Here is a 114,153-nt window from a genome sequence, read left to right as displayed (position 1 = left end):
TCTACGCCACACTTGGCGTGTTCTTGATCCCGGGAAGTCGCGTTTCTACGCAATTTTTTGCTCTGGTGATCAACTAACGCTGACAGATTTTACGTAGCAACGCAGCCTTCAAGAATGTGTCCGCGTTTTTTCCCGCCTGGGACTTTTTCTGCTTGGCTACTTCAGACGAACCTTGGCGCGTGATAAACCAAAAATCGTCATGTAGCATAGACCCATGAGTAGTTCTACAGCCATCCCCTCACTACGCGCTTCTGCACCAACTCTAGAAGGTTTGTGAATGATAAAGACTATCCCGATGTGGAAAATGGTAATGGCCACCAAAGGTAAGATAACGGTACTTGTAGTACTGGCATTCGTACCTGTTTTCATCGTTGGCGGCGCGTGGATGTTTCTTGACGGGCTGCAAAATGGGCAAAATCGCCAGGCTGCAATGGGGCTTTTTGGCGTGGTTTTTTTTGGTGCGTGCACCCTGATTTTTGCGCCTTCAAAAAAATATATTCCCGGCAAAACATTTCTGGGTTATAGAAATAAAAAGCTCAGTTCGCAGACGGCCATTAATTACGGTTACGGAATCATTGTTTTTATTTCCGCAGTTTGTGTGGTTTTTGCACCGAAGAACGCAGTAAGTGCGATAGGCTATGGAATGACAGGCATCTTTGGCCTTTATGTTCTATCAAAAAGCTTAAAATTTCACGCCAATATTGATTTTTCGACAAATGAATATTTGGCAACCGAACTGGGATTTCCTGTAGGGGAGAAAATTCAGGTCAGCTACCAGAATTTTGATGCTGATGACGTTGATGTTGGTAGCAATGCTTTTGCCGCATCAGCGACAAAATTAATTGTGGCGTCGTTTGATGGGCATCTTTGGGGAAAGCTGTCACGGGATCTGAATCAGATCTCGCACATTGGCATCATTGGCGATGAAAGTCAAAATTACTTCGTTAAATTACAGTTCAATGATGGCGCCGATGCGTTGTTGCGAATTGGACTCTATGAAAAGCTCACGTCAAGTCCTATCTTGGTAATAAGAAGGTTGTTGGAAACGATTGATGCAAGTCTCCTGAGTGGTAGTGGTGTATCACAGACAACCCAAAGACGTCGGGTAGTTGTCAACTCTGGAACTCCAGCCGAAATTTCGAAAAATGTTGCGCCGCCATCCATGGCACCTGTGCGCAACATTGAGGTTGTCCCTGGCGTATTAAATGCTACCCAGGACGCAGAAGAAGTTGTTCCCGGTCGTAAGCTGGAGCTTTAACAATGTCTCATTGTACAAAGTTTGAATTTTCTTATGTCAATGAAGAAGTCATTGCCAAAGCCTTCGGCAAATTGGATCTTAGCCCAACGACTGGTCTGGTTTCCATATTTTCCAGCGACTTCAGTAAAAAGGTGTTGAGCAAAATAGGCTATATGGGTAAGCAGCAATTCAGGGCTATTTGTGGTCAAACGGCTGATAAATTCAATCTATTTGTTTGTCAAGTTGAGGAGGGCTCCTACAAGCTCCTCATCGAACGAGAAACTATTTCGGCCGGCGATGAAGCAATAATGGCTGATTTGGCTTTAAGCTTTCAGAAAGCGTACGTCAGCGTAGCCATCGATGAAACTATCAAGCGTATAGACGCATCAGGTGTTCCTGCAAGAGTCAAAGAAACTTCTCAAGGGTTCGAGATTGAATTCGGACCTAGCTACGAATACGGCATTCATGTCACCTTTACGGGCGATGAAATCACGGAAGAAGTGCATGGCGTGAAAGGCGACATTTGCACAAAGCTTACTGAAGAGCTTGAGTCTCTACTTTCTAGCCCTACTGCGGAACTTGTGACTGAATGGAAGCCGGAATATACCGTAGTCCATGAAGAGCAAACCCTTCAAATTCTCAGCGCGAACTTCTAAATGGACATCAATGTACACCATATGGAGTTGAGCAGCGTTAACGGCCCCGGGTTGCGCTTGACATTATGGGTGCAGGGTTGTGCGCTGAATTGTAAGGGGTGCTTCAATCAGAGCACCCACGCTCGCGAAGCGAGTACGCTGATGTCTGTTGATGAATTGGCACAGAAGATAAATGCACTGGACATCGCTGGCGTTACCCTCTCTGGGGGGGAGCCGCTCGACCAGGCGCCAGCCTTGGAGCAATTAATAAATGCAGTCAATGGCGAGAAAAACTGGATACTTTACACAGGCTATACGCCAAAAGAGATATTCCACAACGACGCCATGATTCGTGTTGTTAAAGCCGTAGACTTGACGCTGGCTGGTCGGTATCGGCATAACGCGAGTCATCCCTATCAGCACAAACAGATTATCAAAGCCAGCGACAGAGTCGACATTGAATTTTTTCGCGCTAGAAGAGTTGTCGAGTTTATAGTTTCAAATTCTGGCGTTACTAAAACCGGTCTTCCGATGAGTGTTTAACTCAGTTCAAGCGCAGGGATAACAAGCATGAACCGTACCAAGCAGATAACAGATTACCTGAAAGCGCGCTATGCTATTTTGGTCATTGAAACGTTCGAGGAAGAGCGTGCGCTCAATGAAATTGCTGAAATCGCCAAGGCACTTAGCCATCGTTTGTTTGTTTGGAACTCAACGCTAGGCGTCCAGATAAATGGCGTCGTGGCCGGGGATAAAACCTTTGATTTGAAAGTAGCCTTGGATTTTTGCGAAGAAAAGGCGAAGGATGAAGGCAGCAAAAATATATTTGTTTTTTGTGATGCTCATAACTACCTTACCTCAAAATCAAATCCCGTCTATCGTCGTCGACTTCGAGATTTAGCCATCAATATCCGTTCACGTGGCTATCGAAGCAATTGCATTATCGTGGCGCCCAGCTTTGAAATTGCCAATGATCTTCAAAAGGAAATCACGTTCATTGATTTTCCTTTGCCATCAAGAGATGAAGTTAAGGATCAGATAAATAATTTTGTTAATTCATGGCAAGGCAACAGTAGCGTCAAGATTGATCTTTCCAGCGAGGCCAAAGATAAACTCATTGATGCCGCTTTGGGTCTCACGGGATTAGAGATTGACAATAGCTTGTCTCGTTCATTGGTATCCACCCTGAGTGTGAATGAAAATACCGTAAAAGACCTTCTTTCCGAAAAAAGACAAATTATACGGAAAACAGGTATTTTGGAATACATTGACTCAACGTTAAATCTCGAGGATGTTGGTGGCTTGGCAACGCTTAAGAAGTGGCTTAATTTGCGTAGTCAGTGTTTTGGGCAGATGGCTCAGGAGTTCGGTGTCGGAACCCCGAAGGGTTTGCTCTTGACTGGCGTTCCTGGTTGCGGTAAGTCGCTAACGGCGAAATGTGTATCGTCGTCATGGAACATGCCGTTATTGCGTTTGGACATGGGGAAAATTTTCCAAGGGTTGGTTGGCTCTTCAGAATCCAATATTCGTTCCGCACTACGTACGGCCGAAGCTATTTCGCCCTGCATCCTATGGATCGATGAAATTGAAAAAGGACTGTCCGGCTCTTCCGGAGGTGCATCTGATGGTGGCACGGCCTCACGCGTATTCGGTACATTGTTGACTTGGATGCAAGAAAAGACGGCGCCTGTTTTTGTGTTTGCTACCGCAAACAACATCAACAGCTTACCTCCGGAGTTGTTGAGGAAGGGGCGATTCGACGAAATATTTTTCGTTGACTTCCCGTCGACATTAGAAAGAAAGAAGATTCTTGAAATACACCTCAAGAAGTTGAAGCGTGACCCAGAAAAATTTGATTTGGATCGATTGGCTGCTCTAGGGGGGGAGCCGAATTTTGGTAAAGATGTTGTGCTCTCTGGTGCCGAAATCGAAGCGTGGGTTGGGGACTCGCTGATTGAAGCGTTCTCACGGCGGATGAATGGCTCAGGTGATGTAAGCGACCTGAATATGGCTGATTTTGAAACTACCATTTCGCGTTTAGTACCCATGAGCAAAATGCGTAAAGACGAGTTTATAAAACTACGTGATTGGGCGAATCAAAATGCAATTAGCGCATCGGCTATGGTTGCCGGTCAGAATGATACGGAAACTCAAATCGGCGGCAGGCAAATTGATTTTTAATCTGCGGTGATTTTTCGGTGGGTAAGGCTTTTCAGCAGAACCGAGTGCGCCCTGGGAAGAATGGATGACTTTCGTGGCCAACATTTCTTCCCTCGGAACAGAATTCCGAACCGCTAGATTCTGTATTTTCAGGCGCCCTCAAAGACTATCCGGATCCCCAAAAAACATCTGAATCCGCGACCGCAACCAGCGCTCCCCCGGATCATTGTCCTGTGACCCACGCCAGGCCATATGCAATTCAAAACTCTGCACCTCAACCGGCGGATCCTCGGCACGCAGGCCGCCGGCAGCGGTCAGTGTCTCGGCGGTGTAGTCGGGCACGGTGGCAAGGATATCGGTGCCCGCCAGCAAACTACCCAGGCCATTGAACTGCGGCACGGCAAGGACCACGTGGCGTTTGCGGCCGAGCTTTTCCAGGACCTCGTCCATAAAACCACCCAGGTCACCGGCAAACGACACCAGCGCATGGGGGCGGGCGCAGAAGTCGTCGAGGGTCAGGCTGCCGGGCATGGTGTCGGCGCGCAGCACTTTTGGCTTACTGCGGCGCAAGACTTTGCGCTTGGCGTTGGCGGGCAAATCGTTGGTCCAGCTGACCCCGACCGAAATCTCGCCGCTGGCCAGCAACGCCGGCATCAACAGATAGTTGACCCGGCGTACCACCAGCACGATGCCCGGCGCTTCGGCGCGGACGCGCTTGAGCAACTGCGGCAGCAGGGCGAACTCGGCGTCGTCGGACAGGCCGATACGAAACACTGTGGTGCTGGTGGCCGGGTCGAAGTCGGCAGCGCGGCTGACGGCCGTGGAGATCGAGTCGAGGGCCGGCGACAGCAGGGCGAAGATTTCCACCGCGCGTGCCGAGGGCTCCATGCTGCGGCCGGTACGCACGAACAACGGGTCGTCAAACAGGTTGCGCAGCCGCGACAGGGCGGCGCTGATGGCGGGTTGGCCGAGGAACAGCTTTTCAGCCGCTCGGGTCACGCTACGCTCGTGCATCAACGTCTCGAAGACGATCAGCAGGTTCAGGTCGACGCGGCGCAAGTCGTTACGGTTCATCGGCTCGGCTTCACTTCACGTTTGGGGCAGGGGTGAATCTTAAGGGTAAAGACTGCTACCCTGCACCGCATAATTTGCTGCATGCGGCATTACCATCAATCAATGACAGGCATGTTGACTATTAATGGCCACGGATGGTCTAACCGTAAAAGCCCGGATAGAGTTCAGGGTATTAGAGGTTCACTAGGCGAGGTTTGCGATGTCCCGCATGATCCGTTTCCACAAGTTCGGCCCGGCCGAGGTGCTCAAGATTGAAGAGCAGGCCGCGCCGCAGCCGGCTGCCGGCGAGGTGCAGATCCGCGTTGAAGCGATCGGGATCAGTTGGTACGACGTGCTCTGGCGGCAGAACCTGGCACCGTCCCAGGCGCGCTTGCCTGCCGGTATCGGACACGAGATGGCGGGTGTGGTCATGGCTGTGGGCGAGGGTGTCGATGACCTCGCGGTTGGCGACAAAGTAGCCAGCTTTCCGGCCAGCAGTGCCAATGAGCATCCGGTCTACGGCGAAATCATCGTGCTGCCGCGCACCGCGCTGACCCGCTACCCGGAAATTCTTTCGCCGATCGAGGCCAGCGTGCATTACACGCCGCTGCTGATAGCCTATTTCGCCTATGTCGACCTGGCTCGAGCCAAGGCGGGGCAGACGGCGCTGGTCACTGACGCCAGTCATTGCGCCGGTCCCGCCTTCGTTCAGCTGGGCAAGGCCCTGGGGCTGAAAGTGTTCGCCGCAACCAAGGACCCCGAGCAACGTGACTACCTGTTGAAGCTGGGTGCCGACAAGGTGATCGTCACCGAAGAGCAAGACTTGCTCATGCAGATCAACAAGTACACCGGCAACCGCGGGGTCGATATGGTCCTCGATGGCCTGGGCGGTCCGCAGATGTCGTTGCTCGGTGATGTGCTGGCGCCGCGTGGCAGCCTGGTACTGTATGGCCTGCAAGGTGGCAACCAGACGCCATTCCCGGCCTGTGCCGCGTTCCAGAAGAACATCCAGTTTTTCGTTCATTGCATCGGCAATTTCACCGGTAAGCCAGAACTTGGCATTACCCAGGACCAGGTCGCCCTGCAGCGGGCCCTGCGCGATATCAACCAGTTCACTGCAGATAAACTGCTGACGCCGCAAATCATCGAGGTGTACCCCTTGGAGAAAGTGGTCGAGGCGCACCGTAAAATGGACGAATGTCCATGCGGTGGGCGGTTGGTGCTGAAAATTGCCGACGCCTGAGACAATGGCTGATAAACAAGCCCGAGTATTACTCGGGCTTTTTTGTGCCTGTTTCCCAAGTGGCTTTCGGACTTTTCAATCAAGTATCTGCTCGGCACTATTAATCTGTCTGGATTAAAGAAGCACCCGTGCAATCTGCGCTGGTTTTTTAGCGCATTCTGTGTCTTTTATTCATCGCGCAACACCCGATAATAAGCTGTAGTTTGTACACTCAGGGAGTGAGTTGAAATGACGATAAATCTGATGATTCAGCTGCGAAGCAAGGCTGGGGCGGGTGTAGCCGCTACATTGTCCTGGCGTGCGGGGACGTTTATATAAGCGCTGTAGGAACTTGTAGGAAGTTTCCTAGGGTTTTAGCGGGCTCCTCATCTCTGTTGTTTGAATTGTTTCGCAGGAGCGATCTTTCAAGCGGCCGTAACTGAAATCAGGTGGGCGTTATGGGCAGTATTCACGATCAAGCCATGCAGTATGTATATCAGCAAGTATTGCAGCGTCTGCTTGAACACTTGTCGCAAGCACAAAAAGCCTCGCTGCAGTTATTGATTCAGCGGTTGCTTGTAGCAGCCGGTGGTATCGAGCATATCAAGGGTTTGCGTTTGATGTTCGTGTTCGATGCCAGTCAACCCTGTGCCCAAGCCCTGGCGTGCCTGAGAGCAGCGCAGTTGAGCATCGCCGCACGCTCTCCCGGAACGTTCCAGTTGCGCATCGCCACCGCGTGGCAGGCTGGCATGAGCACAACGGCGCGGGCAAACATTGATAGCAGCTTCTCGAGATTGTTCATGCATGATGACCCGCGCATCGATTTGCTCGTGCTCGATGACGGCCATCTGTTGCCTTACGACAGTCGCCGCCCGCGGTCCAGTGAGCAGCAGCAGGCAGAGCGACAGGAGTGGCTGCTATGCGGACACTTGTCGGAAGAGGCGCCACTGATGGCGAATTTTGCCAGTCATGGTTACCTGCATCTGGCTGAACTTGCCCGTCAGGCACTGCGCTGGAAGGGTGGTGTAGATGCCATCGTCAGCGCCGAGCCGCTGGTGGATCGCAAGCGCTACCTGGCCTGGAGCCGACGTTCATTGCGCAATGCCGACTTGCTCGGCGTTCGCCCTATCCACAGCTGTGCAACGTCGTTGCTCGACGGCATGGGCGAACTGCGTTTGCGCTACCTGAACTTCCTGCTGGGAGAGGAGCAGGTGAACGTGGAACTGCCAGAGTCCGACACCAGTTATCGGCCGGCATTGCGCTTTATCACCATCGACGATCTGGTCGCTGATCATGACCTGGCCCAGGGCGAGCGCCTGGGCCGCTTCCTGGGTTACAGCGTCGATGAGCAGGCCTTTTCCTGCGGGCGCTCCGGCGCTGCCAATCCGTTACTGCTGGCCCACTTGCAGGGGCTGCGAGCAGAGTTCATCGGCAACACCCGCTACCGCGATGGTATCGAGTCGTACCTGCAGCAAACTCGCCATCTGCTGCAGCGCAAGGGCGTTACGCCAGCCCAGCAAGCCCGCGTGCTCAATCACTGGCAGCCTGGCGAGCTGGATGAGCGGCGTGCGCAGGCCAATGACTTCGCCCAGCGCGCCTATGGCCTGGGTGAAGCGCAACTGGTGTGCCAATTGTTCAGTCCTTTTGTGCGGCAGGGGTTGCAACTGGAGGCTTTTCTGCGCCGCTGCCACCCCGGCATGCTGGTTGCCGTCCCGTACTTGCATAAGGCGTTGCGCGGGCAACCGGCCCCGGAACCGGTGGTGCAATGGTTGGTGGACACCAGCGGCTTGCCACTGGTCATGCTGCAGAAGCTGTATGACCGTGAACCCTTGGCCGGCCGCCTTGCGGATTGCCTGTTGAGCAGTTTGCAGGTGCGCGGTGCCGATCTGCGCCACCTGAACGTTGGTACGGCGAACGACACGCTAAAGAGAGGCGAACAGGTTGGCCGTTATTGATGAAGAGCAACGAGTTTGCCTATCAGGCGGTGTATCGCTACCTGCTTGAACTGATTGCCCAATTGGCGCCTGGCAGCTACAGCAAGTTGCCTTCGCTACGCGACTTGTCGCGGCGCCTGAATGTCTCGATCTCGACTGTCCAGTATGCCTACGCCATGCTCGAGCACGAGGGGCGGGTACAGTCAGTGCCCAAGTCTGGCTACTTTGCCAGGGGCGGCGAAATTGCCGGGCAGTCCCGGCGTAGCGAAGACCTGTTGCAAGACCTGCAGCAGCACACCCGCAGCCCGCAGATGCAGGTGTTCAACAGCACGCAATCCTTGCCTTCCCTGGAAGCGAACCTGCTGGGTATCGAGCGCCAATTGCTGCGCCAGTATCCGCGCGCTGCCGGATGTGTCGATGCTTGCGGCGAAGTAGAGCTGCGCACGGCACTGGCGGCACGCTATACCCAGTCAGTGCAGCTGTATTGGCATGCCGAAGATGTTTACCTGGCACCGGACCTGCGTTCGCTGTTCGAGGCCTTGCTGGCCGCGCTGGAATTGCAGGGCAGCACGGTACTGGTGACTTCACCCTGTTCCTGGCGCTTGCTGAGAGTCTTGCAGGCCGCAGGACTACGGGTCATCGAGCTGCGCCTGGAGGCTGATGGGGCGTTGGACCTGGAGCGCTTTGCCAGTCTGCTTGAGCGCGAGCCTGTGCGCATGGTCCTCTTGCCTTCGCGCTTGAACAGCCCCCACGGCAGCTTGATGGCGCCGGAGCATTATCCGGCCATTGGCGATCTACTGACCCGACACGGAGTGTGGCTGCTGGAAAACGACCTGGACGGCGAACACTGCTTTGTTGCGCGTCCCCAGGTTTGCCTGCGGGAGCTAGTCGACCCGCAGCGACTGTTGGTGTTCTCGTCTCTGGCACGCACGGTGGGGGCTGAGGCGCCCTATGCCTATTTGCTGTCGCGCCAGTGCTCGCAACAATTGCAGCGCCAGTTCCTGGCCCGCGGCTTTTGCTTGCCGCCCCTGCGCCAACAAGCGGTGGCGCGGCTGTATGCGAAGGGGCGGATTGATGTTCACCTGGAGCAGGTGCGGCTGCATTTGCGCGAGCGCGTCAGTCATCTGTATCAGCAAATGCAGACCTACCTGGGCGACCACCTGCACTTCCAGATGCCCGCGGGTGGCGCCACGATCTGGGCTCAAGCGCGGGCGCTGCTGGACTCGCGGGCGTTGTTTCAGCGCATGCTTGACCAGGGGCTGATGATCGCGCCGGGTGAGCTGTTCAGCCTGCAGGGTGACTATCGTCAGCATTTGCGCTTGGGTTGGCCGGCAAAGCAAGCGCACGATCTTCAGAGTGGGCTGAGCCTATTGTGCGAAGCGCTGCAACGGGCTCAGAAGGCCAGCAGGTAGCGCAGGGTCAACTGGTCGCCCTCGGCGCGATTGCGCGCCCCGGATTCGCTGTAGTAGTTGACGAACACACTGTGTCCGCCGGTGCTGTAGCGCACGCCGGGGCCGAAGCCGAACACCTGTTCTTTGGAGTCCTGCTGGCGATGGCCATCGACCCGGTCGGCACTGATCTGCTTGAGATGATAGCCAGCCAGGCCCACGCGCCAATGATCGTCCAGGGCGTAGGAGGCGGCGAAGTTGCTGTGCACTGCTTCACCCGGCTGAATGTCATCGGCTTGCAGGCGTGCCGCCGGGCTGTCGTTGCGGCTGTTCCAGGCGTAGTGCAGGCGCCCGCTGAACTCCAGGCGCTCGCTGGCCAGCCAGGTGAAGGCGTAGTGCGGGCTGAAGGTCCAGACGTTGCTGCCGGTGTTGATCTGGGCGTTCTTGTCGTAGTCGCCGGTGGGCAGGGTGAAAACGAAGTTCAAGCGTTGCCAGAACGGGCGGCCAAACAGCATGACCGGGTCCCACTGCAGCAGTAGCGGACTGACCACCAGATCACCCTGGCGCGTGCGGGTGCCGCTTGGGCCACCGTCGATGTCCAGGTCCAGGTGCACCAGGGGTAACAGCACCTCCGCACCGTAATAGGCGCCGGCAATGCGCTGTTCGCTGATATAGGCGAAGTGCGGCAGCAGCGTGGCACTGCGTACCCGCTGGCGGCCGGGTACCGAATGGCCGCCGGCATCGACGGCCTGGTTGCTGCGGTTGTACTGCAGCGGCAGCTCGAAGAGCATGCCAGGCTGGGTAATGCCGTCGAGGAAGCTGGTATTACCCAGGGGCAGGGGAGGCAGGCTGACACTGTCGGCCTGGGCTTCCAGGCACACGAGTGGCCAGAGCAGGCCAAGGGTGGGCAGGTGGGCTGCACGCATGCAAGAGTCTCTTTATTGGACGTTGATCAAAGCAGGTTGAAGGGGTAGTCGAGGATCACCCGGTATTCGTCGGCGCTGGCGTTGCCACGGGTGTTTCCCGGGGCGGTATAGCCGTCGCCGGGGCGATGGCTGGCCCAGCGCAAGGTCAGGTTCAGGCCCTTGGCCGGGCCGTTGGGCACGGCATAGCGCAGGGCGATATCGCGTTCCCAGTGTTTGGCGTGCTTGCCCTCGGGGTTGTAGATGTAGCCGTAACCAGGGCTGGCCGGGTCGACACGGGTAAGATCGGCCTCGCCGCGGGTGTAGCCGACACTGAGCTGCAGGTTGGGGGCACGCAGGGCTTGCAGGCTGGTCTGGTACTGCAGTTTCCAGGACTTCTCCCCTGGCCCGTTGAAGTCGGCGTACTGCATGGCGTTGTTCAGATAGAGGAAGGTTCGATCATTCTGGGCGAGGAAGTCGAAAGGGGTGTCGCCATCGATTTTTTGCAGGCCGAGGCTGAGCGACTGGCTACCCTGCGCCAGGGTCAGGCCGGCGCTGTAGGCGTCGTTATCGATGCGCCCCAGCTGACTGCGCCCCTGGTCGCGGGTCTTGTAGTAGTGCAGGTAGGGCGTCAGGCGCAGGTCGCGGTACACCGCAAAGGTCTTGCTCAGGCCTAAATAGTGCTGGTCCCACAGGTCGGCAAGGCGGCCGCTGTACCAGGTCAGGTTCAGCGATTGCGCTGCACCGTAGGTGGCGCCAAACCAGGTCATATGCGAACTTTCCCGGTCGGGGGCAACGCCTGCGCGGTTGCCATTGCCGTAGGCACTTTGCAGGTTGCTGTGGCCGCTCTGGTTACGCAAGCGCGTCGACTCGACCCAGCCGGCGTCGAACATCACTTGCTCGATGCTGAAGTTTTTGACCGTCACCCCGCGGTAGCTCTGGGGGAACAGGCGGCTGCTGCCACTGGCGATCAGTGGATTTTCCAGCAGTTGATCGCCGACCTTGAGCAGGCTGTCGAAGGCGCGAAATTTTACCGCGGCTCCGGCTGCGGAAAACTCATCCTGCGGACGACCCTGGCTGTCTAAAGGCATCAATCCGGCACCGCCACGGCCACCACCGCCATCGAGTTTCAAGGCACTGAAAGCATGCACATCCAGGCCCATGCCAATCAGTGTGTCGGTGTACCCGGAGCGAAATGACAGCAGCACGCCCTGCGCCCATTCACGTTGGTCGCGCCGGGCCGGGGTGTGATGGTTGTCGCGGGCAAAGTAGTAATTGCGCAACAGGCCATTGAGACTTGAGCCGCTGACAAGGCCGGGGGCAATCGCCAGTTCTGCGTGCTGACGCTGGGTCAGGTCGAGGTTGATGTTGTCCCGTTGGCCCAGAGAGTTGTCAGCCTGGCTGGCGGTGGAAACACATATCAGGCCGAGGGCCATCATCGGTGATCGGCAGGGGATTACCCGGTTCATCAGTGCGGTGCCCCCAGGTTTTAGCGTTGTTCCAGTGGTGATACGTTGATCAGTCGAAATGTGTCGCCAGCGACCGCCTGAATCGAATAACTTGTGACTTTAGTGGGTTTGTGGCGGTCGCGTAATCCACATGTTCGGACTTCTAAGTCCCATTTTTGGAACGATCGAGAGTCCATGCATGATTGATCTGAATGAATTGTTCGTGTACTTGAAGGTAGTCGAGCAGGGGGGCTTTGCCGCTGCCGCTCGCCAGTTGGGCATGCCCAAGTCAACCGTCAGCCGCAAGGTCGGCAGCCTTGAAGAGCGTTTGGGCTTTCGCCTGATCCAGCGTTCCACCCGGTACTTCCAGGTCACTGAAATCGGTCAGGACTACTATCGCCATTGCCAGGCGATGATGGCTGAGGTGGAGGCTGCGGAGAGTGTGGTGCAACGCAACCGCGCCGAACCCTGCGGGACGATCCGGATCAGTTGCACCACCCTGTTGCTGAATTTTGCCCTGGCGCCGATGCTGGCCAGCTTCATGAACCGCTATCCACGGGTCGAGTTGCAGGTCAAATCCTTCAACCGCAAAGTCGATGTCATCAGCGAAGGTTTTGACCTTTCCTTGAGCCTGGCCTTTCTACCACTGGAGAACAGTGACCTGGTGATGAAACCACTGGCCCGTTGCCCCCAGGTGCTGGTGGGCAGCCCGCAATTGCTCGCGTGTCATGCGTCACCCCGATTACCGGCGCAGTTGCTCGAGTTGCCCAGTGTCGAGTGGGAGCGCACGCGTGCCAGCAATGCCTGGCAACTGAGCGACGGCGAGGAAGTGCTCGACGTTCGTCATCAACCGCGGCTGATCAGCGATGACGTTGCGACCGTCAAGCAGGCACTGCTCGACGGTGTGGGGATCGGCTGTGTGCCGCACTTTCTGGTGGCCGGTGAGCTGCAGCAGGGGCAGCTGCTGCAGGTGTTGCCATCATGGGCCCCGGCTGAGGGTGTGGTGGTGGCGATGTTCGCTTCGCGCCGCGGGCTGTTGCCTTCGGTACGGGCATTGATCGATTACCTCGACGAGGAATTCCAGACGACCTGGGGGCAACGCTAGCCGATCAGCGGTCAACGGGCAGGTTGCCAAGGGGGCTGATCTGTATGTATAACCAGTATCATTAACGCCTGCCAGTAGCCTTGCCGTGATCGCCCATTCTATCGACGACCCGTTCTATTACCTATACAACTTCCAGCAAGTGCTGCACTGGATCGCGCTGCGCTATGCCGATTTGCTCGATGACAGCGAGCGGGCTTTCATCAGCCAGTTCGACGAACTGCCACGTGCTTCCCAGGCGCTGCTGGTGCGCATGGTGATGCGCAAGGGCGAACTGTTTCGCCCGAGCAAGCTCGACTACGCCGAAATTGGCGCGCCGCTGCCAGCCTTGCAGCCATTGCTTGAACGGGGTTGGGTGACAGACGACAGCCCGTTGAACCTTGAACAGCTGTTTCAGGTGTTGCGCAAGGAAGAAATCGCCAGCGGATTTGCTGCGCAGTTGACGCGACCGCGAGCGCCCAAGGCCGAGCTGTTCGCCCAGTTGCAGGCCCTTGAGCTATCACCCCGGCCTTTGCATGACTGGTTGCCCGGCTTTGCAGAACCGCTCATCACGCTTCAGCTGCAAGCGATGTGCGACCGCTTTCGTCTGCTGTTCTTCGGCAACCTGTACCAGGACTGGTCGGAGTTTGTGCTGGCCGACCTGGGGTTGATGCGTTACGAACAGGTGGCCTTCAGTGACGAATCGCGGGCGCTGCGCCAGCGTAGCGATGTCGATCTGGCCCTGGCCTTGCACCGCTGCGCCGATTTGCTGGAGCAAGGGACGTCTGTACAGCAGGTCCTGGCCGAGGTCGAATCGCTGGAGAGTGACAACCCGTGGCTGTTGCGTCGTCGCTCGCGCCTGCTGTACCAGCTTGGCCAGCATAGCGAGCGTCTGGGGGACTGGGACCTGGCCTTGCAGATCTACCCGCGCAGCCAGCACCCGCAGGCACGGATCCGGCGTATCCGCGTGCTCGAACGCAGTGAGCAGTGGGACCAGGCCCATGCGTTGGCCACCGAGGTTGCCCAGCAACCTGCCGGCCCCATTGAAGTCCAGGCGCTGACACGGATATTGCCGCGCCTGCGGCGCAAACTGGGTGGGCCGGCACAACCACGGCGGGTAAAAACGCTCACCGGCCAGATTGAACTGCAACTGCCGCTGGAACAGGCCGTGCTGGGTGTGGAGCAGGCGGTGCAACTGCACCTCGAGCAAGAGGGGGGCGAGGTGCATTACGTCGAAAACACCCTGTTCAACAGCCTGTTCGGCCTGCTGTGCTGGGAGGCGATTTTCGCGCCGATGCCGGGGGCCTTCTTTCACCCGTTCCAGAGCGCACCGCAGGACTTGCACGACCCTGAGTTCCAGGCGCGGCGCAGCGGGCTGTTCAACGATTGCCTGGGGCAACTCGACGATGGCCGCTACCAGCAGACCATCCGCCAACATTTCGTCAGCAAGCAGGGCCTGCAGTCGCCTTTCGTGTATTGGCAGGTGCTCAACCAGCGCTTGCTCGATCAAGCCCTGGCTTGCCTGCCGGCGCCGCATCTCAAGCGCTGTTTCGAGCGCTTGCTTGACGATATCCAGAGCAACCGCGCCGGCATGCCCGACCTGATTCAGTTCTGGCCGGAGCAGCAACGCTACCGGATGATCGAGGTCAAGGGGCCGGGTGACCGCCTGCAGGATAACCAGCTGCGCTGGATCGACTTCTGCGCTGAACACGGCCTGCCGGTCGAAGTCTGCCATGTACGCTGGATCACGCCGGCGCCATGAGCTATCGCGTGGCGGTACGGGCATTGTGCGAGTTCAGCGCCAAGGTCGGTGATCTGGACCTGCGCTTCACACCGTCACCCACGGCCCAGGTGGGCATCAGTGGCCATCAACGGGTGGTCGCCCGCCGTGGCCCGGGCTTTGAAGCTGAGATCAGCCTTGAAGGGCAGTTCGCGGCCTTGCAGGTGCGCGGCAGGGCAGACGGCTATGACCCGCAGCTCAACCGCCTGGAAGAGATCAAGACCTACCGTGGTGACCTGGCCCGCCAGCCAGACAATCATCGCCAGTTGCACTGGGCGCAGGCGAAAATCTATGGCTGGCTGCTCTGCCAGCAGCGCCAACTCAGCGAAATCAACCTGGCGCTGGTGTATCTGGATGTCGACAGCGATAGCCAGACGCTGATTGAACAACACTGCAGCGCCGCAGCGCTCGAGGAGTTCTTCAACAGCCAGTGCGCACTGTTTCTGCACTGGGCCGAGCAACAAATGCAGCGAGTGGCGCTACGCGACGCCGGGCTGCAGGGCCTGGCATTTCCCCATGGCCAGTTTCGCCGTGGCCAGCGCGAGCTTGCCGAGACCGTGTACAAGGCGGTCAGTACCGGCCGTTGTCTGCTGGCGCAGGCCACTACGGGCATCGGCAAGACACTCGGCACGCTGTTCCCGTTGCTCAAGGCGATGGTCCCGCAGCAGCTGGACAAGGTTTTCTTCCTGACCGCGAAGACACCGGGTCGCGCCCTGGCGCTGGAGGCCTTGCAGCAGCTGCACGACAGTGCCCCTGGCCTTGCCCTGCGTAGCCTGGAACTGGTCGCCCGCGACAAGGCCTGCGAGTACCCCGGCACGGCCTGTCATGGTGAGGCCTGTCCATTGGCCAAAGGTTTCTACGACCGGCTACCGGCGGCCCGCCAGGCGGCCCAGGCACGGACTATCCTCGACAAGGCCGCCTTGCGCGAGATCGCCCTGGAGCATCAGGTCTGCCCTTACTATCTGGGGCAGGAGATGGCGCGCTGGGTCGACGTGCTGGTGGCAGACTACAACTATTACTTTGACCAGAGCGCCTTGCTGTATGGCCTGGCCCAGGTCAACCAGTGGCGCGTGGCACTGCTGGTGGACGAAGCGCACAACCTGGTGGAGCGGGCGCGGCAGATGTACAGCGCCAGCCTTGATCAATGGCAATTGCAGGCCCTGCGCCGCAGCAAACCCAACGGCATGGGCAGTGCGCTGGACCGCCTCAACCGGCAATGGAATGCGCTGCACAAGGCGCAAGTGGCGCCTTACCAGGTGGTCGACGCATTACCGGAGGCCTTCCTCAAGGCATTGCAGCACTGTGTCGGGCTGATCCAGGAGCAACTCAATCAGCAGCCCACCGGCACCGACCCGGCGCTGTTGCAGTTTCTCTTCGATGCGCTGCAGTTCATTCGCGTCAGCGAGCTGTTCGACGCCCATTTTCTCTTCGATATCAGCAAGCGCGAGGGACCGGGTAAACGCAGCCTGTCGACCTTGTGTCTGCGCAATGTGGTACCGGCCGCGCAGATCGGCCCGCGGATGGCGAGCGCTCGCAGCGCCACGCTGTTTTCCGCGACCCTGAGCCCGAGGCACTACTACGCCGACCTGCTGGGGATGCCGGCCGACACTGCCTGGCTGGAGGTGGCTTCACCCTTTGCCGCCGAGCAGTTGCGGGTCCAGGTGGTCAGTCAGGTATCCACCCGCTTTCAGCGTCGAGCAGCCTCGATTGCTCCGATTGTCGAGCTGATCGCCACGCAATATACCGCTGAGCCCGGCAATTACCTGGCGTTCTTCAGCAGCTTCGAATACATGCAGCAGGTAGCAACCTTGCTGGCCAGCGCGCATCCAGACATTGTCCAGTGGTGTCAGGCACCGGGCATGGATGAGATGCAGCGCCAGGGCTTCCTGCAGCGTTTTGAGCCCGAGGGGCGCGGCGTCGGCTTCGCCGTGCTCGGCGGCGCCTTCGGCGAGGGTGTCGACTTGCCGGGTACGCGTTTGATCGGGGCCTTTGTCGCTACCCTCGGACTACCCCAGGTCAACCCGGTCAACGAGCAGATCAAACAGCGCATGAGCCAGTTGTTCGGTGCCGGGTTTGACTACACCTACCTGTACCCCGGGGTGCAAAAGGTCATCCAGGCCGCAGGACGGGTCATTCGCGGCACCGACGACAGGGGCACGGTCATGTTGATCGACGACCGCTTCGCCGAGCCTCGGGTGCAGAGCATGTTTCCGGCCTGGTGGGCGCCCCAGCAGAAAAAATCCTGAGGCTGGGGAGCATTGGCGTCGCGTGCTTGTCAAAGTGCCAGTAAACTCTGTGGGTTTATTACCCTGAACATCCTTTCTTGAGGTTTTGCATGAAGCTCAGTCCTTTGGCAGGCAAACCGGCTCCAGCCTCCGTGCTGGTAGATATCCCGCGCCTGTTGACCGCCTACTACACCGGCCAGCCCGATGCCAGCATCGCTGGCCAACGCGTCGCGTTCGGCACCTCCGGGCACCGCGGCAGCTCACTGGACCTGAGCTTCAACGAGAACCATGTCGTGGCCATCAGTCAGGCGATCTGCCTGTACCGCCAGGCCAAGGGCATCGATGGTCCGCTGTTCATTGGCGCCGACACCCATGCGCTGTCGGCACCGGCTGCGGCAAGTGCTTTGCAGGTGCTGGCCGCCAATGGCGTTGAAGTCATGCTCTCCAAGGATGACGAGTACACGCCGACCCCGGCGGTGTCTCACGCCATCATCTGCTACAACCGCGGGCGCAGCAGCGGTCTGGCGGACGGCATTGTCATCACGCCGTCGCACAACCCGCCGCAAAGCGGTGGCTTCAAGTACAACCCGCCCAATGGCGGCCCGGCCGACAGTGATGTCACCAAGTGGATCGAAGCCAAGGCTAACGAGCTGCTGGCTGCTGGCCTCAAAGACATCAAGCGCATCGACTACGAGCAGGCCCTGCAGGCGAGCACCACCCACCGTCATGACTACGTCAGCAGCTACGTTGCCGACCTTGAAAACGTCATTGATTTCGACGTCATTCGCAGTGCCAACCTGCGTCTGGGCGTCGATCCACTGGGCGGGGCAGGCGTGCGTTACTGGTCGGCAATTGCCGAGCACTACAAGCTGAACCTGGAAGTGGTCAACACCGAGGTCGATCCGACCTTCCGCTTCATGTCCGTGGACTGGGATGGCCAGATCCGCATGGACCCATCCTCGCCTTATGCCATGCAGGGCCTGATCGGCCTGCGTGAGCGCTTTGACGTGGCCTTCGCCTGCGACCCGGACCACGACCGCCATGGCATTGTGACGCCGAACGGCCTGCTGGCACCGAACAACTACCTGGCGGTGGCGATTGACTACCTGTTCCAGCACCGTCCGCAGTGGCGTCAGGATGCTGCGGTCGGCAAGACCGTGGTCAGCAGTGGCCTGATCGACCGCGTCAGCGCACGCCTGGGCCGACGTTTGTATGAAGTGCCTGTTGGCTTCAAGTTCTTCGCCGATGGCTTGTTCGATGGCAGCCTGGGCTTTGGTGGTGAAGAGAGCGCCGGTGCCTCGTTCCTGCGTAAGGATGGCAGTGTCTGGACCACCGACAAAGACGGTTTGATCCCGGCTCTGCTGGCTGCGGAAATCACCGCCCGCACCGGTCGTAACCCGAGCCAGGCTTACCAAGAGCTGACCGCTGAACTGGGTGAACCCTTCGCGACCCGGGTCGAGGCCAAGGCCAATGCGCAGCAGAAGGCACTGCTGAGTAAACTGGCACCGGAGCAGGTCAAGTCGACTGAACTGGCCGGTGAGCCGATCGTGCAGATCCTCAGCCATGCCCCGGGTAACAACCAGGCCATCGGTGGTCTGAAGGTGATGACCGCCAACGGCTGGTTCGCCGCACGGCCGTCGGGTACCGAAGACATCTACAAGATCTACGCGGAAAGCTTCATCGACGACGCGCACCTGCAGCGCCTGGTGGCTGAAGCGCAGGAACTGGTGGACGCGGCTATCGCCTGATAACCGCCACCCGGTGGGAGCGGGCCAAGGTCCGCTTCCACTCGGTGTCCTTCAAAGGCCGCTTTCGGCCTGCAACAACTCTCCCTCCACAACCGTGCGATCAACCAGACGGATACTGTCGCGTCCTCCACGTTTGGATTCGTACAGCGCCGCATCACCTTGCTCGATCAACGCGGCAAGGCTTGCCGGCGGTTGGTTGAACAGCGTGGCGCCGATACTCAGGGTCACTGCGGCAGGTGTGGCGAAGGCCTGTGAAGCATCCTGCTGAAAACGCTCGCGTAGCGTGCTGCCCAGCTCGACGATGCGTTCTTTCGAGGCGTTGCTTAGCAGGATGACAAACTCGTCGCCGCCCAACCGCGCCGCCAACGCACCCTCGGGCAGGTGCGATCGAATGATTTCGCTCAGGTCAACCAGCAGCCGGTCACCGGCCAGATGGCCGTGCAGGTCGTTGACCCCTTTGAAATTGTCGATGTCGATCAACAGCAAGGCGCCTGGGCGAGCGCTCGAGACTTTGTCCAGCAGCCGCGGCGCCCGTACTTCCAGAGCACGGCGGTTGTACAGGGAGGTCAGAGGGTCACGTGCGGCCAGCCGGGCAATCCGCGCCTCACGACGGTGGCGTTCGGTGCCGGTCATCGACAGGGCGATCAGCATGATCGCCATTGCCCCTTCGACCAGCGAAATCTGGATGATCTCGCCTTGAAAAGCGGCCAGGTCAATCAGCGTACCGGGTACCACTGGCGTCAGCGCCTTGACCAGGTAGAACAGGCCATGGATCAGTAGCACATAACGCAACTGCACGGCGCCAACGCTCAATGACTTGCCATGCGGGCGCAGCAGCAGGCTGGCCCTGAGCGCCAGCACGGCAACCAGCAGGGAGTTGGCCATGAACATGACCTTCGACCACCACGGCTCGCTCGGCAGCAACAGCAGCGCAAGCCAGGATGCGAAGACCAGGTACCAGCCGCGTGACAGGCGCACTTGGGTGAAGCGCGCAACACCGATCAGGAACAGCCAATGAGCGAGCACCAACAGGCCATTGGCGAACCAGATGCCGATCAGCAGCAGGCCGCTCATGCGTAGCAGTGCAAGTGTCGAGCCCACGGTAATCGTGGCAAAGCCCCCACTCCAGAACAGCAGTGAGGGCTCGCGAATACTGCGCCACTCGATGGCCAGGTAGAGCGCCGCGGCCGCAGCGAGGGCGGTGGAAAGGATCAACAGCGTGGGAGGGTCGAGTGTCATAGGCTGACGGGTCTGTCTGAAGTGCAGAAAATGGCCCAATTGTAAGCGTTCGGGCCATTTTTTTCCGCGTCCTGACAGATGACATTTTTGCGTCTAAGGCGTACCTGTGACGCCTCCCGATTACTCCTGGCCCTGACGCAGGCGGGTACTGATCAATGCCGCCAGCACCAACAGCGAGGCAATCAGCCACAGGCCGTTGCGGGTGTTGCCGGTGGTCTGCTCGATCAGGCCCATGACCGACGGCCCGACAAAACCACCAAGCAAACCGCAGGTGGTGACAAAGGCCAGGCCCGCCGCCAGGGCACTGCCGCTCAGGCGGCTGGAAGGGAAGACGAAGATGATCGACTGCACCACGAACAGCATCAACGCCGTCAGCGAGAAACCGATCAGGCCGATGAACGAGTTGGACAGCGAGGCCAGCAACAGGCCAGCTGCCATGGTCAGCAAACCGAAAAACAGCAGGGTGCGGCAGCGGCTGGGTGATGTGGCCAGGCGTGGCAAGGTCGCGGCACCGATCGCGGCGGCAATCCAGGGTACGGAGGTCAGCATGCCGATTTCAAACGGCGACAGGGCGGCGTAGGTGCCGATGATGCCAGGTAGGAAGAAGATGACCGTGTAAATGGTGATCTGGTGGACAAAGTATACCGCAATCGCTAGCCAGATCTGTTTGTCGCGAAACATTTGGCTCAAGCGGCTTTGCTGAGGCGCGGCGGCTTTTTCGGCGTTCAAGCGTCGTTCGATGTCCTCGGCATCGGCAGCCGACAGCCAAGGTGCGGAGGAGGGGCCGTCCGGCAGCTTTTTCCACACCACGTAGGCCAGGGCTACTGCCGGCAAGCCTTCGATGACGAACAGCCACTGCCAGCCGTGCCAGCCCATGACGCCGTCGAGTTCCAGCAAGGCGCCGCCCAGCGGACCACTGAGAATGTTGGCCAGGCATACCCCGAGCAGAAAATAGCCGGTGGCGCGGGCGCGTTGCTCACGGTCGAACCAGTAGGTCAGGTAAAGCATGACGCCGGGAAACAGGCCGGCCTCGGCCACCCCGAGCAGCAGGCGCATGATGTAGAACGAGGTTTCGCCCTGGACGAAGGCCATGCCCGCCGAGAGCAAACCCCAGGTGATCATGATGCGGGTGATCCAGAAGCGCGCGCCGACCCGGTGCATGATCAGGTTGCTCGGTACCTCGGCCAGCGCGTAGGTCAGAAAGAACAGCCCCGCACCCAGGCCATAGGCGGCCGCCGACAAGCCCAGGTCGATGCCCATGCTGGCTTTGGCCAGGGCAATGTTGGTGCGGTCCAGGAAGCTCATCACGTAGACCACGATCAGCAGCGGCATCAGCTTGCGCAGCAGCAGGCTGTTCAGGCGTTGTTCGGCAGGGACAGCAGGCGCGGCGGCCGCTGTCGCAGTAGTGAGGATTGTCATTGTTGTTTCCCCGTTGCAATGTTCTGGCAGGGTGCCGCGCAGTGTGCGGCACCGCGGTTGGATCGATCAGGAACGGTTGATGTCGAGCCACACCGGGCCGTTGGGGTATTGGTAGCGTTCCAGAGTTTCCGCACGCATCTCAATGCTGTAGCCGGGACGCTGCGGCGGCATGTAACGACCGCGACGAATCACCACCGGGTCGAGGAAGTGTTCATGCAGGTGGTCGACGTATTCCAGTACGCGGTTGTGCAATGAGGCCGACACGGCGATGTAGTCGAACAGGGCAATGTTCTGCACATACTCGCACAGACCGACGCCGCCGCCATGGGGGCAGACCGGCACGTCGTACTTGGCGGCCATCAGCAGCACGATCAGCACCTCGTTGAGGCCACCCAGACGGGCGGCGTCCAGTTGGCAGAAGTCGAGTGCGCCGGCCTGGAACATCTGCTTGAACATCACCCGGTTGTGGCAGTGCTCACCGGTAGCTACACCGATCGGCGCAATGCGCTGGCGGATGGCAGCGTGGCCAAGAATGTCGTCGGGGCTGGTCGGCTCTTCAATCCACAGCGGATTGAAGGCGGCCAGGCGGCGCATGTTTTCTATCGATTCATCAACGCTCCAGACCTGGTTGGCGTCCATCATCAGGGTGTGTTCCCAGCCCATTTCATCGCGCAGGATGCTGGCGCGGCGGATATCGTCTTCGAGGTTGGCGCCGATTTTCTGCTTGATGTGGGTCCAGCCCTCGGCGATCGCATCACGGGCCAACTGGCGCATTTTCTCTTCGCTGTAGCCCAGCCAGCCAGGCGCGGTGGTGTAGCCGGGGTAGCCTTCACGCAGCATCTGCGCCTCGCGCTCGGCCTTGCCGGGAGCCTGGCGGCGGAGCAGGGCGATGGCTTCTTCGGGGGTGAGTACGTCGGTGACGTAGCTGAAGTCCAGGCAGCGCACCAGTTGCTCAGGCGTCATGTCGGCCAGCAGCTTCCACACCGGTTTGCCTTCGTGCTTGGCCCACAGGTCCCACACCGCGTTGACGATGGCGGCGGTCGCCAGATGAATCACACCTTTTTCCGGGCCAAGCCAGCGCAGCTGGCTATCGCCAACGGTGAAACGGTGCCAGAAGGCGCCCATGTCGGCAGTGATTTCTTCCAGGGTCAGGCCGACGATCAGCGGCGCCAGCGATTGCACGGCAGCGATGCAGATCTCGTTGCCGCGGCCGATGGTGAAGGTCAGGCCGTGGCCTTCCAGGCCAGTGGCGTCGGTGTGCAGCACGACGTAGGAGGCGGAATAGTCGGGGGCGCTGTTCATCGCGTCCGAGCCGTCCAGCGACAGCGAAGTAGGGAAGCGGATGTCGCGAACGCTCAGGTGGGTAATACGTATGCTCATGGCGGACTCTTGTTATCGGTGACCACTGGGAGGCTTGACTGTAGGTTGGCGAGCGATACAGGCATAATCGCGAATTCCTAAGTAGGGATATCGGATTTGATATGTCTCTTTCCCCTGACGACAACACACGGCCGTCGGCCAGCCTCGGTGCGCTGAAGATCTCCAGCCGCCAGATCACACTGCTCAACGCCTTGGGCGAGTTCGGTAACCTGCGTCGGGCCGCTGCCGCGATGCATACCACGCAACCGGCGGCGAGCCTGTTGCTGCAACAACTTGAAGAGCGCCTTGGCGTGCGCTTGTTCGAGCGTTTGCCGCGGGGCATGCAGCCGACGCTGTATGGTGAGGTGATGATTCGTTACGCCCAGGGCGCGCTGCACGAGTTCGAGCACGCCCAGGCGCAGATCGCGGAGCTGGCCCGAGGCGCCCTGGGACTGGTGCGGGTCGGCAGTGTCATGGGTCCGGTGCCAGGCTTGCTGACCAAAGCGGTGCTGGCCTACAAACGCGACCATCCCAAGGTACGCATTTCCCTTGAGGTCGGCACCAGCGACACCTTGCTGCCGTCGCTGCTGCGTGGAGATTTTGACGTGGTGATCGGGCGTTTGCCCGACCAGAGCGACAGCCAGGAGCTGAACATCGAGCTGCTGGACAGCGATGAGCAGATGCGCGTGGTGGCGCGCGCGGGCCATCCATTGGCAGCGGCATCGGCGCTTGCGCTGGCCGACCTGGTCGACCTGACCTGGATCCTCCACCCGATTGGCAGCCCCATGCGCCGCCGGGTCGAAAATGCCCTGCAGGCAGCAGGCATGGTGCAGTCGCTGGACATTGTCGAAACCGCTTCGATCCTGGCCACCACGGCAATGCTGGAAGCTTCCGACATGATTGCAGTGGTGCCCAATGACGTCGCCGAGCATTATGCGCGCTACGGCATGGTTGCCATCCTGCCCGTGGAGCTGCCGATCTCGATGATCAATCTGGGCCTGTTGACCCTGCGCTCGCGGCCGCGCTCGGTGGCCCTGGATACCTTGCTTCACTACCTGCGGGCCCACTAGCCATGCGTTCCACTCTGCAAGAGGCAGTCACTTGATGGCGACGGACATTACCCATTCCAGTTTCTGTAACTGGATCCGCTTCAAGCACCTGGTGCTGATCGACACCCTGGCGCGTACGCGCAACATGCACGCCACGGCAACGCGGATGAACCTCAGTCAGCCGGCCTTGAGCAAGATGCTGCGCGATCTGGAGGAACAGTTCGGCTTTGCCCTGTTCGAGCGTCTGCCACGCAGCATGCCGCCCACCGAGCTGGGTGAGTACGTGGTGCGCTATGCCCAGGGAGCGTTGGCCGAGTCGCAGCAGTTTGTCGACCAGGTCAACCGCCTGCGCAAGGGCGGCCACGGCTTTATCCGGGTCGGCGGGATTTTCGCCGCCACCTCGCTGGTCCTGCCCCAAGCCATTGCGGCGATCAAGGCGCGCAGCCCGCTGTTGTCGATTGAAGTGGTGGAGCAGTCCAGCGACCATTTGCTGACGATGCTGGAGCAGAACAAGCTCGACGTGATGATTGGCCGTTTTACCGAGGAGCGCTTCAGTCAGCTCTTCGACTTCCAGCCTCTGGAGCCGGAACCCTTCAGCCTGGTGGTCAATAGCAGTCACCCGCTTAACGAACTCGACTGCACGCCACTGGAGGCGCTGGGCGACTGGCCGTGGGTGCTGTATCCGGTTGGTACGCCGATTCGCGAACGCCTGGAGCAGGCCTTCCGGGTCGCTGGGATCACCACGCCTGCCGACAGCGTCGATACCATCTCGATGCCGATGTTCCTGCACCTGCTGCAGTCCGGGCCGATGATCGCCATGCTGCCCAGGTCCATGGTCGCCGCGCAGCTCGGCAGTGGTCAGTTCCGCGAACTGCAGACCCCGCTGCAACTGGCGCCGCTGGAGTACGGCGTGATTACCCGCAAGGACGAACCCTTGAGCGCGTCGGCCGGCGCCTTCGTCGATATCCTGCTGGAATTCGCCCGCCAGCGCCGTGCACAGGAGAGCAGCGCAAGCGATTGATAAATGAGGCTCGATAGGCGGTAGCGATAACCCTGGGTTATCGCTTGATCGGATCATCTCATTGGGAATGTTGCGCCTGGCTCCTTACAGTTATCGCAGATTCGCCCGGCACAGCTTGGGCGAGGCCATAACAAGAAGTCAGCCGCACCGCCCTGAGAGGTCCCATGCAACTGATTGCCCGCACCCGCACCGGCGACTCTGCCGTGATCCGCCTCAACCCTCTGGACAACGTGCTGATTGCCCGCCAGGCCCTGCCTGCCGGCCTGAGCCTGGACGCCGAAGCCATCACCGTGCGCCAGGCGATTCCCTCCGGACACAAGATCGCCACCCAGCGTGTGGAGCAGGGCCAGCCGCTGCGCCGCTACGGCCAGATCATCGGCTTTGCCTCGCAAGCCATCGATGCCGGCGACCATGTGCATGTTCACAATGTCGAGATGGGCGATTTTGCCCGAGACTACGCCTTTGGCGTCGATGTGCACACGGCGCCCGCCAGTGAAGCGGTGTTCCAGGGCATTGTGCGTGCCGATGGCCGTGTGGCCACCCGCAACTATGTCGGTATTCTGACCTCGGTGAACTGCTCGGCGACCGTCGCCCGGGCGGTGGCCGATCATTTTCGCCGTGATATCCACCCCGAGGCGCTGGCCGCGTATCCGAACATCGATGGTGTGGTCGCTCTGACCCACGGTGCCGGTTGTGCCGTGGACCCCAGCGGCGAAGCCCTGGGCCTGTTGCGCCGCACCCTCGGCGGCTACGCCGTGCATCCCAACTTTGCTGCGGTGCTGATCATCGGCCTCGGCTGTGAAACCAACCAGATCGAAAGCCTGCTCGAAACCCAGGGCCTCAAGGCCGGTGAGCAACTGCGCGCGTTCAGCATCCAATCCATCGGCGGTACTTCGAAGACCATCGCCAATGGCATCGAGCAGGTCAAATCACTGCTGCCCCAGGCCAATCAGGTCAAGCGCGAGCCGGTCAGCGCCCGCCACCTGATCGTCGGCCTGCAGTGTGGCGGCTCCGATGGTTATTCGGGCATCACTGCCAACCCGGCACTCGGCAACGCCGTTGACCGTCTGGTGGCGGCGGGCGGCACTGCAATTCTCTCGGAAACCCCGGAAATCTACGGCGCCGAGCATTTGCTCACGCGTCGCGCGGTCAGCCGTGAGGTGGGCGAAAAACTCATCGCTCGCATCCACTGGTGGGAAGACTACTGCCAGCGCATGAACGCCGAACTGAACAACAACCCCTCGGCCGGCAACAAGGCCGGTGGCCTCACCACGATTCTCGAAAAGTCCCTGGGTGCGGTGGCCAAGGCAGGCTCCAGCAACCTGGTGGACGTCTACCAGTACGCCGAAGCGGTACGCGCCCAGGGTCTGGTGTTCATGGATACCCCGGGCTACGACCCGGTCTCGGCCACCGGCCAGGTCGCCGGCGGCGCAAATCTGATTGCCTTCACCACCGGCCGCGGTTCGGCCTACGGTTGCGCCCCGGCACCGTCGATCAAGCTGGCGACCAACAACCGCGTGTTCGAACACCAGCAAGAGGACATGGACGTCAACTGCGGTGGCATCGCCGACGGCTCCACCAGCATTGAGGAGCGCGGTGCCTACATCTTCGAACAGATGCTGCGCATCGCCTCCGGTGAGCGCAGCAAAAGTGAACAACACGGCTACGGGCAGAACGAGTTCGTGCCCTGGCAGATCGGTGCCGTGACCTGATTGACAGCCCTGCACCCTTTTTGAGGCGAAAAGCACATGCACGTTAACGGATACAACTTCATTGCCGGCCAGCGCAGCGCCCTGGGCGACACCCTGGTCTACAGCGTCGACGCCCACACTGGCGAGCAATTGCCCGGTGCCTTCCATCAAGCCACCCTGGCGGAAGTCGATAACGCCGTGGCAGCGGCCAGCGCTGCGTTCCCGCTGTTTCGCAACCTGGCGGCAACCCGCCGGGCGGAATTTCTCGAAGCCATTGCCGACGAACTCGACGGCCTGGGCGAAGATTTCATCGCCTTGACCTGCCAGGAAACCGCACTGCCCAGCGCCCGTATCCAGGGTGAGCGCGGCCGTACCAGCGGTCAGATGCGTTTGTTTGCCCAAGTGCTGCGTCGTGGCGACTTCTATGGCGCGCGCATCGACCGCGCGCTGCCGAGCCGTACGCCATTGCCGCGGCCCGACCTGCGTCAGTACCGCATCGGTGTCGGCCCGGTGGCGGTGTTCGGTGCCAGCAACTTCCCGTTGGCATTCTCCACCGCCGGTGGTGACACCGCTGCTGCACTGGCGGCAGGTTGTCCGGTGGTGTTCAAGGCCCACAGCGGCCACATGGCCACCGCCGAGCGCGTGGCCGAGGCGCTGATCCGCGCCGCTGAGCGCACCGGCATGCCGGCCGGGGTGTTCAACATGATCTTCGGTGGCGGCGTCGGTGAGGCGCTGGTCAAGCATCCCGGCATTCAGGCGGTGGGCTTTACCGGTTCGCTCAAAGGCGGGCGTGCGCTGTGCGACATGGCGGCGGCGCGGCCGCAACCGATTCCGGTGTTTGCCGAGATGTCGAGCATCAACCCGGTGCTGGTGCTGCCCCAAGCCCTGGCCAATCGCGGCGCGCAAATGGCCAAGGAGCTGACCGCCTCGGTGGTGCAGGGCTGTGGCCAGTTCTGCACCAACCCCGGTCTGGTCCTGGGCATCCGCTCGCCAGCCTTCAGTGCCTTTATCGAGCAACTGACCGGGCACATGGCCGAGCAGATGCCACAGACCATGCTCAACGCCGGCACCTTGAGCAGCTATGGCAAAGGCTTGCAGGCGCTGTTGGCGCACCCGGGCGTGAAGAAACTGAGTGGCCTGGCACAGAAAGGCAATCAGGCGCAGCCACAACTGTTCGAGGCCGATGTCAGCCTGCTGCTGGATCAGGATGAACTGCTCCAGGAAGAAGTCTTCGGCCCGTGCACGGTGGTGGTCCAGGTCGCGGACGAGGTTGAACTGTTGCACGCCGTCGGCGCCTTGCGTGGCCAGCTGACCGCCACGCTGCTGGCCGACGAGGCAGACCTGGCAGCGTTCGGCCAACTGTTCGGTGCACTGGAAGTGAAGGTCGGCCGGGTGCTGCTCAATGGCTATCCGACCGGTGTCGAGGTCTGCGATGCAATGGTCCACGGCGGGCCGTACCCAGCGACCTCCGATGCCCGTGGTACCTCGGTCGGCACCTTGGCCATCGATCGCTTCCTGCGTCCGGTGTGCTACCAGAACGTGCCCGATGCCTTGCTCCCCGCGGCCTTGCAGAACGCCAACCCGCTGGGCATCCAGCGCCTGGTCGATGGCAAGCACAGCGCTGCGGCCCTGGACTGATTACGGAGGCATTGGCATGACAGAAGCCAGACGCTACGACGCGCAGACACTTACCACGTTCGTCGAGCAGCTGTTTGAAACAGCCGGCGCCGATAGCGAGGTCGCCCGAGTGGTGACCCGCGTCCTGCTCGAAGGCGAGCTGCTCGGCCATCGTACCCACGGCCTGAACCTGGTCAGCCGCTATATCGGTGGCATGCGGGCAGGGCAGGTCAAGGCCAGCGCCAGCCTGCTCGAGCAGGTTTCGGACAGCGGTATTTCGGCGCTGTTCGACGGTCACTATGTGCTCGGCCCGTACTGTGTCAGCCGCGCCCTGGACTGCGCGGCCAAGGGCGCCACGCAGCAGGGCATCGGCATTGCCGTGGTGCGTCGTGCTGCGCACATCGGTTGCCTCGCCGCTTACTTGAAGCCGTTCACCGACCGCGGCCTGGTGGCCATGGTGTATTCCTCGGACCCGTCGGTGGGGCTGGTCTGTGCCCACGGCGGCATCGACCCGATCTACACGCCCAACCCGATTGCCGCCGGCATTCCTACCGGCGGCGAGCCGATCCTGCTGGATGTGAGCATGTCCACCGTGACCCTGGGCCTGGTCGGCCAGTGCCGCGAGGCCGGCCGCACCCTGCCGCACCCGGTGCTGATGAGCAACGACGGGCAACTGAGTGACGATCCCGGCGATTTTTTCACCACGCCACCAGGCAGCATCCTGCCGTTGGGTGGTCGGGAATTCGGCCACAAGGGCTTTGCCCTGGCGCTGCTGGTCGAGGCCCTGACCTCCGGGCTGGCGGGTCATGGGCGCAAGGACGCGCCCGATCAGTGGGGCGCTTCGGCGACGGCGGTGGTGATCGATCCGCGCTTTTTTGGCGGGCTGGAGGCGTTCACCGCAGAAACCTCGTTCCTCGGCCAACTGATCCTCGCCAGCCGCCCGGTGGACCCCGAACGCCCGGTGCGCCTGCCCGGACAGACCGGTTTGAAACTGCGCAAGCACGCCCTGAGCGAAGGCTTGAGCTTGGCACCGCAGCTGGTTGATGAACTCGACCAGCTGGCCGCGCAGTTGCAACTTCCTGCACTTTCACAATGACTGACAACAAGAGTGCCGACATGACAGAGCAATCGAACGCAAACGTGCCGCTGCAATTGAGCAACGATGCGGCAGTATTCAATACCGGTACCTGGGTCGGACGTGTCTGGCTGCCGGAGCAGGGCCCGGCGGTGGTGCTGGTCAAGGCCGGTGCCGTGCACGATATCAGCACCCATGTGGCGACCGTTTCGGCGTTGCTTGAAGTGGCCGATCCGGTGGCCTACCTGCGTGGGCTGCCGTTGGGCCACGCCTTGATCGAGTTACCGGCGCTGCTGGACAACAGCGACCCGAACCAGCGCGACGCGCAGTTGCCGTGGCTGTTGGCGCCGATCGATCTGCAGGCGGTCAAGGCCGCCGGCGTGACCTTCGCCGCCAGCCTGCTGGAGCGTGTGGTAGAAGAGCAAGCCAAAGGTGACCCGGCCAAGGCCGAGGCGATTCGCGACACCCTGGCCAGCCGCATCGGCGCCGACCTGTCGCAGATCGTCCCGGGGTCGGCTCAGGCCGAGGCGTTGCGCAAGGTTCTGGTGGAGCAGGGCTTGTGGTCGCAGTATCTGGAAGTGGGCATTGGCCCGGACGCTGAAGTCTTCACCAAGGCCCAGCCGTTGTCGGCGGTCGGCCAGGGCGCCGACATCGGCATTCATCCAGGATCGAGCTGGAACAACCCGGAACCGGAAGTGGTGCTGGCGGTGTCGAGCAGCGGCTGTATTCATGGCGCTACCCTCGGCAACGACGTCAACCTGCGCGATTTCGAAGGGCGCAGTGCCTTGCTGCTGTCCAAGGCCAAGGACAACAACGCCTCGACCTCGCTCGGGCCGTTGCTGCGCCTGTTCGACGAAACCTTCAGCCTCGATGACGTGCGTAACGCCGACGTCGACCTGCGCGTCGAAGGTGAGGACGGCTTTGTCCTCCAGGGCCGCAGCTCGATGCGCCAGATCAGCCGCGACCCGCTGGACCTGGTGCAGCAGACCCTCAACGAAAATCATCAGTATCCCGACGGCCTGGTGCTGTTTCTCGGTACCCTGTTCGCCCCCAAACAGGACCGCGACCAGCCGGGCAATGGCTTCACCCATAAACGTGGCGACGTGGTGAGCATCAGCAATGCGCAACTGGGCACCCTGTGCAACCGGGTGACCACCAGCAACCAGGCACCCCGGTGGGACTTCGGCCTGCGTGCGCTGATCGCCAGCCTGAGCCGGCGTGGCCTGCTCGACGCGGCGGTAACGGCGCGCCAGCCCTGATGATGTGTATGCCCCAAGGATGAGTGTGTCACCGATTGAAGGATCGCCCAGGCGTTGAAAACGCTGCAACAATAATAATAAAGGCCCTCAGATGAACGCACTGAAGAAGTATCAAAGCATCACGGTTGTCTTCTTGCTATTGATCGGCATCGTCAACTACCTGGACCGTAGTGCCTTGTCGATCGCCAATACCTCGATCCAGAAAGACATGATGATCAGCCCGTCGCAGATGGGCATCCTGTTGTCGGCGTTCTCCATTGCCTACGCCTTTGCGCAGTTGCCGATGGGCATGATCATCGACCGCCTGGGCAGCAAGATCGCCCTTGGTGCATCGTTGCTGGCCTGGTCGGTGGCGCAGTCGGCGTTCGGCATGGTCAACAGCTTCGCCGGATTCATGGGCTTGCGGGTATTGCTGGGGATTGGCGAGGCGCCGATGTTTCCTTCGGCGGCCAAGGCACTCTCCGAGTGGTTCGACGCCAACCAGCGCGGCACGCCTACCGGCATCGTCTGGTCCTCGACCTGCCTGGGCCCGTGCCTGGCACCGCCGTTGCTGACGCTGTTCATGGTCAACTTCGGCTGGCGCGGGATGTTCATCATCACCGGCCTGCTCGGTATCGTCCTGGCCCTGTGCTGGCTGACCTTCTACAAGAGCAAGGCGCAGTACCTGGCCGAGCTGGCGGCCGAGGGCAAACCCTTGCCGAGCGAGGAAGCGGCACAAGTGCAGGCAGCCTCCCAGGCACCGAAGGCTTCGTATTTCGCCGGCTGGCTCGACCTGTTCAAGCACCGCAGCACCTGGGGCGCGATTCTGGGGTTCATGGGCGTGATCTACATGCTCTGGCTGCACCTGACCTGGCTGCCCGGTTACTTTGAGCGCGAGCATGGGCTGAACTTGTACAAGACCGCCTGGGTGGTATCGCTGGCTTATGGTTTCGGCGCGGTCGGCACCATTGTCGCGGGGCGCTTCTGTGACCTGCTCGTACGCCGCGGCATGAGCATCCTGGCCAGCCGCAAGTTCAGCGTGATCACCGGGCTGGTGCTGGCGGCGCTGTTCACCTTGCCGTTGTCGTACGTCAGCGGGTTGACTGGCTGCATCATTCTGCTGTGCCTGGCGCTGTTCAGCATCAACATGGCCAGTGCCACGGCGTGGATGATCGTCAACACCATCGTCGACAGCCGCCGGGTGGCCTCGTTCGGTTCGATCCAGAACTTCGGCGGCTACATCGCCGGATCCGTGGCACCGATCGTCACCGGCTTCAGCATCCAGTACTCGGGGTCGTTCAACACCGCCTTCATGATCAGTGCGATCGTGGCGCTGTGTTCGGCGCTGGCCTACTTCCTGTTGCTCAAGGCGCCGATCGGCAGTGCCGAGCCTGTGCCTGAGCATATCGTCGGGGTGACTGAGTAGGTCAGTTGTGACCGAACGCATGGCTGGCTGTGCGTTTCGGTAATACCTGTGGGAGCTGGCGCTAGCCGGCGATCGACCGCACAGCGGTCGCAAAACCCGGCTGCGGTTTGTTGTGGTCTGCAGCGGCCCCTCGCCGGCTTCGCCAGCTCCCACAGGTTCAAGGTAGCCAGGTCATCTGTAGCGGATTACCGCTTACGCGCCTTTGCCAGCATCTCATCCAGCTGCGCAATCAGATCGTCTGCATCCACCTCGTGCCATTCCCCGGCCTCGGCCTCGGCGATCATCTGCACCAGCTCAGGGCTATATTCCTCCCCACACTCAGCCGGCTCAGCCCCCAGGTCATAACCGATCATGAACAACGCTTGTTCGAGGGCGCGCAGGGTCTGTGCCGGGGTGGCGCCTTGGCGGAAGCGGCTGGCCGCCGTCAGCGGATGTGCGGCTACCTGTGCCAGCACAAAACTGGCGTTGATGTTCCAGCGCGCATGGTGCGCACCGGCACGCAAGCGTTTGAAACGTAGCGAGCCGGTACTCGGATTGCGACGCTTGGGCGCCAGCGAGGACTCGCTTTCCTTGGCGGCGGCCCAGGGGAAATCAAGCGCCGCCGGGACCTTGCCGAGGCCTTCCGCCTGGCAGTACTTCACCACCAGCAAACCGAGGGCCGCCGCCACACGGCTGTCGTAGATAACGAAGTCCGGGCAGATCAGCGAATAGATCTTGGTCATCCCCGAGTTGAAACGCAGCGCCTTCGAGCGCAGTACCGGCGCCGTCGGGTCCTGATTGATCAGCGCCGCCTTGACCTCCAGCAGCATGTGCGCCAGGCCTGCCTCGTTAGCCTTGAGCCACTCGCCGTTGTGCGCCGTGACGCCGCCCCAGGCCATGACATCGAGCGCGGCCTGCAACATCAGCGCATCGTCGCTGCCTGCGGCCAGCAGGTCGTCGCGCAAGGCGTCCAGCGCTTTTGCATTGCTGGCCGAACACAGCCCGGGCGCAAACCCCAGGCGGTTGTTGCCCGGATGATTCCAAGCGTAGGCCTGGTAAGCGCCATAGAGGCTGTCGCAAGACCAGATCATGCCCGAGCGCCGATCAATATAGGCGTGCTTGATCAAGGTCGGGGACTCGAGTTCGCCCGCCAGCCATTCAATGAATTCGGCGACGTGGGGCAGGGTGGCGTAGGCGACTTTGGACTTCATGAACGGCTCCTGTGGGTTGGCGGCTGTAATCGCAGAATTGCGTGCCAACGAGGAGATGCTATCTTTTGTCAGAACCACTTTTTGTCCCTATGGTGATGTCTTTGGCAGGTCAGCGCACGTACACCGAAATTCACTATGAAGAACGCCGATCGGCCCTGCGAAAAATCCTCCAGCGCGAAGGGGTGCCGATGTCGACCGCCGACCTGCATGTGGCGGTGACCAAATGGCACGATACCAGCTACCACATTAAAACCACGCGCCTCGACCTCAAGGCCCTGACCACCGCGACGCTGGTGGCACCAGCGCAGAGCCCCAGCCCGAAATCGAAATACTGGAAGCTGGGCCGAGGCAGTTTCGATCTGGCGCTCTCGCCGTCGGAATCGATGACCCTGACGGCAATCTTCCAGCATGCCGATCGCTTCGGATTTCGCACCGAGACCGAGCAGTTGACCAAGCTGCGCGATTACGCCAGCTCGGCGATCCTTACCCAGGCCACGCGCAACCTGGTCGCCGAAGGGCGGATCACTACCGGCACGCGCTTCACGGTGCTGCAGCCGGGCAACTACGCCAGCGAGCATCTGGCGACCATTCAGGAGGCGATGCTGGCGGACTGCGACCTGGAGGTTGTGTACCGGCCCAGGGATGCCGGTGATGTCCCGTGTACCTACCACCTCAAGCCCTTGATGCTCTCCTACCAGGACTCGAACGTTTACCTCTCGGCTTTCATCGCCAGCGAAACCTGGCCACAGGGCCATGAACCTGAACCGGGCACACCACGCGGCAAGTACAGCAGCAACGGCCCCGGCAAGACCTGCGCGTTGATGCTGCACCGCATGCTCGGCGTACGCACGACGTTCCTGAAAATACCTGATCAAGCCGCTTTTGATGCGGGTTCGCTCGCCGTGCAGAAAGACCTGATGACCCTCCACGGTGACAAGCGCATCCACTTGCAACTGCGCCTGAGTCCGAACCTGCTCAACCGTTTGACCGAGAACCCTCTGGATGAACATCAGCAGGTATGCACGGACGCGCAGGGCGGGACACTTGAGTGCCACATCCTCGACTCCCAGGGGCTGCGCCTGTTTCTGTTGAGCAATGCCGCCGATATCGAAGTTCTGGCGCCTGCGCACTTGCGTGAGCATGTGCGCCAAACCCTGCAGACAGCGCTACAGCGGTATCAGAACAGCCCGTGACGGGCTGGCCTCGGTACTTTATTTCCAAGGGCTATATGTATGTAGCCAACGGGTCTTGCGCCAAACACGGCGCTGCTTGCCGCTTTGCGGGGTTAGCGTTTAGCTAGTCGATGGTGTGGGCTCCCCACTGGGGTAACCCGTTCGATCAAGCCGATAACCAGGTGAAGACGATGAGCACACCCGTGGATCTGAAAGCCTTGAAAGCGCGCCAGCAAGCTGCATGGGCCAGCGGCGACTACGCGGTGATTGGCACGACCTTGCAGCTGGTTGGCGAACGATTGGCCGAAGCCTGCGACTTGCGCTGGGATGAAAAGGTCCTTGATGTGGCGGCTGGCAACGGCAACGCCACCCTTGCCGCAGCTCGGCGCGGTTGTCAGGTGACCTCCACTGATTACGTGCCCGAGCTGCTCAAACGAGGAGAAGAGCGCGCCCGGGCCGAACACCTGAACGTCGTGTTCCAGGGCGCCGATGTCGAAGCGCTGCCGTTTTCCGACGGCGCCTTCGATGCGGTTATCTCGACCTTCGGGGTGATGTTCGCTCCCGATCAGGCGCAGGCGGCGAGTGAACTCGGCCGGGTGTGCCGCTCGGGTGGGCGGATCGGTCTGGCAAACTGGACACCCCAAGGTTTCGTCGGGCAAATGTTCAAGACTCTGGGGCGCCATGTTCCACCGCCTGCCGGAGCGCTGCCGCCCTCGCGCTGGGGCGATGAAGAACAGCTGCGCGAGCTGTTCGGTGGCAACATCGGCGCGCTGAATGTCAGCCGCCAGCATTTCAATTTCCGTTATCGCTCGCCGGCGCATTTCATCGAGGTGTTCAGGACCTGGTATGGCCCGGTGCACAAAGCCTTTGCCTCGCTGGAAAGTGACGCCGCCGCGGCGCTGGAAAAGGACCTGACGCAGCTGCTCAACGACAACAATGTGGCAGGCACCTCGTCGCTGGTGGTGCCGAGTGAATACCTGGAGGTAGTCATCAGCCGACGCTGACCCCGACCTGATTGTCCTGGGACTGTCACGCACTTGGGCGAGGTATGTAATGGCTCGGCAAACAACTTCGGGCGTAGTGGCGTACACCGCGATGGTCTGCTTCTGGGCAGGCCACGGCCTGGCAGCGGCAGCGCCTCCGCTTGATGATCAAGCCATTGCCGATAGCTATATCTATCTGCTCGGCCGTTTACACGTCACGCGCCAACAGCAACTCGATTTCAAGGAAGGCTTCAAGTGGAACGTGCTTGTGCATCGCGAACCCGGCGCGGTGGACTGGCCGAACCCCAACCTGGATGTCGCCTATTCCGAGGCCTGGGTGGCGGTGGATGAGAGCAGCTGCACGATCGTCACGGTGCCGCAAATCCAGGGCCGCTACTTTACCGTTCAGTTCCTGAACGGGTGGGGCGAGACGCTGGCCAACATCAATGAACGGCTTTTCCCCCAACAGCCCTATGGCGAGTTTGCCGTGTGCTTGCGCGGAGCCAAGGTTCAACTGCCCGAGAGCGTGACCCATCGCATCGATTTACCTGTCAGGCATTCGCGCATCCTGACCCGCATTGCGTTGAGCAACGATCGGGACGGCGCCATTGCCTTGCAGCAGCAGTTCAAGCTCACTGCCACCGGCAACCCGAAACTACCGGAGATCCCTGCAACGCCGATCTTCGAGCTGGAAAAATTGCCGGGGGTAGAAGCGTTCGACGCCGCCAACGTGGCGCTGGACAGCGAGCCCGATTTGAATCCCGGTCTTGAAGGCATTCAGCAGACCGTGCGGAGCGTTGCCGCGGCAATCCAGGACCCCGCGCAGCGGACTCGCGTCGACCAGGTGATTCACAGCGTGGCCTTCCCGGCGTTTGCCAAAGCCGGGGAAATCATCGGGCATGGAACGGTGCAAAACGGCTGGGCCCGTCCCGGTGTCGTCGGCGAGTACGGGCTCGACTATGTCGCGCGAACCCTGGTCAACCACGGCGGTATCTGGGCCAACATTAAGCCCGAAGTGCTGTACTACCGTGGCGGCAGTGATGCGTCAGGCGCGGAACTGAAGGGCGACAATGTCTACACGATGACGTTTCCGGCCGACGCGTTACCCACGCGGTTTGCCAAGTACTTCTGGTCCGTGATCGCCGTCGATAGCTTACGTTTCCGCGTGCTGCCGAACCCGATGAAGCGCTACCTGCTGAATGAGCAGACCCACCCGACAGCAAACCCGGATGGATCGCTCACCCTGTACTTCGCCGCAGAGAAACCGACCGCCGCGCCAGAGGGGAACTGGCTGCCGACACCCAAAGGTTCGACTTATCGCCTGACCTTGCGTTTTTACGGTCCACTGGACGGAGTGGCCAACGGCACCTACTACCCACCGTCGTTGGTCAAACGCCAGTGATTCGCTGCAACAGGATCAGTTCGACGTTACGTCTGGTTGTGGGACGGCTGTGTCAGTGCGCTTGAACTTGATGCGCCTGCTCCAGGCGATTGCCGGGCGTTCGAAGAGGACGTAGGCGATGGCGGCAAAGAGGATGCAAGTGGCGATTATCAGCACGGTAGCCAGCAGGTCCGAGGCGATGCTAGTCGGCATGAAACGCCGGAAAACCCGCATGAACGAGCCTGTCACCGGTGAGTGAAACAGATACAGGCTGTAGGAGATCAAGCCGATCTTTTGCACCGGGTAGCTGGAGACAAAGCCCAGCGTGGCGGATTTGGTCACCAGGAAGCAGAACGCAATGCCGGTCAATCCAGCCGCCATCGCGAAGGTATTGTTGCTGGCAACACCGATCAGCAGCACCACCGCGCTGTAGCCCACGGCAATGTAGCGGCTTTGCGCTGTGCCGTTTAGCGCTTGCGCGCACAGTACCCCGGCCATGAAGCTGAACCAGAAGCCGATAAACCCACCTTGCCAGCCGATCGACTGAACCAGCCCGGTGGGCCATAGCAGCGCCAACAGGGCACTGCTCCAGATCGCCAGGCTTCGGGCGTTGAAAGTCTGATTGCCTCTGGCTTGATCAGCCAGCCACAGCAGCAGGGCAAAGGCGATGTAGAACTGCACCTCGACACACAGCGTCCAGAACACCGTCATGATGTTGTTGATACCCAGGAAACCTTGCAGAAACAGCAAGTGCCCGAGAATGTCGGTGATGCTGGGTATCGCGATATCGCTTTGCCCGAACATGTGTTTGGTGGCAATCACCGATACACCCAGGGCAACGGCTGCATAGTAGGGCGGGGCCAGGCGTACAAAGCGACGGGCAACAAAATTGGCAGCGTTCACCCTGTTCATGGGCACGTTGAAGGTGGTGGCCGCCATGACGATGCCGCTCAACACGAAAAAGATCGGGACGCCCAGGTGGCCGGCGTCAAACACTGCAGTTTTCACCCAGCCGGGAATGGCGGCAAGCAGGGTCGGAATGTGATTGCCTTCGGACATGTGATACAGAACCACCCAAAAGGCGGCAAAGCATCGTAGTGCGTCAATCAGGGCGAGACGATGTTTGTCGTCCGTGGTGATTCCACCCATCCCGTCTCTCCTTGCGCGTGCTGCAGATGTCGATCAGAAAGATCGATCACTGAGCCGAAAGCTTAGCAGTTGGAATGGCCTGTCAAGGTTGCCAACCTGGCCGCCGCTTGGTGACCCTGGTCGCAGAAATTTGAAATGCATGGCGTAGCCCGCTAGAGTCGCGCCCCGATCCGGCCAGTGCTGCCGGGTGTTCGAGGTGAGAAGGGGCCACAGGTGAACCAACAGACATTGTCCAAGCGCCTGGAGCGCGTGGCGGCGCATGTGCCAGCCGCTGCGCGCCTGGCCGATATCGGCTCGGACCACGGCTACTTGCCGGTAGCGTTGATGCGCCGTGGTGCGATTGCCGCGGCGGTGGCCGGGGAGGCGGCCTTGACGCCGTTCCGTTCGGCCGAACGTAGCGTGCGCGAGAACGGTCTGGAGCAGCAGGTCAGCGTGCGTCTGGCCGATGGCCTGGCGGCTATCGAGGCGGCAGACGCCATCACTGCGATTAGTATCTGTGGCATGGGCGGCGAGACCATCCGCGACATACTCGACAGCGGCAAAGCCCGCCTGAGCGGCCAGGAGCGCCTGATTCTGCAGCCCAACGGCGGCGAGCAGCCGCTGCGCCAATGGCTGATGGCCAATGGCTACCGCATCCTCAGTGAGGAAGTACTGCGGGAAAACCGCTTCGACTACGAAATCATCGTCGCCGAGCGGGCTGGACCGGTGCAGTACACCGCCGAGGAACTGTACTTCGGCCCGCTGCAACTGCAGGCCCGCAGCCCGGCGTTCCTGCTCAAGTGGCAGCGCTTGTTGAAGCTCAAGCAGAAAACCCTGAACAACTTCGCCCGGGCGCGGCAGGTGGTGCCTGAGGAGAAGGTGCAGGACATCGCCCGCCAGGCGCAGTGGATCACCGAACTGCTGGCCTGAGCGATTGATGCCGCTGACCCAGGGGCTGCGCTCAGCCTGAACGCCCAGGCGCGCTAAAGACCACTGAACATGCCGATGATCAGCGCATTGACCAAGTCAATGAAAAAGCCGCACACCAGCGGCACGATCAGAAAGGCCTGGTGGGCCGCACCGTATTTTTGCGTCACGGTGGTCATGTTGACGATCGCCGTCGCCGTCGAGCCCAGGGTAATCCCGCCGAATCCGGACGCAATCACGCTGGCTTCGTAATTGCGACCCATGCAGCGGAACACCACAAAGTAGGTATAGAGAACTGTCAGCAGCACTTGCAGAGACAAGGCGCAGAGAATGAACAGCAACGCGCCGCTGAGCTGCCATAACTGCAGGCCCATCAAGGCCATGGTCAGGAACATGCCCAGACAGATATCCGAGATCAGTGCCAGGCCCAGGCTGGCGCCGCTCCAGGTTTTCAGGCGCTTTTCACCCACCACGGCGAGTACGACGTGATGGATGACGATGCCAGCAAACAGGCAGCTGACGAACTTCGGCAGGGTGATACCGGCATCCACCAGCAGCAGGTTGAGCCCGTAGCCGAGCATCAGCGTCAGGTTGAGCCACATCCAGGCCCAGAGCACGTCGTAGTAGTTCACGGCATTGCTCGGTTGATGTTCGAGAATGCCGACTTCCAGCGCCGCATCCCTGGACGGTGTCAGTTGATAACGGCGGATCAACTGGTTGGCGATGGGGCCGCCGATCACGCACGCGGCAATCAGGCCGACAGTGTTGCTGGCGATGCCCAGTTCATGGGCATTACTGATGCCGAGTTTTTCGACGAACAGCGGCGCCCAGGCCAGGGTGGTGCCAACCCCACCGGTGAGGGAAATGGAACCGACCATCAGCCCCGCCTTGGGATCGAGCCCGAATACTTCGGCCAAGCCCATCCCCAGGGTGTTTTGCAGGACGATGAACACACTGGCCAGCAACAGCAGGATCAGTAGCGGGCGCCCACCTTTGAGCAACTGGCGTATGTCCGACTTCAAGCCAATGCCGGCAAAGAAATACAGCAGCAAGGTGTCGCGAACCTGTAGATCGAATTCGATCTGGATATTCAGGCCGAAGTACAGAAGGCTGGTAACCGCCGCACAGACGAAACCGCCGACAACCGATTCGGGAATGCAGTATTGGCGCAGCAGGGTACTGTGCTGAACAAGGGTTTTGCCGAGGAAAAGCAGAAGAATGGCGAGGGTAAAACTCACAAGACCGTGAACGGGGAAGAGCTGGGAGGTCATCTAGGCCTACCTTGGAATCCGAAAAACACATTATCAGGATTCGGCTGTCGTCCGTTCTGGCTCAAGTCAATGAATGATGAATGCGGCATGGCCGTGAGGCAGATCCTTCACCCCGCCACAGAACGGCGTCTTTTGATCCGGTACATATCGCCATCGGCATGGCTGAGCAGTGCGTCGGCATCCACGCCATGCTTGGGGTAGAAGGCCACACCGACACTGCAGGTCGGCATGTTGATCCCGCCAAACTCAGCGCCCAGCGGCTCGGCCATGGTCGCGAGAATCTGTTCCACCTTCGCGCCTACGTCTTCTTCGGAGTGGATATCGGTCAACAGCACGGTGAATTCATCGCCACCCATGCGCGCTACGGTGTCCGTCTCGCGCACGCAGCTTTCCAGGCGTCGGGCAATCATGCAGAGCACCCGGTCACCCATGGCATGCCCATGCACATCATTGACGCCCTTAAAGTCATTGATATCCAGAAACAGCAACGCCACCGTGCTGTTGTGGCGGTGTGCCGCGTGCAGGGCCGAGTCCAGCCGGTCGTTGAAAATCGAGCGGTTGGTCAGTCCCGTCAGAGGGTCATGATGGGCCAGGAAGCGCAGTTCATCCTCGGCCTGCCTGAGCGCCGTCACGTCCCGTGCGACGCCGATCCGCGCACCGACCTCTTCGGACCAGAACGCCGCCCAGAGGATGTGCACGACACCACCGTCCTTGCGGATATAGCGGTTACGGAAATCGACGTGGGAGTGACCATTCATGACCCGCACAATCGAGGCCCGGGTAACGTTCAGGTCGTCAGGATGGATGTAGTCGGTGATCGGCGTGCCGGTCAGCTCGACGGCACGGTAACCGAGCAAGGCTTCACAGGCATCACTGACAAATACGATCTGGTTGTCCCTGTCGACCACGAAGACCGTGTCCAGCATCAGATGGATCAGTTTGGGATAAAGCGCTTGTAGGTCAACGGGCATAGGCCAGGGAATCCCAGGTCATGTGGCTGGATCATGGCTCGCTCGCGCCGGGCGGCGGGGGAGTCAGCCCTGTACAGTACTCACACGTTACCAAGAACGAAAGCGTAGCTTATCGGCTGCGTGCTACCCGTAGCGCAATGCCCGTGCAATCGGCAGCGCTTGCAAAGAGCGGTCGGGATGCTCGAGAATTAATGATAGTTATTCTCATCGGTTATGATCCCATGCCTTCAGACTCCCAAACGACGCCTCAGGACACCGTCGGTGCCTTGTATCTGGAGCATCATGACTGGCTGCGCCATTGGTTGCGCAAGCGCATGGCCTGCGCCGAGACGGCGGCAGACCTGGCTCATGACACCTTCGTGCGGCTATTGGCCAGTCGTCGTGCGTTCGACCTGCGACAGCCGCGCGCCTACCTGAGCAGCGTAGCGCGCAGCATCCTCATCGACAGCTACCGCCGGCGCACGTTGGAGCAGGCCTATCTGGAAACGCTGGCCGCGCAGCCCGAAGGCGTGGAGGTCTCGGCCGAGACCCGCGCGATCATCCTCGAAACCCTGGTGCAGATAGACGCCATGCTCGACGGCCTCGGACCACGCACGCGGACCATCTTCCTGTTGGCCCAGCTCGACGGCCTGACCTACGTGGAGATTGCCCGGCGTATGGACCTCTCCCTGACCACGGTGAAAAAGCATGCCGCGCGGGCGCTGACCCACGTGCTGCTGCACATGGAAGGCTGACACCATGACCTACGCCCTGAGCCGGGACGTTCTGGAGGCGGCCGCGCGCTGGTACGTGGAGCTGAGCTGCGCGCCAGCTGATGCCGCGCTTGAACGCGAGCACCGCCGCTGGCTCGCTGCAGACCCTGCGCATTGCGCAGCCTGGGAGCGTGTCGCACTGCTCAGGGAGCGTCTGGAGCGGATTACACCGGGTGTCGGCGAACGCACGCTGAACACGGCCTTCGCCCGCCGCCGCGCCACCCTGAAGGTCCTTGGTGTGTTGCTGATGACCGGAGGCACAGGGTGGCTCGGCTGGCAGCAGACACCGGTGCGCGCGCTGTTTGCCAGTGTGCAAAGCGGTGTCGGCGAACAACGTCGGCTCACCCTGGATGACGGCACGCAGCTAGCGCTCAACACCAACAGTGCAGTGAACATTCGCTACAACCTGCAGGTACGCAACATTGAGCTGGTGCAGGGCGAAATCGCCGTGCACAGCGCTGCGGACAGCCTGCTGCGGCCATTGCTGGTACACACGGCCAGCGGCTCGGTACAGGCGCTGGGCACGCGTTTCGTCGTGCGCGAGGAGGAGCAGGGCACCGCAGTCACTGTGCAAGAGCATGCCGTGGCGGTGCGCCCGCTGCTGGCGCCGGATCAGCCCACGCGCATCGAAGCGGGACAGCGGGTACGTTTCGACCGCGCCCGAACCGGCCCGGTGACGGCTGCTCAAGGCCATGAGGATGCCTGGACTGGCGGCATCCTGATCGTCAGCGATTGGCGCCTGGAGGACTTCATCGCCGAGCTTTCGCGCTACCGCAGCGGCCACCTGGGCTGTGCGCGGGAAGTCGCTGCGCTACGGATTTCCGGTGCTTTCCAGCTCGCCGATACTGATGCGGTGTTGCGCAATCTGAGTTCCACGCTGCCGGTAGCGATCCGCCGCTTCAGCCGGTTTTGGGTCAGCGTGGAGTCGGCCTGAACCGCGGCGCAAATTGTTCGCACCAGGGGTTATCGATTTCCTTTCTCATTCGACTTGGTCTGTGACAGCGCTGCAGACGCCCTCACAAACCCCGTTATCTGGTGAAAGGAACGACCATGCTACATCCCCTGTTTCCGGCCCGACGCTCGTGTGCAGCGACGTTGCGCAGCGCTATTGGCCATGGACTATTCGCCAGTCTGCTGGCGCTGCCGACGCTGGCCATGCTGCCTGTAGTGACGGCGCAAGCCGTCGAGGCGAGACAAGAAAAACTGCAGTTCGCTATTCCAGCAGGCTCGCTGGAAGCTGCGTTGAACCAGTTCGCCGCGACCGCGAAAACCAGCGTTTCCTATGATCCGAAACTGGTCAGTGGCCTGAGCAGCCGAGGCCTGAGCGGCCAGTTCTCGAGCGAAGAAGCGCTGCGGGCATTGCTCGATGGCTCCGGCCTGCAAATGGTCAACCTCGCCGAGGCTGGCTATTCGCTGGAGCCCAAGCAAATCCCGCTTGGCGCCAATGTGCTGGAAATGAGCGAGACGCTGATCGTCGGTCAGGGCATGGGCGAGATGACCGAGAACAGCAACTCCTACACACCAGGGCTGACCAGTGTCGGGTCGAAGACGCCTATGTCGCTGCGCGAGACGCCGCAGAGTGTCTCGGTGATTACCGCCCAGGCCATCAAGGATCGGCAGATTACCAACCTGGGCGATGCCATGCGCAGCGCGCCGGGAATCACGGTAAAGAACTTCAACTTCCGCAAGCCACGCTTCTACTCGCGGGGCTTCGAGATCAAGAACATCCAGATTGATGGTGCGGCAAGCCTTGATTCCAACGGCGGCTACTCCAATCACTTGTACAGCCTGACCGAGTTCGACCATGTCGAGGTGCTGCGCGGTTCAGCCGGTCTGTTCGGTGGTGTCGGCGATCCGGGCGGGATCATCAACCTGGTGCGTAAACGCCCGCTGCCCTATAACCAGCTCAAATTCGAAGCCTCGGCCGGCTCTTGGGACAACTACCGCTCGCAGATCGATGTCACCGGCCCGATCGGCTTCGACGGCGTCTTGCGTGGCCGCTTGGTCACCAGCTACACCGACCGCCAGTACTTCATGGACAATCGTGCGACAGAAAACCCCTCTGTCTACGGTGTGCTGGAGGCAGACCTGAGCCCCTCGACCATGATCACCGTTGGTGGCCGACTGGAGAAGAACAAGGAAACCGGTACCGGCGACGGCATACCGTTTTATGCCGATGGTTCGAGCGCCGGATTCAAGCGTAGCTACTGGCCGACCAGCAACTGGTCATACTCCGATCACGCGTCCAGCGAACTGTTCCTCAAACTCGATCATCAGTTCAACGACGACTGGAAGTTCAACTCATCGTTGACCCGCGTCTACGACACCGTGGAGAGCCAGGGCGCGTTCATCTACGGCAACATCAACAAGGACAACCTGCAAGGCCCGTACTGGGAGGGCAGCTACCAGCGTGCCAAGAGCGACCAGATGGTGCTTGACATGAACCTGTCCGGAAAGTTCGAGTTGCTCGGGCGCCAGCACGAATTCCTGTTCGGTGCCGATGGCCAGAAAATCAGCAGCCGCTGGCGTGGTGCGGATGGCATGAGCGGGCATTGGGGCTCCTACCTCACCGAGTGGGAAAAGGGCACGATGGACAAGAATTTCTGGCGTGACTACAACCCCAACAAGCGCAAGCAGTACGGCCTCTATTCAACCCTGCGCCTGCAATTGGCCGATCCTCTGAAACTGATTGTCGGCGCTCGTGCCACCCGATATTCGTTCGACCAGACCTACTCGATCAAAAACAAGACCACGAACGTCTGGGCCGACAAGGGCACCACCGATCATCGCGAGCCGACAAAACTGGTGCCATTCGGCGGCCTTGTCTACGACCTCGATGAGCAGTGGTCTGCTTACGTCAGCTACTCGGAAATCTTCAACCCGCAGGCGTTGTTCCAGAAGGGGCCGCTGCCCGGATCGCCGATGGCGCCCATGGTCGGCAAGACCTACGAAACCGGTGTGAAGGGCGAACTCTGGGACGGCGCGCTGAATGTGTCGGCGGCGCTGTTCTACTCCGAGCGCGACAATCAGGCCGTGCTGGATCCTCGCTACGCCCCTCAATCGGTGTTCTACGGCGGCAGCTGCTGCTATCTGGCGCGTGGTGAAGTCATCAGCAAGGGGGTGGATCTGGAAGTCAGCGGTGAGCTGCTGCCGAACTGGCAGGTCATGGCCGGCTACACCTTCAATCGCAATGAAGATAAAACCAACAAGGCGATTTTCAGCAGCGTCACACCCAAGCATCAGGCAAAGCTCTGGAGTACCTACGTCCTGCCGGCGGCGCTATCGGACTGGAAAATCGGCGGGGGGGCCACCGTGCAGAGCAGCAACTACGTAACCGGATCTATTGAGTACAACGGCCTGGACTACGTCGGCCCGACCGCGGTCAAGATGTCGCAAGGTGGCTATGCGGTTTGGGACGCGATGGCCGAGTATCAGATCGATACGCACTGGTCGGTCACCCTCAACGCGAACAACCTGTTCGACCGCAAGTACTGGGATACGCTGACGCATCCGGACTACGCCAACTACTACGGCACGCCGCGCAACTACATGCTGACCTTGCGCGGTGAGTTCTGATGCTCAGAACGCTATCGAACGCTGATACGCCGACGTCGCCACTACTTTTCCGCGCTTGAGTACCATCAGGCGCGCCGGCAGGTCGAGGATGACATCACTGACCGCGCGGGTGTCCATCAGCACCAGGTCGGCATCCTTGCCAGGCGCCAGGCCATAATGCTTCAGGCCCAGCGCTTTGGCCGGACGGGTGGTCAGCATCGACAATACCGTGGCCTGGTCATCCGCACCGCCCAGGTGGCAGGCCGGCAGCGCCAGTTGCGCAATGTTGAGCAGATCCCCGGTGCCATACGGGGTAAAGGCATTGCGAATGTTGTTGGTCGCCAGGCAGATGTTCACGCCGCCGTCACGCAGCGCCCGCACCGGCGTCAGTGAGCGGCGCACATTGTGGCTGTCGCCGCGGGCCCCGAGATGCAGATCGGTCGCGGGCAGGCACATGACGCTGATGTCGGCCTCGCGGAGCAGGGCAATGATCTCGCGTTGCTTCTGCGGCGTTGCCGCGCCCAGGCTGGTCAGGTGACCGACACAGACTCGCCCCTGATAACCTTCCTGGAGGGTCTTGTGCGCCAGGTATTCAATGGTCATGTGCTCGGCGTTGTCGGCAAAGTCCTGATGGAAGTCGATGTCTTTGCCATAACGCTTGGCCAGGCTGAAGACATAGTCGATGTGCTCATGGGCCGAGACATCGTTGTAGGGAATGCCACCGACCACATCGGCGCCTTTGTCCATGGCTTCGACCATCATGGCGTGCATGCCCGGCAGTTTCAGAATGCCTTCCTGGGGGAAGGCGACAACCTGGATATCAATGACGTCGCGGAATTTTTCGCGCAACTCCAGCACCACATCAAAGCCGGTGAAGCCCTGTGCCGGGTCGAACTCGGCGTGGGCACGCACATGGGTAGTGCCCGCCTGAACCAGTGCGCGCAGCACTTGAGTCGAGCGCTCGAGGATATCTTCGCGGGTCAGTGTCGGTTTCAGCTCTGCGGTAACGGCGATCGCCTCCTGCAGGGTGCCGGAGCGATTGGCCTTGCGGTGCATGACGTTGGCCTTTTCCAGATGCAGGTGGCCCTCGACAAAGCCCGGGATCAGGACATTGCCATTGCCCTGGATCTCCTGCGTGGCGGTGTGTGCAATGTTCGGGGCAATCTCGACGATTTTGCCGTTGTGCACGGCGACGTCCGTCAGCGCTTGGGCGTCGTCGATGCGTACCTTACGAAAGATCAAGTCCATGCCTTTGTTCCTCAGTGCAACCCGGCCACCTTGCGGCGGCCGGGCTGGTTCATCGGGCGATCAGAACGGTTTGGTCGGCAGGTACTTGCCATCCAGGGTGATCACGGCGCGGGAGCCGCCTTCCGGGTCTTCGACTTTCTTGATGTCGAGCTTGAAGTTGATGGCGCTGATGATGCCGTCGCCGAACTTCTCGTGGACCAGCGCTTTGAGCGTGGTGCCGTAGACCTGCAGCATCTCGTAGAAGCGGTAGATGGTCGGGTCGGTCGGCACGCGGTTGTCGATGCTGCCGCGCAGCGGCACGGTCTGCAGCAGCGCAACGGCGTCAGCGTCGAGGCCGAGTTTGTCACCGACTACCTCGGCGGCACTGCGCGGCAGCGGATGCTGGCCGAGCAGCGCGGCGGTGACGAAGGCTTCGGACAGGCCGGTGCCGTCGGTGATCTGGGCGAACGACAGGTCTTTGCGGGCCTTGGCCAGGAGAATGACGTCGGTCAGGGCGAGGCGAGCGTTCTGGCAGATTTGCGACTGGATCATGGGGTTATCTCCGTGGGTAAAAAAGGGCTTCAAGCGGCTTGCTTGGGGTTGTGGGAAACAGCGTGTGCGCCTGGGTTGTCGGCAAGGGACACAAACTTTGCGCTGCTGCCATCGAAGGCGTCGATGCGCCCGCTTTCGATGTCGTAGACCCAGCCATGCAGTGTCACGCGGCCCTCTTCGAGGGCGAGGCGCACCGAGGGATGGGTCTGGATATTGGCCAGCTGGGCGATCACGTTCTCGCGGACCATGGCCTCGACCTTGGCGTGCTGGTCGTGATGCGTGCGGGCTTCATTCACCACTCGGCCGGAGTCCGCATAGCGCAACCAGCCGGCCACTGCGGGCATGTGGTCGAGGCATGTGCAGGTGGCGATGGCGGTCATCGCGCCGCAGTCCGAATGCCCGCAGATCACCACGTCCGAGACCTGCAAGGCGGCGACGGCATACTCGACCGAGGCCGACACACCGCCTGGCTCTGGGCCGTAGGACGGGACGATGTTGCCGGCGTTGCGGATGACGAACAGATCGCCCGGCTCGCGTTGGGTGACCAGCTCAGGCACCAGGCGGCTGTCGGAGCAGGAGATGAACAGGGCACGGGGGCTCTGCTGATTGGCCAGGTCCTTGAACAGGGTGGCGCGCTCTGGAAAGGCGTCTCGTTGAAACTTAAGAAAACCGTCGATGATGTCTTTCATGCTTGTCTCCATTGGGTCGCGATGCGATGGAGTGAAGGTTACGTAGCGCATGACATAAGGTAAAAGTCTCATTTATGATCGTGCGCATCAGATAATCTTATGGGTACAGCCATGCTTGCACGACACATCCAGTACTTCCTTGCCGTGGCGGAACATCACAGCTTCACCCGCGCTGCGGCGGCCCTGCATGTCTCGCAGCCGGCCTTGTCGCAGCAGGTCCGGCAGCTGGAGGAAAGCCTCGGGGTACAGTTGTTCGATCGCTCAGGGCGTATTACGCGCCTTACCGATGCGGGGGAGGTGTACCTGGGCTATGCCCGTCGAGCCTCGCAGGCCCTGCAGGAAGGCGGCCGCGCCATCCACGATGTCGGCGACCTGAGCCGTGGTTCGTTACGCATTGCGCTGACGCCGACCTTCACCACCTACCTGGTCGGGCCGCTGGTCGAGGCCTTCCACAGCCGCTACCCGAACATCACCTTGAACGTGCGTGAAGTCGCGCAGGAATACATGGAGGAGCAGTTGCTGGCCGACGCGCTCGACGTCGGTATCGCGTTCGAAGAGCAGCACGCCGAGGACATCGACACCTACCCGCTGCTGACTGAGACCCTCGCCCTGGTGGTCGGCAGCAAGCACCCCCTGGCCCGTGAGCGCGCTATCAGCCTGGACGCGTTGAACGCGGAGTCGCTGATCCTGCTCAGCAGCGAATTCGCCACCCGCGAGCAGATCGACCGCTACTTCCGCCAGCACGGCATCCGTCCCCGGGTACAGATGGAGGCCAATGTCATCGGCGCGGTGATCGAAGTGGTGCGCAGAACCACGCTGTCGACCCTGCTACCCGCGACCATCGCGCGAGCCCACCCGGACCTGGTCGCCCTCGAGCTGGATCCGCGGCGACTGCAACGTACTGCGGTGCTCATGCAGCGCAAGAATGTCTATCAGACCGCGGCTGCGCGGGCGTTTATCGAGTTGGCCAGGGAGGTGGCGGCAGGCCTGGAAGAATAGTGACCTGGATGGGCGCTACGCGGTGGCGGGCGAGGCCTCGAACAACTTGCGCCCAAGTTGTTCTCCCGCCAGCAGGGCGATGCCTGGCTCCGCTGCTTCGGAGTCAAGCAAAAGGTCCGAGCTCAGCACTTTGGCGCCGCAGTAATCGAAGATACCGTGATCGATCTGAGTCTTCATCGCGGCGGCGTAGCCGTGTCGGCTGTAGGTGCCGGTGTCGGCACCGCCAATGCCGACGAGATGAACACGCAGGTGCTTTAAGTTTTTCACCAGTGGCGCCTCCGGGCGAAAGTCGAACGCCCAGCCATTGGAGAATACCCGGTCGATCCAGCCCTTGAGCAACGCCGGCATCGACCACCAGTACACCGGGAAGACCAGCACCAGGGCATCGGCACGGTCGATCCGGGCCTGCTCGGCGACGACATCTGCGGGAGGCATGGCCAGGCTGCGATGCACCGCCAGGTCGGCGGTGGAGAAACGCGGATCGAAACCCTGCGCCGTGAGGTCGGCAAGCTCAAACGTGTTTGCCGGGTCGGCCGCAACGAGGCCTTCACCGACGCGTGCGGCGACGCTATGGGTAAGCGAATGCGATTCGGGATGGGCGACAACAATGAGTGCATGCATGACAGGGCCTCTCAGAGCAGTTGAGGGAGTGTGGTGACGGCTATATACTTTCAGTAAGTTACCTTTGGTAAGTTACTTTTGGTACATAGTGATGTCAACCCGTGAAAACACATCCGCCAAGCCTCGCCGCCGATTGACCCGCGAGGACAGACTGCGCCAACTGCTGGAGACTGCCTGGCAACTGGTGCGCGACGAGGGCACCGAAGCATTGACCCTTGGTCGACTAGCCGAACAATCCGGCGTGACCAAGCCCGTGGTGTATGACCATTTCGGTACACGCTCAGGCCTGTTGGTGGCCCTGTACCAGGATTTTGATGCGCGCCAGACGCAACTCATGGACGCGGCTCTGGCAGTCGGCGAGCCGACCTTGCTCGGCAAGGCACAGGTGATTGCCGGCGCCTATGTCGATTGCGTGCTGCAACAGGGGCGGGAAATACCGGGCGTGATCGCCGCGTTAGCCAGCACCCCGGAACTCGAACGCACCAAGCGCGAGTACGAAAGTGTATTCCTGGACAAATGCCGACAGGCCTTTCAGCCCTTTGCCGGTACTGCAGGTTTGAGCGCCGCCAGCCTGAGGGCGATGCTCGGCGCGGCTGAAGCGCTATCGCAGGCGGCCGCTGGCGCAGAGATCAGCGCGGATCAGGCCAAGGACGAGCTAGTGGCCGTGATCGTCGCAATGGTCGAAAGGAGCGCTCGAACGCTTTCCACTGGCTGAGCCTGTCTGCCAGGACCTCATAGTGCAGCGGTTTTCGAGGACGCGCCTTCAGCGTCCTCGAAACGCCACACTACTTACAGCGACACCAGCACATCACACTGGGATTCATTGAGCACATGCTTGGTAACGCTGCCGATCAGCAACTCTTCCAGCGCGCTTTCACCCTGCTTGCCGACCACGATCAGGTCGCAGTCCAGCTCTTGCTCCTGCTCCTGCTCAACGATGCGCCAGGCGGCGTCACCGTGCACCACGATTTGCCGAGCATCGGCCAGCCCGGCGGTTTCGCTCAATGCCGCGAGTTGTTCCACGGCATCTTTGCGGATGACATTGCGGTAGTGGGTGAGGGTGTCCTGGTCAACATGGGCGAAGCGCATGCTGCCTTCGAATGGGGCTTCGTACACGTGCAGGAGGATGATTTCGGCCTGCGGGGCAACCGCTTTTGCCAGCTTGATGGCGCGCAGCGATGAAGGCGAAAAATCAACCGCAACCAGCACCCTGCGGTAGGCGTCGCGGGGCGCGTGTTTGACCACCAGCATCGGGCAGAGCATACGGCTGAGCATGCGTTGCACGGTAGAGCCGAGCAGCAGGCGCCGGGCCAGGCCCTGTCCCTTCGCCCCACACACCAACAGGTTGCTGTGTTTGTCCTGTACTACCCGGGTGATTTCCGTGACCACCGAGCCGGGCAGGGCCTGAACGCCAGCGGCGATGTCATAGCGCTGGAACAGCAGGTCGGCGTGTTGGTGGATTTTTTCCTGTGCAGTCTCCAGCGCGCGACCCAACAGGTCATCATCAGGTACCACCAGATGCTTGAGGCGCACGTAGGGGGCTGGATTGGCGACGTAGAGCAGATCCAGTGAAGCGTGCTGCGCCTTGCTCAAGAGTGCAGCGCGTTCTGCCGCGTTGCGGGCCGAGGGCGACAAGTCGGTGGCAACCAGTACGTGGTTCAACGAGGTCATCGTGGGTCTCCTTAACAGTGTCCGTTCCTTGTGTGCAGTCATCCTCTCGCGAACCATGGCCAGCGTTTTGATTTGTGTCAATGATGTGGGGGCGCTTGCGCGAGGATGGCCCGGGTGTCCTCGTCGAGCAGGCTGCGCAGTTGCTCAAACAGCGGATCGCTATCGGTGTATTTTTTGCCGTAGGCCAGGTTGAAGGCGTAATCGAAATCGGCGGGGTTCTTGCCCTGGTTGTGCTGCAGGATGGTCTCCAGCTTGTCCAGCGCCTTGACCGCTTTTGCCTCGGCTGACTGGGCGTTTTCGTAGTCATCCCAGAGCGCCAGAATCTCGGCTTTCAAGCCTTCATCCAGGGCGCTGGTCAGCAGCAGAAGGTCGTTTCTCTCTTGCTCGCTCTTGTCGGGAAACTCGGCTTTGCTGACGGCTGGAATGTCGCCATTGATGGCCTCGCCCAAGTCGTGAATCACGCACATCTTGAGGATTTTCAGCACATCGAGACCGGCCAGTTGATCGGCGAAAACGATGGCCATCAGGCACAGGCGCCAGCTATGTTCCGCGGTGCTTTCGGTGCGCCCGGAAGAGGTATGCGCGCTGCGCAGTACATCCTTGAGCTTTTCCGCCTCGCGCAGAAAGGTGAGGCGGCCTTTGATTTTTTCGATGTCCATGCATCCCCTGATTCAATCGGCGAAGGTTATGTGCGGCGGCACAGGGAATTCGCTGTTGCTGCCAGACTAGGTGCAGAGGGAGGCAGCGTCCACGCATAAAATATGCGTGCAGCCGTTAGAGCGTCTCGACCAAACGTGCTGCAGTGCCGTCCGAGAGCGGGATGCGTGTCCAGCGACAGCGGCCCTGGCTGATTGGCACGAGGGGCGAGTCATTGTTACCGGTGATGAACTCCAGCGCGGGGGGTGCGCAGGTTTCCCGCCATCCACACTCATTGAGCGCCAACTCCTTGCCAATGATCTCTGGCGTTGCAAAACGCCACAGCGAACGGCCCAGCAACTCGCTGACCGGGGTCGTGAACTGGGCTGCGCGGGCGGGGGAGCACGCCAGCAAACGGTGCGTCAGATCACAAATCAGATGAAGGGGGCGTGGGCTCTCCGTGACCAGCCTGGCCAGGACCTGATCGGCGGCAGCATCGAGGCGCGCGGCCAACAAGTGCTCAAGCTGTTTGTGGGCTGCCGGGTCCATCGCCTGCACGCCACTTTCCCAACGCGAAATGGTCGATTGGGTAACCTTGAACAACTCGGCGGCATGGGCTTGTTTGACGCGGTGCAACAGGCGCCAGCGGCGGAGTGAAATGCCAGGCAAGGCTGGCTTTAGCATCATGTCCTGCATTTTCAGGGTTTCTTCCTGGAACGAAAGGCCGCCACTTTCATGCGGTTGCCGCAGGTCGCCATGCTGCACCAGCGGCGGCGGTGGGATTTGGTCAGGTCATGGAAGAACAACACGCAGTCTTGCGCCTCGCATTGGCGGACGAACTCGAACTTGTCGCTGGTAACCAGGCTCACCAACGCCTCGGCCACAGGCTCTAGCAGGCTGGCCGGGCTGTTGTCCCGTGGCTGAAGGGCGACGCGAAACGCCCGCACTTCATCGTTCCATTCCAGCCGCCGCAGCGGACGGCCCGCTTCCAGCACCTGATTGATCACGCTGAGATCCACGGCAACGCCGTCTCTTGCGGCGTTGACTACTTGCCTTGAGCACTCGCGCAGCTGGCGGGCGAGGGCCAGCAGCCCCTGCGGGATCTGTGCGTCAGGCTGCGCGGGCAACTGGCCCGCCGCCTTCAGCCAGTCCAGCACGCTGTGGTCATCTGCAAGGCAGTCATGTCGCTGCTCTGCGACACCGTATTCCGTGTTGATGAAATCGAGGGCCAGGTTGTCAGCGACGAAGAGCGCACCCAAGGCGGTAGTGGTGGACGGATTCATATCGATCTGTAACCGGAAAAATTGTTTTGACAGGTTACCAAAATGATGAGTAACCTTCAAATGCGCTTTTTAACGGTTACAATAGGAGTCCTGCCATGACCGCTTTCCAGACTACCCATCAGATTCACTACCGCTATGAACTCGTCGGTGACGTGAAGGTTTTCTACCGTGAGGCGGGCAGCCCCGAGGCACCGACAGTCCTGCTGCTGCACGGCTTCGCCGCCTCGTCGTTCATGTTCCGCGATCTGATTCCCGCGCTGGCCGACCGCTACCATGTGATCGCCCCGGACCTACCGGCGTTCGGCTTCACCGAGGCGCCGGCGCGGGGCGCGTATGCCTACACCTTCAGCCAGCTCACGGAAACCATCGGGCAGTTCACCGAGCAACTCAATCTCGATAAATACGCCCTGATGGTTCACGACTATGGCGCGCCGGTCGCATGGCGCCTTGCCGTTGCACACCCGGCGCGGGTGACGGCAATCATTTCCCAGAATGGCAACGCCTATGAAGAAGGACTGGGCGAAAGCTGGGCACCGATTCAGGCCTACTGGCGCGAGCCGAGCGAGCAGAACCGCGCGGCCCTGCACGACTTCCCGACCCCGGCGTCGATCAAGTGGCAGTACCTTGAAGGGGTAGCCGACAAGACCCTGGTATCACCCGATGGCTACACCCTGGAAGGGCTGCAGATATCCCGGCCTGGCAATGCGGACATCCAGCTCGACCTGATGCTCGACTACGCCTCAAACCTCGCGCTGTACCCAACGTTCCAGGCGTACTTCCGCCAATACCAGCCGCCGCTGCTGGCCGTCTGGGGCAAAAACGATCCGTTCTTCGTGCCACCTGGGGCAGAGGCCTGGAAGCGCGATCTTCCCAACGCCGACATTCGCTTCTACGACACTGGCCACTTCGCTCTGGAAAGCCACGCCAGGCAAATCATTCCCGTCATCCGCGAGTTTTTGCACGAGCACATTTGAGGGGGAAAATTTTTACAGGTGAAGTATTTGCCTGATTTAATGCCGCCATGTTTGATCATTACCTGAAACGCTGGGCGTTGACCGTCGACGGGGCTGCTTTCGCCTCGTTGAACGGCAACCTGTTGCCCGTTCGCCAGCACGGTGTGCCCGCCATGCTGAAAATCTCACAAGAACCGGAAGAGCAGGCCGGCAACCTGCTCATGGCCTGGTGGCAAGGAGAGGGTGCCGCGCCGGTACTGGCCCATGATGGCGGGGCCTTGTTGATGAAGCGCAGCCAAGGTTCGGCCTCGCTCATACAGATGGTCAACGATGGCCGGGATGATGAGGCCACGCGCATCCTCTGTACGGTAGCTGCCCGTCTTCATGCACCGCGCGCCAAACCGCTTCCCGAGTTGGTGCCGCTCGGGCAATGGTTCGAATCACTATGGAGCGCGGCGGCTGCTCACGGCGGCATTCTTGAACACAGTGCAAAGACTGCAAGCGAGCTTTTGGCGGCGCCGCAAGATGTCGTAGTGCTGCACGGCGACATCCATCATGGCAACGTGCTGGATTTCGGCCAGTGCGGATGGCTCGCGATTGACCCCAAAGGGCTGCACGGCGAGCGCGGCTTTGATTACGCCAACATCCTGTGCAATCCCGACAGCGCCAGCGCGCTCGCACCGGGAGCCTTCGCGCGTCGGATCGAGCTTATCGCCGGTATTTCGGGTATTGATCGGCGAAGGCTGTTGCAATGGGTACTTGCCTGGGCAGGGTTGTCGGCGGCCTGGATGCTTGAAGACAATCTTGAGCCGGGTATCAGAATCGAAGTAGCCAGATTGGCAGCTTCAGTACTCAGTACAGACGCCTGAATCCGAGGATTGCATGCACGCTGATTAAAAATCATCTGCCTCAGGTGCACGGAAGGCCTTGCTGTAGTAGCCGGACGGGTCGAAACAGCACACCTGCTTCTTGCCGCAGGCAAGCATATCGCAGGCATCACCGATTCGTTTTGCGCGCGTCTTCAGTTGCTTGGCTGAAGTAATCCAGTGTATCCAGTCTACGCGTGCGAGGGTCGTCGTATTGTCCCAGACCAAACGAGCTTCAGGTGCGGCTGCCAATGCCTGCTGAAAGTCTGCCGGGATCTCAGGCTCGGGTTCCTTCTTCACAGGGCTCAGCTCCAGCGTAACGACATCCCCAACGGCGGCACCTGCGGCTTCGAGTAACGCTGTACTGACCTGCAGCCAATGACTCAACTGACCATCCGGCTCAAGGGTTGCCTGGAACGGGTGGCCATTGAGGGTGCCTGCAACCGTCGTCCTTCCTCGCCTCGGCAGCTGTTCACTGGCGTCTCTTGGCAGTACGACGAACGCCCACGGCGTGTCATTTCCAGGCTGTGCTGGACGAAGAAGCTTTGCTTCGAATCGGGATTTCCCATCGATTGTTGTCATTGCAACTCCTCCAGCAGTACGCCAAGCCCAGTTGGACGACGCTCCCTATCAGGGCAAGCTGAGCGCTCAGCTCACCAGCACCTCGTCCAGGGCCTTTTCCAGGGTGCTGACCGTACGCTCGATATTGCGCAGCTTTTCGAGCCCGAACAGACCGATGCGGAAGGTCTGGAAGTCGGCCGGCTCGTCGCATTGCAACGGTACGCCGGCGGCGATCTGCAGGCCGTGGGCGGCAAATTTCTTGCCGTTCTTGATGTCGGCATCATCGGTGTAACTCACCACAACGCCAGGGGCCTGAAAGCCTTCCGCCGCCACGCTTTTGATGCCTTTGCCGGTCAACAGTGCGCGCACCCGATCGCCCAGCGCCTGTTGTTCGCCGCGGACCTTGTCGAAACCGTAGGCCTGCGTCTCTTTCATCACTTCGTTGAACCGCGCCAGGGCATCGCTGGGCATCGTCGCATGGTAGGCATGCCCGCCCTGTTCGTAGGCCTGCATGATCTGCAGCCACTTTTTCAGGTCGCAGGCGAAGCTGCTGCTCTGCGTCTGCTCGATGCGCTCAAGGGCCAAGGCACTGAACATCACCAGGGCGCAGCAAGGGGAGGCGCTCCAGCCTTTCTGCGGTGCGCTGATCAGCAGATCGACTGCGCATTTATGCATATCAACCCAAAGCGTGCCCGAGGCGATGCAGTCCAGCACGAACAGGCCACCCACCGCATGCACGGCGTCGCCTACGGCGCGCAGGTAGTCGTCGGGCAGGATAATCCCTGATGAGGTTTCAACATGGGGAGCGAAGACAATCTGCGGCTTGTGCGTTGCAATGGCTGCCAGCACCTCGTCCAGCGGGGGCGGGGCGTAGGCCGCCTGGCGACCCGTCTCGACCGGTCGGGCCTTCAACACCGTGGTGGCCGCCGGGATGTTGCCCATCTCAAGGATCTGACTCCAGCGATAACTGAACCAGCCGTTGCGAATCACCAGGCATTGCTGGCCGGTGGCAAACTGTCGCGCCACCGCCTCCATGCCGAATGTGCCACTGCCCGGGACCACCGCCACAGCCTGAGCGTTGTAGACCTGTTTCAGGGTGCTGGAAATGTTCCTCATCACGCCTTGAAATGCCTGCGACATATGGTTGAGCGAGCGGTCGGTGTAGACCACCGAGTACTCGACCAGCCCCTCGGGATCGATGCTGGGATAAAGCTTGGACATGGGTGACTCCTTTCGCAGAGATGTCAGTGGTATGGACCCTGCCCGAAGCTTTGGCAAATAACAAGATTGCTCGGGAGTGATTGCGGCTTCTATCGAGCTGCTGACATTTCCACTTTAATACGCTGCTGCAGACTTCACTGAAGGCCCCGTATATGGACATACCCCCTCGCTTCATCATTCACCAAACCCGGCATTGGGTACTCAATCACCGTATGAACAGCGCGCTGCCCGGGTACTTGATGTTGAGTGCAAAGGCGCAGACAAACTCGCTCTCCACGCTACCGATCGAGGCACAGGCAGAGCTGGGTGTATTGCTGGCACGAACGCAAAAAATCATCGAAGACTTACTGCTGCCCAAGCGCTTGTATATAGGCCGCTTTGGGCACGACCCCGGCCACTCCATTCACTTCCATTTCATTCCTGTCTACCCGTGGGTAGAGGCGCTGTTCTGGGAGGATGACAGGTACAGATCACTGCAGGCCTTCGGCTCGATAGACAGCGATGAACCTTTGACGGATGGCGCAGAGCTGACACTGTTCGTGTGGCGAGAGTTTTGCGAACGCCCGGATCCACCGCAAATCCAGGGCCAATCGGTCGAACAGGTCATTGCAGACCTTCGCACAACATTTGCTGCTCAACCTGCTGAATAGCCCGCAAAAGCCCCGGGTTGATGCAGTCCCAGTGGGAGCGGGCTTGCCCCGCGATTGCCCAACCCAACTCACCGGATGGCCGCATCTGCGGCCTAACCAGCCAAACAATTCACTCCACCGGCACTTGCCTCGCCTGCACAGTACGTCTCAGTACCGCAGCCGTCTCAGCACGCGCCTCAACCTCATCCAGCAACGCCTCCACCAGCGCGAGGCTTATTTCCAGCGATTGTTCAGTCGCCCAGAGTAGTTCACGGGTTTCGGCATCGACCATGTCACAGGCGTGAGCGTTGGTCCGGTAAGCACTTTTGAGCAGGATGGTGGCGTGGACCAGAGCGTCTTCGGCAGACACGCCGGGGCGCACGGCGAACAGCGGATCGTGGCTGCCATCGCAGGAGCCGAAGGTGGTGCTGGTTTTGGTGACGAGGGGAGGATCAGGAACGGGCTTTGTCATTGTGTTGCTCCTTGATTGATGGAGCCGCCACAGACCGTGACCAAACGATGGGTGGCGACTGTACGCAGGTTGGTCAACCGGGAATCAAGGAACCCGGCGCGCACGAATGCGCCCCGCGCACAGCCGCCATAACACGAAACAGCAGACACAAAAAAAGCGCCAGCTGAATCGGATGGGGCGCTTGTGCGCCTTGATTTCTCGCAGGTGACCAAACCTGGTCGCTGGATTTACAGCGACGTGGGGAAGGTTAGCGGGGTTGGGGAGGGGATACAAGGGGGTGGTGGTCAATGGCGACTTTCGGCCAAGAGCGGTCACCAAAAGCTGTCAAAGCCCGGGGTGACTCGCACGCATGACTTTACCTGGCTTATTTCATGGTAAACAGGCCGAAGGTAAATAGCGCAGTCTGTCCTTGTTTACAAAGTAGTTGGCATGGGTAGTAGAATCCTACACTGAAATATTCAGATAACAGGTCTTGCTCCTGAGCACTCCAGCTGGGGTAGCGTTACCCGTTAAAAATGTTTTACTGTTTAAATGACATGCAGACAAGGATGATTGAACATGGCATTTGACGCTTTCCTCAAAATCGATGGTATCCCCGGCGAAGCCCTAGATGATCAACACAAGGACTGGATAGAAATCACAGGGTACCGATTTGGAACTCATCAAAGTACATCGGCTACCGCAAGTTCATCGGGCGGAGCGTCTTCTGGACGCACAACTTTGAGCGACTTCACGTTTACCAAAAATCTGGACAAATCCAGTTGCAAGCTCATAGAGGCCAGCTGTGCAGGTGAACACTTAAAAGAAGTTGTCGTGATGTTACATCGTGCCGGCGGTGAAAAGCTCAAATATTTTGAGATCACATTGGAAGAAGTGATTATTTCAGAGTATTCGCAAAATGCGAATGATGGCGTTCCAACAGAGTCTGTCAATTTAAATTACGGACGGATAAAGGCGATTTACACCCAGCAGAAACGAGGTGATGGTAGCGGCGGAGGTAATGTTGCCGGCGGCTGGGATCGAATCAACAATAAAAAATACTCCTGAGGCAATCGCGGATGTCAGCAGTCAATAGCTTTATCAATCCATACGTACAAAATTATTCGTACCTTAAATCAAATCTACAACTAGGTAAAAATTCCAGCACGAAATTTGATGTATTGAATTTGCACATCCTTAACTCGGTGGTCTTGCCAGGCGAAATCATAATCATCGGAGATAATTCAACACCTTCTTGTACAAGTGAAGAAGCTTTTTATATGAGGATGGCCGTCAATACTCATATGGCATTGATGGCCAATGGCGCGCAAAGTGATGGCTTTCTTGTTGAGAATCATGAGCTTCTAACAAAAGCTCTGGGATACACCGCCCTTGGCATAGGTAGTATGAGTGATTCTTGGAGCAAGCATCTTGAAGGCATCAAGATGACGCTTGAAGAAATTGATACAATCTACAAGGAACATCTCAAAAGCGGGGCAATACTAAGTCGGGAGACTTTTTACGTAAAAAGAAAATTTTTATTTGGAAAGCTCGAGAGCCAACTAAGAAGTTTTGCTAGCTATGGATCGGGCTTGCGCAATCAGGGATCGATCAAGAGAACTCTTGGGATTTCAACGAAAAGCTATTTGCACTCTGGAGTAATCGCAGGGTATGCTGATACCATTAATGGCGTGGCAAAAGCCTCGAGATTCTTGAAGAATGGTACATATATAGGTATAGGGCTGGATGTTGCTGCGACTGGAGTATCCATCAACAATGCTTGTTCAAGCGGTCGTGAAGATCAATGTAGAAAAGCAAAATATGTTGAAGTCAGCAAGCTCGGCATTAGTATACTGGGTGGATCAGTCGGGGGTAGCGTAGGCGCAATGGCCGCTACCAGTCTCTGCGTTATTGCATTAGGCATGGTAACTGGAGGGGCTGGTGCATTTGCTTGTGCTTTTATAGGGGCGGCTATTGGTGGCGCCGCTGCTGGATATATAGGTAGTGAAGGCGGTGAGATATTTGGTGATGCCATTTACGAGACATTTGGAAGATGAACAAAATAGAGTTGGGTTTTATCGTTGGCGCAATAAGCATAATGATGATTCTGAATCTCAGCTATATGGCGTATTTGGCGATTTTCAAGCTGCCCATTGCTGAAAGCCATTTTTCCAAATCCACCTGGATACAAAACAATAAAACCGCTCTCGCAAAAACAGGATGGGCAGGGAGTATTTACAAGTTAAATGCAATTGCAATAGTGTTGCTCATGCCCAAGCTAAGCGAAAAAAGAAACCTGATTGACCTCGCTGAGGCTTTGGCATTCCCTAAAAAACTAAAGTTACTTATACTCGCAAACTATGCTTCTTTAATTTTACTACTATGCTGCCTTACGACCACTGTGGCCTTATCAAAAACCTAGCCATTATTTTTTAAACACCCCATTCCTACACCTCCTTCCATACCCTTATCTGATCAATAGCATCTGCACCGCTGAAGCCTCAACCCACAAACACCATGGACAACCCCATCCCCCGATCCTTATGCTCCCCCGACATCACATGAACAACAATTACAAATCCCATGGATACCGATTACCCCGCGAGCGCGTTCTGGCGGCGGCTGGCCAGGCCGCGTCGCAGTCTGGTGGCGCGCTATACCTTGCTGTCTATCGTGGTCATGAGCGTAGCGCTTATTGCCCTGGCGGTGCTCTATGAGCAATTGGCCAAGGATCTGCTCAACCGCCTGACCGGCGAACGTCTCGATGCTCAGGCGCTGTCTACGGCGAACCGGGTGTCGTCGTTTCTCGACGATCGTTTCTACCAGCTCTCGGCGCTGTCCAATCACCCGAGCATGCCGGATTTCATCGCCGATCAAACCAACCAGGCCGGCGATGTCGATGCGTTGCTCAAGCTCGAAAGCGAGTTGCCGTTTCTGTACGGCGTGCTGTTTTTCGACGAGAACGAGAACCTGCTCAAGGTGATACCGGGGCAGGGTGCTTCGGGGGCGCCGTATTGGGGGCGGGAGGGCTGGTCGTTGAACGGGCTTTCGCGGCAGATGGTTGGCGATATCGAGGTGATCGGGCCGATGCTGCCCCAGGCCGGGCGGTCGGGCTGGCTGTTGATTCGCAAGACGATCCGCAATGGCCGGCTTGATCATCGTGTGCGTATCGGCCTGCATCTGCGGCTGGCGTCGATCACTGAGTTGTTGGTCAGTTCTGGTTTGAACGGGGTGGTTACGCCGCTGCTGCGGGTGCCGGGTGGGGCGTTTATCGATGCCACCGGGCGTCAGGTCGAGGCGCCAAGTGACTGGCGCGAAGGGCCGGTGATTCTGCCCGGCTGGCAGGTGGTGTTCAGTGTGCAGCCGGGGGCGGTGCTCAAGCCGCTGGACGATGCGCGCTGGTGGCTGTACCTGGCGGCGGTCGGCTTTATCGTGTTTATCCTGATTGTGTTCTTCACGCTGTCGCGCCAGTTGCGCGCGCGGGTGGGTTCGCTGGTGGAAGGGGCGCATCAGCTGTCGTCGGGGGACCTGGGTTATCGTCTGCCGGAGCAGGTCCATAACGACGAGATCGGGCGGGTGACGCGCGCGTTCAATGTGATGGCCGGGCGGCTGGCGGATGTGATGGAGCGGACTGTGCGTGCGGAAAATCTCGCGGTGCTCGGGACCTTTGCCACGGGCGTTGCCCATGAGGTGCGCAATCCGTTGGCGACGATGAAGACCACGGTGCAGGCCTTGCTGCGGCGTGAGCAGGAGGCGGAACGGCGACTGCTGCTGACGGATCTCTGTCAGGAAATTGATCGCCTGTCCCATGTCACCAGCGACCTGCTTGAATACGGCCGGCCACACCCGGCGATCCCGCAGGTGGTGGACCTGGCTGCGCTGCTTGCACGCACGGCGCGGCTGGTTGCGCCTGAGGCCGATGCCAAGGGCATCACCTTTTCCAGCACCTGCAAACCTGGCTTGCAGCTTTGGGTTGATCCGGACCAGGCTCAGCAGATTCTTCTCAATCTTTGCCTCAACGCGGTGGAAGCCAGTACACCGGGCCAGTGTGTGAGCGTCGAGGGCCAGGCCTGGGGTGAGCGGGTGTGTGTGACGGTGGTGGATCAGGGCTGCGGCATTCCCGAGGCCGCGCTGCAGCAGGTGCGCCAGCCGTTTTTCACCCTCAAGGCCCGCGGTACCGGGCTGGGGCTGAGCATCTGCCAACAATTGCTGGAAGCCAACGCCTCGCGAATGGAGCTCGCGAGTACCCCGGGCGAGGGCACTGTGGTGACCCTGGACTTTCCCACGCCCGCAGCGACTTATCTGAAGTGAGCGACCGATGTCTGAAATACAGGTTCTGATTGTCGATGATGAAGAAGCGCTGGTGCGCTCGCTGAGCTACGCCTTGCGCGGTGAAGGCATGCTGCCCCGCGCGGTCTACAGTGGCGAGGCGGCGCTGGAATTGCTGGCTGACAGCACCGTTGATGTTGATATCGTGCTGCTCGACCTGGGCCTGCCGGGGATGGATGGCATCGCCACCCTCGAGGGCCTGCGCAAGTGCCGGCCGAACCTGCCGGTGATCATGATTTCCGCCCATGGCGATACCCGTGCGGCGGTGCAGGCGGTGAAGGGCGGCGCCACGGATTATCTGACTAAACCGTTCGAGCTTGACGACCTGTTGGCGACCATTCACGGCACTCTCGATGTGCCTGGTGCCGACGCTATAGGCACAGAGGAGCAGGGCGCCTTGCTCGGGCAGAGTCTGGCCATGGCGAGCCTGAAAGCTGCGGTGCAGCGCATCGCCCGCAGTTCGGCCACGCGGATTCTGCTGCTGGGTGAATCGGGTACCGGCAAGACTCTGGTGGCCCAGGCGCTGCACGCCAACAGCTCGCGCGCGGCGCATCCGTTTATCGAGGTCAACTGCGCGGCGCTGCCGGAGCAATTGATCGAAGCCGAGCTGTTTGGTTCGGAAAAAGGCTCGTACACCGGTGCGCACCAGAAGCGTATCGGCCTGGTCACCCAGGCTAATAACGGCACGCTGTTCCTTGATGAAATCGGCGAGCTGCCTTTGGCCTTGCAAGCCAAGCTTCTGCACTTTCTCGAGAACGGCAGCTACCGCGCCGTGGGTGCCAGCCAGGCCAGCAGCGCCGATGTGCGCGTGGTGGCGGCGACCAACCGTGACCTGGCCGACGATGTGCGCCAGGGACGTTTTCGTGAAGACCTGTTCTACCGCCTCAACGTCATCACTCTCGATATCCCGGCCCTGCGCGAGCGCGGCGACGACATCCTGCTGCTGGCCCGGCATTTTGCCGCGCACCAGGCCCGTGAGGAAAAGGTCGCGCCCATCGAGTTCCAGTCCGACAGCGCCGCCGCGCTGGTGCGCCATCGCTGGCCGGGCAATGTCCGCGAACTGAAGAACCTGATCGAGCGCCTGACCATTCTACTTCCCGGGCAAGCCATCGGCAGCGCGCAGTTGCCCGCACACCTGCAAACCACGGAGCCTGCGCCCACCTCGCTGTCGGCGCTGGATGGCCAGCTCGAACGTGCCGAGCGGGACCTGGTCAACGATGCCCTCAGCCGTAGCGCCGGGCACAAGGGCCTGGCCGCCGACTTGCTGGGTATTTCCCGGCATGCGCTCAAGCGCCGTTTGCAGCGCCTGGGCATCGAGCGCGGCGATGAGCGCTAACCGCTCAACCGCGCGCGCTCGCTGAGCGCAAGCCGCTCAAGCGTTCTGGCAAAACGCCGCGTCAGCAACTGGCGCGGCACTCCTCGAAACTCAATTATCACCACGCAAAGTCTTGTTCCAGAGCGCTTTGCTGATATCTCATGCAACGTAAGTCAAAGGCTGGCACAGCCTTTGCGATAACCCATTCCGCTAACCGACAAGAGGCGTCCCCGAACGCCCCAAGGGATTTTATGCAACTGCCGTTTTCTCATCTGACCACCGCCGTCGCCTTGAGCGGCCTGCTGCTGGCTCACGCCGGTACTGCGCAGGCCGGGCGCGTCGAGCTGGGCGCGGCTGCCGCGCAGGCCGACCTGACCCTCGGTTGCCTGTACCCGATGACCGAGCGGGCAGCGATCTATGGCCAGGACAGCATCGCCGGCATCCAGGTGGCGTTGAGCGAGCTGCAGGCCGAGCGCGAAGCCGGGCAGCAGGTGCCACGGATGCGGGTGATCATCGACGACGACCAGTCCAAGGCTTCCTACGGCACCAGCCTGGCCCGGTCCTTCATACGTAAGGACGGCGTGCAGGTGTTGTGCGGCATGGTCTCGTCCGGGGTGGCGATGGCCGTGAGTCAACTGGCCAAGGAAGAAAAGGTGCTGATGATCGGCACCGACCATGCCTCGTCACGCATGACCCTGGAAAGCGGCCACCGCTATTACTTCCGCGTTACCAATGACACCTGGACGTCGATGGCTGCCGGGGCGCATTACCTCAAGGCGCTGCAAGCCAGAACCGGCTGGAAGCGTCTGGCCTTCATTGGCCCCGATTACGAATACGGTCATGTCTCGCGCGACGACCTGCACGAAGCGCTGCGTCAGCTGGGCGTGAAGTTCGAGGACGTTACCGAGCTCTGGCCGCGCCTGTACGAGCCGGACTACTCGGCCTATATCGCTGCGCTGGAACAGGCCAAGCCGGACATCATCGTTTCGGCGCTGTGGGGTGGCGATTTCCACGCCTTCGTCAAGCAGGCTGCTGGCACCCGGTTGTTCGAGACCTCGCGGCTGGCCAACTTCGATACCGGTGGCAACTATGACTTCCTCGTCTCCCTTGGCGACAAGGCACCGCCGGGCCTGATCCTTTCGGCGCGACACAACAACAACTGGCCACAGACGCCGCGCAACAAATCCTTTGTCGAACGCTTCCACACCCTGACCGGGCGCTACCCGACCTACGCCGCCGAAGGTGCCTACACCGGCGTGATGGTGCTGGCCAGGGCCAGTCAGAAGGCCGGTGGCGCCACCGATACCGAATCACTGGTCAGCGCCCTCGAAGGGCTGGAGATCGCCTTGCCGGAAGATCCGCCGGGCTTCGTCTCGCGCATCGACCCGCTGACCCACCAGATCCAGCAGACCCAGGCCGTCGGCACCCCGGTGCGCAACGACGACTACCCGCCAGCGCGACTGATGCTCGGCGAATGGTCGGTGTATTCCGCCCAGGACCTGTTGCCCGACCCGGCCGTGCGCGCACGCCGGCAAGCCACGCCAATCCGTAATCCCGAGGGGCATGCCCCGTAGCTTCAGTAACCCGTAATGGAATCGACCATGAACAACTATAAGAAAAGCGTCCCGCACTACCGCAAAGCACTGCCCCTGGCCCTGGCAATCGCCACGGCAGGGATCACCACCGCGTTTACCGGCGCCGCAGTGGCCGCTGAGAACGGCAAGTTCCGTATCGGCGTGGTGACCTTTCTGTCCGGTCCGGCAGCCGGTCCGTTCGGCGAGCCGTCGGCCAATGCCGCCAAGGTCCTGGTGGAAGGCCTCAACCAGGGCAAGCTGCCCGCGCCCTACGACAAGCTCGGCATCAACGGCGCCGAGATCGAGATGGTGATCATCGACGAGGCCGGCGGTGCCGCCAAGCAGGTGGAAGAGTTCCGCAACCTGGTGCAACGGCAGAAGGTCGATGCCGTAGTCGGCTACATCTCGTCCGGCGACTGCCTGGCGATTGCGCCGGTGGCCGAAGAGCTGGGGGCGATGACGGTGTTCTACGATTGCGGCACCTCGCAACTGTTCAGCGAAGACAAGACCCCGCAGTACGTCTTCCGTACCAGCCTCGACGCGGCCGTGGACAACATCGGCGCCGCCCGTTACCTGGCCAAGACCCGTCCGGACGCGGTGCGCGTCGGCGGCATCCAGCAGAACTACGCCTGGGGCCAGGACAGCTGGAACGACTTCACCCTGTCCATGGCGCAGATCATGCCCAAGAGCCAGGTGGTCGAATCGCAGATGCCTAAAGTCTTCCAGGGCCAGTACGGCGCGGAAATCTCGGCGTTGTCGGTCAAGCGCCCGGACATCATCCACTCCAGCTTCTGGGGCGGCGATATGGAGGCGCTGGTGCTGCAGGCCAACTCCCGCGGCTTGCTCGAAGACGCTACCGCCGTACTGACTTGCGGCGAGTCGGCGCTGGCGCGCTACAAGGACCAGGCCCCCAACGGCATGATCATCGGCGGTCGCGGTCCGTTCGGTGCCTTCGCCCCCGAGAACGCCCTGAACAACTGGTTCACCCAGGCCTATCAGTCGGCCTACAAAGCTGCGCCGACCTACCCGGCGAGCAAGATGGCCCAGGCCATCCTCGGCCTGAAATTCGCCGCGGAAAACGCCAAGGCCGAAGCCGGCAAGATCCCGGCACCGCTGGAAATGGCCAAGGCCTTCAAGGGCGCTACGTTCGAATCGGTCTCCGGCACTGTGCAGATGGCCCGCGCCGGTGGTCACCAGGCCATGCAGGGCATCGCCTACGGTGAGTACCACTACGACGCGGCCAGCAAGAAGGGCAGCGTGCAGAACGTTATCGCCTTCGCCGGTGAGTGCGTGACCCCGCCTGACGGCACCAGCGCCCACGACTGGATCAAGGCCGGCTTCCCTGGCGCGCAGTGCAACTGATCGCGTTGCACACCTGACTGATCGTGGCGGCCGCTGCCGGCCGCCACTCTTGCCAAGGTAGAACCTTATGCTGAGTGTTTACGCGGTGCTGATCGACGGCGCCATCTATGCCTCGTGGCTGTTTCTGGTCGCGGCGGGGCTCACCGTCATCTACGGTGTCATGCGCATTCTGAACATGGCTCATGGCAGTTTCTATGCGATCGGCGCCTATGCCGCCGCCTCGCTGGTGGGCTGGTATTTCAACAACGGGGTAGGGCCGGTGTGGGTCGGCTACCTGATGATGCTCGGCTGCGCGCTGGCCGCAGGATTGGTGGTCGGTTTGTTGATCGAACGCGGGCTGCTGCGCTTCATGTACGGCCGCGATGAAGTGCTGATGGTGATCATCACCTACGCCTTGCTGCTGATCCTCGAAGACGCGATGAAGATGATCTGGGGCGTCAACCCGTACTTCGCCTATCAACCTTATGCCGAGATGGGCCGCAGCGTGCTGGCCGGGCTGAAGGTTTCCAACTACGACCTGATGCTGGTCGGCGTGTCGCTGGTGCTTGGCCTGGGCTTGTGGCTGTGGCTGGAGCGCACCCATCAGGGCAAGGTGCTGCGGGCGGTGATCCATGACCGCGAAGTGGCCCTGGCCATGGGCGTCAACGTGCGCCGGGTGTTCACCCTGGTGTTCGTGCTCGGCACGGTGCTCGGCACCCTGGCCGGCGCGCTGACCGCTCCGGCGATTTCCGTGGCGCCGGGTATCGGTGTGGAAATCATCGTGCTGGCGTTCGCCGTGGTGGTGATCGGCGGTATGGGCAGTATCGAAGGCGCCGCCCTCGGTGCCTTGCTGGTCGGCCTGAGCCGCGCGGCGGCGGTGCACTACGCGCCGCAATTCGAACTCTTTGTGATCTATGGCGTGATGGCGCTGGTTCTCGCGGTACGTCCGCAGGGCCTGTTCGGCCGCGTGCTTGCGAGGAAAATCTGATGCGCCTGGATAAAACCGAACTGATTCTGCTCGGCGTCGCCGTCGTGCTCGCCGCCAGCGGCTTGATTGCACCGCAGTGGCTGGTGTTCCTGCTGACCATGGCGCTGGCCAAGTCGATGGTGGTGCAAGGCGTGGTGATGCAGATGCGCGCGGGCCTGGTGACCTTCGGCCAGGGCCTGTACTTCTGCATCGGTGGCTACGCCGTGGGCATGAGCGGGCACTTCCTGAACATCAGCGACCTGCCGACCCTGCTGCTGATCGGCGTTGCCGCTGCGGTAGCGCTGGCGATGATGCTCGGCCTGCTGATGACCCGCTACCGCGAGATCTTCTTCGCCATGCTGTCGCTGGCGTTCTCGATGATCCTCTACGGCATGCTGGTGAAAAGCCCGGCCCTGGGCAGCACCGACGGCTTCAACGTCAAGGCCTGGACCCTGTTCGGCTGGAGCCCGGCCGCAGGTCAGGGGCCGCTGGCGCTGTTCGTCATCATTGTCGCTGTGTCCGCAGTGCTGGCGGTGTTGCTGCACCGCTATGGCCGCAGCAGCGCCGGGGCGATGTGCGAGGCGATCCGCGAGAACGAAGTGCGGGTCGAGTACCTCGGCCAGTCGCCGCGCTGGGTGCTGTACATGAACTACGTTGCCGCTGCCGGCGTGTCGGCGCTGGGTGGCGGCTTCATGGCCTTGTCGGCCGGGCATATCGACCCGGAGATGGCCTACTGGATTACCTCCGGCGAGTTCGTCTTCATCGCCTTGCTTGGCGGTACCGCCCATGTGGCGGCGCCGATCATCGCCGCGATCCTGTTCGCCGTGGTGCGCACCTACGCCATCGAGCTGGTGCCGCACAGCTGGCAGATGATTCTCGGCATCACCTTGCTGGCGATCATCGTCTTTCTACCCAAGGGCCTGTGGAGCCTGTTCAGTGGTCAGGCCCGCGCGGCCAAGGCAGTGGAGGCCAAGGCATGAGCTGCATTCTCGAAACCCGTGGGCTGTACAAGGAATTCGGCGCGGTCAGCGCCGCCAAGAACGTCAACGTCAGCATCAGCAAGGGCGAAGTGGTGGGGGTGATAGGCTCCAATGGCGCCGGCAAGACCACCTTCATCAACATGGTCACCGGCTACCTCAAACCCAGCCGTGGCGAAATTCTCTTCAACGGTCAGTCGATCCTCGGCCGCACGCCGCGGGCGATCACCCGCGCCGGCATGGCCCGCTCGTTCCAGGTCGCCCAGTTGTTCCCCGAGCTGACGGTGCTGGACAACCTGCTGATTGCCCTGGCCGCCGCGGAATCGCCGTTTCCGTCGCTGCTGCGGCCGCTGCGCAATGATGCGCGGATCGCCCGCGCCGAGGCGATTCTCAGCGAGTTCAGCATCCTTTCCTGGCACGACAACAAGGTCACCGCCGTGCCGCAAGGCGTACGCAAGCTGATCGACATCGCCATGGCGCTGATCGGCGACCCGCAAATGCTCCTGCTCGACGAGCCCACCAGCGGCGTCAGCGCCGAAGAAAAGACCCAGTTGATGGACACCGTGATGCAGGTGGTGTCGCGGCATCAGGTGACGGTGCTGTTCGTCGAGCACGACATGGACGTGGTGCGCCGCTACGTCTCGCGGATCCTCGCGTTCTACAGCGGCGAAGTGCTGGCCGACGGCCCGCCGCAAACGGTATTGGCCAACGTCCGGGTCCAGGAACTGGTCACCGGTGGTCAGCGGGCACACAAGGGGGCAACCGCATGAGCCTGGAAATTCGCAACCTCAACGTGGCCATCGAATCGGTGCCGATCCTGCACAACGTTTCGCTGGACGTCGGTGCCGGGCAGATGGTCGGCCTGATTGGCCACAACGGCGCTGGCAAGACCACGCTGATCCGCACGCTGATGGGCCTGCTCGACGCTACTTCAGGTTCGATTCGCTTTGCCGGCAACGACCTGTGCGCACAGCCGGGTCACCAGCGCGCGGCGACGGGCATCAGCTACCTGCCGGAAGACCGCCGATTGATTCCGGCACTGACCGTGGAGGAGAACATTCTGCTGCCGGTGTGGGCCAACAAACTGCCGGGCAGCGCCGAGCGCCTGCAGTGGGTGTACAGCCTGATCCCTGAAATCGCCCAGTTCCGCGACCGCCGTGCCATGCAGTTGTCCGGCGGCCAGCAGAAGCTGGTGGCCCTGGCGCGGGCGCTGATGCCGGGCAATCGCCTGTTGATCCTCGACGAGCCGTTCGAGGGCGTGGCGCCGGTGCTGTCGCGGCGCCTCAGCGAAGTGATCGCCCAGCTCGGACAGGAAGGCCTGTGCGTGCTGATTTCTGAATCCGATGACACCCATTCCGCTGACCTGGTCGATGCGCTGTACCGCATCGAGCGCGGCAGCGTGCGAGCAGGATAACCAGCCATGTCGAACTTTACTTTTGAAACCACACCGCGGGTGATCTGCGAAGTCGATGGCGCCTTGCGCCTCGGCGCCCTGTGCCGCGAGCTCGGTGCCGAGCGCGTGCTGCTGGTCAGCGATCCCGGCCTGCAACGCGCCGGCCTGCTGGAGGCGCCGATGCAGGCGCTGCGCGAGGCCGGGGTCGAGGTGACCCTGTACAGCGACGTGCAGGCCGATCCGCCCGAAGCCTCGGTGCTCGACGCGGTGGCGGCGGGGCGCAACTGCCGGGCCCAGGCAGTGATCGGCCTGGGCGGCGGCAGCTCGCTGGACACCGCAAAACTGGTGGCGCTGCTCTGCGGCTATGAACAGGCACTAGGGGATATCTACGGCATCAATCTGGCCAAGGGCCCGCGCTTGCCGCTGATCCAGGTGCCGACCACCGCCGGTACCGGTTCGGAAGTCACCGCCGTGGCCATCGTCACCACCCCCAGTCACGAGAAGAAGGGCGTGGTCAGCGCCTTGCTCTATCCGGATATCGCCTTGCTCGATGCGCGCCTGACCGTCGGCCTGCCCGCAGCGGTGAGTGCGATGACCGGCGTCGATGCCATGGTCCATGCCATTGAGGCTTACACCAGCAAGCACAAGAAGAACGTGCTGTCCGACGGCCTGGCCCTGCAGGCGTTGCGTCTGTTGGGTGGCAACCTTGACCGCGTGCTGGCCGAGCCGGGTGATCTGCAAGCGCGTTCGGACATGCTGCTCGGCTCGATGCTGGCCGGCATGGCCTTTGCCAACGCGCCGGTGGCGGCGGTGCACGCGCTGGCGTATCCGCTGGGTGGGCACTTCCATGTCCCCCACGGTCTGAGCAACGCGTTGGTGTTGGTGCCGGTGCTGAATTTCAACCGCAGCGTGGCGGAAAAGCTTTACGCGGAACTGGCGCCAACGGTGCTGCCCGGCCAGCGCTTCGATACTCCGGCGCAAGCCTGCGATGCCTTCATCGCCTTCATGACCGCGCTGGTGGAGCGCATGCCGTTCGCCCAGCGCCTGGGGGAGGTGGGTGTGACCGAAGCGGACCTCGATCGCCTGAGCGACGACGCCATGAAGGTCGAGCGCCTGCTGATCAACAACCCGCGCCCGGTCACTCGCGAAGACGCCCGCGCCCTGTATGCCTCGGTGCTGTGAGGAGATAGTCATGAATCACGAGTTCAGAAGTGTTCCGCGTATTGTCTGCGCGGCGGGTGCCTTGCAGGGCATCGGCGAGGTCTTCAGCGGGCTGGGTGTGCGCCGTGTGCTGCTGGTCTGCGACCCCGGCATCGTCAAGCTCGGCTTCGCCAGCAAGGCCTGCGCGGTGCTGGAAGCGGCGGGCTGCAGCGTGGCTGTGTTCGACCAGGTAGTGGCGGATCCGCCCGCTGCGGTGGTCGAGCAGGCGGTCAGCCACGGCCGCGCCTTCGAGGCCGATGGCGTACTCGGACTGGGCGGCGGCAGCTCGCTGGATGCGGCCAAGCTGGTGGCATTGCTGATCAACAGCGAACAGCCGCTGCAAGACCTCTACGGTACCGACAAGGCATGCGGCCAGCGCCTGCCGCTGGTGCTGATGCCGACCACGGCAGGGACCGGTTCGGAAGTCACCTGGGTCTCGGTAATCACTGATGCCCAACAGCGCAAACAGGCGGTGTACTCGGCGCAACTGATGCCCGACGTGGCGGTGCTCGACCCGGAACTGACCCTCGGCCTGCCCGCCGGGGTCACCGCGGCGACCGGCCTGGATGCCATGGTCCATGCCATCGAGGCCTACACCAGCCGTACGCGCAAGAACCCCATCTCCGACGGCCTGGCCACCACAGCGCTGCGCCTGCTCGGTGGCAATCTGCGCAAGGTGCTGGCCGACGGCAGCGACGTCGCCGCGCGCTCGGCGATGCTGCAGGGCTCGTTGATGGCCGGGATGGCCTTCGTCAATGCTTCGGTGGCGGCGATTCATGGCCTGGCGTATCCGTTGGGCGCGCGCTTTCACATTCCGCACGGCCATGCCAATGCCCTGGTGATGGCGCCGATGCTGCGTTTTAACCTGCCGGCGGCCCAACAGCACTACGCCGAACTGGCCGCGCATCTGTTGCCGGAGGCGGTGTTTGCCGACGAATCCAGCGCAGCACTGGCGTTCGTTCAGGCCATCGAAGCGTTGGTGCGCGATAGCGGGCTGGAAACGCGCTTGTCCAGGCTGGGCATCGATGAAGCATCGATTCCGGCGATGGCGGCGGACGTGGTGAACGGCTTGCAACGCTTGATCGACAGTAACCCCAGGGACATGAACGAAGCGCAGGTGGAGGGCATCTACAGGGGGATTTACTGAGGTTGCCCGGCCGCCGCTGAAGTTATGCTTGAGCGCTCTAGCCCCTGTGAAGAAAAGGAATAGCGATAGCCTTGATTGTCGACGGGCAGCCACTAGCCTCGACAACATCCCTCGCACCCTTCCCGACAACACAGGAGAGCGCTCATGAGCGAGCGAAGCAATGCGGTGATGCTGCGCTTTGATCCGGCCCTGGCATCGTTGCGCGATGGCCTTTCGGTCGCCCTGCAGATCGGCGGCACACTCTGGGTCGCCAACGACGAAACCACCCACCTGGAACGCCTGACTATCCACAACGCTGCGCCAGGTGACCAGGTGAGGTGCGACGAGCATAAATCGTTCGCGCTCGGTAAGTACCTGGACCTGCCCCTGGAGGAGGCTGATGCCGAGATCGATATCGAGGGGGTGGCCCATGCCCCGGACAGTGGCTACCTCTGGGTGGTGGGCTCGCATAGCCTCAAGCGCAGGAAGGCCGAGGCCGACAAGTCGGCGCAGAAGAACATCAAGCGGCTATCGACGGTAGTGGTGGACGGCAATCGTTTTCTGCTGGCGCGCATTCCGCTGGTACAGCAAAAAGACAGCTATGTACTCGCCGCCGAGGTGGATGCCGATGGGCGTACGGCGGCGCAGCTCAATGGCAACGAATTCGGCAACGACCTGACCACGGAAATTGGCAAAGACGAGCAGCTACGCGACTTTCTGCGCATCCCGGGCAAAGACAACGGTTTCGACATCGAAGGCCTGGCGGTCATCGGCTCGCGCCTGTTGTTGGGGTTGCGCGGGCCGGTGCTGCGCGGCTGGAGCGTGCTGCTGGAGGTCGAGCCTGAGCTTGAGCGCGGCTCGACTGACACGCTGGTGCTCAAACAGATCGGCCCGCACGGGCGCCACTACCGCAAGCACTTCTTCGACCTGCATGGCCTGGGCGTGCGTGACCTGTGCCGCAGCGGCGACGATCTGCTGATCCTGGCCGGCCCGACCATGGACCTCGACGGCCCGGTAACAGTGTTCCGCTGGCGCGGCGGCTTCAACGCCGACGAAGAATGCGTGGTGTTTGCCGATCAATTGGAGACGGTGCTGGAGGTGCCGTTCGGGCACGGCGACGATCATGCTGAGGGCATGTGTCTGTTCGATGCCGACGGGCAGGGTGGGGAGGTGTTGCTGGTCGTCTATGACTCGTCGGCGGAGGGTCGTAAGCATGGTGAGGCGGATGTGGAGGCGGACCTGTTTGTCTTGGGTTAGTCAGGCACTTGGAGAAGTTAGTGTCCGGCAGGACCGGGCGCTGTCTACGTGAGCCAGCACCTCATCCAGTGGCGCCCTCAAGTAGCGGTATTAAGCATCGCCTCCTGTTGTACAAACCGGTCGATCAACCACCGTGCTGCGGGACCCGGTGGTAAATCCGTGCGGTAGATGACGTCGAAGTCATATTTGCCGCTTTGGTATTCCGGGATGTTCAACTGCACGAGCCGGCCGCTCTCCAGGTCTTCCTGGACCATCGGCGCGGGCATGTTCCCCCAGCCGATGCCTTCACGCAGCAGCATATGCTTGGCGCCCAGGTCGGCCAGGCGCCAGGTGCGGTTGCTGAGTACGGCGAAATCCTTGTCCTTGGTCAGCACTGAACGATCGGACAACACCAGTTGGGTGAACTCTCGAGCGGTGCCCGGCATATTCGCGTCGCTTGACGCCAGTGGGTGATGCGCAGCTGCCACCGGAATCAACTTCACACTGCCGACGCCAATTCTTTCAATGCCGTCGATGCCTTCGTTCATGGGGCCACTGACACCGACGACCGCGCCACGGTTGATCACCAGCTCGGTGACCGCGCCGAGGGCTTCCATATGCAGGTGCAGGGCAACCGTAGGGAATGCTTCGCGAAAGGATTTCAGTGCATCGACCACGCGCTCCGGGGGCAGCATCACATCGAGCACCACGTGAACTTCGGCTTCAAGCCCTTGCAGCAGTCCCTTCACTTTGGCGCGCAACCCAAGCACACCGTTGGCGATGGTTCGGGCTTCGGCCAGCACCGTACGGCCAGCGTCGGTGAGCCGGGGTTTGCGGGTTGTCTGGCGGTCAAACAGGGCAACGCCGAGCTGCATTTCCAGGTTGGCAATCGAGTAGCTGATGACCGAGGTGGCGCGATGCAGCTTTCTGGCCGCCGCGGCAAAACTGCCGACTTCGACAACGGTGAGGAACACGCGCAGTTGGTCGAGCGTGGGTGTTCCGGGATCAGAAATCATGCCTATTTCCTCGAACGTAATGGTCAATATTATCCCGGTACTTCTAAAAGCCTCATCAGTCTAGATTGCCCGCTCGACTTACGGTTTCAACCATTCCCTCAGGGAGACTGAAATGAAGGCAATAAAAAACTGGCGGGCTGCGCTTTGCGTTGCCCTGGTGTGCGTCAGTGCGTTGGCCAGTGGCGGGCAGGTCGAACAGAACAAACGAGACGTCGAGCTCTGGTATCGCGCTTTCGACCAGAACGACCCCGGCCTGCTTGAGCGCATAGTGGGCAAAGACTGGATCGATATTCCCGCTGCTGCGGACCAGGCTCCCGGTTCTGAGGGGGCCAAGGAGGTGCTACATCATCTGCACAGCACGTTCTCGGACTTCAGCATCAAGATTGAAGAGGTGCTGCAGGACGGCGACAAAGTCATCGTGCGTTCGCGCATTTCCGGGATTCAGACGGGTGTGTTTGTCGGTGTTGCGCCCACCGGTAAACGAATCGACATCAGGGCCACGGATATCCATGAATTCAAAAACGGCAAAATCGTTCGTACCTGGCACATGGAAGACTGGATGACCGGATTGCATCAGCTTGGTGTGCTGAAAAGGTGAAGCGCCGACAGGGGGACGCAAGGCTACTTGCCTATTTATTCGAATCTAATGATCTAAATTAGTCGGCTATTCAGATGAGAGGGTGAGGCGCAAGCTTTCTTCACTGCAGCGACTCGTGGTGAGTCGCGCAAAGTTCTGAAGGATTTACCTTATGACTGCTTCCGCCAACACCGTTCAATCCAGCACCACCGACAAGAGCGCTTCCGAGGTGACCCAAGCCTCGGCTTCGTTGATTGGCCGTGTACTGCTCAGCGCCATCTTCATTCTCTCCGGTTTTTCCAAGCTGGCTGCTCCGGCAATGATGGTCGGCTACATCGGCTCCGTGGGCCTGCCATTCCCGCAACTGGCGCTGGCGCTGGCGATCATTGTCGAGATTGGTGGCGGCCTGGCCTTGGTCGCCGGTTATCGCACCCGCGCCGTTGCGGCGGTACTGGCGGCGTTCAGCGTGTTTACCGCACTGGCGTTCCACAACGCCCTGGGTGATCAAAACCAGTTCATCCACTTCTTCAAGAACATCGCCATGGCCGGTGGCCTGCTGCACGTCGTGGCCTTTGGTGCCGGTCGCTTCAGTCTCGACGCCCGCCGTCGTTGATACCCCGCGCTGCGAAGGCCGGTGCCTCGCAGCGCACTGTCTTTCTCCCTTTGGTTTAAAAAGTCGAGATCTCCATGAAAGCCATACGTGTGTACGAATACGGCAGCCCTGAAGTTTTAACCCTGGAAGACATCGCCGACCCGGTAGCCGGCGCGGGTGAAGTGCTGATCGACGTGGCCAGCGCCGGCGTCAACCCGATTGACTGGAAGATCCTCTCAGGGGCCATGCAAGCATTCATCCCCTTGCCGCTGCCGTTTACCCCTGGCGTTGAAGTGGCCGGCACCGTGATTGCCGTGGGGCAGGGCGTCAGCGCGTTCAAGAGCGGCGATGAAGTGTTTGGCTTTATCAACATTATCGGCGGCTATGCGACCAAAGCCGTGGCCCCGGCCGCAAAACTGGCGTTGAAGCCGCGCTCGCTCAGCGTCTTGCAGGCCGGTGCGGTTCCGGCAGCAGCGTTGACGGCCTGGCAGGCATTGACCGAACACGCTGGCGTGCAACCGCGCCAGAAGGTGTTGATCCACGCAGCCGCGGGTGGCGTCGGCAGCATGGCCGTGCAGATCGCCAAATACCTGGGCGCTGAAGTCTACGCCACGGCCTCTGCACACAATCATGCCTATTTGAAAGACCTCGGCGCCGATTACACCATCGACTACGCCACCCAGGCATTCGACGAGCTGGTTTCCGGCATCGATGTGGTGCTGGATCTGGTGGGCGGTGAAACCCAAACCCGTTCGTTCAAGGTGCTGAAAAAGAACGGTGTGCTGGTATCGCCGGTGAGCCTGCCGAGCATGTCGCTGGCCAACGACTTTGGCGTGACCCCGATAAACTTCGCCACCCGTTCTGATGGTCAGCAGCTTGCACTGATCGCTGAACTGTTCGAGAAGGGGCGCCTTAGGGTCGACATAGAGGCGTACCCATTGAGTGATGCGAAAGCGGCGATTGCTAAAAGTATGGGGCGGCGTTTGCGGGGTAGGTTGGTTCTTGATACCGCCCGGTAAGTAGTCGCAGGATATGAGGACCCCAGGAGTTCAAGTACGTAACGATTCAACCAACTGCGTACGCAGCTCAGGTTTGCCTGCATAGGGATCTGGCGGATTGCGTTGTTCGACGATGGCCTCGAAACGCTCGCGCACGGAGTGCATCGCCTGGGGATGCGAGTAAATGTAGAACTGGCGATTGCTGATGGCCTCGAAGGTCAACTCCGCGATCTGTTCGGCACTCACCTTGGCGGCGCCAGTGGCTTTCTGGTTTTGTGCCTGCGCCATTGCCTGTGAGCGTGTCGGTGCACTGGCATTGGCCAGCTCGTCTGGACGATGTCGGGCGGACAAACTGATGCCCGTGGCTACGAAAAACGGGCATAGCACCGAGCAATGCACGTGTTCGGATACCAGAGCGAGATCGTGATAGAGCGTCTCGCTCAGTGATACCACCGCCTGTTTGGTAAGGTTGTAGGCACCCAAGGTCGGGGCGTTGAGCAAGCCTGCCATCGAGGCGGTGTTGATGATGTGCCCTTCGTAGTCCGGGTCACGTTCGGCTGCCGCCAGCATCAGCGGGGTGAAGATGCGCACCCCATGGATCACGCTGCGTACGTTCACACCGATTACCCAGTCCCAGTCTTTCTCGCTGTTCTCCCACACCAGGCCGCCGGCAAGTACGCCGGCATTATTGAACATCAGGTGCACAGCACCGAACGCTGCCAGTGCCGCGTCGGCCAGGGTCTGGATCTGCTCCGCCTGGGAGACGTCGGTAGGTAAACCGATCACTGTAGCGCCGCGTGCGCGCAGTTCGGCGACGGTGGCCTCTAGCGCCTCAATCTGGATATCCGCCAGCACCAGTTTCATGCCGAGCGTGGCAGCCTTCTCGGCAAAGGCCTTGCCGAAACCGGAGGCTGCGCCAGTAATCACCGCTACGCGGCCCGTGAAGTTTCTCATGATGCCCTCTCGATCTGTAAAAGGCGCTGTGCAAGGGGCGTTTTGTGCGCCATGTCGCCGTCCCTGCCATCGTGCAATCGTGTGCACGACCAATGCTGCCTGTGCTTCGCGTATGAAGGCCCTCTCAAATTGGGGGGGATACTAGCTGGCGGATCAATCCAGCCGCGTCACCCACTTGCCGGACGCACTGCCGTCCTTGAGCTGGTGCAACGCTTGCGGTAGCGCTTCGAAGGCAAAGTCCAGGCGCCCCGGCGCCAGCAATCGGCCATCGGCGACCATTTGCAGCAAGCGCTCACCCTCGACTTTCAATGCCTGTCGATCGAGCAGCCGGCCATGGGCATGGATGCTGTTGAGCGCCACTTCATGCAGTGAGATTGCGCTGCTGAAAGCGGCCAGCGGTGTGCTTTCCTGGCGGTCCTGGATGCATACCAGGTGGCCGTTGTAACCCAGCAGGTGTGCCAGGCTTGCGGCATGCGCGCCGCTGACGGTGTCGAACAGGGCATGCAGCGGGCGTTCGCCGAGGACTCTCTGCAAGCGTGTCTGCCAGTTGCCGGAGCGGTAGTCGAACACCCCGATCACGCCGACTTGCTTGAGGCGGGCATGATGTTTTTCGCCCGCCGTGGCCCATACCCGCAGGCCGCTTTGCACGGCGAGCTGGACCAGGTAGAAGCCGACCGCGCCACCAGCCCCGATCACCAGTACATCGCGGGATGCGCCGTTGGCGACCTTGGTCAGCGCCTGCCAGGCGGTCAGTGCGGGGCAGGGCACGGCGGCGGCTGCAACTGCTTCAAGGTTGTGCGGGATGTGCATCACCAGGCTGGCGTCGAGCAGGCAGTACTCGGCGAAGCTGCCATCGCGGGACAGCGACTGGTGATAGGCGATGCGCGTACCCAACGGCAGGTCGACACCTTCACCGACGGCGGCGACGATGCCGGCGCCATCCACGCCCGGAACCGTGCCCTGGTGCCAGTCGGCATGGCCCCACTCACAGATTTTCCAGTCCACCGGGTTGAGGGCAATGGCGCGGTTGGCCACCAACACCTGGCCAGGCCCGGGTTGCGGCAGGGGTTTATCGATGAGTTGCAGGCCGTCCAGGCCGGCACCCGGGGTCCAGCCCCAGGCTCGATGGGTGTTGTGCATAAGGAATCCTCGTAGGAGCAGGAGGGGCAGGCTAGCGATGCGCGGCGCAGGGAAACAGCCGGTCTGGGGCAAAGGTGTATTGAATCGAAGTCAATAATGCCCCGGGGTCGCTGTTCGACCCCGGTGTTCATGCACGCTGGATTCAGATGGCCAGGCTGTCGACCACACCGCCATCGACTCGCAGCGCTGCGCCGGTGGTGGCGGAGGAGTAAGGGGAGGCGAGGTAGACCACCAGGTGCGCGACTTCGTCGACCTCGGCGACGCGCTGGATGATTGAACTCGGGCGGGCGGTGCGCACGAAGTGGTCTGCCTCTTCGCGAATGCTGCGCCCGGAAGCCTCGGCAGCCTCGGCGACCATAGTGGCGACGCCGTCGGTCAGGGTCGGTCCCGGCAGTACCGCGTTGACGGTGACGCCGGTACCTGCCAGACGCTTGGCCAGGCCGTGAGAGACGGCGAGATTGGCGCTCTTGGTCACGCCGTAGTTGATCATGTCGGCGGGGATGGCGATGCCCGATTCCGAGGAAATGAACACAATTCTGCCCCAGCCTTTCTCCACCATTCCCGGCGCGTAGTGGCGAGCCAGACGTACGCCGGACAGCACATTGGTTTCGTAGAAGCGGCTCCACTCGCTGTCGGCTGCCTCGAAGAAGTCGACGTTGTCGTAGATGCCGAGGTTGTTGACCAGGATATCGGCCTTGGGGTGGGCGGCGAACAGGGTTTCGGCGCCAGCGGCGCTGCCCAGGTCGGCGACAACACCCTGTGCCTGGCCACGCCCGCCCTGGGCGCGCAGTTCGGCCAGGGCGGCATCCACCGATTTCTCGCTACGGCCGGCGATGACCACGTCGGCATGGGCACGGGCCAGGCCGCGGGCGATGGCCAGGCCAATGCCGCCGGTCGAGCCGCTGATGATGGCGGTGCGTCCGCCGAGGTCGATGTTCATGGGATGGCTCCTGTGGCTGAGTTGCATCGATGGGAGACATGCTAGAAGGGCGCTATCAGTCTGTAAAAGACGGAATTCGACATCTATTCGGTTTTTTGTACAGGCCAATTGATTAACTTAAGACTGATAACGCTCTTGATAGTACTTATGTTTTCTTCGACCCGTTGAGCGGATTTATCGTCATTCTCTTCTCGGTACACAATGAGGGCAGCTTCGTACGCGCGGATGGCCTCTGTTAGGAGATTCGGTTGTTCTTTTCTAACTCCGAGCTGGAGTAGAGCGACGCCGAGCTCGCTCTGTGTCTGAGCCCAGTCACGTGGCGTTTCTTTGTGGGAAAATCCCCTTAGTGCCTCACGTAAGAGCGTTACTGCCTCCTTCAGACGGGCTGTTCCACGTTCGCTCTCCCCGAGCACTCGAAGCGTAGTGCCGAGTCTGTTTTGCGTCCTGGCACGGTCGATTGATCCGTGAGGGAGCTCTTTCAGCAACGTGCGAAAAACGATGGCCGCCTCCTCCAAAGCAGCCTTCTTCGACTCGTATTTTGAAAGCAAATAAAGTGCAGTACCAAGGTCGAATTGCGTTTGATTCCAATTGAAAGGAGCTTGCTCATTGGTGTATTCCTCAAGCACTTCACGGAAGTGTTTCACTGCCTCCTTCAGCTGTGCCGGGTCTGACTCATAGTCACCTAGTGTCAGCAACGCACCGCCTAGTTTGCTTTTTGTTGAGGCCCAGTCTTCAGGTGTTTGCTCGCGGGAATATATGCCTAGTGCCTCTCGGAAGGCGGTTACCGCCTCCCTCACAATTGTCGGTTCGAACACATTTACTCCGAGTGTGTGCAGCGCGATGCCAAAGTTGTAATTCGTCATGGCCCATTGGTGCGGTGCCAGTTCGCGGATATTTGCCCTTAGCGCTTCGCGAAAGGCGATTACCGCTTCAAATTGCCTTGCTTGACCCTCCTCGTACGTAGAAAGTTCAAGGAGAGCGGTTCCCAGATTGTTCTGCGTCATAGCCCAGGACATCGGCGTATGGTCTATGTCGAACACTTGCAGAGCCTCGCGGTAGGTTTTCACCGCAGTGTTCAGTTGCTCGGGATCATTTTCTCGCTGAGCGAGCGCCTGGATAATGGTGCCGAGATTGTTCTGTACCGAAGCCCGCTGAATGGCTGATTCTTTTCCCTTCTCAAGTGCTTTTCGGAAAGCTGTTATCGACTCAGTCAGCCGCTTCGTACCCGTCTCGCGTTTGCCTTGATCGCCGAGAGCGATGCCAAGGTTGAACTGCACCGTTTCCCAAGCGATCGATTTCTGCTTCAGAGCTGGCTCCTTCTCTGCCAAGCGGAGTATGGCTATCGCTTCTTCTAGCAGACTTGGATCCCCCTTGCGCGCGCCGAGTTGTTGTAGCGCCGAGCCGAGGTTGTTCTGCAACATCGCTAGTTCGAGTGGTTCCTGTTTGAGGTCGAGCAGGCGTATCGCTTCTCGCAAGGTATCCACCGCTTGTTGCAAGGCCTCGTTACTGATCGATTGATTGCCGTACATTGTGTAGGCAATACCCAGATAACCCATAACTTCGGCGCGCGTAGCCGCTGCCCATTGATTGCTTTGGCTATTGGCCAGTAGCTCACGCACTTGATTGATAAATGGCAGGAGCTTTTCCGCCCGGTGCTGATTGTTAGCCTCGGTGAAGTCGACATACCTGCTGGCGACTACCAGAGCGAGCACCTTGGTAAGGTCCTGCCAAAATAATTGAGGAAGTGTTTCGGTGTCTGACGTCAGATAATTTTTGGCTGGCGCTTTTGTTTCATCTGGCAAAACCGTTAAGTGAAGAACCGGAATGCTTTTCCCAGTGCCTGTTATTGCAGCTCCCCAAACAAGCACGTCAAAACCTGATTCTTTGAGCAATTTCTGTGCTTGTTGGTGACCCTCGTACCGACTGATATCGGTTGAGATCGAGCGATCGAATCGCTTTGTGTTGGCCTGTGAAAATTGATTGTGTAGCGAGAGGAAAACCAAATTTTCCGTAATTTCGTTGGAATCATGGTTGAAATGAGTGACGCCAATGTTGAATTTTCCGCTATCAGCCGTGGGCAACCTGTCCCGGAAGAGCGCAGTTGCAATGTGTTTTACTCCAGGTAACTGAATGATATGAGGGATATTCCAATAGGTGATAATGGATAAGGCGACGATCGTAATTAAAATTGCTATGGGTATTCCAAAAGTTTTCACTAAAAGATGAATGGTTTTAAGCCACTCCGGGGCTTCAGGCTGAAGTGAGCCTTTTACTTGATTCTCCTTTGTGTCAATGGCCGGCTTTGGCTGCGTCTTTGGTTTCTGCATACCATCCTCTCTCGGTCGCAGAGCCGGAGCGCGGTTCGCGAGCGTGGCGCACACCACCTCCAGTGGCATTGCACATCAACTCCAGCGGGCGTCATATAAAACTTTAGCCATGTTTCTTAACCATCGCCAACCGTGCTTGCCTAGCTACATCAGCGCAGCGAGTAGGCAAGGTGAGTAGAGTGTTTCACGCACTTAACACTTTCCATCTGAATGCACAAAGTGATCATCTTCTGGCGACAATTATTGGTTGTTGCGTAACTGCAGTGAATAGCTAATCTAGATACATGACTCCATGCCAAGTATGTTGCCATGAACCGCAGAAATGTACTCTTGCTTCTCCCCGCACTTTCCCTGCTCTACATGGGCGTAATGCATAGTCGATGTGCATACGCGGCGTGGCCGGGACAGGGAGAAGATGGCGACCATACACCTCATGAGTCTGGCTTGGGCGCTGTCGAAGGGTGCTCACTGCATGGCCTTGGCTTTAATCGAGGTGATATAGCGTCAATGCTGGCGCCTGCTCACCTCATACCCCAGCGCCTACAGGAGAAAGCCGAACAGTTCAATGAAGTTTTGAGCAGAATTTATGAACTGTCGCCGGGATTGGCATTTATTATCGATGGGAACTCACCCAATGCCTTTGCTACGCCAGAGAATTTACTTTCTGGTAGTAGAGATGGCTCTATATTGCTTGGGCTGAGTTTGTTTCAGTTAGAGTTTCAAAGTGGCCCGGGTACTTGGGAAGGTGCTGCTGTACTTATTCATGCTCATGAGTTTGGCCACATTGCGGAATATTATTTCGATTACACCGGCCCTGTACCTGTTATGGAGCTCCAAGCCGACGCTTTGGCCGGATGTGCAATGGCTCATCAAATATTGATCGATCCTGCGCGTGCGATGACCGCAAATCAAAGGATGCAGGAGCTAATGCATGCGTCTCGGTCTGTATTCAGCAAGGGTAGCTATAACCTTAATGACCCTAACTTTCATGGAACACCTCAGCAGAGGCTGACAGCATTTCAAGCGGGCTTCCAATATGTTGCCGGTTCCAACCAGCAGCGCGGAATTCGTGATGCAATGCGTCAGACCCGATTGTTTGCTGAGCGAATTTTTTCACGGTGAGCATACAAATGAAGCCCATGATAATTTTTTTGTGTATGTTTCCAATATTCGCTCATGCTTCAGTGTGTGAGGACTTGCAAACCGTTACCGATCAGGCTTCAAGTGGTTTCTCGGACTGGAAAGGCAGCTATGATTCAGAACTGAATGAGTACGCTGCGACACAAAGTCTTCCAGGCGCAACAGGGTGTTTCATTGAGGGTGATGACGACTTCCCTGTTTATAGCTGCAGGTGGGAAATGTCGGATGAAAGTAAAATGATTTCCAACTACCATTCGCTGGTAAATGAGATATCAAGTTGTTCAAATGTATTTTCCCAGCGCCCCAGAGTTCGAGCAGTGTCAGGCCAAAGTGGATCAAGCAGGTATTACCAATATAGAAATGAAGAGACCACATTGATTGAAGGCAATGGCACCGATTTCAGAATCAAGGTGCGATCAAAGTCCCGGATGAACCGTAGAGACCATCAAGAGGTCCATCTTGTCAGTGTTGCGGTTGAGCAGAGGTAGATTGGGTGTCCTCACCAGTCTTCGCCGGCGGACGCCAAGAAGCGGACGTCACGTCGTCTGCTTCAACCCCTTTGCTGGCCAGCTCTAAACGTCCGCTTCTGGCCGATGCTGGCCATTTGTGACCAGCAGCGATTCAAAGCTTGTAGCCAATCTGCCGTAAAAAGTTCTTGCGCCAGAGGATGTCTTCGTCGCTTTCAAGGCCCTTGGCACAGAAACCATCCACCACGCCGAGGATGGCACGCCCTTGTGCTGTCTCAGCGAGAATCACTTCAGTGGGGTTGGCGGTAGCACAAAAAATACGGCACACCTCGGGAACCATTTTGAGGGTGTTCAACACGTTCAGCGGATAGAAACCGTCAGCTAGGAAAAGGATGAAGCTATGGCCTGCGGCGATGGCTTGCGCATTTTTCTGTGCAAGTTCAATCATTGCGGTATCGGTGCCAGACCAGCGCACCAGGCATTTGCCGGAGGCTTCGCAAAAGGCCACGCCAAACTGGATACCTGGCACGGCATTGACCAACGCTTCGTGGATGTCCTCGACGGACTTGATGAAGTGCGTCTGACCCAGAATGAAGTTGGTTTCTTCCGGCTTGTCGATTTTCAACGTGATGAGTTGCATCTCGAACGCCTCCTTTCACGATGTTGCTACCTGAGGCAGGTAACAGATCAAGCATAGCTATTCATGTGTATCGCTTCGTCGAGTGGATGCCGTTCAAGTGGCGTACTGAGCGATGCCATTGCCGAACGACCAGTTCTCCTTGCGCACCTCGACCAGATTGATGAAAACGTCCTCCGGACGCACGCCTGCCTCGCGGTTGAGGCCTTCGGCGATGGCCTGATACAGCGCCTTCTTCTGCTCTGTCGTACGTCCTTCGTTAAGAGTGATCTGGATAAATACCTGTCCATCCGTGCGCTGGATCCCCAGATACTGCGGGTCATTCACCAGGCGGTCGCCGTCGTGCTCGGTGAGGACCTGGAAGTTGTCGTGATCGGGGACATTGATGGTGCGCTGCATCGCGGCGTAGACCACTTGTCCAAGCGTCTGCAGGTGGGCACGGTCGGGGTGTCTTTTGATGTCTATGCGTACCAGTGGCATGGGAGGCTCCTCGGGTAAGTGATCAGACGAGACGTACAAGCGGGCATTGCCAGAAACAGGACAATGGACATAGTTTATTCAGGCAACTGAGTGTAGTTGGGCTTTATGACCCTGCGCTGGGATCCCGAGGAGCCGAGGCATGAGCGAACCTATCTATCTGGAAGACCTGGCAGTGGGCGACAGCTTCACCAGCGAGCAGTACCCCCTGGATGCCGAACAGATCATCCGCTTTGCTCGCGAGTATGATCCGCAGCCATTTCACCTCGATGCGACGCTTGCGCAGGAAACGTTCTTCGAGGGGCTGGCAGCCAGCGGTTGGCAGACCAGCGCTATCACCATGAAGCTCTTGGTCGGCAGCCTTCGGTTCGCCAAAGGCGTGATCGGTGCGAATGTCGAATTGAGCTGGCCGCAGCCAACCCGCCCCGGCGACATATTGCGTGTGCAGAGCACGGTGGTCAGCGTTACACCTTCCCGCTCCAAGCCAGACCGGGGCATGGTGGTGCTCGAGTGCATCACCTCGAATCAGCGCGGCGAGGCGTTGCAGCGCATGACCAGCAAAGTGCTGTGCTTCAAGCGAGACCAGTAGGCTGGTGTGACGTTCGTCGCCCATCTGCCGGATATTTCGTGAACCTGATCCATGACAATGGCGCCGCTCAGAGAGACCACTACACTTGCCACCGATTCATGCAGCAACCCCCGGGCGCTTACCTGCCTACCCCTGAGTGGGCGTGATGTCCGTTGCCCGGATCAAACGGTGGCAACTGTCGCTAGCAAAGTGGAGTACGTGTTTGCCACGCAACCCGCGAAGTCCCAGAACCATGGGAGTACTATTATGAGTGGCTATAACGCAGTACTGGCACGGAATACAGACAAGGCTGCAAAGAGCATTGGTCCCTATTCACAGACTGTAGCGTTCTCTCACTATAATAATCTTTCAGCTCAATTACCGATCGACCCGCAAACCGGCAAGCTGGTTGCGGGGGGTATAAAAGAGCAGGCTGGACAATGCTTCAAAAATATCAAGGCCATTGTCGAAAGTATCGACCATTCGATGGACGATATTGTCAGGGTCACTATTTTTCTGAAAAACATTGCAGATGCTGATGCGGTAAACCAGGTGTATGCATCATTCTTTCCGGACTACGTTCCTGTGCTGACGACAGTCGCCGTTGCAGCGTTGCCGATGGACGCCTTGGTGCAGGTTGAAGCGCTTGTTTCAAACGGCGTGGGCACCATTCCGAATGCACCGCAGGCAGGTGACCTGATCAAGATTGTGAAGAACACCGAGAGCGCCCCATTAAGTTCTTTGTCTGCGCAAGCCGTGGCTTTTTCACATTACAACAATCTTTCAGCGCAGTTGCCTATCGATCCCGCAACCGGGAAGTTGGTGGCTGGCGGTGTGAAAGAGCAGGCCAGGCAATGCTTGAAAAACATCAAGGTTATCTTAGAAAGTATTGATGTTCCTGTTGATGACATTGTCAAAATCACTGTCTTCCTCAAAAACCTCTCGGATACTGAAGCGGTAAACAAAGTGTATTCGGAGTTTTTCCCGGACTCGGCCATCGCCAGGGCCGTCGCCTATGTACCTGCACGGACAGTCGTTGAGGTTTCGGCGTTGCCGCAGGATGCGTTGGTGCAATTCGAGGCCGTGGTGTCGCACGGAGATGGCACGCCGCCACAGCTCGTTGAAGACCGGCATGGCATCGTCATCAAGGCCAATAACACCGGCGGCGCCCCCAAAGACGCGCTCTCTACCCAGACGGTGGCCTTTTCTCATTACAACCATATCGCCGGTCAATTGCCGTTAGATCCAAAAACGGCCGACGTGGTGGCTGGTGGTGTAAAAGAGCAGGCTGGTCAGTGTTTGGCAAACATCAAGGCTATCGTGGAAAGCATCGATCACGCATTGGCTGATGTGGTCAAGGTCAATATCTTCCTTAAGAATATCGAGGATATTGGCGCCGTGGACGAGGTCTACACGACATTCTTCCCGGGTGGCGTTCCTGCACGCAGAACGGTGGGTGTGTCAGCGTTGCCTGGCAATGCGTTAGTGCAGATCGAAGCGGTTGTGGCAAACGCTGAAGGCACACCTCCTGAGGCATAGCTGCAGTTTTTATAACGTCGTTAATCGCTAGTGTCGCGTACTGAAAAGGAAGCCGGAGCAGACTCCGGCTTCCTTTTTTATCAGTGCATACCCGTGGTTAATGGTGGGAACCGCCGCTGCCAAACCGCGCAAAGGCGATCTTGATCGCTACCAGTATCGGCGCCGCCACGGCAAACAGCAGGGTCACGGCCATGAAGGCGCTGTCGAAGGCGATCACCGTCGACTGACCTGCCAGCGCCCGGCCCAGCAGGTTGGTGGCGGCACGAGCGGCCGTCACCGCGTCCATGCCTTTGCCCGTCAGCAAAGCGTTCAGAGCGCCCAGCCGTTCGATGACCGCGCCGGTGCCAGCGGTGATGTGGCTGCCAAGGATCACGGCATTGGCGGTGAGGTTGTGTTCGATCAGGGTTTGCAGGGCCGCGACGCCAAGCAGGCCACCCAGTTGCCGACCGGTATTGAACAGCCCGATGCCCGAGGCAAGGTTGCGCCGGTTGAGGTCACTGAAGGCGATCAAGGTGATCGACAGGAACAACAAGCCCAGCCCCAGGCCGCGCAAGAGAATGGCGGCCATCATGTCGGCGGCGCCGCTTTCGCTGGTGGAGCCGGACAGCATCCACATCGCCAGCATGATCAGCGCAATGCCGAAAGGCACCGTAGCGAACGGCGCCACACGGCGCGCCTGCATAAGCCAGGCGGCGAACAGCAGGGCCACGATGAAACAGCCACCACTGGGTAACAGCAGCAGGCCGGCGTCGGTAGGTCGGAAGCCGAGAACCGAGAGGGCAAAGGCCGGGATCACAAAGGCACTGCCAAACAACGCGGCGCCAGCGACCAGGCTGACGATCAGGGCAAAGGAAAAATCGTTCGACTGGAACAGGCTGAAGTCCAGCAGACCGGTGTCTTTGCGCAGCAGTTGTTGGCCGACAAACGCGAGCAGGGCGGCAGCGCCGATCAGGCTCAGCCAGACGATGCGCGGTTCCTCGAACCAGTCCCAGCGGCTGCCTTGGCTAAGGACGTAGGTGAAGCACAGCAGGGAGGTCGCCATCAAGATAAAGCCGATGCCATCAAACGGCCGCCGTTCGCTGCTGGCAGCGATGGGCGTGTCGGTGATCAACAGCAGACCGGTGGCTGCCAGCGCCAATGGCACCACGCAGAGGAAGATCCAGGTCCAGGACTGGCTATCGATCAGCCAGCCTTGCAGGGCCGGGGCCAGGGTCGCGGAGGCGACGACTGCACCCATGGCAAACAGCGCCTGCAAAAAGGGTTGGTGCTGACGGGCGAAAGCGCCAAAGATGATCGCCTGGCCACCGACCAGCAGGGTGCCGCCGGCAAAGCCCTGGATGATACGCAGGGCCACCAGCAGGTCGAGGCGCGGGCTGAGGGCAGCCAGGACGCAGGCCAGGCCCATCACCAGGGTGGCGGTGACCATCACTTTGCGTGGATGAAAGCAGCTCAACAGCCAGGCGGCGGTCATGAAACCGATGAGCTTGAATGCGGTGTAGCCGACGTCCAGCCAGGCAAACTCATCCGGTGTGGCGTAGGTGTCGCCCAGGATGTCGTTGCGCCCGAGCGCCAGCACGGTGCTGGCGATGGCTTCGGTGAGTGTGGCGAGGACGATGCCGGCCATCAGCAGCACGCCGCTGGTGGTCTTGGCGTGGCTCCCCGTGGCCAGCGTGTTCACGATCCTTCTCCTCGGGCCACTTCGACGCGTGCCGACAGGCCGGGCACGATGCGCCCCGGTAGCGGGTTATGCACCAGGTGGATTTTCACCGGAACGCGCTGCACCACACGGACAAAATTGCCGGTGGCGTTGTCGCTGGGTAGCAGGCTGAAGGCTGAGCCGCTACCGGGGGCAAAGCTGTCGACCACGCCTTCCAGCACGTCGTTGGGGTAGCCGTCGACGGTGATGCTGACCTGTTGGCCGGGGTGGATGTGTTCGAGCTGGGTCTCCTTGAAGTTCGCCACCACCCACACATTGTGCACGGGGACGATATCGAGCAGGGCCGCGCCCGGGGTGACAAAGCGGCCGACGCGGACCTGGCGGTTCCCGACCACGCCATCGACCGGGGCGCGCACCACGGTGCTATCCAGATCGATCTGCGCCAGGTCACGGGCGGCCTGGGCCTGGGCCACGGCAGCAACGGCGGCTTCGCGCTGGGCCAGGAGCACGGCGATACGTTGCTGCTGGGCCTCCACCGTTGCCAATGCGGCCGAGAGCGTTGCGTCGGCTTTGGAACGTGCCGCATCGGTTTCGTCGACCAGCGCCTGACTGACGGCGTTGCTGACGATCAGCTTGCGACTGCGGTCGTGGGTTTTGCTCGCCAGGTTCATCTCCGCCCCGGCGGAACGCCTCTGGGCTTGTGCCTGGCGGATCAGGGCGCCCTGTAGCCGGGTTTCGGCATCGACATTGCTCAGGCGTGCCTGCGCCGCACTGATATTGGCCTCGGCCTGGGCCAGGTGCGCGCGGTAGTCCTCATCATCGATGCGAAACAGTACATCACCGGCGTGCACGCTCTGGTTGTCGCCGACCTCTACCACGGTGACGTAGCCGGGTACTTTGGCCGCGAGCGAGGTGACGTCGCCGCGCACATAGGCGTTGTCGGTCGCGGTGCTGCCGTAGCTGAATGCCATCGCCCAACCACCCGCCAGCAGCGCCACGGCACAGAGGCAGAGGAGCACACCGATAAGTTTTTTCCGGTTGCGCCGCGGCCCGGCGCCCGCCGTTTCGGCATTGGCGTCGGTGGCCGTGGCGGCCTTGTCCTCGAGCGCATTCATGTTCTATGTCCTGTGCAAAGGCCAATGCCCCTGGCAGCCGTGGTGGCCGCCGAGGGGCGATCAGCAGGTTGATCGCTTATTGCTTTGCCGGCGTGACCAGTTCCTTTTCAGTGGTGTCGAGGACGAACACGGCCAGCAACCGGGCCGGTTGGGTGTCGCTGGCGTTGGCGCTGACCGCATGGTACGAGCCAGGCTCTTCGACGAAGTTTTCCCCCGCCTTGTAGACCTTCTCTGGCCCATCGTTGACGCGGCTGCGCACGGCGCCTTCAAGTACCGTGGCATAGATGAAGGCCGACTTCGGATGGGTATGCGACGGCGAAGAAGCGCCGGGCGCGTACTCGACCAGCACGCCGCGCATGCTCTTGCCCGGGACATTCGGCAAGGGGCGGTCGAACACTACCGTGACCTTGCCGGGAATCGCCTCGGCGGCTGACGCTGAGCTGACCGTGAGTGCGGCGAAGGCCGCGGTCAGAAGGAATCGAGTGAACATTGCAGTACTCCCTGGTAGTGAGGCGAGTGAGGCTCAGCGAGGTGCTTGAGCCGTCGAGCGGGCCAGCCAGTCCTCGAAACGGATCGTGCCCAGGCGTGGGTTGCTGCCGGGGGTCAGGGACTGGTCGTCGAGCTCGTCACCGAAGTAGCGTGCGTGGACATCGGCAACCACCTTGCGGGTGTCTTTGGTAACGTGGAAATAGCGTCTGACCAGCTCGTCCAGGGGCATGGCTTCGGGGCCGGCAATTTCCACGGTGGCGTTGGCCGGTGCGGCCAGGGCCACCTCGGTGAGCGCCGCGGCGACATCGTCGGAGGCCATGGGCTGGATCAGCGCTGGCGACAGGTGAACCTCATCGCCGACCACGGACGATTCGGCGATACCGCCGACAAATTCGAAGAACTGGGTGGCGCGCACCAGGGTGTAGGGCCGGCCCGAGGCCTTGATCAGCGCTTCCTGGGCGACCTTGGCGCGAAAGTAGCCATTCTGTGGCGAGCGTTCGCAGGCAACGATCGACAGGGCAATGTGATGAGCAACGCCCGCAGCGGCCTCGGCGGCCAGCAGGTTGCGGGTCGAGGTCTGGAAAAACTCCAGTACTGCCTGGTCTTCCCAGGACGGCGCGTTGGCTACATCGACCACCACATCCGCACCATCCATCGCTTCAGCCAGGCCTTCGCGGGTAATGCTGTTAACGCCGGTGTTGGGCGAGGCGGCAATAGCCTGATGGCCGCGCTCGGTCAGGTTTTTTACAAGCTTCGATCCAATGAGGCCGGTGCCTCCGATGACGACGATCTTCATGGCATCTCTCCGCTTTCGGACGGCACCTGTTGCCGTCGAGGTAGCTTCAGAATGCCCCTGCATCGGCGGCAAGTCCTTGTGCCTGCCGTGGGTTTACCTTGGCGCCAGCCTGCTTTTTCGTCCAAAGCCGCTGTGTGGTCGGTGCGGTGGGCGATGGGCTGCCGTATCATCAATTGTTCGCATTAATCCCGGGGATACTGCCGTTGCCATTCGCGTTTGAGGACTACGTGCTCGATCAGGAACGCCGGGAACTGACCCAGCGTGGCCAGGTTGTGGCCGTTGGTCCGCAGGTCTTTGATCTGTTACTGCTGCTGGTCAGCCAGCATGAGCGGGTGGTCAGCAAAGACGAGCTGCTCGCCGCGGTCTGGAGTGGCCGGATCGTCTCCGAATCAACCATCACCAGCCACATCAACGCCGTGCGCAAGGCCATTGGCGACAGCGGCGAAGAGCAGCGCCTGGTGCGCACGGTGGCCCGCAAGGGGTACCGGTTTGTCGGCCAGATCAGGGCCAGCGACGGGCTACAGCTCGCGCCTGTCGCGTCGGGTGCCGAAGAGATCATTGACGCGAAGCACACTGCGGCAGCCGCGCTGGTCCTGCCCGACAAGCCCTCGATCACCGTTTTGCCTTTTCAGAACCTCAGCGGCGACCCGGAGCAGGATTATTTCGCCGACGGCATCGTCGAAGACATCATTGGCGCCTTGGCGCGGATCCGCTGGCTGTTCGTCATCGCCCGCAACTCCAGCTTCACCTACAAGGGCAGGGCGGTGGACGCCCAGGGGGTGAGCCAGGAACTGGGCGTGCGCTACGTGCTTGAAGGCAGCGTGCGCAAGTACGGCAACAAGGTGCGCATCACCGGTCAATTGATCGACGCCAGCAGCGGTACGCACATCTGGGCGGAGCGCTTCGAAGGCCTGCTCGACAGCATCTTCGAATTGCAGGACCAGATCGCCGAAAGCGTCGTCGGCGCTATCGCCCCACAGCTGGAACGGGCGGAAATCGAACGGGCGAAACGCAAACCCACCGACAGCCTCGATGCCTACGATTACTACCTGCGCGGCACCGCTAAACTGCACCACGGTACTCGCGAAGCGATCGACCAGGCGCTACTGTGGTTCTACAAAGCCATCGAACTCGACCCGGAGTACGCCTCGGCGTATGGCATGGCCGCCTGGTGCCACTTCTGGCGCAAGATCAATGGCTGGATGAGCGAGCGCCCCCGCGAAATCGCCGAAGGCGTGCGTCTTGCCCGCCTGGCGGTGGAGCTGGGCCGCGATGACGCCGTGGCCCTGACCCGTGGCGGTCATGCCCTGGCGCACCTGGCCGGCGATGTCGACAGTGGTATCGCCTTGCTCGACCGCGCCCGTCTGCTCAACCCCAACCTTGCCCCGGCCTGGTTTCTCGGCGGCATCCTGCGAGCGTTGCGCGGTGAAACCGAGGCGGCCATCGACAACCTCAACCATGCCGTACGCCTGAGCCCGCTGGACCCGGAAATGTTTCGCATGCAGGTGGGCATGGCCCTCGCGCATTTCTTCTCGGGGCGCTATGAAGTCGCCGCTACCTGGGCGGAAAAAGCCCAGGGCAACCTGCCCAGCCTGCTGCCCGCGGTTGCCTTGCTGGTCGCCTGCTATGCCCTCAGCGGGCAGATGGACAAGGCGCAGGCGGCGTTGCAGCGGCTGCAGGCGCTGGATCCGACGTTACGCTTGAGTAATCTGAGGGAATGGTTGCCGATTCTGCGTGATGAGGATCTTGCCCGTTTTGCCGAAGGTTTGCGTCTGGCGGGGTTGCCGTAGTCGTTGGCGTGATCTGCGCATGGACTTCATCGGCATCCGGGTTTAGGCTCGCGGCCATTGAGAGATCGACCATTTCATGGAGTCTGGTTTGAACACAAGGACAGTGTTATTCGCCACTCAAGGCTATGCGGTAGTCCCTTCAGTTGTTGGTGACAGCGAGCTGGCATTCGCCCGCGAACTCGCTCAAGCCCTGATAGCGCGCTTTCGTCAGGGCGAAGCGGCGGTTGTGTCAGTCGGGGTGAGTATCGGCGAGGCGGGCCGACGCCATCCGCAGCGTAACCCGGGGCTCGACCTCGAACAGTGGCTGCACGAGCCGTTCATCATTGGCGATCTCCTTGCCGTGGAGCCGCGTTTTGCCCGGCTGTTTTCCCAGCAATCGATCTGGAACTGTGTAGCTGAATTACTGGGTTGTGAACCACCGGAGCTGTTGTTTCACTTCGGCAATCTCACGCGCAAACCCGGCGAAACAGGCCCGGCGATCGGCTGGCACCGAGACGCGGAAAACACCTATTTCGCCAGTGAAGATGGGCGCACCGTGCGGTTGCTGATCCCGCTTCAGCACATGTCCGCGGCAAATGGCGGCACGGCGCTAGTGCCGCGTTCGCACCTCGAATCTGGCGCTGCTACCGATGACGCCCTGTGTCCTGAAATCCTGCCTGGCAGTTGCCTGGCCATTCACTGCGCCACCTTGCACGGTGGAACCGAGAACCGCAGCGGCCAGGAGCGGGACGTGATCGTCATGCAGTTTGGCTTGCGTAGTTCAACGCTGCGTTGCCAGGCACCCGAGCGGTCGGCGTTATCGACTCGAGAAGAACTTCTGGTGTTGTGCCGCGACTCACACTGAGCTTGAGGCTTCCAGCAACTGAGCAATCTTTCTGCGCAACTCCCCGTGGGTTTCTTCCGAGTAGGCGACCGCGTTTTTCCAGTCATAGAACCATACGGGCATTTTGCGATTCTCTTCCGGCTCCGAGGCATAGCGCGGAAAAATGTGGCAATGCAGCTCAGGCTCCGAGTTCCCCAGAATTTCATAGTTCATGCGCAGGGCGCCGGTGGCCTGCATTACGGCGTCACCCATGCGGGCCATGTCGAGCAGGTAGGTGGCTCTTGCCTCGGTATCCAGATCGTTGAGGCTGGGCACGACCGGGTCGGGCAACAACAGGCAGTAGCCAGGAAGAAATTGCACATCGCCCATGACCGCCCAGCCTGAGACCATGCGGCAGATCACTTTATCGTTGGTGCCGTTGCGGGCCAGTTCTACACGTTGTGAGATCAGGGGCATGTATTGTCCTTAATGAGGGGGTGGGGCTGCCAGTTCCTTGAGTTGCCTGGCCAGTTCAGGTGCCACATGACCTCTGGCCGGTGTGGGTACCCAGTGGGTAAACGGGATGTCGATCATGCGGTTCTCGTGCTCGGCCGGCAAGCGCGACAGTACCGGGTCGTGGCTCAGTCGATAGCGCTTGGGTTGGGTTGGGTGTTGAGGCTGTGGGCTTATCCATTCGGTGTGGCGCCGCTGCCGGCCCCTTCCGCCCTTACGGCGGCCTACTTTCCTCTTGGGGAAAGTAGGCAAAGCCGCCTGCTCCTGCATATGCCATCGCGGGAAAATCCCACTTCAACATGTTGATCTTGATCTTCATCCACGCCAGTACAGACGCCGCGAACTGCGACTTCAGGAGGCTGAGTGAAGGTGCCGCCGTAAGGGCGGAAGGGGCCATCAGCGGCGCCACACCGAATGGATCAGCTCAAAGCCCGCATGCCCGTTCATTAAGAAGGTGCCAGTCAGCGGCCATTGCCGAAAGCACAAGACTTCGGGGCGAAAAACCGGATAATGGCGGCCAAATCGTTTTGCTGCTTATGATGGTAATCCCGTATGGAAATCAAGGTTAACTTTCTCGACAACCTTCGACTTGAAGCCAAGTTCGATGACTTCACGGTGGTCGCCGATCAACCTATTCGCTACAAGGGCGATGGTTCGGCACCCGGTCCGTTCGATTACTTCCTGGCTTCGTCGGCGCTGTGCGCGGCTTACTTTGTGAAGTTGTACTGCCAGACCCGCGGGATTCCCACCGAGAACATTCGCCTGTCGCAGAACAACATTGTTGATCCTGAAGACCGCTACAAGCAGATTTTCAAGATCCAGGTCGAGTTGCCGGCCGATATCTCGGCCAAAGACCGTCAGGGCATTTTGCGCTCCATCGAGCGCTGCACGGTGAAAAAGGTCGTGCAGACCGGCCCTGAGTTTGTCATTGAAGAAGTCGACAACCTCGATGCCAACGCCCAGGCCTTGCTGATGCTCGACCCGGCTTCCGACGCCAGCACCTACATCGCCGGCAAGGACCTGCCGCTGGAGCAGACCATCGCCAACATGTCGGCCATTCTGGCCAACTTGGGCATGAAGATTGAAATCGCTTCTTGGCGCAACATTGTGCCCAATGTCTGGTCCCTGCATATCCGCGATGCACAATCGCCAATGTGCTTCACCAACGGCAAAGGCTCGACCAAGGAAAGCGCCCTGGCCTCGGCGCTGGGCGAATTCATCGAGCGCTTGAACTGCAACTTCTTCTACAACGATCAGTTCTGGGGCGAAGACATTGCCAACGCGGCGTTTGTCCATTACCCGGACGAGCGCTGGTTCAAGCCTGGCCGTAAAGATGCGCTACCGGCAGAAATTCTCGACGCCTACTGCCTGGAGATCTACAACCCCGAGGGCGAGTTGCTTGGCTCGCACCTGTACGACACCAACTCCGGCAATATCGAGCGTGGCATCTGTTCGTTGCCCTTCGTGCGTCAGTCGGACAGCGAGGTGGTGTACTTCCCCTCCAACCTTATTGAAAACCTGTACCTGAGCAACGGCATGAGCGCCGGTAATACCCTGGCCGAAGCGCAGGTGCAGTGCCTGTCGGAGATCTTCGAACGCGCGGTAAAACGCGAAATCCTCGAAAGTGAATTCTGCCTGCCTGATGTACCGCACGAGGTACTGGCCAAGTACCCGGCCATTCTCGCCGGTATTCAGGGTCTGGAAGAGCAGGGCTTCCCGGTGCTGGTCAAGGATGCATCGCTGGGCGGCGATTTCCCGGTCATGTGCGTGACCTTGATGAACCCGCGAACCGGTGGTGTATTCGCTTCGTTCGGGGCGCACCCGAGCTTCGAGGTGGCGTTGGAGCGCAGCCTGACGGAATTGCTCCAGGGTCGTAGTTTCGAAGGCCTGAACGACTTGCCGCAGCCGACCTTTGAAAGTCACGCGTTGATGGAGCCGAACAACTTCGTTGAACACTTTATCGATTCCAGCGGTGTGGTGTCGTGGCGCTTCTTCAGCGCCAAAGCCGATTTCCCCTTTGTTGAATGGGACTTCTCTGGCCAGGGCGAGAACTCCAATACCGAAGAAGCGGCGACCTTGTTCGGCATTCTCGAAAGCATGGGCAAAGAAGCGTACATGGCGGTGTACGAGCATCTCGGTGCAACGGCCTGCCGGATTATCGTGCCGGGCTACTCGGAAATTTACCCGATCGAAGATCTGGTCTGGGACAACACCAACAAAGCGCTGTTCTTCCGCGAAGACATTCTGAACCTGCACAGCCTGGATGAAACCGATCTGCGCGCGCTGGTTGAACGCCTGGAAGAGAGCGAACTGGACGACTACACCGACATCAAGACCTTGATCGGCATCGAGTTCGATGACAACACGGCCTGGGGCCAGTTGACCATTCTCGAGTTGAAACTGCTGATCTATGTCGCCTTGCAGCAGTTTGAAGAAGCCAAGGAGCTGGTGGAAACCTTCCTGCAGTTCAACGACAACACCGTCGAGCGCGGCCTGTTCTACCAGGCCCTGAACGTGGTGCTGGAAGTGGCGCTGGACGACGAGCTGGAACTGGATGACTACGAGGCCAACTTCCGCCGGATGTTCGGCAACGAGCGGATGGACGCGGTGATCGGCTCGGTGCAAGGCAGTGTGCGCTTCTACGGCTTGACGCCTACCAGCATGAAACTGGAAGGGCTCGATCGCCATCTGCGGCTGATCGACAGCTACAAGAAGCTGCACAAGGCGCGGGCCACGGTGGCGGCGTTGTCCAGCTAAAAGCGTTACGACGCAAAGCGACGGGTGCTGCGGGGCAGGTTTGCCCAGCAGCCCAGTCGACTCATACCGGGTGCTTCACCTTTCGGTGCACCCACTGGGCTTCGTTCTGCAGCTCCAGGATTTGCCAGTGCATACCTTCGAGCGAGGCATTGTGACCGACGCTGATCAGGATTGTTTCCGGCAGTGCCTGGGTCAGCAACTGGTAGCAGCGCGCCTCGTTCATCAGATCCAGGGCTGAACTGCTCTCGTCAAGAAACAACACGGCAGGGCGTGCCAACAGTGCTCGCACGAAGGCACAGCGTTGCAGCTCGCCGACGCTCAGGGTCTGCGACCAGTCCCGTTCCTGATCCAGTTGCTCGTCCAGGTGGTGCAGGCCGACGCGTTGCATCGCCAGGCGCAGTTCGCCATCTGCTTCGTGATCGGCTGGGTTCGGGTACCAGAGCGCCTCGCGCAGGCTACCCAACGGCAGGTAAGGCTTTTGCGAAAGTGTCAGGGTACGCTCACGGTCGTAAGTAGCCGAGCCGCTCGCATGAGGCCACAGACCTGTTACTGCACGAATCAGAGTCGACTTGCCGTAGCCAGACGGCGCGCTGATCAGCAGCCGGTCACCCGGTGCAAGTGAAAGGTTGAAATCCTTGAGCAAGCGGCGGCCGCCAGGCAGCCAGATGTCCAGGTCCTTGATATGCAAACCATTGGGCTGCTGACCTATGACGACCGTCGACGTGACCTCGACGTTATCGAGGCGGTCCTGAAAACCGATCAGGCGGTCGATCACCGACTTCCATTCGGACAGTTCCGGGAACACGCTCACCAGGTACGCGATGGCCGCATGCACTTCGCCGAAGGCGGCGCTGATCTGTGTCAGGCGGCCGAGGGGCAGGGCGCCGGCAAAGAATTGCGGGGCCATGATGAACATCGGAATGACTGTGGCACTGCGCAAGTAGAAGGTCGAGTAGCCCATGATCAGCTTCTGCTTTTTGACCAGCGCCCAGAAGTTCTCCAGCGCCGCCTCCAGGCGTTGGTTGAAGCGGGCGTTCTCAACGGCTTCGCCGCGGTACTGGGCGACCGAGTCGGCGTTCTCGCGCAAACGCATGAGCGCAAAGCGAAAATCCGCCTCGCGCCGCTGTTGCATGAAATTGAGCCCTGGCAATGCCCGCCCCAGCCAGAATGCGATACCGGTTCCCAACAGCGCGTAGACGATGGCAATCCACACCAGCAACCCGGGGATGACCCAGGACTGACCGGCAAAGGGTACGCTGACCAGGCTCGACGCTTGCCAGAGGATATGCAGGAAGGAAAACAGCGACACCACCGAGGTCAGCAGGCCGAGGCTCAATTTGAGCGATTTGACGATGAACAGGTCGATGTCTTCGGCGATCCGCTGATCGGGGTTGTCGACGTCGGTCTCGGTCAGCTTCAGTTTCTGGTAACGCTGGCTGTCCAGCCATTGGCCCAGCATGTTGTGGGTGGCCCAACGGCGCCAGCGCAACGTCAGCTTTTGCTGGAAGTGAAATGCGCCCACGGTAAAGACCGTGGTACCGATCTGCAACAGGATGAACTGCAGGCCACCGAGGAGAAAGCCGGGGTAATCCATGGCCTGCAAGGCGTTGTAGAAGTGCAGGTTCCAGAAGTTGGTGAGGATATTGACCGCCACCAGGCACAGGGTCATCAGCACCGTGCCCAACAGTAGTAGCAGCGCCGGGTACTTTTGTTCGCTGACCCAGAAAGGCCGCGCGAGACGCCAGAAATTGCGGAGTGTGTGCATGGAATCTGGGCGCCCGGTCGCTGACGACATTGAGTTTGCAATGGAGGGAGGCTAGGATCAGCCAATGCTAATCGTTTGCATTAATTTGGGAAAGCCGCGGGAGTCCCGTCATCGAATTTCCAGAATGGCTCAACCAGGCCTGGCCGCCAATCCAGCGGGTGATCCGCAATGCGCCTGGTGAGTCGCCGTCAATCGCATTGACGCATCTTGCCGACCCCGATGCGCTACAGCCTTTACTGACCCGGTTTGCCCTGCTTTATCCGGGTGTGAACCGGGCGGCGGTGGTTTCGCAGTGGTCGATGAATTACCTGAGCATCGCTCTGCCGGCCGCCCTGGCCTGCGTCCTCACTCGTCACTGCGCCATCGACTTCTGGGGCGAGGAGGCGGTGCTGTTGCACGAAGAGGGGCAACCCCTGGCACTGCAGTTGGCTTCGCAACTGCCAGCCCTGGCCAGAGCCGACCGGGCAGCCTACTGGTCGCGATTGATCCATGAGCACCTGACACCGCTTTTCGCCACCCTGGCTGCCGCCGGCGGCCTGGCCCCGAAAGTACTCTGGGGCAATCTGGTCGCCATCTGGGATGGTGCCTTCTTGCGAATGGACGCCGACCTCTCCAGAGAGGGTTTCGCCGAAGCGCACCAGTGGCTGGACCACGTCACTGTGAATGGCGGTCGACTGCGGCTTCGAGGCCTGCAATGGCCCGTCGAGTCACCTGCACCACAGATTTGCCCTCGGCTGGCGTTGCGGCGGCATTGTTGCCTGCATTACCAGTTGCACACGCCCGTCGCAGACCAGCCCCCCGTGCTCTGTGAGACCTGCCCGAAACTGCATCGCCTGCCTGTCGCAGAGCAGGTGAGTTACCTGCATTACATCTATCAGGACGGCTGAACTTCGGCCAGCGGCGGTACGCCGGCATCAGTGCGCGGTGTGATGTCGCTGAGCATCCCCTGTTCAATACGCAGCAATCGATCCGCGAGGCCGAAGTAGGCATCGTCATGGGAGATGACGATCACCAGTTTGCCGCGTGCGCGCAGGTCCGAGAGAATCCTCTGATAGAAAACCTGTTTGAACAGCGGATCCTGATCGGCCGCCCACTCATCGAACAGGTAGCAGGGGCGGTCTTCCAGGTAGGCGCTGAGTAGTGCCAGGCGCTTGCGCTGCCCGGTGGACAGCGCCAAGGTTGTCAGCTGCCCTTGCTCGATTTTCACCTTGTGGTCCAGCTGCAGGTGGATCAGGTAGTCGCGCGCCTGCTGCAGCCGTTGTGGGTCGTCGCCATCGGGCAGGCTTTCGAACAAGCAGAAGTCGGTGAAAATCGCCGAGAAGTGCTGGCGGTAAGGGTGATTATTGCTGCTCGAAGACAGGTGCCCGTCGAGCACTATTTCACCGCTTTGCGGTTGGTAAAGACCGGTCAGCAACAAGGCCAGCGTGGTCTTGCCGCTGCCGTTTCCGCCGGTGATGAACACCAGTTCGCCCGCATTGAGGCTGAGGTCGATGGGGCCCAGGGTGAAATGCCCGTCCTCGTATTCGCGGTAGTAGGTGTGGGTGACGTTTCGGCACACCAGGCTGCGAACCCGGGGCGCAGCGACGGTATCGACGGCTTCGCTGCTGGCATGCATCTCGCCTTCCAGGGCGCGGACCTTGTTCAGCGCAACGCTGGCCCGGCTCAGGGTGGGCAAGGCATGCATCAGCTCCGACAGCGGGGTGATCATGTAGAGGAGGGTCAGGATATAGCCGGTGACCAGGCTGACACCCAGGTCGATAAAGTGCGGCGCGGCGAACAGCACTACACCGATCAGCAGGTAGAACACCGCATTGCCCCAGTTGAGCACCACCGCGTAGATGCTCATGCCACGGACAAAATCGCGGCGAAACTGCTGGCTCACGGGTAGCAGCAGGCGAGTGAAAAAGTGCTGCCGGCGCGGGTGGTTGAGCTGCAGTTCCTTGCTGCCGTCGGTGAGCAGGCGATAGTGATCGAACAGCTGATCCTTGAGTTCGCGAGCACGCGAAATCGCCGTCAAAGCCCGGCGTTGTGGCCAATGGAAACTGAGGCTACCGAGGATGATCAGCAACAGGGTCAAGCCAAGCAGCGGCAGGCTGAGCCAACCGAGATAACCCAGGCAAGCGGCAATGATCCCGGCGTTGACCAGCAGGACCGGCACCAGCTCGACTGCCTGGCTAATGGTTTGCGTGTCGTCGGTGAGCATGGCCAGCAGGCGGTGTTTGCCCAGGCGCTGCAATTGCGCGTAAGGCGTGTCGATCAGCTTGGCACTCAGGTGCAGGCGCATATCGTGGACGGCACCCTGACCCAGGCGCAGCAGGCTGACATCGGCGATTACCCGCGAAACCGCAACCAACACCACTAGCCCGGCAAAATACAGACCATCCGCTGGGCGCAGCTGCGCAAACACTTCCAGGCTGTGGTTGATGCTGGCGATCAGACCGGCCGCGGCCAAGCCGCACATCAATCCCGTCAGGGTCGCGACCAACAGGGCGCGCCACGAACGTTTGGCCATAAGTAACAACAGATCCATTTACTGCTCCGTCTATAGCAATAGCCTTGGTTCGCGCCGCAGATTAAATACAAATGAGATGGTTTATCAATTGTGTTTGTTTAAGCGTTACTTTGCATTAGACTCCCGCTGGCTGTAGGGAAGCGGCGTTCCGGACGTAAGAATAAACACAACATATCTGTCAGTGGGGAGCGGGGCGTGAACTTCAAGAAGAACACTATTGCATTGGCTGTGGGGTCAGCGATCTGCCTGTCTCACAGTGCATGGGCCGCCGAGCAGGCAAAGGCCATCGAAATTGCTCCGATCACCGTGACCGGTGAAAAAATCAACCGCACCCTGGAACAAACCCAGTCCAGTGTAGCCGTGGTGACCGAACAGCAACTGCGCGAGAAGGCTGACCATGACCTGGTCGATGTGTTCGCCCGTACACCGGGTGTCTACAACCAGGCCGGCAACGAAAACTGGGGGATCCGCGGCGTACCGGTATCCGGTTTCGATGACCAGGGGCCAGCCACGCTTAACGGTGCAGTCTCGGTGTTTGTCGACGGCGCCCAGCAGCCCAACCGGGCACTGACCCTTAGCCCGATGCCGCTGTGGGATGCGGAGCAGGTCGAGGTGTTCCTTGGCCCGCAATCCACCACCCAGGGGCGTAACTCCCTGGCCGGTGCTGTGGTTATCCAGACCAGGAACCCGACCTTCGAACCGAGTTTCTCGGCGCAAACCAATGTGGGCAACTATGGTGAGTACGGCGCGGCTGTGGCCGGCGGCGGCTCGATCGTCGACGACAAGATTGCTGGCCGGCTCGCCGTCGATTACCAGGAAGGTGACGGTTATATCGACAACATCGCCACCCACGATGACGCCAACCCGAATCGCACCAGCAACGCCCGCGGCAAATTGCTGGTGCTGCCCAACGACGATACGGAAGTCCTGCTGACCTACGCCCATGGTGAGCATCGTCAGGGCGACCGCTCGGTGATGCGTGAAAACGACAAGGTCCGCTACTACAAGATCTCGTCCAATACCAAGGCGTTCGACAACCTCAAGCAGGATACCGTCAGTGCCAAGATCGACTATCGCCTGAACGATAACTGGTCGCTGACCAGCCTTACCGCCAACACCAGTTCTGACTACAGTGCTCGCCTGGACTTCGACCAGAATGCCGACGAAAACTCGGTGATTCTGCGCAAGCAGGAAGGCGACCTGTTCAGTCAGGAGCTGCGCCTGAATTACACCGCGGATACGGTGAAGAGTTTCGTTGGTGCCTACTATGGCCATAACACCAACAAGTTCCACGACAGGTTGTTGTTCGATGACGAACTGTTCGGCACCGCCAAGGGCGATACGACCATAGAAAACAAGGCAGTGTTCGGCGAGATCAACTGGACCTTCGCGCCACGCTGGACACTGATTACCGGCCTGCGTTACGACCACGAAACCAACGACACCGATATCGACCAGGACGATTTCTCCAGCCCGGGTGAGGTCAACAAGTCGTTTGACGCCGTGCTGCCCAAGCTGGGTATCGACTACGAGCTGGCTGCCGGTCAGTACCTTGGTTTCATGGTGCAGAAGGGGTATCGCGGCGGTGGCGTCAACGTCCGCGCGGGTGGCGGTCACGAGTCGTACGATCCGGAATACACCACCAACTACGAGCTGTCGTACCGCGGTTCGTTCTACGACAACACGCTGCGTACCCGTGCCAACCTGTACTACACCGACTGGAAGGATCAGCAGGTCAGCGTGCTCGACCCGAACACCGATTTCGTGCACGTGTTCAACGCCGGTAGTAGCGATATCAAGGGCCTGGAAGTCTTCGTTGAAAAAGACATCGGTGAACAGCTGACGTTGAATGCCGGTGGCGCCATCACCGACGGCAAGTACAAGGACTTCGTCACGGGTGACGGCAGGGACATGAGCGGTGAGTCGTTCCTCTATGCGCCCAAGTACAAGATGTCTGTGGGCGCTACCTACCGTTGGAATGATCGCCTGACCCTCAACACCGACGCCACCTACCAGAGCACCACCCCGTCGGAATACGAGTTCGACGCGAGCGGGCAGGTTACCGATGAGCGCAAGAGCGATAACTACTGGCTGGTCAACTTCAACACCGAGTACAAGATCACCAAGAACGTCGCGGTGTCGGGCTTCGTGAAAAACGCCTTTGACAAGGAGTACGTCACCAACAACCGCAGCGGCGATGTCATCGATGTCGGCGCGCCGCGTACGGTGGGCCTGGTACTGCGTTACGACATGTAAAACCACGCAGATTGGTCATCAAGGGGCAAGCACGATGCTGCCCCCGCCAGCAGTATCACTGGCAGTGCCTGCAGTGGCTTCGCGCTCGGACAAATAGCGTGCCGGTGGCTTGCCCATCGCTTTGCGGAACATGGTGACAAAACCGCTGGCGCTTTCGTAACCCAGCGCCAATGCCACCGTTTGTACGCTCTCTCCCTTGGTCAGGCGTTGCAGGGAAAGCACAATGTGCAGCTGTCGGCGCCAGCGCCCGAAACTCATGCCGACTTCCTGTATCAGCAGGCGGCTCATGCTGCGTTCACTCATGCCGATGTGCCTGGCCCATTCGCCCATCGAGGTTTTGCTCGCTGGATCAGCAAGCAGCGCTTGCGCCAATTGGCGCAGGCGCCGGTCTTGCGGCATCGGCAAGTGCAGGAACTCGACCGGTGCCTGCTGCAACTCGTCCAGCAACACGCTGATCAGCCGCGCCTCTGCACCGTTCTCGGCGTACAGCTGTTCAAAGCCCGTCGCTTTGAGCAGCAACTCGCGCAGCAGTGGCGGTATGGCAAGTGTGCAGCACACAGTAGGCAGGCCTTCGATCGCGTCCGGGTCAACGAACAGGCAATAGCACTCGGTTTCCCCTGAGCCGCGCGTCGAATGCTGCATGTCGCCCGGAATCCACACCGCGCATTGCGGCGGAACAATCCACACGCCTGTTTCCACCTCGCAGTTAAGGATCCCGCGTACCGAATAAATCAATTGTGCTTTGCGATGGCGGTGAGGCGCGTGCTCCCAGTCTTTGCCAACCCGGGAGGCATTCAACGCCGTGACCTGGCGCGCAATGCTGTCGACGTCCCACGAAAGTGACGGGTCATCAGAGGTAATAGGTTCCACGAACGCCGCCTCTGTGGCTGATAAAAGCTGTTGGCCGAAATGAAAAATAGTGTGACCAGATTTCGCAATGACGTAAACCCGCTCGGCTGGGTATCGTGCAGGTGCATTTCGGGCACCCTTGTTTTCAGCCGGTGCCGCGTACCACTCACTACAGAGGACGGGTCAAATGGTTATAGATTCCACACGCTTCCCAATGGTCTGGATGAAGATTGGCACTTCTGGCATTCACACCGACGATGAGGGATTCAGGGCGTTCGAGGCATTGCTGGCGCGTGCAGAACCTTTCGTGCTGTTGGACGAGGAGCGAGCGAACGAGGAACAGCAGGAGCACAGCCATGAAGAGCAAAAGCAGTTATCACTCTGGATGAAGCGCCACAAAACCGCGTTGCGTTCATTCGTCAAAGCGCAGATCCACATCGAACCGGATCTCACCAAGCAGCAGGCGGCCAAGCTGTTTGCGGTCAAGTTTGAATATTTCTGGGGTTACCCTTTGTTGGTTGTCGACAGCAAAGCAGACGGCCTGGCGTTGGCGCGCCAGCTGATGGCGCAGTGAGCGGCAAACGTCCATGGGTATCGTTGCCATAAACACCGTCGAGATCCATCCGGCCAATGGTTCGGCAGCAGCCCTGCGGGTGAGAGTGCAAGGGCTGCTGGCGACGTTGAATCGCATTTCCGGCTGCACAGCTTACAGCCTGACATGCGGGAGCAACCCCGGCGACCCGTGGGTGGTCACCGGGTATTGGGATTCAACCGAGCGGATGACCGCGCATTTCAATCTGCCGTGTCTGACCGAAGTGTTTGAACTGACAGCTGAGCGGCTGGTGGTGGGGCTACGCTTTGCTACGTTTTCCCTGTCGCCGCCTGTTGAAATTTTCAACTGAAGGTCCAGCAGTGTTGCCAACCGTCGCCGCGAAACGATTAGGGTGGCCGCTGTGCGCAGGCGCCCAGTCCTCGTTGATGGTTCAGTGCAAGACTGCTTTTTTGACACTAAGGGTATTGAATCTTAGACCGAGATAGCAATCAGTGAATGTTTTTTCTGCTTGTTCAATAATGGAATTTAACGCCTCTGCCGTATGATCGCTGAAGCTGTCAGGGTCTTGCCCGACGCCAATAAGTAAGCTCTCTATGATGCCATTTCTGTTGCTGAAAACATTCTCGCACGCCAAAATTTGCGCACTGATAAGAGAGGTGCACTTGCTGATTTCCTGCTGCTTAAGCTTGTTTCTAGTATTCCATGCAGTTTTTGCTGAAGTGCATGAGTTTGCGTTTAACTGAATTATGGTTTTTGTCGAAAGTAACCTGACTTGCTCGCGGCGCTCGCTTTCGTTGGCTTCTGAAAATGGTAGTTGCAACCCTTCTTCAACCTTGGTCAGCGCAAGAGAATTCTGGTGCAAGGCAGTATAAGCAAGGGCGATATTGTTAAATATTCTCTTGCGCTCAATTGATTGGCTGGCTGCAATTGAAGAAAGCAGGGCGTTCCAGGTTTCAATTGCTTTCGAGTATTCACCCAGCAAGTAGTAGCTCGAGCCTACCATTCGTTGAGCTGTCTCGTTAGAGTCGGATCCAATGAGTGAAATAATGTAGCGATGGCGTTCGTTATTTCCGCTGATGCCTGCGCTACCGTTATGGTCGGAAAAATAAATTGCTGCAATATTTCTTCCTGTTCTGCGTTCATACTCTGGCCCCAACCATCGCGCATACAATCTGGACTTTTCGTAAAATGCAACTGCAGCTTTGGGGTTCTCTAAAGCTTGCATGCACGAAGCCTGTGCATAAGACTGTATGTGGCGTTGCCATATCGGTGTAAAAAGTTGTTGTTTGTTTTCAAAGTAATTCAGGTACACCCGGCACAGTTCTTTGTCTGCATCTTGACTCATCGAGAAAGATTGCTGGCGAATCGAGTCGTTGACGAAGAATAATGTTGCGATATTTTCATCATTCAATATTGCAGATCCCAGTTCGCGATCTGCTGCTGCGTAGTTGTCTGCGTAGATGGCATCAACGACTGGATTGTTTGGGGGTGAACTGAACCCGTAAAGAAAAGTCGCCTCCAGATATATCACAGCGAGAAGCAAGGTGTTTGCGATGACTAGCGCAATGCTACTTCGAAGCACATTGAGAAGGATGCGTTCGCGAAACCAGTGTAATGCTCGCCCTTGTGGATTCCAGCCAAACACATAGGCGATGATTCCTGAAAAAATGGCTAGCGTGGTGCCGAGGCTCCCAAGAATTTGCCACTCTGATAGAAACGAAAAAAAAGATAACTCCGGCGAGATGCCGAGCCACAACGTTGGCAGTGAGATTGTAAATAAAATGCTCAACAGAATTAGCAGTGCGATTTGTAAGCCCTTGGTCGCTTCTGTATCTGTTCGGATTCGTGTCTCACTGTCTTCCATACGGCACCTTTTTCTGGTACGTATAACTAGTGATTAGCTAAGATACTTTCATACATTCTGTCTCGAGATACAATCTTATAATTCCTTTTTCGTCCTTTGAGTCTTTTTTCTAGCCGCTGCAAACGCGATACTGGTAACGCTGCGCCCAGACGGATCAATCGGTTTTGACGGCTCACAACGTAACGCTAGTCATATGCAATGACTCTGTCCAATTTCCATTTACCGCTTTCGGCCGATAGCTGCGGTGCGCCAACGTCTGCTCCGGATCGCCGACAGAAATGGGCGGCAGGCGAACCCTAAGCTTGGGTGCCTGACTGAATCGCTACGCCAACATCGTAAATGGCTGCTTGTTCACCGCCTACACTCAGCCCTGGCGGCGCTGCGATGCAGGGCCGACAAGTCTCCGCGGGCGCACGGCTGAAATTGCACTCATGATTATCTCCAGCATAGAGAGCGGAGGACCTTCTACCTGCACCCTGGTGTCTGAATCTCTGCTATTCCTAGAAGGTGAAACAGTGCTTTCAAGCGTGGCACCTATATGCCCAATGCCTGAGCAGTTGGGCGTAGTGAACAGATGTCGACCTTGATCGGGAGATGCTCATGCTACTCATCATTTACTGGAACAGTGTGATGGAAAATCACAGTGCTTTCGTGGGCCACTTCGTTCTGACCGGTACCACTCAACCGGCCAACCTCAACGTCTTTGGCTGCCGGCATTCATGATCGAATGTGTCTGGAAAATTTCCCAGAATCCGTGGACTATAAAATACTCTGGTTACGTCTGAAGATCGCGTGGTATCGAAATCAGCTTTCGCCGAAGCAGGCACAGCGTCTTGCTGAGGATGTTTATAAAATTGTCTGTGACGCACGTTTGTGCGGAGATGATGTCCTGTGTCGCTTGGGCAGTGCGTGTGCTGGTGTAGTACATTCGGTGTCGAAGATTATTTCGTCTAAACTTGTATCCGCGTTAAAGTTGCCCGATAATTTTGTGCAACAACGTGCACTACGTTTTTGCGCAAGAGCTTGTTTCATCGATAGCGCACATTTTATAACCCCAATGCTACTTTCCGGAGAGGAAACGGTGCGGAACTCGGCTGCTGACGCGCTTGGGCAGATGGGGGATGTCAATACTATTCCTGAACTTATTCAGAACTATCTTTCCAGTAGCAGTCCCATGATTTTTTTAAACGCTCTTGAGGCCGTCGCAAGTATCGGTTCCGATGCCGCTCGTGTAGCGCTTGAACGCATTCTGAGGGATCAGTCTTTATACCAGAACCTTCGCTGGCCTGCGGTGAAGCAGTTGGGCGTTCTGGGCAACCCTAGTGCGCTTCACTCTATAGAGTCTGCTTGTTACGACAGGGCGGGGGTGGTGAGGTCAGAAGCGGTAGCAGCGCTCGGACGGTTCAACAATCCGAAATCGATAAGTGTGGTGTCCAGTTGTCTGAGCGATTCAGAGCCTGCAGTGCGATATGCAGCAGTAGAAGCCCTGGTTGCAATTGGGGGGCGAAACCAGATTGATGCCTTGCTCTGCACAATTTCAAAAAGTGACGAAGATTCGAGCGTCATAAGTGCGGCAGCCAGAGCAATGCTGAGACTGGCTCAGAACGGTTGTTGAAAGCCGTACACAGGATCATAAAGCGTGGTTCCGATGAGTGGAACTCAGAAGCTGTAAGACTTCTGGGAGAGATTAATTTCGATGGTGCATTGGAGTCAATACTGTTGCTTTCACGCAATCACGATATAGGTTTGCGTCAGGGCGCGGTCAAAGCGCTATCGTATCTGTCTGGCGACGTAGCGACTGATCGGTTGATTGAATTAACCGAGGACGTTGCTGGAAGTGTTCGTGAGGCAGCGATAAAAATTTGGCAGCCAAAGCCGGCCCTAGAGTGATAAACGCCCTGCAAAGAAGTTTAGTAACTGAGGATAACTGTTTTGGCAATATACCTGCAGCAAGATCGCTTTTAGCAATTGCCGATCCAGCTGGGTTAGATGCGTTACGACGTGCTATTCAGGGCGGGCTTCCTTTGGTCTTCATGACTTTTCTAGCGCCCCTGGGTCGCTACGAAGATATTCCTTTATTTGTTGCGGCGTGGCGAGAATTGCCTCCTTCGGATCCTTTGAATCAAATGCCGACTTTCACTCGCGCCATAGGACGAACCGGTGGTGAAATGGCAGCAGCCACCTTGCACCAACTTCTTGATGGGGCCAATGTAAAGGCCCGGATCAGCGTCGTTCAAGGGTTGGGAGTGGTGAAGCATCCAGCGGCCGTTCCAGCTCTGTTATCAGCCCTGAATGACGAGGATACATTAGTACAGAGCTGGGCAAGGTGGGAGCTTCAAGGATGCAGGCTCTTTTGAATGTGGATGGTACGTTGTGGGAGGAGAAGGGAAACAAATTGCTCAGTACTGCTCAAGCAGCAATGCAACTCAGAATGAGTTTTCGCTTATCAGCCGATTCAATTTCTCCGTCGAATGACTCTGATAGGCAATAGGACTGCGTCTGCTAACAACTTGTCGGCGGTCCTCGCCGGTGGAACGGCTAACCGAGTTGAAGGCGCAAGCAATGCCAGTCAACCTTCTTAAGGGCAAGAGGCTGGCCATTTTACAGTGACTGATTGTTTGCCAAGCGGTAGCTCAATAGTCACCGACGCTTCAACCGGCCGCTTGGGTGTAGCGACATGCTCAGTGTCCGCAGTCCTCAAACAGAGGCGGTTCGGGGTACGCATGGGCGGTGTTCCGCGTGGGTGCTGGGTCGGAGTCTGAAAACTCGGAAAATATGATTTCCAGCAGCATGATCAAAACAATAAGCGCCTGGCATCAGACCAGACATATTTGGTGTAGTGGTCAGATCACTTTGACGGCCCTGCCGATGAACTGCACCGGCCCCGTGGGTTTACCGGTCTGCGATCCTGTGGGGCTTTCCAGCGTCAGTTCAAACAGCTGATTGGGTTGCAGCGGCGGCAATTTATCCAGAGGGATAGAAAGCGTTTGTCCGGGTTTGACCAATCCAAGGGATACCGGTCCTTGCCAGTTGTCGGCCTTGGTCCAGAACTCAAGTGCTTTGTCGGCCGGCACTTGTGTTACCCCTAAGGGTATCAGCTGGATTTCCCTTGGGCTGCTCGCCTGAATCACCCAGCCGGGCGCCTGGTTCTGTGGCGCCACCAGAACGACCAGGTAGGTGATCGGCTTCACCTGAGTGGTTTGGCTCAGGAGGGCGGTTGCGAGCAACAGCGATGCGACCAGACCTATCGCCGCCAGCCCACGCCATAGCGCCAGACGGGTCCACCATGAACTCGGCGGTGCGGCGGCCGTTGTTCGTGGCGTTTGTCGCTCGATGCTGTTCAAGCTGCGCTCGATACGCGCCCAGAGGCGTGGCGTAGGGGAGTGCGCTTCAACCAGCTCGGTCAACGGGTACAAGCGCTGTTCCCATGCATCTACAGCCGCTCGTAGTTCAATGTCGTGGGCCAGACGCTTTTGCACTTCGATGCGCTGCTCGGCCTGCAGGGTGCCCAGCACATACTCACCGGCCAGCTCGTCAATGTCGTCCGGACTTTCATCGTGTGGGCTCTCGGTCATCCCATGCACTCCCGCAATGCCACCAGACTGCGTTTGATCCAGGCTTTGACCGTCCCCAGCGGAGTACCCAGTTTCTCTGCGATTTGTGCATGCGAATAGCCGTCGACATAGGCATGAAGAATGCAGTTGCGACGTGCCGGCTCCAGTTGTTCAAGGCAGGTAAAAATACGCCCTGAATGGCCGCGATAATCGTAGGTGTCCGCAGTCTCCAGGGATGCCTCCCTAGCGGCTGAAGCGTGCAGCGCCGTTTCGCTCTGCTCACTGACCTGCACCTCCCTGGCGCCATCACGGATGAAATTGAGCGCCAGATGCCGCGTCACGCTGAAGATCCAGCCACGCGCAGAGCCTCGCGCCGGATTGAAACTGGCGGCGCGAGTCCAGATCCTGATAAAGGCGTCGTGCACGATGTCTTCGGCCAGGGCGCTGTCACCCGCGATGCGCCTGGCGACACCCAGAAGACGAGGACTTTCCTGCTCATATAAATCCCGCAGTGCCTGCTGGTCGCCTTTGGCGCAGGCCATCAGGCAGGCTTCATAGTCAAAACCGGACTCGGGCAAGGACAATTTTTCCGCCGTCAGCACGTGGAAAACCCCTGAACGTACAGCCGGGGTTCGATCAGAGCAGCGTAGACGACTTTGTGCGCTGTCAGGCTGCTCTGAATCGTCGACTTAATTGGCTGTCCAGAAAATATAGTCAGCCTGATATTTGACCATCTCCTGTTTGCCCTTGTTTGCAGTGGAGCATTCGCTACTGGGGGCTACGCCGCCTTTGACGGCCAGCCGCTGGATGTAACTGACACCGTTCATAGCGCCTTTGCCTTCAGCAGGGTTGGCCTTGACCAGTTGATAGGGGAGGTCGCCGGTGCCGGAGGGGGCAACAGCCAGTTGCGTCCCGGTGACTTTCGAGCCGTCTTTGGCTTGCCAGGTGGCAGGCGGTCCAAAGTAGGTGCCGAGCTATTTGCCGCTACGATCATTGAGCACAGCCTTGGGCCCGACAAACACCCATTCGGTCTGCCCGGCGGCGTTGGCTTTGTCGCGGCACTCATAGGAGATTTCGCCCACGCCTACGGCTTCCAGTACGGTCTTGTGGCCGTCCGGAACCTTGATGCTGTCGGGCAGATTTGCTTGTCCATAGGCCGCAGGGATCATGAGTGACAAACAGGTGGCAGCCAGCGAAGTGCTGGTAATGCAGAGGAGTCGTATGGCGTTCATGCAAGTCTCTCCAGAAGGGTAATCAGCTCAGCAGCATGATGGCTGCTACCTGTACTACCCGCTGGAGGACGATCTGGATGCACTGACTTGAAAAATATCAGTGCAGCAGGGCTTCAGGGCCGGTCAGTAAGTCGCACGTACAGTGAGGGTGAAGTTGCGCGGGTCGCCGTAGAAGTTGCCGTTGGCGGAGGTGCCGACGGTCTGGTAGTACTTCTTGTCGAAAATATTGTTGGCATTGACGATGGCCGACCAGTGTTTGTCGATCTGGTACTCCAGGCTCGAATTCCAGATGGCGTAGCCGGCCTGGACAAACTTGAAGGCCTCGGCGGCGCCGTCGTACTGACCGCTGGCCGGGTTGAAGGCGTTCACCGTACCCGCGCGGCCGTTGCTGCTCTGCGCGGTAACACCCATGCCGAGCTTCCATTTTTCCAGCTCGCCCGGCAGGCGGTAGGTGCTCCACAGTTTGAACAGGTGCTTGGGCGTGACCGCCGAATAGATGGCGCGGGTTTCATCGTTGGCCTTGTCGACGGTGTGGTTGTAGGTGTAGCCGGCGAACAGCTCGAGCCCGGTCAGTACTTCACCGCTGATCTCGGCGTCGAAGCCCTCACTGACCACTTCACCCTGGTTCAGGAAGCAGCAGTTGTATGCGCCGTAACTCTGCGGGAAGCGCGGGTCCTGGATGGCGGCGTCTTGCTGCTCGATACGGTAGATCGCGAAGCTGCTGTTGACCTTGTCATCGAAGATCAGGCCCTTGAGACCAATCTCATAGCTCTTCGAGGTGGCGGCGCTCAGTGCCTGGTTCGGGTAGGCCTGCTGCAGGAACTGCGGCTTGTAGGTCTCGGCGTAGCTGAGGTAAGTGGTCCATTGCGGTGTCAGGTCGAAGGTCAGCCCGGCATAAGGGGTGGTCACGCCTTGTTCCTTGAACCGACGGTGGTAGGGCGCAGGGTCGTCGAGCACGTTGCCGAAGTCGTCAAAGAAGACTTCCACGTCACGGTATTTGTAGGTGGCCACGCGGGCGCCGAGAATCAACCTGGTGCTGTCGCTCAGGGACAGGCGGGTCATGCCGTAGTAGCCGTACTTCTCGGTGGTGTTGTCGTCGGTCTTGTTCGGCAGGCTGCCCAGGTCGGCCGGGCGTTCGAAGTCGAAGATGTTGATCGGGATGAAGTTGTCGTTGCCCCAGCGCTGCACGGTATAGCCTTCGGCATGGGAGTAATCGGCGCCCAGCAGCAGGTCGTGACGCAGGTCGAAGAGGTCGAAGCCGCCCTTGACGTAGCTGTTGATGCCCTTGCGCTCCAGGCCGGTTTTGGCCGGGTAGTGCAGCCACCTCGGGCCTTGCAGGGTGATGGGGTCGACCGCGCCGTTGGCAAACAGGGAGTTGGCGTCGCGGTCCATGTCCATATAGGTCAGGTCGGTGGTCCAGGTCCAGTCTTCGTTGAAGGTGTGGTCGAGCTTGAGGTACGCCTGTTTGGTTTTCTCGTGCACGGTGTCCCAGGTGGTGACGAACGCGGTGTCGCGCGACAGGCCGATGTCTTCACCGTTCTTGTAGCGGGGCAGGCCGCCGAAGTTGGAGATGCCTTCGCCTTCCTGGTAGCTGCCACCGACGGTAAGCAAGGTATCCGGGCTCAGGTCGAACTCCAGCGAGCCGTAGAACAGGTGTTTCTCCATGTTGGCCACGTCATAGAAAAACTGGTTGTTCTGGTAGGCCATGCCCAGGCGGCCACGGATGTTGCCGGTCTGGGTGAGCGGCCCGGTGACGTCGAGTTCGCTGCGGTAGGTGTCCCAACTGCCGGCAGACGCGGAGAACTTGAGCTGGTTATGGTCCAGCGCCCGTTTGCGCACCAGGTTGATGGTGCCGCCCGGGTTACCGCCGCCGGAGTAGAGGCCGTCGATTCCACGGAGGAACTCGACATGGTCGTATTGGGCCAGATCCAGCTGACTGATCGAGCCGTAGCCGGAGATCGAGGTGTCCATCGGCGCGCCACCATCGAACTGAATGTTCGAGACTGCGAAGCCACGGGAGTAGAAGTTGGTGTCGTTGCCCAGCGACGAGCCGGAGGCGCCGTTTTTCTGCAGGGTGACGCCGGTGGTCTTGTCCAGTGCATCGGTCAGGGTGGTGAGGTGCTGATCCTCGATGCGTTGGCGGGTGACCACCGACACCGAGTGGGGAACTTCCTTGATCGACTGGGCGATCTTGCTGCCGACGCTGATGGCACCGGTGGTGTAGGAGTCGCTGTTCTCGGTCATGGCGCCGAGCCCCGTGGCATTGATGCTGGTTGCGCCCAACTCAAGCACCGTGTCCTGGGGCTGTGGCAACAGCACGTAGTCGCCGCTACTGCTGCGGACTACCTTGAGGTCGCTACTGCCGAGCAACTGCGCGAAACCTTGCTCGATGCTGTAGGTGCCCTGCAGGCCGGCGCTGTGCCTGCCCTGGGTGAGTTCGGCGCCGAACGACAGCACCACCCCGGCTTCGCTGGCAAACCGGCTGAGCACCGCGCCGAGTGGACCGGCAGCGATCGAATAGGTGCGTGTCGCTTCTTCGGCATGGGCATGGCCTTGCTTGCTCAGGAGAGGGTGGACAAGTCCTGCCTGGACGATCAATGCAGTGCTGAACAGGGCGACTGCGAGTGGCTTTGCGGGATAAGCAGGACGAGAGGCGCGGCGTGGCATGGATGACTCCTTCAAATGCCTTGAGGCGGTTTGCAGGAGGGGTCGAACGAAACCGGAAAACCGACAATGCTAATGAGAATTTTTTTTAATTGATTGTTTAGCCAAGGCCGCGGACCCTGACCCAATAGCGGGTGCGCGTCTCGATACGCACCGGCAGCACCTGGGCAATGGCTGCCAGTGCGCGGGTGGTGTCGTCCAGCGGGTAGGCACCGGAAAGACGCAGGTGGGCAATGTCGTCCGCGCACTCGATGAAACCCGGGCGATAGCGTTGCAGCTCGTTCAGCACCCGCTTCAGCGGCCAATTGTCGATCACCAGGCTGCCATTGACCCATTCGGCCCGATTGGGATCGAGTGTTTGAGCTGTCGGCAGCGGACCATAACCGAAGCGCAGGCTCATGCCGGCCTCAACCCGCAGTGGCGCTGCATGCGCTTGATTGCGCACCGCGACAGCCTGCTCGATGACGTCAAGTTGCGTCAGCTCGTCCAGCTGCCGCACGCTGAATCGAGTGCCCAGTG

102 protein-coding genes and 2 pseudogenes (2 of these 104 running past the window's edge) are annotated in these 114,153 nt (G+C 59.8%); 62 read left to right on the top strand and 42 right to left on the bottom strand.

All coding sequences use genetic code 11. From position 1 onward, the window contains the following. The 5 genes and pseudogenes from ACO6VD_RS13115 to ACO6VD_RS13095 all read left to right on the top strand — a co-directional run. Positions 1-68 (top strand): annotated as a pseudogene (locus tag ACO6VD_RS13115) (DUF6632 domain-containing protein); its annotated part reaches 148 nt to the left of the window's first position; the annotation flags it as partial. Positions 69-310: 242 nt separating this feature from the next. Then, the gene (locus ACO6VD_RS13110; protein WP_422419617.1) at positions 311-1,258 is read left to right on the top strand and encodes a hypothetical protein; all 948 of its coding nucleotides are present in this window, start codon (positions 311-313) and stop codon (positions 1,256-1,258) included. A 2-nt stretch (positions 1,259-1,260) separates the two neighbouring features. Then, positions 1,261-1,893: a DUF2997 domain-containing protein gene (locus tag ACO6VD_RS13105; RefSeq protein WP_422419615.1), complete on the top strand. Its 633-nt coding sequence runs from the start codon at positions 1,261-1,263 to the stop codon at positions 1,891-1,893. Continuing rightward, positions 1,894-2,415 (top strand): 4Fe-4S single cluster domain-containing protein, encoded by a 522-nt coding sequence (locus ACO6VD_RS13100; RefSeq protein ID WP_422419613.1) that lies wholly within the window; start codon positions 1,894-1,896, stop codon positions 2,413-2,415. It abuts the gene before it with no gap. A 27-nt stretch (positions 2,416-2,442) separates the two neighbouring features. Next, positions 2,443-4,053 carry an AAA family ATPase gene (locus tag ACO6VD_RS13095; RefSeq protein WP_422419611.1) on the top strand — a complete coding sequence of 537 codons (1,611 nt, stop codon included), beginning with the start codon at positions 2,443-2,445 and terminating at the stop codon, positions 4,051-4,053. A gap of 138 nt (positions 4,054-4,191) precedes the next feature. On the opposite strand, the gene ACO6VD_RS13090 is transcribed toward ACO6VD_RS13095, so the two are convergent. Further along, on the bottom strand, positions 4,192-5,106 hold the full coding sequence (locus tag ACO6VD_RS13090) for a LysR family transcriptional regulator (protein WP_422419609.1): 915 nt from the start codon (positions 5,104-5,106) through the stop codon (positions 4,192-4,194). 199 nt (positions 5,107-5,305) lie between these two features. Between ACO6VD_RS13090 and ACO6VD_RS13085 the strand changes: the two genes are divergently transcribed. From ACO6VD_RS13085 to ACO6VD_RS13075, 3 genes are all read left to right on the top strand, one after another. Further along, complete coding sequence (locus tag ACO6VD_RS13085; protein WP_422419607.1) at positions 5,306-6,328, top strand: zinc-dependent alcohol dehydrogenase family protein; 1,023 nt, start codon at positions 5,306-5,308, stop codon at positions 6,326-6,328. Between the two features lie 437 nt (positions 6,329-6,765). Then, a complete protein-coding gene (locus ACO6VD_RS13080) occupies positions 6,766-8,262 on the top strand; it encodes a hypothetical protein (RefSeq protein WP_422419606.1) in 1,497 nt (498 codons plus the stop codon). Continuing rightward, positions 8,262-9,653, top strand: coding sequence for a PLP-dependent aminotransferase family protein (locus tag ACO6VD_RS13075; protein ID WP_422419605.1), 1,392 nt, complete (start codon positions 8,262-8,264; stop codon positions 9,651-9,653). The genes ACO6VD_RS13080 and ACO6VD_RS13075 overlap by 1 nt, the downstream gene beginning before the upstream one ends. On the opposite strand, the gene ACO6VD_RS13070 is transcribed toward ACO6VD_RS13075, so the two are convergent. Next, positions 9,635-10,555, bottom strand: coding sequence for a SphA family protein (locus tag ACO6VD_RS13070; protein ID WP_422419603.1), 921 nt, complete (start codon positions 10,553-10,555; stop codon positions 9,635-9,637). The genes ACO6VD_RS13075 and ACO6VD_RS13070 overlap by 19 nt on opposite strands. A gap of 26 nt (positions 10,556-10,581) precedes the next feature. Then, entirely contained in the window at positions 10,582-11,970 is a 1,389-nt protein-coding gene (locus tag ACO6VD_RS13065; RefSeq protein WP_422419633.1) for an OprD family outer membrane porin, read from the bottom strand. Positions 11,971-12,178: 208 nt separating this feature from the next. Between ACO6VD_RS13065 and ACO6VD_RS13060 the strand changes: the two genes are divergently transcribed. From ACO6VD_RS13060 to pgm, 4 genes are all read left to right on the top strand, one after another. Next, positions 12,179-13,084, top strand: a complete 906-nt coding sequence (locus ACO6VD_RS13060) for a LysR substrate-binding domain-containing protein (RefSeq protein WP_422419601.1) — start codon at positions 12,179-12,181, stop codon at positions 13,082-13,084. Positions 13,085-13,169: 85 nt separating this feature from the next. Beyond that, positions 13,170-14,822 carry a VRR-NUC domain-containing protein gene (locus ACO6VD_RS13055; protein WP_422419599.1) on the top strand — a complete coding sequence of 551 codons (1,653 nt, stop codon included), beginning with the start codon at positions 13,170-13,172 and terminating at the stop codon, positions 14,820-14,822. Beyond that, complete coding sequence (locus tag ACO6VD_RS13050) at positions 14,819-17,086, top strand: ATP-dependent DNA helicase (RefSeq protein WP_422419597.1); 2,268 nt, start codon at positions 14,819-14,821, stop codon at positions 17,084-17,086. Before ACO6VD_RS13055 ends, ACO6VD_RS13050 begins: the two co-directional genes overlap by 4 nt. Positions 17,087-17,175: 89 nt before the next feature. Further along, entirely contained in the window at positions 17,176-18,813 is a 1,638-nt protein-coding gene (gene pgm, locus ACO6VD_RS13045) for a phosphoglucomutase (alpha-D-glucose-1,6-bisphosphate-dependent) (RefSeq protein WP_422419596.1), read from the top strand. A gap of 51 nt (positions 18,814-18,864) precedes the next feature. On the opposite strand, the gene ACO6VD_RS13040 is transcribed toward pgm, so the two are convergent. From ACO6VD_RS13040 to ACO6VD_RS13030, 3 genes are all read right to left on the bottom strand, one after another. Then, complete coding sequence (locus ACO6VD_RS13040) at positions 18,865-20,052, bottom strand: GGDEF domain-containing protein (RefSeq protein ID WP_422419594.1); 1,188 nt, start codon at positions 20,050-20,052, stop codon at positions 18,865-18,867. 120 nt (positions 20,053-20,172) lie between these two features. Next, positions 20,173-21,471, bottom strand: coding sequence for an MFS transporter (locus ACO6VD_RS13035; RefSeq protein WP_422419593.1), 1,299 nt, complete (start codon positions 21,469-21,471; stop codon positions 20,173-20,175). Positions 21,472-21,537: 66 nt separating this feature from the next. Further along, the gene (locus ACO6VD_RS13030) at positions 21,538-22,851 is read right to left on the bottom strand and encodes an L-fuconate dehydratase (RefSeq protein ID WP_422419591.1); all 1,314 of its coding nucleotides are present in this window, start codon (positions 22,849-22,851) and stop codon (positions 21,538-21,540) included. A 101-nt stretch (positions 22,852-22,952) separates the two neighbouring features. Between ACO6VD_RS13030 and ACO6VD_RS13025 the strand changes: the two genes are divergently transcribed. The 7 genes from ACO6VD_RS13025 to ACO6VD_RS12995 all read left to right on the top strand — a co-directional run bounded on the left by ACO6VD_RS13025 (position 22,953) and on the right by ACO6VD_RS12995 (position 31,947). Continuing rightward, entirely contained in the window at positions 22,953-23,900 is a 948-nt protein-coding gene (locus ACO6VD_RS13025) for a LysR substrate-binding domain-containing protein (protein ID WP_422419590.1), read from the top strand. Between the two features lie 34 nt (positions 23,901-23,934). Continuing rightward, positions 23,935-24,900, top strand: a complete 966-nt coding sequence (locus ACO6VD_RS13020; RefSeq protein WP_422419589.1) for a LysR family transcriptional regulator — start codon at positions 23,935-23,937, stop codon at positions 24,898-24,900. Positions 24,901-25,064: 164 nt separating this feature from the next. Next, positions 25,065-26,612, top strand: a complete 1,548-nt coding sequence (locus tag ACO6VD_RS13015) for a UxaA family hydrolase (RefSeq protein ID WP_422419587.1) — start codon at positions 25,065-25,067, stop codon at positions 26,610-26,612. A gap of 36 nt (positions 26,613-26,648) precedes the next feature. Then, positions 26,649-28,229 carry an aldehyde dehydrogenase (NADP(+)) gene (locus ACO6VD_RS13010; protein WP_422419585.1) on the top strand — a complete coding sequence of 527 codons (1,581 nt, stop codon included), beginning with the start codon at positions 26,649-26,651 and terminating at the stop codon, positions 28,227-28,229. A 16-nt stretch (positions 28,230-28,245) separates the two neighbouring features. Continuing rightward, positions 28,246-29,304, top strand: coding sequence for an Ldh family oxidoreductase (locus ACO6VD_RS13005; RefSeq protein WP_422419583.1), 1,059 nt, complete (start codon positions 28,246-28,248; stop codon positions 29,302-29,304). Between the two features lie 20 nt (positions 29,305-29,324). Continuing rightward, the gene (locus tag ACO6VD_RS13000) at positions 29,325-30,542 is read left to right on the top strand and encodes a fumarylacetoacetate hydrolase family protein (protein WP_422419581.1); all 1,218 of its coding nucleotides are present in this window, start codon (positions 29,325-29,327) and stop codon (positions 30,540-30,542) included. A gap of 91 nt (positions 30,543-30,633) precedes the next feature. Continuing rightward, positions 30,634-31,947, top strand: coding sequence for an MFS transporter (locus ACO6VD_RS12995; RefSeq protein ID WP_422419579.1), 1,314 nt, complete (start codon positions 30,634-30,636; stop codon positions 31,945-31,947). Positions 31,948-32,132: 185 nt separating this feature from the next. On the opposite strand, the gene ACO6VD_RS12990 is transcribed toward ACO6VD_RS12995, so the two are convergent. Beyond that, positions 32,133-33,137: a hypothetical protein gene (locus tag ACO6VD_RS12990; protein WP_422419578.1), complete on the bottom strand. Its 1,005-nt coding sequence runs from the start codon at positions 33,135-33,137 to the stop codon at positions 32,133-32,135. Between the two features lie 188 nt (positions 33,138-33,325). On the opposite strand from ACO6VD_RS12990, the gene ACO6VD_RS12985 reads away from it, so the two are divergent. From ACO6VD_RS12985 to ACO6VD_RS12975, 3 genes are all read left to right on the top strand, one after another. Then, positions 33,326-34,330: a helix-turn-helix transcriptional regulator gene (locus ACO6VD_RS12985; protein ID WP_422419577.1), complete on the top strand. Its 1,005-nt coding sequence runs from the start codon at positions 33,326-33,328 to the stop codon at positions 34,328-34,330. 170 nt (positions 34,331-34,500) lie between these two features. After that, positions 34,501-35,313, top strand: a complete 813-nt coding sequence (locus ACO6VD_RS12980) for a class I SAM-dependent methyltransferase (protein WP_422419575.1) — start codon at positions 34,501-34,503, stop codon at positions 35,311-35,313. Between the two features lie 49 nt (positions 35,314-35,362). Further along, positions 35,363-36,694: a DUF1214 domain-containing protein gene (locus ACO6VD_RS12975; protein ID WP_422419573.1), complete on the top strand. Its 1,332-nt coding sequence runs from the start codon at positions 35,363-35,365 to the stop codon at positions 36,692-36,694. Positions 36,695-36,709: 15 nt separating this feature from the next. Here ACO6VD_RS12975 and ACO6VD_RS12970 read toward each other — a convergent pair whose 3' ends face one another. Next, positions 36,710-37,822, bottom strand: coding sequence for an acyltransferase family protein (locus tag ACO6VD_RS12970; RefSeq protein ID WP_422419572.1), 1,113 nt, complete (start codon positions 37,820-37,822; stop codon positions 36,710-36,712). 213 nt (positions 37,823-38,035) lie between these two features. On the opposite strand from ACO6VD_RS12970, the gene ACO6VD_RS12965 reads away from it, so the two are divergent. Then, positions 38,036-38,731, top strand: coding sequence for a tRNA (adenine(22)-N(1))-methyltransferase (locus ACO6VD_RS12965; RefSeq protein ID WP_422419570.1), 696 nt, complete (start codon positions 38,036-38,038; stop codon positions 38,729-38,731). Between the two features lie 53 nt (positions 38,732-38,784). On the opposite strand, the gene gltS is transcribed toward ACO6VD_RS12965, so the two are convergent. Both gltS and ACO6VD_RS12955 read right to left on the bottom strand, forming a co-directional pair. Further along, complete coding sequence (gene gltS, locus ACO6VD_RS12960; RefSeq protein WP_422419569.1) at positions 38,785-39,999, bottom strand: sodium/glutamate symporter; 1,215 nt, start codon at positions 39,997-39,999, stop codon at positions 38,785-38,787. Between the two features lie 107 nt (positions 40,000-40,106). Further along, entirely contained in the window at positions 40,107-40,970 is an 864-nt protein-coding gene (locus ACO6VD_RS12955; RefSeq protein WP_422419568.1) for a diguanylate cyclase domain-containing protein, read from the bottom strand. Between the two features lie 221 nt (positions 40,971-41,191). Between ACO6VD_RS12955 and ACO6VD_RS12950 the strand changes: the two genes are divergently transcribed. The 3 genes from ACO6VD_RS12950 to ACO6VD_RS12940 all read left to right on the top strand — a co-directional run bounded on the left by ACO6VD_RS12950 (position 41,192) and on the right by ACO6VD_RS12940 (position 45,298). Next, positions 41,192-41,704 (top strand): sigma-70 family RNA polymerase sigma factor, encoded by a 513-nt coding sequence (locus tag ACO6VD_RS12950; RefSeq protein ID WP_422419566.1) that lies wholly within the window; start codon positions 41,192-41,194, stop codon positions 41,702-41,704. A 4-nt stretch (positions 41,705-41,708) separates the two neighbouring features. Next, entirely contained in the window at positions 41,709-42,656 is a 948-nt protein-coding gene (locus tag ACO6VD_RS12945) for a FecR domain-containing protein (protein WP_422419565.1), read from the top strand. Between the two features lie 116 nt (positions 42,657-42,772). Then, entirely contained in the window at positions 42,773-45,298 is a 2,526-nt protein-coding gene (locus ACO6VD_RS12940; RefSeq protein ID WP_422419563.1) for a TonB-dependent siderophore receptor, read from the top strand. 3 nt (positions 45,299-45,301) lie between these two features. On the opposite strand, the gene ACO6VD_RS12935 is transcribed toward ACO6VD_RS12940, so the two are convergent. The 3 genes from ACO6VD_RS12935 to ACO6VD_RS12925 are packed head-to-tail and all read right to left on the bottom strand — an operon-like array spanning position 45,302 to position 47,745. Next, the gene (locus ACO6VD_RS12935) at positions 45,302-46,525 is read right to left on the bottom strand and encodes an amidohydrolase family protein (RefSeq protein ID WP_422419562.1); all 1,224 of its coding nucleotides are present in this window, start codon (positions 46,523-46,525) and stop codon (positions 45,302-45,304) included. 60 nt (positions 46,526-46,585) lie between these two features. Then, entirely contained in the window at positions 46,586-47,056 is a 471-nt protein-coding gene (gene cynS, locus ACO6VD_RS12930) for a cyanase (RefSeq protein WP_422419560.1), read from the bottom strand. A gap of 29 nt (positions 47,057-47,085) precedes the next feature. Continuing rightward, a complete protein-coding gene (locus ACO6VD_RS12925) occupies positions 47,086-47,745 on the bottom strand; it encodes a carbonic anhydrase (RefSeq protein WP_422419558.1) in 660 nt (219 codons plus the stop codon). A 111-nt stretch (positions 47,746-47,856) separates the two neighbouring features. Here ACO6VD_RS12925 and cynR point away from each other — a divergent pair, with 111 nt between their 5' ends. Beyond that, positions 47,857-48,744 (top strand): transcriptional regulator CynR, encoded by an 888-nt coding sequence (cynR, locus tag ACO6VD_RS12920; protein ID WP_422419556.1) that lies wholly within the window; start codon positions 47,857-47,859, stop codon positions 48,742-48,744. Positions 48,745-48,759: 15 nt separating this feature from the next. Here the strand turns inward: cynR and ACO6VD_RS12915 are convergent, their stop codons facing one another. Next, positions 48,760-49,365 carry an NAD(P)H-dependent oxidoreductase gene (locus ACO6VD_RS12915; protein WP_422419554.1) on the bottom strand — a complete coding sequence of 202 codons (606 nt, stop codon included), beginning with the start codon at positions 49,363-49,365 and terminating at the stop codon, positions 48,760-48,762. Positions 49,366-49,456: 91 nt separating this feature from the next. Between ACO6VD_RS12915 and ACO6VD_RS12910 the strand changes: the two genes are divergently transcribed. Next, complete coding sequence (locus ACO6VD_RS12910; RefSeq protein WP_422419552.1) at positions 49,457-50,080, top strand: TetR/AcrR family transcriptional regulator; 624 nt, start codon at positions 49,457-49,459, stop codon at positions 50,078-50,080. 74 nt (positions 50,081-50,154) lie between these two features. Here ACO6VD_RS12910 and ACO6VD_RS12905 read toward each other — a convergent pair whose 3' ends face one another. The 4 genes from ACO6VD_RS12905 to ACO6VD_RS12890 all read right to left on the bottom strand — a co-directional run bounded on the left by ACO6VD_RS12905 (position 50,155) and on the right by ACO6VD_RS12890 (position 52,955). Beyond that, positions 50,155-51,036 carry a universal stress protein gene (locus tag ACO6VD_RS12905; RefSeq protein WP_422419550.1) on the bottom strand — a complete coding sequence of 294 codons (882 nt, stop codon included), beginning with the start codon at positions 51,034-51,036 and terminating at the stop codon, positions 50,155-50,157. A 77-nt stretch (positions 51,037-51,113) separates the two neighbouring features. Next, entirely contained in the window at positions 51,114-51,695 is a 582-nt protein-coding gene (locus ACO6VD_RS12900; protein ID WP_422419548.1) for an HD domain-containing protein, read from the bottom strand. A gap of 115 nt (positions 51,696-51,810) precedes the next feature. Next, the gene (locus ACO6VD_RS12895; protein WP_422419547.1) at positions 51,811-52,368 is read right to left on the bottom strand and encodes a helix-turn-helix domain-containing protein; all 558 of its coding nucleotides are present in this window, start codon (positions 52,366-52,368) and stop codon (positions 51,811-51,813) included. Between the two features lie 2 nt (positions 52,369-52,370). Further along, a complete protein-coding gene (locus ACO6VD_RS12890; RefSeq protein ID WP_422419545.1) occupies positions 52,371-52,955 on the bottom strand; it encodes a CGNR zinc finger domain-containing protein in 585 nt (194 codons plus the stop codon). A 95-nt stretch (positions 52,956-53,050) separates the two neighbouring features. Here ACO6VD_RS12890 and ACO6VD_RS12885 point away from each other — a divergent pair, with 95 nt between their 5' ends. Together ACO6VD_RS12885 and ACO6VD_RS12880 are read left to right on the top strand one after the other, a co-directional pair. Further along, positions 53,051-53,929 (top strand): alpha/beta fold hydrolase, encoded by an 879-nt coding sequence (locus ACO6VD_RS12885; RefSeq protein WP_422419543.1) that lies wholly within the window; start codon positions 53,051-53,053, stop codon positions 53,927-53,929. Positions 53,930-53,976: 47 nt separating this feature from the next. Further along, a complete protein-coding gene (locus ACO6VD_RS12880; RefSeq protein WP_422419541.1) occupies positions 53,977-54,777 on the top strand; it encodes an aminoglycoside phosphotransferase family protein in 801 nt (266 codons plus the stop codon). A gap of 24 nt (positions 54,778-54,801) precedes the next feature. On the opposite strand, the gene ACO6VD_RS12875 is transcribed toward ACO6VD_RS12880, so the two are convergent. Next, positions 54,802-55,356 carry a YdeI/OmpD-associated family protein gene (locus ACO6VD_RS12875; RefSeq protein ID WP_422419540.1) on the bottom strand — a complete coding sequence of 185 codons (555 nt, stop codon included), beginning with the start codon at positions 55,354-55,356 and terminating at the stop codon, positions 54,802-54,804. Positions 55,357-55,422: 66 nt separating this feature from the next. After that, a complete protein-coding gene (locus tag ACO6VD_RS12870) occupies positions 55,423-56,556 on the bottom strand; it encodes an aminotransferase class V-fold PLP-dependent enzyme (RefSeq protein ID WP_422419538.1) in 1,134 nt (377 codons plus the stop codon). Between the two features lie 152 nt (positions 56,557-56,708). On the opposite strand from ACO6VD_RS12870, the gene ACO6VD_RS12865 reads away from it, so the two are divergent. After that, entirely contained in the window at positions 56,709-57,206 is a 498-nt protein-coding gene (locus ACO6VD_RS12865; RefSeq protein WP_422419536.1) for an HIT family protein, read from the top strand. A gap of 109 nt (positions 57,207-57,315) precedes the next feature. Here ACO6VD_RS12865 and ACO6VD_RS12860 read toward each other — a convergent pair whose 3' ends face one another. Continuing rightward, entirely contained in the window at positions 57,316-57,657 is a 342-nt protein-coding gene (locus tag ACO6VD_RS12860) for a DUF6124 family protein (protein ID WP_422419535.1), read from the bottom strand. Between the two features lie 558 nt (positions 57,658-58,215). Between ACO6VD_RS12860 and ACO6VD_RS12855 the strand changes: the two genes are divergently transcribed. The 14 genes from ACO6VD_RS12855 (at position 58,216) to ACO6VD_RS12790 (ending at position 73,115) form a co-directional block, all read left to right on the top strand. Then, positions 58,216-58,704 carry an Hcp family type VI secretion system effector gene (locus tag ACO6VD_RS12855; protein ID WP_422419533.1) on the top strand — a complete coding sequence of 163 codons (489 nt, stop codon included), beginning with the start codon at positions 58,216-58,218 and terminating at the stop codon, positions 58,702-58,704. Between the two features lie 11 nt (positions 58,705-58,715). Then, on the top strand, positions 58,716-59,693 hold the full coding sequence (locus ACO6VD_RS12850) for a hypothetical protein (RefSeq protein ID WP_422419531.1): 978 nt from the start codon (positions 58,716-58,718) through the stop codon (positions 59,691-59,693). Next, positions 59,690-60,058 (top strand): hypothetical protein, encoded by a 369-nt coding sequence (locus ACO6VD_RS12845; protein ID WP_422419529.1) that lies wholly within the window; start codon positions 59,690-59,692, stop codon positions 60,056-60,058. The genes ACO6VD_RS12850 and ACO6VD_RS12845 overlap by 4 nt, the downstream gene beginning before the upstream one ends. 161 nt (positions 60,059-60,219) lie before the next feature. Beyond that, positions 60,220-61,947 (top strand): ATP-binding protein, encoded by a 1,728-nt coding sequence (locus ACO6VD_RS12840; protein WP_422419528.1) that lies wholly within the window; start codon positions 60,220-60,222, stop codon positions 61,945-61,947. Between the two features lie 7 nt (positions 61,948-61,954). Next, positions 61,955-63,301: a sigma-54-dependent transcriptional regulator gene (locus ACO6VD_RS12835; RefSeq protein WP_422419526.1), complete on the top strand. Its 1,347-nt coding sequence runs from the start codon at positions 61,955-61,957 to the stop codon at positions 63,299-63,301. Positions 63,302-63,531: 230 nt separating this feature from the next. After that, positions 63,532-64,854, top strand: coding sequence for an ABC transporter substrate-binding protein (locus ACO6VD_RS12830; RefSeq protein WP_422419524.1), 1,323 nt, complete (start codon positions 63,532-63,534; stop codon positions 64,852-64,854). A gap of 27 nt (positions 64,855-64,881) precedes the next feature. After that, complete coding sequence (locus ACO6VD_RS12825; protein ID WP_422419522.1) at positions 64,882-66,216, top strand: ABC transporter substrate-binding protein; 1,335 nt, start codon at positions 64,882-64,884, stop codon at positions 66,214-66,216. Positions 66,217-66,283: 67 nt separating this feature from the next. Further along, a complete protein-coding gene (locus ACO6VD_RS12820; RefSeq protein ID WP_422419520.1) occupies positions 66,284-67,183 on the top strand; it encodes a branched-chain amino acid ABC transporter permease in 900 nt (299 codons plus the stop codon). Then, positions 67,183-68,142, top strand: coding sequence for a branched-chain amino acid ABC transporter permease (locus tag ACO6VD_RS12815; RefSeq protein WP_422419518.1), 960 nt, complete (start codon positions 67,183-67,185; stop codon positions 68,140-68,142). Before ACO6VD_RS12820 ends, ACO6VD_RS12815 begins: the two co-directional genes overlap by 1 nt. Then, entirely contained in the window at positions 68,139-68,909 is a 771-nt protein-coding gene (locus ACO6VD_RS12810) for an ABC transporter ATP-binding protein (RefSeq protein ID WP_422419516.1), read from the top strand. The genes ACO6VD_RS12815 and ACO6VD_RS12810 overlap by 4 nt, the downstream gene beginning before the upstream one ends. Beyond that, on the top strand, positions 68,906-69,553 hold the full coding sequence (locus ACO6VD_RS12805) for an ATP-binding cassette domain-containing protein (RefSeq protein WP_422419514.1): 648 nt from the start codon (positions 68,906-68,908) through the stop codon (positions 69,551-69,553). Before ACO6VD_RS12810 ends, ACO6VD_RS12805 begins: the two co-directional genes overlap by 4 nt. A gap of 6 nt (positions 69,554-69,559) precedes the next feature. Further along, on the top strand, positions 69,560-70,714 hold the full coding sequence (locus ACO6VD_RS12800; RefSeq protein WP_422419512.1) for an iron-containing alcohol dehydrogenase: 1,155 nt from the start codon (positions 69,560-69,562) through the stop codon (positions 70,712-70,714). Between the two features lie 10 nt (positions 70,715-70,724). Beyond that, positions 70,725-71,879 (top strand): iron-containing alcohol dehydrogenase, encoded by a 1,155-nt coding sequence (locus ACO6VD_RS12795; protein WP_422419510.1) that lies wholly within the window; start codon positions 70,725-70,727, stop codon positions 71,877-71,879. Positions 71,880-72,023: 144 nt separating this feature from the next. Continuing rightward, entirely contained in the window at positions 72,024-73,115 is a 1,092-nt protein-coding gene (locus tag ACO6VD_RS12790; protein ID WP_422419508.1) for a DUF3616 domain-containing protein, read from the top strand. A 77-nt stretch (positions 73,116-73,192) separates the two neighbouring features. On the opposite strand, the gene ACO6VD_RS12785 is transcribed toward ACO6VD_RS12790, so the two are convergent. Then, on the bottom strand, positions 73,193-74,110 hold the full coding sequence (locus ACO6VD_RS12785) for a LysR family transcriptional regulator (RefSeq protein ID WP_422419507.1): 918 nt from the start codon (positions 74,108-74,110) through the stop codon (positions 73,193-73,195). 112 nt (positions 74,111-74,222) lie between these two features. On the opposite strand from ACO6VD_RS12785, the gene ACO6VD_RS12780 reads away from it, so the two are divergent. The 3 genes from ACO6VD_RS12780 to ACO6VD_RS12770 all read left to right on the top strand — a co-directional run bounded on the left by ACO6VD_RS12780 (position 74,223) and on the right by ACO6VD_RS12770 (position 76,298). Continuing rightward, positions 74,223-74,708: an ester cyclase gene (locus ACO6VD_RS12780; RefSeq protein ID WP_422419505.1), complete on the top strand. Its 486-nt coding sequence runs from the start codon at positions 74,223-74,225 to the stop codon at positions 74,706-74,708. 151 nt (positions 74,709-74,859) lie between these two features. Next, positions 74,860-75,300, top strand: coding sequence for a DoxX family protein (locus ACO6VD_RS12775; RefSeq protein ID WP_422419503.1), 441 nt, complete (start codon positions 74,860-74,862; stop codon positions 75,298-75,300). A gap of 74 nt (positions 75,301-75,374) precedes the next feature. Then, positions 75,375-76,298, top strand: a complete 924-nt coding sequence (locus ACO6VD_RS12770) for an NADP-dependent oxidoreductase (RefSeq protein WP_422419501.1) — start codon at positions 75,375-75,377, stop codon at positions 76,296-76,298. Between the two features lie 30 nt (positions 76,299-76,328). Here ACO6VD_RS12770 and ACO6VD_RS12765 read toward each other — a convergent pair whose 3' ends face one another. The 4 genes from ACO6VD_RS12765 to ACO6VD_RS12750 all read right to left on the bottom strand — a co-directional run bounded on the left by ACO6VD_RS12765 (position 76,329) and on the right by ACO6VD_RS12750 (position 81,638). Further along, positions 76,329-77,231 (bottom strand): SDR family oxidoreductase, encoded by a 903-nt coding sequence (locus tag ACO6VD_RS12765; protein WP_422419499.1) that lies wholly within the window; start codon positions 77,229-77,231, stop codon positions 76,329-76,331. Between the two features lie 153 nt (positions 77,232-77,384). Continuing rightward, positions 77,385-78,371 (bottom strand): zinc-binding dehydrogenase, encoded by a 987-nt coding sequence (locus ACO6VD_RS12760; RefSeq protein WP_422419497.1) that lies wholly within the window; start codon positions 78,369-78,371, stop codon positions 77,385-77,387. 142 nt (positions 78,372-78,513) lie between these two features. Continuing rightward, complete coding sequence (locus ACO6VD_RS12755; protein ID WP_422419495.1) at positions 78,514-79,311, bottom strand: SDR family NAD(P)-dependent oxidoreductase; 798 nt, start codon at positions 79,309-79,311, stop codon at positions 78,514-78,516. Positions 79,312-79,394: 83 nt separating this feature from the next. Continuing rightward, positions 79,395-81,638: a hypothetical protein gene (locus ACO6VD_RS12750; RefSeq protein ID WP_422419494.1), complete on the bottom strand. Its 2,244-nt coding sequence runs from the start codon at positions 81,636-81,638 to the stop codon at positions 79,395-79,397. Positions 81,639-81,947: 309 nt separating this feature from the next. Here ACO6VD_RS12750 and ACO6VD_RS12745 point away from each other — a divergent pair, with 309 nt between their 5' ends. Continuing rightward, entirely contained in the window at positions 81,948-82,760 is an 813-nt protein-coding gene (locus ACO6VD_RS12745; protein WP_422419492.1) for a hypothetical protein, read from the top strand. A 639-nt stretch (positions 82,761-83,399) separates the two neighbouring features. On the opposite strand, the gene ACO6VD_RS12740 is transcribed toward ACO6VD_RS12745, so the two are convergent. Both ACO6VD_RS12740 and ACO6VD_RS12735 read right to left on the bottom strand, forming a co-directional pair. Next, positions 83,400-83,885, bottom strand: coding sequence for an adenosine-specific kinase (locus ACO6VD_RS12740; RefSeq protein WP_422419490.1), 486 nt, complete (start codon positions 83,883-83,885; stop codon positions 83,400-83,402). Between the two features lie 93 nt (positions 83,886-83,978). Continuing rightward, on the bottom strand, positions 83,979-84,362 hold the full coding sequence (locus ACO6VD_RS12735; protein WP_422419489.1) for a tautomerase family protein: 384 nt from the start codon (positions 84,360-84,362) through the stop codon (positions 83,979-83,981). A 139-nt stretch (positions 84,363-84,501) separates the two neighbouring features. On the opposite strand from ACO6VD_RS12735, the gene ACO6VD_RS12730 reads away from it, so the two are divergent. Together ACO6VD_RS12730 and ACO6VD_RS12725 are read left to right on the top strand one after the other, a co-directional pair. Continuing rightward, the gene (locus ACO6VD_RS12730) at positions 84,502-84,948 is read left to right on the top strand and encodes a MaoC family dehydratase (protein ID WP_422419487.1); all 447 of its coding nucleotides are present in this window, start codon (positions 84,502-84,504) and stop codon (positions 84,946-84,948) included. A gap of 246 nt (positions 84,949-85,194) precedes the next feature. Continuing rightward, positions 85,195-86,466, top strand: coding sequence for a RidA family protein (locus ACO6VD_RS12725; protein ID WP_422419485.1), 1,272 nt, complete (start codon positions 85,195-85,197; stop codon positions 86,464-86,466). Between the two features lie 97 nt (positions 86,467-86,563). On the opposite strand, the gene ACO6VD_RS12720 is transcribed toward ACO6VD_RS12725, so the two are convergent. From ACO6VD_RS12720 to ACO6VD_RS12705, 4 genes are all read right to left on the bottom strand, one after another. Next, positions 86,564-88,090 carry a DHA2 family efflux MFS transporter permease subunit gene (locus ACO6VD_RS12720; RefSeq protein ID WP_422419632.1) on the bottom strand — a complete coding sequence of 509 codons (1,527 nt, stop codon included), beginning with the start codon at positions 88,088-88,090 and terminating at the stop codon, positions 86,564-86,566. A 50-nt stretch (positions 88,091-88,140) separates the two neighbouring features. Beyond that, complete coding sequence (locus ACO6VD_RS12715) at positions 88,141-89,238, bottom strand: HlyD family secretion protein (protein WP_422419483.1); 1,098 nt, start codon at positions 89,236-89,238, stop codon at positions 88,141-88,143. A gap of 76 nt (positions 89,239-89,314) precedes the next feature. Then, a complete protein-coding gene (locus tag ACO6VD_RS12710; RefSeq protein WP_422419482.1) occupies positions 89,315-89,728 on the bottom strand; it encodes a cupin domain-containing protein in 414 nt (137 codons plus the stop codon). A 33-nt stretch (positions 89,729-89,761) separates the two neighbouring features. Next, a complete protein-coding gene (locus ACO6VD_RS12705) occupies positions 89,762-90,523 on the bottom strand; it encodes an SDR family oxidoreductase (protein ID WP_422419480.1) in 762 nt (253 codons plus the stop codon). A 203-nt stretch (positions 90,524-90,726) separates the two neighbouring features. Here ACO6VD_RS12705 and ACO6VD_RS12700 point away from each other — a divergent pair, with 203 nt between their 5' ends. Then, positions 90,727-92,313: a winged helix-turn-helix domain-containing tetratricopeptide repeat protein gene (locus tag ACO6VD_RS12700; protein WP_422419478.1), complete on the top strand. Its 1,587-nt coding sequence runs from the start codon at positions 90,727-90,729 to the stop codon at positions 92,311-92,313. 88 nt (positions 92,314-92,401) lie between these two features. Continuing rightward, positions 92,402-93,157, top strand: coding sequence for a phytanoyl-CoA dioxygenase family protein (locus ACO6VD_RS12695; RefSeq protein ID WP_422419476.1), 756 nt, complete (start codon positions 92,402-92,404; stop codon positions 93,155-93,157). Here ACO6VD_RS12695 and ACO6VD_RS12690 read toward each other — a convergent pair. Further along, complete coding sequence (locus ACO6VD_RS12690; RefSeq protein ID WP_422419475.1) at positions 93,149-93,592, bottom strand: HIT family protein; 444 nt, start codon at positions 93,590-93,592, stop codon at positions 93,149-93,151. The genes ACO6VD_RS12695 and ACO6VD_RS12690 overlap by 9 nt on opposite strands. A 588-nt stretch (positions 93,593-94,180) precedes the next feature. On the opposite strand from ACO6VD_RS12690, the gene ACO6VD_RS12685 reads away from it, so the two are divergent. Continuing rightward, positions 94,181-96,385 carry an OsmC domain/YcaO domain-containing protein gene (locus ACO6VD_RS12685; RefSeq protein ID WP_422419473.1) on the top strand — a complete coding sequence of 735 codons (2,205 nt, stop codon included), beginning with the start codon at positions 94,181-94,183 and terminating at the stop codon, positions 96,383-96,385. A gap of 61 nt (positions 96,386-96,446) precedes the next feature. Here the strand turns inward: ACO6VD_RS12685 and ACO6VD_RS12680 are convergent, their stop codons facing one another. Next, positions 96,447-98,150: an ABC transporter ATP-binding protein/permease gene (locus tag ACO6VD_RS12680; protein ID WP_422419471.1), complete on the bottom strand. Its 1,704-nt coding sequence runs from the start codon at positions 98,148-98,150 to the stop codon at positions 96,447-96,449. Between the two features lie 197 nt (positions 98,151-98,347). Here ACO6VD_RS12680 and fhuF point away from each other — a divergent pair, with 197 nt between their 5' ends. Further along, complete coding sequence (fhuF, locus tag ACO6VD_RS12675) at positions 98,348-99,037, top strand: siderophore-iron reductase FhuF (RefSeq protein ID WP_422419469.1); 690 nt, start codon at positions 98,348-98,350, stop codon at positions 99,035-99,037. Here fhuF and ACO6VD_RS12670 read toward each other — a convergent pair. After that, entirely contained in the window at positions 99,025-100,680 is a 1,656-nt protein-coding gene (locus ACO6VD_RS12670) for a cyclic peptide export ABC transporter (protein WP_422419467.1), read from the bottom strand. The genes fhuF and ACO6VD_RS12670 overlap by 13 nt on opposite strands. A 177-nt stretch (positions 100,681-100,857) precedes the next feature. Between ACO6VD_RS12670 and ACO6VD_RS12665 the strand changes: the two genes are divergently transcribed. Continuing rightward, entirely contained in the window at positions 100,858-102,918 is a 2,061-nt protein-coding gene (locus ACO6VD_RS12665) for a TonB-dependent receptor (RefSeq protein WP_422419465.1), read from the top strand. 18 nt (positions 102,919-102,936) lie between these two features. Here ACO6VD_RS12665 and ACO6VD_RS12660 read toward each other — a convergent pair whose 3' ends face one another. After that, a complete protein-coding gene (locus tag ACO6VD_RS12660) occupies positions 102,937-103,788 on the bottom strand; it encodes an AraC family transcriptional regulator (RefSeq protein WP_422419463.1) in 852 nt (283 codons plus the stop codon). 166 nt (positions 103,789-103,954) lie between these two features. On the opposite strand from ACO6VD_RS12660, the gene ACO6VD_RS12655 reads away from it, so the two are divergent. Both ACO6VD_RS12655 and ACO6VD_RS12650 read left to right on the top strand, forming a co-directional pair. Next, the gene (locus ACO6VD_RS12655) at positions 103,955-104,341 is read left to right on the top strand and encodes a hypothetical protein (RefSeq protein ID WP_422419461.1); all 387 of its coding nucleotides are present in this window, start codon (positions 103,955-103,957) and stop codon (positions 104,339-104,341) included. Between the two features lie 13 nt (positions 104,342-104,354). Next, the gene (locus ACO6VD_RS12650; protein ID WP_422419459.1) at positions 104,355-104,669 is read left to right on the top strand and encodes an antibiotic biosynthesis monooxygenase family protein; all 315 of its coding nucleotides are present in this window, start codon (positions 104,355-104,357) and stop codon (positions 104,667-104,669) included. Between the two features lie 81 nt (positions 104,670-104,750). On the opposite strand, the gene ACO6VD_RS12645 is transcribed toward ACO6VD_RS12650, so the two are convergent. Beyond that, positions 104,751-106,184 carry a hypothetical protein gene (locus ACO6VD_RS12645; RefSeq protein ID WP_422419458.1) on the bottom strand — a complete coding sequence of 478 codons (1,434 nt, stop codon included), beginning with the start codon at positions 106,182-106,184 and terminating at the stop codon, positions 104,751-104,753. 600 nt (positions 106,185-106,784) lie between these two features. On the opposite strand from ACO6VD_RS12645, the gene ACO6VD_RS12640 reads away from it, so the two are divergent. From ACO6VD_RS12640 to ACO6VD_RS12625, 4 genes are read left to right on the top strand one after another with little or no spacing between them, the layout of a single operon-like run. Beyond that, positions 106,785-106,907 (top strand): hypothetical protein, encoded by a 123-nt coding sequence (locus tag ACO6VD_RS12640; RefSeq protein ID WP_422419456.1) that lies wholly within the window; start codon positions 106,785-106,787, stop codon positions 106,905-106,907. A 4-nt stretch (positions 106,908-106,911) separates the two neighbouring features. Next, the gene (locus ACO6VD_RS12635; RefSeq protein WP_422419454.1) at positions 106,912-107,799 is read left to right on the top strand and encodes a HEAT repeat domain-containing protein; all 888 of its coding nucleotides are present in this window, start codon (positions 106,912-106,914) and stop codon (positions 107,797-107,799) included. Next, positions 107,793-108,074 carry a HEAT repeat domain-containing protein gene (locus ACO6VD_RS12630; RefSeq protein WP_422419453.1) on the top strand — a complete coding sequence of 94 codons (282 nt, stop codon included), beginning with the start codon at positions 107,793-107,795 and terminating at the stop codon, positions 108,072-108,074. The genes ACO6VD_RS12635 and ACO6VD_RS12630 overlap by 7 nt, the downstream gene beginning before the upstream one ends. Next, a complete protein-coding gene (locus ACO6VD_RS12625) occupies positions 108,047-108,541 on the top strand; it encodes a HEAT repeat domain-containing protein (protein WP_422419452.1) in 495 nt (164 codons plus the stop codon). The genes ACO6VD_RS12630 and ACO6VD_RS12625 overlap by 28 nt, the downstream gene beginning before the upstream one ends. A gap of 486 nt (positions 108,542-109,027) precedes the next feature. On the opposite strand, the gene ACO6VD_RS12620 is transcribed toward ACO6VD_RS12625, so the two are convergent. The 5 genes and pseudogenes from ACO6VD_RS12620 to ACO6VD_RS12600 all read right to left on the bottom strand — a co-directional run. Continuing rightward, entirely contained in the window at positions 109,028-109,759 is a 732-nt protein-coding gene (locus ACO6VD_RS12620) for an anti-sigma factor (RefSeq protein WP_422419451.1), read from the bottom strand. Further along, entirely contained in the window at positions 109,756-110,322 is a 567-nt protein-coding gene (locus tag ACO6VD_RS12615; RefSeq protein WP_422419631.1) for a sigma-70 family RNA polymerase sigma factor, read from the bottom strand. The genes ACO6VD_RS12620 and ACO6VD_RS12615 overlap by 4 nt, the downstream gene beginning before the upstream one ends. A gap of 105 nt (positions 110,323-110,427) precedes the next feature. Then, positions 110,428-110,970, bottom strand: a pseudogene (locus tag ACO6VD_RS12610) (DUF3455 domain-containing protein). Between the two features lie 123 nt (positions 110,971-111,093). Further along, positions 111,094-113,637 (bottom strand): TonB-dependent siderophore receptor, encoded by a 2,544-nt coding sequence (locus tag ACO6VD_RS12605; protein ID WP_422419450.1) that lies wholly within the window; start codon positions 113,635-113,637, stop codon positions 111,094-111,096. A gap of 97 nt (positions 113,638-113,734) precedes the next feature. Continuing rightward, positions 113,735-114,153 carry the final stretch of a FecR domain-containing protein gene (locus ACO6VD_RS12600; RefSeq protein ID WP_422419449.1) on the bottom strand. It continues 523 nt past the right edge of the window, so the window shows 419 of its 942 coding nt (coding positions 524-942); its start codon lies beyond the right edge, outside the window — the gene reads right to left on this strand; its stop codon occupies positions 113,735-113,737.

It is taken from the genome of Pseudomonas sp. GZD-222 (assembly GCF_049310525.1).
GTDB lineage: Bacteria > Pseudomonadota > Gammaproteobacteria > Pseudomonadales > Pseudomonadaceae > Aquipseudomonas.
The sequence above is the reverse complement of the archived record's forward strand: the minus strand, read 5'-3'. Positions and strand labels throughout refer to the sequence as shown.

Bases quoted from the DNA above. Each gene is read 5' to 3' on its own strand.
- ACO6VD_RS13000 (WP_422419581.1), top strand. From the start codon at position 29,325: ATGACAGAGCAATCGAACGCAAACGTGCCGCTGCAATTGAGCAACGAT.
- gltS (WP_422419569.1), bottom strand. From the start codon at position 39,999: ATGACCTCCCAGCTCTTCCCCGTTCACGGTCTTGTGAGTTTTACCCTC.
- ACO6VD_RS12825 (WP_422419522.1), top strand. From the start codon at position 64,882: ATGAACAACTATAAGAAAAGCGTCCCGCACTACCGCAAAGCACTGCCC.
- ACO6VD_RS12820 (WP_422419520.1), top strand. From the start codon at position 66,284: ATGCTGAGTGTTTACGCGGTGCTGATCGACGGCGCCATCTATGCCTCG.
- ACO6VD_RS12995 (WP_422419579.1), top strand. From the start codon at position 30,634: ATGAACGCACTGAAGAAGTATCAAAGCATCACGGTTGTCTTCTTGCTA.
- ACO6VD_RS13025 (WP_422419590.1), top strand. From the start codon at position 22,953: ATGTCTCTTTCCCCTGACGACAACACACGGCCGTCGGCCAGCCTCGGT.
- ACO6VD_RS12725 (WP_422419485.1), top strand. From the start codon at position 85,195: ATGAGTGGCTATAACGCAGTACTGGCACGGAATACAGACAAGGCTGCA.
- ACO6VD_RS13020 (WP_422419589.1), top strand. From the start codon at position 23,935: ATGGCGACGGACATTACCCATTCCAGTTTCTGTAACTGGATCCGCTTC.
- ACO6VD_RS12900 (WP_422419548.1), bottom strand. From the start codon at position 51,695: ATGGACATCGAAAAAATCAAAGGCCGCCTCACCTTTCTGCGCGAGGCG.
- ACO6VD_RS12975 (WP_422419573.1), top strand. From the start codon at position 35,363: ATGGCTCGGCAAACAACTTCGGGCGTAGTGGCGTACACCGCGATGGTC.
- ACO6VD_RS12755 (WP_422419495.1), bottom strand. From the start codon at position 79,311: ATGAACATCGACCTCGGCGGACGCACCGCCATCATCAGCGGCTCGACC.
- ACO6VD_RS12670 (WP_422419467.1), bottom strand. From the start codon at position 100,680: ATGGATCTGTTGTTACTTATGGCCAAACGTTCGTGGCGCGCCCTGTTG.
- ACO6VD_RS13060 (WP_422419601.1), top strand. From the start codon at position 12,179: ATGATTGATCTGAATGAATTGTTCGTGTACTTGAAGGTAGTCGAGCAG.
- ACO6VD_RS13015 (WP_422419587.1), top strand. From the start codon at position 25,065: ATGCAACTGATTGCCCGCACCCGCACCGGCGACTCTGCCGTGATCCGC.
- ACO6VD_RS12970 (WP_422419572.1), bottom strand. From the start codon at position 37,822: ATGGGTGGAATCACCACGGACGACAAACATCGTCTCGCCCTGATTGAC.
- ACO6VD_RS12645 (WP_422419458.1), bottom strand. From the start codon at position 106,184: ATGGAAGACAGTGAGACACGAATCCGAACAGATACAGAAGCGACCAAG.
- ACO6VD_RS12640 (WP_422419456.1), top strand. From the start codon at position 106,785: ATGCTACTCATCATTTACTGGAACAGTGTGATGGAAAATCACAGTGCT.
- ACO6VD_RS12850 (WP_422419531.1), top strand. From the start codon at position 58,716: ATGTCAGCAGTCAATAGCTTTATCAATCCATACGTACAAAATTATTCG.
- ACO6VD_RS12760 (WP_422419497.1), bottom strand. From the start codon at position 78,371: ATGCACAACACCCATCGAGCCTGGGGCTGGACCCCGGGTGCCGGCCTG.
- ACO6VD_RS12705 (WP_422419480.1), bottom strand. From the start codon at position 90,523: ATGAAGATCGTCGTCATCGGAGGCACCGGCCTCATTGGATCGAAGCTT.
- ACO6VD_RS12940 (WP_422419563.1), top strand. From the start codon at position 42,773: ATGCTACATCCCCTGTTTCCGGCCCGACGCTCGTGTGCAGCGACGTTG.
- ACO6VD_RS12650 (WP_422419459.1), top strand. From the start codon at position 104,355: ATGGGTATCGTTGCCATAAACACCGTCGAGATCCATCCGGCCAATGGT.
- ACO6VD_RS12775 (WP_422419503.1), top strand. From the start codon at position 74,860: ATGACTGCTTCCGCCAACACCGTTCAATCCAGCACCACCGACAAGAGC.
- ACO6VD_RS13095 (WP_422419611.1), top strand. From the start codon at position 2,443: ATGAACCGTACCAAGCAGATAACAGATTACCTGAAAGCGCGCTATGCT.
- ACO6VD_RS12860 (WP_422419535.1), bottom strand. From the start codon at position 57,657: ATGACAAAGCCCGTTCCTGATCCTCCCCTCGTCACCAAAACCAGCACC.
- ACO6VD_RS12840 (WP_422419528.1), top strand. From the start codon at position 60,220: ATGGATACCGATTACCCCGCGAGCGCGTTCTGGCGGCGGCTGGCCAGG.
- ACO6VD_RS12890 (WP_422419545.1), bottom strand. From the start codon at position 52,955: ATGAATCCGTCCACCACTACCGCCTTGGGTGCGCTCTTCGTCGCTGAC.
- ACO6VD_RS12715 (WP_422419483.1), bottom strand. From the start codon at position 89,238: ATGAATGCGCTCGAGGACAAGGCCGCCACGGCCACCGACGCCAATGCC.
- ACO6VD_RS12685 (WP_422419473.1), top strand. From the start codon at position 94,181: ATGGAAATCAAGGTTAACTTTCTCGACAACCTTCGACTTGAAGCCAAG.
- ACO6VD_RS12915 (WP_422419554.1), bottom strand. From the start codon at position 49,365: ATGCATGCACTCATTGTTGTCGCCCATCCCGAATCGCATTCGCTTACC.
- ACO6VD_RS12745 (WP_422419492.1), top strand. From the start codon at position 81,948: ATGAACCGCAGAAATGTACTCTTGCTTCTCCCCGCACTTTCCCTGCTC.
- ACO6VD_RS13080 (WP_422419606.1), top strand. From the start codon at position 6,766: ATGGGCAGTATTCACGATCAAGCCATGCAGTATGTATATCAGCAAGTA.
- ACO6VD_RS12990 (WP_422419578.1), bottom strand. From the start codon at position 33,137: ATGAAGTCCAAAGTCGCCTACGCCACCCTGCCCCACGTCGCCGAATTC.
- ACO6VD_RS12800 (WP_422419512.1), top strand. From the start codon at position 69,560: ATGTCGAACTTTACTTTTGAAACCACACCGCGGGTGATCTGCGAAGTC.
- ACO6VD_RS13105 (WP_422419615.1), top strand. From the start codon at position 1,261: ATGTCTCATTGTACAAAGTTTGAATTTTCTTATGTCAATGAAGAAGTC.
- ACO6VD_RS13035 (WP_422419593.1), bottom strand. From the start codon at position 21,471: ATGACAATCCTCACTACTGCGACAGCGGCCGCCGCGCCTGCTGTCCCT.
- ACO6VD_RS13010 (WP_422419585.1), top strand. From the start codon at position 26,649: ATGCACGTTAACGGATACAACTTCATTGCCGGCCAGCGCAGCGCCCTG.
- ACO6VD_RS12730 (WP_422419487.1), top strand. From the start codon at position 84,502: ATGAGCGAACCTATCTATCTGGAAGACCTGGCAGTGGGCGACAGCTTC.
- ACO6VD_RS12875 (WP_422419540.1), bottom strand. From the start codon at position 55,356: ATGACAACAATCGATGGGAAATCCCGATTCGAAGCAAAGCTTCTTCGT.
- ACO6VD_RS12765 (WP_422419499.1), bottom strand. From the start codon at position 77,231: ATGAGAAACTTCACGGGCCGCGTAGCGGTGATTACTGGCGCAGCCTCC.
- ACO6VD_RS12925 (WP_422419558.1), bottom strand. From the start codon at position 47,745: ATGAAAGACATCATCGACGGTTTTCTTAAGTTTCAACGAGACGCCTTT.
- ACO6VD_RS13100 (WP_422419613.1), top strand. From the start codon at position 1,894: ATGGACATCAATGTACACCATATGGAGTTGAGCAGCGTTAACGGCCCC.
- ACO6VD_RS13110 (WP_422419617.1), top strand. From the start codon at position 311: ATGGCCACCAAAGGTAAGATAACGGTACTTGTAGTACTGGCATTCGTA.
- ACO6VD_RS12605 (WP_422419450.1), bottom strand. From the start codon at position 113,637: ATGCCACGCCGCGCCTCTCGTCCTGCTTATCCCGCAAAGCCACTCGCA.
- ACO6VD_RS12855 (WP_422419533.1), top strand. From the start codon at position 58,216: ATGGCATTTGACGCTTTCCTCAAAATCGATGGTATCCCCGGCGAAGCC.
- ACO6VD_RS12750 (WP_422419494.1), bottom strand. From the start codon at position 81,638: ATGCAGAAACCAAAGACGCAGCCAAAGCCGGCCATTGACACAAAGGAG.
- ACO6VD_RS12950 (WP_422419566.1), top strand. From the start codon at position 41,192: ATGCCTTCAGACTCCCAAACGACGCCTCAGGACACCGTCGGTGCCTTG.
- ACO6VD_RS12680 (WP_422419471.1), bottom strand. From the start codon at position 98,150: ATGCACACACTCCGCAATTTCTGGCGTCTCGCGCGGCCTTTCTGGGTC.
- ACO6VD_RS13070 (WP_422419603.1), bottom strand. From the start codon at position 10,555: ATGCGTGCAGCCCACCTGCCCACCCTTGGCCTGCTCTGGCCACTCGTG.
- ACO6VD_RS13085 (WP_422419607.1), top strand. From the start codon at position 5,306: ATGTCCCGCATGATCCGTTTCCACAAGTTCGGCCCGGCCGAGGTGCTC.
- ACO6VD_RS12770 (WP_422419501.1), top strand. From the start codon at position 75,375: ATGAAAGCCATACGTGTGTACGAATACGGCAGCCCTGAAGTTTTAACC.
- ACO6VD_RS12785 (WP_422419507.1), bottom strand. From the start codon at position 74,110: ATGATTTCTGATCCCGGAACACCCACGCTCGACCAACTGCGCGTGTTC.
- ACO6VD_RS12885 (WP_422419543.1), top strand. From the start codon at position 53,051: ATGACCGCTTTCCAGACTACCCATCAGATTCACTACCGCTATGAACTC.
- ACO6VD_RS12865 (WP_422419536.1), top strand. From the start codon at position 56,709: ATGGACATACCCCCTCGCTTCATCATTCACCAAACCCGGCATTGGGTA.
- ACO6VD_RS12945 (WP_422419565.1), top strand. From the start codon at position 41,709: ATGACCTACGCCCTGAGCCGGGACGTTCTGGAGGCGGCCGCGCGCTGG.
- ACO6VD_RS12830 (WP_422419524.1), top strand. From the start codon at position 63,532: ATGCAACTGCCGTTTTCTCATCTGACCACCGCCGTCGCCTTGAGCGGC.
- ACO6VD_RS13065 (WP_422419633.1), bottom strand. From the start codon at position 11,970: ATGATGGCCCTCGGCCTGATATGTGTTTCCACCGCCAGCCAGGCTGAC.
- ACO6VD_RS13040 (WP_422419594.1), bottom strand. From the start codon at position 20,052: ATGACACTCGACCCTCCCACGCTGTTGATCCTTTCCACCGCCCTCGCT.
- ACO6VD_RS12795 (WP_422419510.1), top strand. From the start codon at position 70,725: ATGAATCACGAGTTCAGAAGTGTTCCGCGTATTGTCTGCGCGGCGGGT.
- ACO6VD_RS12735 (WP_422419489.1), bottom strand. From the start codon at position 84,362: ATGCCACTGGTACGCATAGACATCAAAAGACACCCCGACCGTGCCCAC.
- ACO6VD_RS13090 (WP_422419609.1), bottom strand. From the start codon at position 5,106: ATGAACCGTAACGACTTGCGCCGCGTCGACCTGAACCTGCTGATCGTC.
- ACO6VD_RS12710 (WP_422419482.1), bottom strand. From the start codon at position 89,728: ATGTTCACTCGATTCCTTCTGACCGCGGCCTTCGCCGCACTCACGGTC.
- ACO6VD_RS12895 (WP_422419547.1), bottom strand. From the start codon at position 52,368: ATGCAGGACATGATGCTAAAGCCAGCCTTGCCTGGCATTTCACTCCGC.
- cynS (WP_422419560.1), bottom strand. From the start codon at position 47,056: ATGATCCAGTCGCAAATCTGCCAGAACGCTCGCCTCGCCCTGACCGAC.
- ACO6VD_RS12720 (WP_422419632.1), bottom strand. From the start codon at position 88,090: ATGGCCGGCATCGTCCTCGCCACACTCACCGAAGCCATCGCCAGCACC.
- ACO6VD_RS12905 (WP_422419550.1), bottom strand. From the start codon at position 51,036: ATGACCTCGTTGAACCACGTACTGGTTGCCACCGACTTGTCGCCCTCG.
- ACO6VD_RS12955 (WP_422419568.1), bottom strand. From the start codon at position 40,970: ATGCCCGTTGACCTACAAGCGCTTTATCCCAAACTGATCCATCTGATG.
- ACO6VD_RS12690 (WP_422419475.1), bottom strand. From the start codon at position 93,592: ATGCCCCTGATCTCACAACGTGTAGAACTGGCCCGCAACGGCACCAAC.
- ACO6VD_RS12980 (WP_422419575.1), top strand. From the start codon at position 34,501: ATGAGCACACCCGTGGATCTGAAAGCCTTGAAAGCGCGCCAGCAAGCT.
- ACO6VD_RS12620 (WP_422419451.1), bottom strand. From the start codon at position 109,759: ATGACCGAGAGCCCACACGATGAAAGTCCGGACGACATTGACGAGCTG.
- ACO6VD_RS12985 (WP_422419577.1), top strand. From the start codon at position 33,326: ATGTCGACCGCCGACCTGCATGTGGCGGTGACCAAATGGCACGATACC.
- ACO6VD_RS12910 (WP_422419552.1), top strand. From the start codon at position 49,457: ATGTCAACCCGTGAAAACACATCCGCCAAGCCTCGCCGCCGATTGACC.
- ACO6VD_RS12740 (WP_422419490.1), bottom strand. From the start codon at position 83,885: ATGCAACTCATCACGTTGAAAATCGACAAGCCGGAAGAAACCAACTTC.
- ACO6VD_RS12935 (WP_422419562.1), bottom strand. From the start codon at position 46,525: ATGGACTTGATCTTTCGTAAGGTACGCATCGACGACGCCCAAGCGCTG.
- pgm (WP_422419596.1), top strand. From the start codon at position 17,176: ATGAAGCTCAGTCCTTTGGCAGGCAAACCGGCTCCAGCCTCCGTGCTG.
- ACO6VD_RS12635 (WP_422419454.1), top strand. From the start codon at position 106,912: ATGTGTCTGGAAAATTTCCCAGAATCCGTGGACTATAAAATACTCTGG.
- cynR (WP_422419556.1), top strand. From the start codon at position 47,857: ATGCTTGCACGACACATCCAGTACTTCCTTGCCGTGGCGGAACATCAC.
- ACO6VD_RS12835 (WP_422419526.1), top strand. From the start codon at position 61,955: ATGTCTGAAATACAGGTTCTGATTGTCGATGATGAAGAAGCGCTGGTG.
- ACO6VD_RS12815 (WP_422419518.1), top strand. From the start codon at position 67,183: ATGCGCCTGGATAAAACCGAACTGATTCTGCTCGGCGTCGCCGTCGTG.
- ACO6VD_RS13075 (WP_422419605.1), top strand. From the start codon at position 8,262: ATGAAGAGCAACGAGTTTGCCTATCAGGCGGTGTATCGCTACCTGCTT.
- ACO6VD_RS13050 (WP_422419597.1), top strand. From the start codon at position 14,819: ATGAGCTATCGCGTGGCGGTACGGGCATTGTGCGAGTTCAGCGCCAAG.
- ACO6VD_RS13030 (WP_422419591.1), bottom strand. From the start codon at position 22,851: ATGAGCATACGTATTACCCACCTGAGCGTTCGCGACATCCGCTTCCCT.
- ACO6VD_RS12780 (WP_422419505.1), top strand. From the start codon at position 74,223: ATGAAGGCAATAAAAAACTGGCGGGCTGCGCTTTGCGTTGCCCTGGTG.
- ACO6VD_RS13005 (WP_422419583.1), top strand. From the start codon at position 28,246: ATGACAGAAGCCAGACGCTACGACGCGCAGACACTTACCACGTTCGTC.
- ACO6VD_RS12655 (WP_422419461.1), top strand. From the start codon at position 103,955: ATGGTTATAGATTCCACACGCTTCCCAATGGTCTGGATGAAGATTGGC.
- ACO6VD_RS12805 (WP_422419514.1), top strand. From the start codon at position 68,906: ATGAGCCTGGAAATTCGCAACCTCAACGTGGCCATCGAATCGGTGCCG.
- ACO6VD_RS12870 (WP_422419538.1), bottom strand. From the start codon at position 56,556: ATGTCCAAGCTTTATCCCAGCATCGATCCCGAGGGGCTGGTCGAGTAC.
- ACO6VD_RS12810 (WP_422419516.1), top strand. From the start codon at position 68,139: ATGAGCTGCATTCTCGAAACCCGTGGGCTGTACAAGGAATTCGGCGCG.
- ACO6VD_RS12790 (WP_422419508.1), top strand. From the start codon at position 72,024: ATGAGCGAGCGAAGCAATGCGGTGATGCTGCGCTTTGATCCGGCCCTG.
- ACO6VD_RS12845 (WP_422419529.1), top strand. From the start codon at position 59,690: ATGAACAAAATAGAGTTGGGTTTTATCGTTGGCGCAATAAGCATAATG.
- ACO6VD_RS12880 (WP_422419541.1), top strand. From the start codon at position 53,977: ATGTTTGATCATTACCTGAAACGCTGGGCGTTGACCGTCGACGGGGCT.